Genomic DNA, 111,168 nt, shown 5'->3' with positions numbered 1-111,168 from the left:
GGTGAGCCACAGCTCGGGCAGTTCGTCGGGGGTCACCTGGACGCTGATCCGGGCCACCTGGTCGACGTGCCGGGCGAAGAACTGGAGCACCGACGCGCGGGCGTACGCGTCGTCGACCAGCAGGTCGTCGGCGAACAGCGTGCCGGCGTGGTCGTCGATGCGGTAGGTCACCGCGCCGACCGTCTCGCCGCCGCGCACCACGCTGACCAGCCAGCGGTCGTCGCGGTCGCGCAGCCCGACCGCCCGGAAGTCCGGGAAGACCGCGAAGCCGTGGCGTTCGCGCAGGCACCGCTCGGTGTACGCGCGCCACCGCGGATACCCCGCGCCGATCCGCTCCCAGACCAGCTCGTCGGGCAGCTCGGCGCGCAGCAGCGGCGCCAGGTCCGCCGGGTTGAAGATCGCGGTACGCCGCCGGGGCAGCCCGATGTAGCCGAAGCGCTCGTAGAACGAGGCGCGGAACGGGTGCAGCGCGGTGAGCTGGTGGCCCTCCTCGCGCACGCCGTCGAGGAGCTGCTGCATGAGCGTGCGGACGTGGCCGCGCCGGCGGGCCAGCGGATGAGTGGCCACGCCGGCGACACCGGCCATCGGCAGCACCGCGCCGCGCAGGTTCTGCCGCATCGGTATCGCCGACACGGCCGCCGCGGTGACCCCGTCCTCCTCGGCCACCAGCGTCGTGTTCCCGGCGTTGTACGGCAGGTACGCGCGGAACTGGTCGGTCCGGGTGGCGCCCATCGGCGAGGCCTCGAACGCGTACGCCTGGAGCGGGAAGCTGGTGGTCAGTCGTTCATCGGCGGCCAGCCGGCGAATGTGCATCCGTTCATCCCAACCGCACCCGCCGTGGTCCGCAACCGGAAAGGGCGCCCGCTCACGCCTGGGTGACGTCCGAGATGACCACAGTCACGTTGTCCGGCGCGCCGGCCTGGTGGGCCAGTTTCACCAGTTGCTCGCCGCACTGCTGGCGGTCCCCGTAGGTGGCGAGTGCCGCCGCGATGGCGGCGTCCTCCACGTAGTCGGAGAGGCCGTCGCTGCACAGCAGCAGCCGGTCGCCGGGGAAGACGGTGAGCGCGCCGACGGCGGGCGGCGCGTCGGAGCCCTGCACCGCGCGGGTGACGAGCGAGCGCTGCGGGTGGTGCCGGGCCTGGTCGCGGGAGAGCGCGCCCTGGTCGACGAGCGCCTGCACGAACGTGTCGTCGCGGGTGAGCTGGGTCAGCTCGTGGTCGCGCAGCAGGTAGCAGCGGGAGTCGCCGACCTGGGCCAGGACCAGGGTGTCGCCGGCGAGCAGGGCGGCGGTGAGCGTCGTACCCATGCCGTCGCGGGCCGGGTCCACCGTGATGGCCGCGCGGATGCGCTGGTTCGCGGTGCTGACGACGGCGCGCAGCGCGTCGGCCGCCTCGTCGGCGCCGGTGGGCGGCGTCAGCTCGTCCAGGATCCGGATGACGATCTCGCTGGCCACCTCGCCGGCGGGGAGCCCGCCCATGCCGTCGGCCACCGCCACGAGGCGGTCACCGGCGAGTGCGGAGTCCTCGTTGTTGGTCCGGACGAGGCCGACGTCGTTGAGGATGGCCGAGCGGAGGATGAGCGTCATGACGACAAGCTTGCCAAGAAGAACGGGTCCGCGTCTGCACGCGCTGGCGGGTCTGCTGAAAGAAATGTCATCAGCTTGCATCCTGGGTATGCGTCAACTGTCCGGTGTGGACGGACGAGGATAGCGCAGCAGGAGGCTCGCGTGGACCTCCTCCTCGCCCACCGCCGCGTAGGTGTGCGGCACGTCGGAGGACCACCGCAGGTAGCCCCCGGGACCGGCGGTCAGCGGGGCGTCGGCCGGGCCGGCGCGGAGCACGCCGGAGAAGACCGTCACGTGTTCGGTCACGCCGTCGGAGTGGGCGGGGGAGAGCTGCGCCGGTCCCGGTGCGACCCGCATCCGGTACAGCTCGTATGTCGCCTCCCGGTCGTCGAACACCTCCAGCAGCGTGGCGCCGACCGCGGCCCCGCGTACGGTCGGCGCCTCGCCGGGCGCGGAGAGCACGGCGGTCAGCGGTACGCCGAGCTGCGCGGTGATCGCGTACAGGGTCTCCAGCCGGGGGTTGCGCACGCCGTTCTCCAGGCCGGAGAGCGTGGCCTTGCCGACGCCCGCGAGGCGGGCCAGCTCGGACAGGGAGATCCCCCGCTCGGTACGGAGTGAGCGAATGCGCCGGCCCACCTCCCGGGCACCCTGGTCGTCGGCTGGTGCGGCGGCTGTCATGGGGGCTATCGTGCTACACCGTGCCGTTCCGTAAACGGAACGGCCGGAGGAGGAGAGCATGGGGGGTCGGCTCCAGCCCGTCCTGGCCGGCGTGGTGACCGCCCTGGTCGGCTTCGCCAGCTCGTTCACCGTCGTCCTGGCCGGGCTGCGCGCGGTCGGCGCCAACCCCGACCAGGCCGCCTCCGGCCTGCTCGCGCTCTGCGTCGCCAGCGGCGCCTGCGCGGTCTGGCTCGGCCTGCGGCACCGGCTGCCGCTCGCCATCGCCTGGTCCACACCGGGCGCGGCACTGCTCGTGGCCACCGGGCCGGTCCCCGGCGGCTGGCCCGCCGCGGTCGGTGCCTTCCTGCTCGCCGGGCTGCTGATCATCGCGGCCGGGCTGATCCCCGCGCTCGGCCGCGCGGTCGCCGCGATCCCCGCCCCGATCGCCTCCGCCATGCTCGCCGGGGTGCTGCTGCCGCTGTGCACGGCTCCGGTACGCGCCCTCGTCGAGGTGCCCCGGCTCGCCGGGCCGGTGGTGCTGGTCTGGCTGCTGCTGCACCGGTTCGCCCGCCGCTGGGCGGTACCCGGCGCGCTCGCCGTGGCGGTCGTCGCGATCGCGCTCACCACCACCGGCCCGGCCCGGCTGGACGCCGCACCGGTCGTCGCGCTCACCGCCCCGGCCTGGACGCTGCCCGCCGTCGTCGGGCTCGCGCTGCCGCTGTTCCTGGTCACCATGGCCGCCCAGAACGTGCCCGGCACCGCGGTGCTCGCCGGGTACGGCTACCGCGCTCCGCTGGGCTCGGCGCTGCGGGTGACAGGCATCGCCACCGCGCTCGGCGCCCCGGCCGGCGGGCACGCGGTCAACCTTGCCGCGATCACCGCCGCGCTGGCCGCCGGACCGGACGCCCACCCGGATCCGGAACGGCGCTGGATCGCCTCGGTCACCGCCGGGATCGGCCTGGCCCTGCTCGGCCTGGGCGCCGGCGTGGCCACCGCCCTGGTGCTGCTCTCCCCGCCGGTGCTGGTCGAGGCCGTCGCCGGGCTCGCCCTGCTCGGCGCGCTCGCCGGAGCGGTCACCGCGGCGGTCGCCCAGCCGGACGCGCGGGAGGCGGCGGTGGTGACGTTCGTGGTCACCGCCTCCGGGGTGAGCCTGCTCGGAGTGGGCGGCGCGTTCTGGGGACTGGTCGCGGGCTGGCTCATGCTGCTGCTGTTCCGCCGCCGGGCCGCACCTCCGCCGGTCGAGCCGGCCGAGCCGGAACCCGCCCCGTCGGTTCCCGCCCGCTCAGGGTGACAACTGTTAGCGTGACGTACGCAGGAGGCCCGCGAGGGTTCCCGCAACCGCCTCAGGGCCCGCTCTCACGCGGGCCCTTTGTGCCTCACCCACCCGGTTGCTCAGCCCATCGCTGTCTGCTGAGGCGGAAACCGCAGTTCGAGTTCGACCGTCTGAACATTCTCCTGACTCACTGTTATCGGTGCTGGCCGCCCGATGTGGTAGCCCTGAGCGAAGTCGACCTCGGCCGCGTGCAGAAGGTCCATCGTCTCCTTGTCCTGGACGTACTCGGCGGCGACACGGATGCCGAGCGTGTGACACAGTTCGACAAGCGCCGACACCACAGCCTGGTCTGCCGGGGATCGGCAGAGGTCGACGATGAACGCTCCGTCGATTTTGACGAGGTCCACCGGCAGGTACTTCAGTTGAGCGAGAGCGCCGTAGCCGGTGCCGAAGTCGTCGAGCGCGAGGTGGCACCCGATTTCCCTGATTCCCGTGGCGAAGGTCAGGGCCTCGTTCCGATTCTCGATCAGCGCGGTTTCGGTGATTTCGAATGTCAGGCACTCCGGCTTGACGCTGTGCCGATTGATCGCCTCGGTCACGAAGGTGAGTAGACCCGGGTCGGCGAGCGATTTCCCGGAGACGTTCACTTGATAGTGGGAGGTCTGGGCTCCGCGGCCGATCAGTTCCAGAGCATGATCGATGACCCATTTGTCGACGGACAGGATCTCACCCACACGCTCGGCCATGTCGAGGAAGGCCCACGGCGCGACCGGTTCGCCGGTGTCACTCCGTATCCGCAGCAGAATCTCGTGACGGGCGATCTGGTTGAGTGCGAGATCGGTGATGGGCTGGGCGTACAGGGCGAAACGGTTCGTCGAGACAGCGCCGAGAATCCGCGAACGGCAGCGCTCCGTCCGCTCCCTCTCGGCGGCCGGATGCTCCAGGACCTTGACGTCGGTCGCGCTCCGGCGTGCGTCGCGGGCCGCGTGCTCGCCGTCGATGAGAAGGTCGAAGCCGGTGTCCGGGATGTCGCTGCCGAAATGGACCACACCGGCTGAGATGTTGAGCCGCAGTGGCTTCTGGCGGACGCTGAAGAGATGATTCCGGAACTTGTCGACGATCCGCGCAGCCAGGCTCTCAGCCGCCCCCGCTTGTTCCTGTCGGGCAAGTAGCAAGCCCCACGAGCCGGAGCCCACCAGGCCGCTGGTCACGTCATGCCCGACGACTGTGCGCAGGGTCCGGGCGATGTCAGCCGTCAGTTGGTCCCGGTCCTCGTCGGTGAGCGCGTCAGGCATGCGGGTGGCGGGCTCGGTCGTGACGACGATCAGGGCGCCGCCGGTCGTGCGACGCGCCCTGTCGACCTCGTCGATGACATAGCCCCGGGTCTGTAGTCCGGTGAGCACGTCCCGTACGGCCAGATCGGCGCCGAGCATCTGACGGCGGATGGCGAGCCGACGCTGCTCCTGGCGAGCGAGCTCGAGCGCGGTGACGTCCTCGCCCGTGGCGATGACGCCGACCGGCCGGCCCGCCTCGGTCAGGATCTCGAGGTGGCAGGACACGTGGCGGATGCTGCCTCCGGGTTGGACCACCCGGAAGCCGATCTCGTCGGGACGGCTCTGCTCCCACGCCGTCCTCACCACGTCGAGGACACGCTCGACATCAGCGGGATGGACGAGTTCGAAGAGCGTCCGCGGGGTGAGGCGGAGCGTTCCGGGCGCGTGGCCGACGATCATCGCCATCTCGTCGGACCAGGAGAGCCGCTCGGAATGCTCCGTCTGGCCGGCGCCGAGCAGCCAGGTGACCGTGCCCCGCTTCGCGAGCTGGGCGGCGCGCGCCACCCGGGTGGCCTCGTCGGCGTCCCACGTCAGCGGGTCGACGAGGTCGGCATCCACGATGATCTTGTAGCCCTCTGTCAGGGAGAGGTCGTACTGACTCTGCACCGTCCGTGCGACACGTCGGGCGCGGGCGAGTTCGAGAGGGCTGGGCCTGGTCTCGGCCAAGGTCAGGATGTCATCGAGGTCCACGGCCCGCCCCCTGACGCCGGTCGCGCTCCGAACGGGTGAAGCCTGCTTCCTCGGCCAGTTCGCCCAGCCTCTTCTTGGCGGCGGTCTTGTAGGAGCGGACACTGTTCTCGGTCAGCCCGAGAATGCTTGCGATCTCCTGGTTGGAGAAGCCCTCCCGCGACATCTGGAACACTTCGGCGTGCCGTGCCGGTAGCTGGTGCAGCCAGCCTCGCAGCGTCTCCTGCGCCTCCCACACGTCCGCGATGTCCGAGTGGGACGACGGTGGCAGGTCTTCCGGTGCCACCGCGGCTTCCCGCTGGCGCCGATCGTGGTCCTTCAGCATCTTGAAACGGGCCGTGCTGATGATCCAGCCGGCCGGTTTGACGTGCTCGCGAAGCTTGGGCCACTCGACTCGGCCGTGCAGATACGCTTCCTGAAGGGCGTCGTCCACCGCTTGACGGTCTCGACACGTCGCCCTGAGGATCCGTTCGACCCGGTAGTAGGAGCCCTCGGCGAATTCGGCGAACTCCCGGTCGTGGAGCGCTTTCAGGCGGGCTGCCTCCGCCTCGCGCAGAGCGTCGCTGTCGGCGGGGCCCGGTGTCAGAGCGGCCGTGCCCTTGATGTCGGTCACGCCGCCTCCTCGACGGCCTCGGGCTTCGACGCGCTGCGTCCGCCCAGCTCGACCTCTCGATGCCCGTCGCGGTCGCGTTCCACGATCCGCACGACGTCATGGTCGGCCTCCGCGAGCCGAATCAGCCATGTCACCCGGGCTGTGGTGCGTGTCGTCGCCTCGCGTTCCTCGTTTATCCGGGCCCGGTATGCCACATAGGCTCGCACCAGGCCGGCGACCACTCCGGCGACTGCTGCAGCCACGGCCACCACCTGGTATCCGGTGAGCGGTTCCGCCAGCGCTTCGTTCATCGTTCCCCCTCGACCCCCTTGGTTCGCCAAATAACTATCCGTGGCGGAGGGTCGATGTAGATACGTGAGCGCGCGCAATGTTTTTGAAGATCAATGATCAAGGCATTCATCTGCGATTAGAGCGCAAAGTCACGCCATTGGGACTCTGTGCAAGCGGATTGGTGAGCGCCTTTTCGGGGCAACTTGCATTGATCATTGATTACCGTGGGTGATAAATGCATCACCTCTGCCGGGGCTCACTCCTCGGCGGGCAGCTCCGTGACCGGGACGGTGAGGCGTACCGCGCCGTCGCTCACCGCGGCGATCCGGTCGGCCAGCACGTAGACCGCGCCGGTGCGGACCAGTTCGGTGGAGACCTTGAGGTAGCCGTCGCGCAGCAGCCGGGCGGCCAGGTCGGCCGGTACGTCGGGCTCCTCGACCGCCGCCGACTCGATCAGCTCGTCCAGGCTGCTGCCCGGGTCGACCGGGGCGGGCGCCTGCACTGTCACCGCGGCCGGGTCGCCACGCTGCACGAGATCGACTGTGCCCACCTCGACGCCTGCGGAGTCGACCACCCGCATGCCGGTGGTGACCCGGGAGACGGTGTCCTGCTGCTGGCTCATGCAGAAGCGGTTCCCGGGGCGCGCGGGCGCTAAACGGACGGGGCCCAGCCGCCCGGCGGGCGGGGGGACAGCTCGCGCCAGGTGTCGGTGCCGTCCAGCAGCGCGCGGACCGTCTCCTCGGCCTCCTCGACGCTGGCGTGCTCGTAGAACCGGGAGACCCCCTCGGCGCCGCCGGCCCGCTGCTCCACGTGCCAGCGGTCGCCGTCCACCCGGAGGAAGACGTCACGCCGGGCGAGGCGTCCCCATTTCCCGTTCCACCAGTGCCTACGCTGCTCCATGCCCGGACTCTATCGAACATGTGTTCGATAGACGTCGGCCCCCGCGGGATTCCCGCGAGGGCCGATCGGCTATGGCGTCAGCGCGGCGCGGGCGGCTCCTGCCGGCGGCCGAGCGCGTCGTCCAGGGCGCTGCGCTGGCCGGGGGTGCCGTGGTTGCCGGCGAGCAACGCGTCCCGGATCTCGGTGAGCAGCTTGACCTCCTCGCTCGGGGCCGACGGCGGCGGCTCCTCGCCGCGCTTGCGCCGCTCGGCGAGCCTGTTCATCGGGTAGACGACGAGGAAGTACAGCGCCGCCGCGGTGAGCAGGAACGTGATCGCCGCGTTGACGAAGGCCACCCAGTCGAACGGGATCTCACGGAACGTCGGCGTCGAGCCGGTGAGCCCGTTCTTGCTGCCGGTGATCAGCGCGATGAACACCCGCACCAGCGGTTCCAGGAACGACTTGGTGAGCTGGGTAACCACGCCGGTGAACGCGGCGCCGATGACGACACCGACCGCCAGGTCGACGACGTTGCCGCGCATGATGAAGTCTTTGAAGCCCTTGAGCATCCGTACTCCCGTGCCCTGATGAGTCTGCGTCGAGGACAACCTATTCCCCGGCGGGCCCTTCGAGAAAAGCACCGGCCTCGATCGCCGCCCGCTGCGGGTCGCCGTCCCGGATCGCCTCGACCAGCCGCCCGTGGTCCACGTACCGCTCCGGGGTCAGCGCCTCGCCCATCGCCTGGGCCACCGTGCTGCGCAGCGCGGCGCCGACCGACGCGTACAGCTCGGCGAGCATGGCGTTGTGCGCGGCGGCCACCACGACCGTGTGCAGCGCGGCGTCCGCCTCGACGAACTCGTCCACCCGGCCGCCGCGCCACGCGGCCTCGCGGGCCGCGAGCGCGCCGTCGAGCGCCGCCAGGTCCTCGGGGGTACGCCTCAGCGCGGCGAGCCGGGCGGCCTCCACCTCGAACGCGCGCCGGACCTCGATCACCTCGGTCATCCGGTCGTCGGTGAGCCGGCGGGCCACCACCGGCGCCAGTTCGTCGGTCGACACCACGTAGGTGCCGGAGCCCTGCCGGCACTCCAGCACCCCGGCGTGCACGAGCGCCCGGACCGCCTCACGAACGGTGTTCCGCCCCACACCGAGCGCGGCGACCAGTTGCGGCTCGGTGGGGATGCGCCCGCCGACCGGCCACTCGCCGCCGAGGATCCGTTCCCGGAGCTGCTCGATCGTCTGCCGGACCCGGTGACCGCGCGGAGGCACGGCGACGGAATCCCGGGCGGGTGTCACCGGTTACACCTCGTGCCGAAATTCATCCCATGATTGTAGGTTCGAGGTCATGACTCCGCCACCTGCGCCCGCCGCGACAGTGCCCGCCCCGGGCGTCACCGCCGCGTCGGGCCGATCCCCGGCGGCCGGCCCGGTCCGGGGCGGTCTGCTCGTCCTGGCCGGGATGCTGCTCGTCGCGCTGAACCTGCGGGCCGCGGTGACCAGCCTCGGTGCCCTGCTCGACGAGATCCGGGTCGGGCTGGGGCTGTCCGGCGCGATGGCCGGCCTGGTCACCACACTGCCCACCATCGCGTTCGCCGGACTGGGCGCGCTCACCCCGTGGCTGGTCCGCCGCTGGGCCGCGCCCCGGGTGCTGGTGCTGGCCATGCTGGCGCTCACCGCCGGGCAGGTGCTGCGCGCGGTCACCGGCTCGGCTGCGGTCTTCGTGCTCACCAGCGCGCTCGCGCTCGCCGGCATCGCGGTGGCGAACATCCTGCTGCCGATGCTCGTCAAGCAGCACTTCCCGCACCGCACCGGACTGGTCACCGGGGCGTACACGATGGCCCTGACGGTGGGTACGACGGTGGCCGCTGCGGCAGCCGTGCCGGTGGCCCACGCGTTCGGTTCCTGGCGGGCCGGACTCGGCATCTGGGCCGGGCTGGCCGCGCTGGCCGTAGTCCCGTGGGTGCCGCTCGCGCTGCGGGCCCGCGCCGCGCGACGGAACGCGCCCCCGGCGGTGGCCGTCGCCACCCCGGCCCGGGTGCAGCCCGCCCGGACCCGGCTCGGCTGGGCCATGGCGGTGTACTTCGGGGCGCAGTCGCTCAGCGGGTACGCGATCATGGGCTGGCTGGCCCAGCTCTTCCGGGACGCCGGCTACCGGCCGGAGGCGGCCGGGCTGCTGCTCGCCGGCGTGACCGCGCTGGGCGTGCCGGTGGCGCTGATGATGCCGACGCTCGCCGGCCGGCTGGCCACGCTGCGTCCGCTGGTGCTGTCGCTGACCGTGTTCTCCGCCGCCGCGTACACCGGTCTGGCGCTCGCCCCGCACGGCCTGGCGCCGCTGTGGGTGCTGCTGCTGGCGCTCGGCCAGGGCGCGTTCCCGCTCATCCTGACCACGATCGGGCTGCGCGCCCGGACCGCCGAGGGCACCGTGGCGCTGTCCGCGTTCGCGCAGAGCACCGGGTACGTGATCGCGGCGCTCGGGCCGCTGCTGGTGGGCATCCTCTACGAGGCGACCGGCGGCTGGACCGCCCCGCTCGGTTTCCTGCTGGTGGCGCTGGCCGTGCAGACGGCGGCGGGCATGGTGATCGCTCGTCCCCGCTTCATCGAGGACGAGCGCTGAGCGGGATCGGTCAGGAGGAGGCCGGGGTGGGATCGCCCGCGACGGCCTGCTCGACCGTCGGGTACGTGTGCAGCACCTCGACCAGACCGCTGACCTCGAGGATGCGCAGCACGCCGCGCTGCGGTGCGGCCAGCCGGACCACGCCGCCGACCTCGTCACAGTTGTTCTTCGCCCGGACGAACACCGACAGGCCGGTGGAGTCGCAGAACGACACCTCGGCCAGGTCGAAGACGAGGCGGCTGCGCCCCTTGTCCAGCAGATCCGTGATCTGGTCCTGGAGCTGCGGTGCCGTGGCCATGTCCAGCTCGCCCGCGACCGACACGACGACCACGTCGCCGCGCTGTTCCGTGTGCACCGTCAAGGACATTCGTCGACCTCCTGTGTTCGGGGGAAACGGTATCCCACGATGGGCGCGCCGCGCAGAACGGGAGCGGTCACGGGTGCGGTCGATCATTCTTTGCTCCGCGACAAGTACCGCGTCAGCCTCCGGTGATAGAGTCCGCCCGTCCAAATCAGGGAGGTCAGCATGGCGTTGAGCGCCGAACAGGGTGGTCGGCTCGCCCACCTGCTCAGTCAGCACGCGGACCGGCTGACCAACCGCTGGACGGAGATCGTCGCGAGTTCGCTGCGCGGTCGCCTGAGCCGGGCCGAGCTGGCCCGGCAGGTCCAGGAACTGCACCGCGCGCTGATCGACGCCGGTCGCCAGGGCGTCTCCGACCTGGCCGGCGAGCACGGCGGTGAGCTGCGGGCGGTGCTGTCCGAGCTGTCCACCAACCGGGCCCGGCAGGGATTCTCCGCCACCGAGACCGCGATCAGCGTGTTTGCGTTCAAGGACGCCCTGCTGGAGCTGATGGAGGAGGAGAAGGGCGACGAGACCCTGCGCGACTTCGTCTCCATCTCCGCGCTCGTCGACCAGATGGGCCTGTTCACCTTCGAGACGTTCGTCCGCGCCCGGGAGAGCCTGATCGCCGACCAGGCGGAGCAACTGCTGGAGCTGTCCACCCCGGTGGTCAAGCTCTGGGAGGGCGTCGTCGCCGTCCCGCTGGTCGGGACGCTGGACTCGGCCCGCGCCCAGGTGGTGATGGAGCGGCTGCTGCAGACGCTCGTCGACACCGGCTCGCCGTACGCGATCATCGACATCACCGGCGTGCCGGCGGTCGACACGCAGGTCGCGCAGCACATCCTCAAGACCGTGGTGGCCGCCCGGCTGATGGGTGCCGACTGCATCATCTCCGGCATCCGCCCGCAGATCGCCCAGACGATCGTCGCCCTCGGCATCGAGTTCGGCGACATCGCCACCAAGGCGAGCCTCGCCGACGCGCTGCGCCACGTGCTGCGCCTGACCGGGGTCGAGACCACCGCTCGCCGCCCGCGGCGGGAGTCCTGATGGAACGGGTGCCGATCCTCAAGATCGGCGACATCCTGCTGGTCTCCATCCAGGTCGACATGTCCGACCAGACGGCGATCCAGTTGCAGGAGGACCTCGCCGAGCGGATCGTCGCCACCGGCTGCCACGGCGTGATCATCGACATCACGGCGCTGGACATCGTCGACTCCTTCGTCGGCCGGATGCTGTCCACCATCGCGTCCATCTCGAAGGTGCTGGACGCCGAGACGGTGGTGGTCGGCATGCGCCCGGCCGTCGCCATCACCCTGGTCGAGCTGGGGCTGTCGCTCAACGGCATCCGTACCGCGCTGAACGTCGAACGCGGCATGGAGCTGATCGCGGTCAGCCGCGCCGACGAGTGGGACCAGGCGGCCGACGACGAGGACACCGAGACGACGGCGACGGCATGACCACGGGCGTCGACCTGGGTGTGCCGGCGACCCAGGCGATCCGCAGCGACGAGGACGTGGTGCGGGTCCGGCAGTTGGTGCGTACCACAGCCGTCGCGGCCCGGCTCTCCCTGGTCGACCAGACGAAGCTCGTCACCGCCGCCAGCGAGCTGGCCCGCAACACGCTGATCTACGGCGGTGGGGGCAGCGCCGAGGTGAGCACCGTCTCCGACGGCCGCCGGCGCGGCGTGCGGATCGTCTTCGCCGACGAGGGACCGGGCATCCCCGACCTCGACCTGGCGCTCACCGACGGCTACACCACCGGCGGCGGGCTGGGCCTGGGACTGAGCGGCGCCCGCCGGCTCGTCGACGACTTCGACATCCGCACGGCTGTCGGCGAGGGGACGCGGATCACCGTCACCAAGTGGTCGCGATGATCGCCGACGTGGTACCCGACCACGGCATCTGGTTCCGGGTCGACACCGGCGCGACAGCCGGCAGCGTACGCCGGGCGGCCGAACGTCTCGGCCGGCAGCTCGAACTGAGCGCGCCGCGCGTCGCGGACCTGGCCATCGTCACCGCCGAGCTCACCAGCAACCTGGTCAAGCACGCCCGCGAGGGCACGCTCCTGATGCGCCCCGCGCGCCGGGACGGGCAGGCCGGGGTGGAGCTGGTGGCCATCGACTCCGGTCCCGGCATGGCCGACCTGACGCTCTCCTCCGTCGACGGCCACTCCACCGCCGGCACGCTCGGCATCGGGCTCGGCGCGATCACCCGGCAGTCGAGCCGGTTCGACGGCTACTCGACGCCCGGCCGGGGCACTGTCCTCGTCGTCCAGGTCTGGGACGCCGCACCGCCGGAGCCGGACTGGGCAGCCGGACTGGCCCGGCCGATCACCGGCGAGCAGACCAGCGGCGACGGGTACGCGGTCCGCCAGGTCGACGGCCGGCGGCAGGTGCTGGTCTCCGACGGGCTGGGCCACGGACCGCTCGCCGCCGCCGCCACAGGTGCCGCCGTGTCCGCGTTCCGCTCCGCGCCGGACGGTCCGCCGGACGTCGTGGTACGGCACCTGCACGCCGCCATGTCGCACACCCGGGGCGCGGCGCTCGCGGTGGCCGAGCCGGATCCGGCTGCCGGACTGCTCCGCTACGCCGGGCTCGGCAACATCGCCGCGATGATCGTCGCGCCGGGCGAGCGGCGCCGCGGCCTGGTCTCGCTGCCGGGCATCGCCGGGCACCAGCGTCCGGCGATCCGCGGGTACGACTACCCCTTCTCGCGCGACGCCACCCTGGTCATGCACAGTGACGGGGTGGTGGATCGCTGGGACCTGGACGACTATCCCGGGCTCGCCGGGCGCAACCCGCTGCTGGCCGCCGCGACGCTGCTGCGTGACGCCGGCGTCCGCCGCGACGACGCCTGCGTCCTGGTGGCCCGGGGGGCGGCATGACCGGACCCCTCCTGCACCTCGCGCTCCGGGTGGAGCAGGACATCTTCCTGGTCCGGCAGCGGGGCCGGGAGGTGGCCGCGGCGGTCGGGCTGGAACATCAGGACCAGGTCCGGATCGCCACCGCGCTGAGCGAGGTGGCCCGGGAACTGCTGCACGGGGCAGACGGCGCGGACGTCACGTTCGCCCTCGACCGCGACGCGGTGGGCCGCCCGGTCCTCCAGGTGGACCTGTCGCCGCTGCGTCCGCTCCCCGGTGGACGGTACGAGCCGCAGTCCGGCGCCGTCGCGCGTCTGGTGGACACGTTGCGGGTGGTGGCCGTCGATGGCGATACGGTCGTGAGGATGTCCCGACGAGTGCCCGACCACGCCGAGGAGCTGACGGCTGATCGCGCCGCCGAGCTTCGCGCCGAGCTGGCCGAGCGCGCGCCGGGTTCCGCGCTGGACGAGTTGGCCGCCCAGAACGCGCAGCTCATCGCCGCCCTCGACGAGGTACGCAGCCAGCGCGACGAGCTGGCGGTGCTCAACTCCGAACTCCAGGAGACCAACCGGGGCGTGATGGCGCTCTACAACCAGCTCACCGAGGAGCTGGAGGAGACCAACCGCGGCGTGGTGGCGCTCTACGCCGAGCTGGACGAGAAGTCCGCCCAGCTGCGGGCCGCCAGCGAGTCGAAGAGCCGGTTCCTGGCGAACGTCAGCCACGAACTGCGCGCCCCGGTCACCGCGATCATCGGCCTGGCCCGGCTGCTCGCCGACTCCGCCTCCGATCCGCTCACCGGTGAGCAGGCCCGCCAGGTGGGGCTGATCCGCTCCTCGGCGGGCGACCTGTTGGGGCTGGTCAACGAGCTGCTCGACCTGGCCAAGGCGGAGTCGGGCCGGATCGAGCCGGACTGGTCCGAAGTCGACCTGCGCGCCGTGTTCGGGCAGTTGCGCGGCACGCTGCGGGCGCTCGCCTCCCGCCCCGAGGTGGAGCTGGTGGTCGAGGAACCGCCGGCCCCGGCCACCGTGCGCTCGGACGAGGTGCTGCTCGCCCAGGTGCTGCGCAACCTGCTGCACAACGGGCTGAAGTTCACCGAGCGCGGCGAGGTACGCCTGCGCGCCGAGCGCCGCGGCGACCAGTGGACGCTGTCGGTCACCGACACCGGCGTGGGCATCCCACCGGAGCTGCACGAACGGGTCTTCGAGGAGTTCTACCAGGTGCCCGGCACGACCCGGGTCGGCGGCACCGGGCTCGGTCTGCCGTACGCGCGACGGCTGGTCACGCTGCTCGGCGGGACGCTGGTGCTGACCAGCGAAGCCGGCCGGGGCAGCACGTTCACAGTGGTCCTCCCCGTGGGCGGAGCGTGACGGTGGACGGCGGGCCGGTGACCGTGCTTGTGGTCGACGACAGCGGCCCCAAGCGATATCTGCTGGTCAACTGGCTGACCCGGGCCGGCTTCGTCACCGTCGAGGCGGAGAACGGCACGGCGGCGCTGGACCGGGTGGCCCGGGAACCCATCGACCTCGTGGTGCTCGACGTCCGGCTGCCCGACATGAGCGGCTTCGAGGTGTGCGAGCGGATCAAGGAGGCGTACCCGTCGATCCCGGTCATCCACGTCTCCGCGCACGCCGTCGACGTGGTGGACCGGGCGCAGGGCCTCACCCGCGGCGCGGACGCCTACCTGGCCGAGCCGATCGAGCCGGAGGAACTGGTCGCCACCGCCCACGCGGTGCTGCGCTACTACCAGGCCCGGCGCCGGGCCGAGCAGCTCGCCGAACGGCTCGCCGCGCTCGCCGACGCCACAGTCGAGATGCACGCGACACCGAACTTCGTCCGGCTGCTGGAGGCGGCCGCGAGCGGCGCGGCACGGATCTTCAACGCCCCCGCGGCGGTCGTCGCGGAGACGTTCGACGGGGACTGCCTGGCCGGAGTGGCGGTCGACCCGCACACGCCGGCCACCATCGTGCCGTGGGTGGTGGACGACACCGGAGTGCCGATCGGCACCCGGGTACGCGTCGACGAGCCGGCCAACTGGGCGCTGGCCGGCTGGCCGGACGGCGACACCGTGACGGTTGCCGCGTCCCGGCTGCGCGAGGACCGGGCCCCGCTCTACGTGGTGGTGCCGACCGCCACCCAGACCGTACGCACGCCGGTGCTGGTGCAGCTCGCCCAGGCGGTCGCCTCGGCGGTGGAGGCGCAGCGGTCCTTCGACGAGGAGCACCGGATCGCTGTGACGTTGCAGCGCAGCCTGCTGCCGCAGCGGCTGCCGGACGTGAACGGCCTGGACCTGGCCGTCCGGTACGAGCCGGCGAGCGCCCAGACCGAGGTGGGCGGCGACTTCTACGAGCTGGTGATGCTCGACGGGCACCTGCTGGTGGCGATCGGTGACGTGGCCGGGCACTCGCTGCACGCCGCCACCGTGATGGCCGAGCTGCGGCACGCGGTGCGGGCGTACGCGGTCGAGGGGCACCAGCCGGGCGTGATCCTGGACCGGGTCAACGAGCTGATGCGCACCCTGCTGCCGACCGAGCTGGCCACCATCTGCGTCCTGCTGCTCCACCCGCCGACCGGGCTGGTCCGGCTGGCCAGCGCCGGGCACCTGCCGGCACTGCTGAGCCGGGACGGGCGGGTCGAGTTCGTGACGCAGTCCGCGCCGCTGCTCGGCGTACGCGCGCCGCGCCCGCCCGACCTCGAGTTCGTGCTGCCCGCCGGGGCCACGCTCGTGCTCTACACCGACGGGCTGATCGAACGGCGGGACGCCACGATCGACGACGGCATGGCGGCGCTCGGCGTGGCCGCCACCCGGGTGGACGACGACCTGGACGAGTTCTGCCGGCGGCTGCTCGTCGAGCTGGCACCGCCGGAGATCCACGACGACGTGGCGGTGGTGGCGGTCCGCCGCCGCTGACCCGCATCGGCGCGGCCCGCCCCGCGTCACTGTCGCAGGGCGGCCAGCGAGCGGGCGTACGCCGCGGGTGACACCCCGGCGACGGCGGTGAACTCGCGGACCAGGTGGGCCTGGTCGGCGTACCCCAGATCGGCGGCGACCCGCGACCAGTCGAGCGGCCCGGCGGCGGCCTGTTCGATCGCCTCCTGGAGCCGGTAGCGGCGGATCACCCACTTCGGACCGACGCCGACGTGGTCCAGGAAGAGGCGCTGGAGCCGGCGGACGGAGACGGCCCGCCGCCGGGCGAAGTCGGTCACCCGCAGCACGGTCCGGTCGGCGCGGATCTCCTCGACCAGGGCGGTGGCCTCCGCGTTGAGCGGATCAGCGACCGGCGACCACGAGGTCAGCAGGGCGTCCAGGCTCGCGCAGCGCTCGTCGTCGGTGCCCGGGCAGACCGGCCCGTCCGGGATCGGTACGCGCCGGCCGGTCAGCTCGGCGACCGGGCGCCGCCAGAACGGCCGGAAACCGCCCGGGCGGAACTGGACGCCGGAGACCCGGCCGGCGCCGTGCAGCGTGACGGCGAACAGGCCGGTGTCGACGCCGGCGATCTCGCCCTGTTCGGGCGCGCCCTCCTGCGCCTGGAACACCACGTTCACGGCGGGGTGCGGCACCACCCGTTGCTCGAACGGCTCGTCCAGGTCCCAGTCGATCAGCCAGTAGTGCTCCACCCACTGGCGCAACGCCGGGGCGGCCATCCGGCGCCGGAACCGGACCTGCTGCCGAAGCCGGACGGGATCGAGGATGCCCCGGTTGTCACGCCGCGGTTCGTGTCGCATTTCTTCAAGACCGCCCTCATACGCTGCCACTATGAGCACGAAGACTAGTGAGCTGCTCGCCGTCGCGGCGCCGCGTACGGCGGCGGTGGTACGGGGCATTTCGGACGACCAGCTCGCCCTGCCCACGCCCTGCCCCGACTACACAGTGCGCGACCTGCTCAATCACCTGTTCGACGTGGTGGTCAACTTCCAGGCGCTGGCGCGTCGGGAGGAGGTCGACTGGTCCGGCAAGACCGATCATCTGACCGACGGATGGCGGGACCGGTTCGCGACCGAGACGATCCGGCTCACCGAGGCGTGGTCCGATCCGGCCACGCAGGAGGGCGTCTCGCCCGGCATGGGGTTGCCGCAGGAGACGGTCGGCTCGATGGCGCTGATCGACCTCACCGTTCACGGATGGGATCTGGCGCGGGCCACCGGCCAGGAGTTGACAGTGGACCCCGCGGTGGTTGCGGCGGGGCACGAGTTCATGGACCGGATGGGCGACACGGGCCAGAAGATGGGCGCGTTCGGCCCGCCGGTGCCCACCGACGCGGCACCGGACGGCATGGACGCGCTGCTCGGCCGGGCCGGACGTGATCCGGCCTGGACCCGCTGATCCGAACGGCCCGCGTTGTCCCGCGCGGGCCGTTCTTGACAGCGCTATTCACTCAGCGAATAGTAAGGGAGGTGTCCACTCAGCACGTCCTGCTCGGGCTGCTCGCCGCCGGGCCACGCCACGGCTACGAGCTGAAGCGCGCGCACGACGAGCGCCTGCCCCGGGCCCGGCCGCTCGCCTTCGGGCAGGTCTACGCGACGCTGGCCCGCCTGCACCGGGACGGCCTGGTCGTGCCGGCCGGCCAGGAACGCGACGGCGGTCCGGACCGGACCGCCTACGCGCTCACCGACGACGGGCGGGCGGCGCTCGACCACTGGCTGGGCACCGTCGAACCACCCATGCCGTACGTGGCGAGCACGCTGTTCGCCAAGGTGGTCGTCGCGCTCCTGGTGGCAGACGCCGCCCAGGCCCGCGGCTACCTGATCGCCCAGCGCCGGGCGCACACGCAGCGGCTGCGTGAGCTGACAGCGCTCAAGACCGCCCCCGGTGCCCGCCTCGACGAGGTGGTCGCCGCCGATTTCGCCGTCGCCCACCTCGACGCCGACCTCCGGTGGCTGCACACCACCCTGGACCGGGTCGTCGACTGGCACCGGGAGGTGCACTCGTGACGTTCCTGCAAGCGCGCGGCGTGGTCCGCGCGTACGGCCACACGCCCGCGCTGCGTGGCGTGACGCTCGACGTGGCCGAAGGCGAGATCCTCGCGGTCACCGGGCCGAGCGGATGCGGCAAGTCCACCTTGCTGCACTGCCTGGCCGGCATCCTGCGTCCCGACGCCGGTCAGGTCACCTGGCGCGGTGAACGGATCGACACGTGGCCGGAGGCGGCCCGCTCCCGGCTGCGCCGTACCGAATTCGGGGTGTTGTTCCAGTTCGGCCAGCTCGTCGCCGAGCTGACCGCGGCGGAGAACGTCGCCCTTCCGTTGTTGCTCGCCGGCACGGGGCGGCGAGCGGCACGGACGGCGGCACTCTCCTGGCTGGACCGGCTCGGTGTGGCCGACGTCGCCGACGTCCGGCCTGGCGAGATGTCCGGCGGGCAGCAGCAACGGTGCGCGCTGTCCCGCGCCCTGGTCACCGAACCACGGGTGATCTTCGCCGACGAACCGACCGGCGCGCTCGACACGCTGGCCGGTGAGCAGGTGCTCACCCAGATCGTCCGGCTGGCCCGCGAGCAGCGCACCACAGTCGTGCTGGTGACCCACGAGCCGCGCATCGCCGCGTACGCGGACCGGGAGGTGAGCCTGCGCGACGGCAGGGTCGACCACACCGGCCTCGGGCTCGACCCGGCGCTGCCGGGCGGATCACGGTGAGGCCGGGCACGCTGCTGCGGCTCGCGCTGGCCGGCACCCGCACCGACATCGCCCGGGTGGTGCTGACCGCGGTGAGCGCCGCGCTGGCGACGCTGGCCGGGCTGGCCGCGCTGACAGTGCTGGCGGTGGTGAAGCCGCCCGGCGATGCCTGGACGCAGTCCGACCAGTACACGAACGCCCTGCTGCGGGAACCCGGCCTGCGTCCCGGCGTCGCGTTCGCGGTGCTGCTGCTCTGCGTACCGGTGCTGGGACTGGCCGGGCAGTGCGCCCGCCTCGGTGCGCCCGGCCGGGACCGGCGGCTCGCCGCGTTCCGGCTGGCCGGCGCCACCCCCGGGCAGGTCACCCGGGTCGCGGTTGCCGAGACCGGCGTGGCGAGCCTGCTCGGTACCCTCGTCGGCCTGGCCGTCTTCCTGGCCGGGCGCCGGCTGCTGCACCGGCCCGACGCCGACGGGCGGCTGCCGCTGCCCACCGACGTGCGTCCGGCGCCGGTCGCCGTGGCCGCCGTGGTGCTCGGCCTGCCGCTGGTGGCCGCGCTGGTCAGCGCGCTGCTGCTGCGGCGGGTCACCACCACCCCGTTCGGCGTCGTACGCCGGGTCCGCACCCGGGCGCCTTGGCCGTGGCCGGGCGTGCTCGTCCTCGCCGCGCTGGCGATGTTCGCCGCGATCCGCCCGCTCCTGCTCTGGTACGAACGGCGTGGCGCGGTGGCCCCCGACTGGCTGGTGCCGACACTGCTCGTCGTCGGCGGGCTGACCGCGATGATCGGCGTGGTGTCGGGCACCGGCTGGATCTCGTACCACACCGGCCGGCTGCTGCACCGGCACGGACGCGGCCCGGCCGCACTGCTGGCCGCCCGCCGGCTGGCCGCCGACCCGTGGGCCGGCAGCCGCACGTTCGCCGCGCTGCTGGCCGCGCTGATCTTCGGCGCCGGTGCCGCGGGACTGCGTGCCGACTTCCAGGCCGAGGCCGAGGTGACCCGCCGCACCGGCTCCGGACTTGCCGACCCGGGCTTCTACCTCGGCGCGATGGACCTGGTCGACCTCGCGGTCGTGGTGGCGATCGCGATCGCCGGCGGCGGGCTGCTCGTGGCGGTGGTCGAGGGGATCACCAGCCGGCGGCGGGCGTACGCGGCGCAGGTGGCGACCGGCGTGCCACGGGCCACCATCGGCCGGTCGCTGCTCTGGGCCGCGCTCGCCCCCGCCGTACCCGCGATCGGGCTCGCGCTGACGGTCGGCTACCTGCTGGTCCGGGGCGTCATGCCGGCACCGAGCAACGGCGGCTTCACGCGGACGATCTGCGACGCCGGCACGGAACTGTGCGGCGACCCGGCCACCGCGGCGCGGTACACCCGTACCGAATGGGTGCCGAAGACGACTGTTCCGCCGGACGTACCGTGGGATCAACTGGCCTGGCTCGCGGCGGGCGGGCTGGCGGCGGTGCTGTGCACGGTCGTGGCTGGCCTGCTGTTCCTGCGCACCGCGACCTCGGTGGAGGAACTGCGCGCGGGCTGAGCGGTCAGCGGCCGAGCAGGCCGGCGGAGCCGGCGACGGTCAAGCCGATCACCGTCGAACAGCAGCAGACCACGAGCGCGGCGGCGACCACCACGAGAAGCAGCCAGGCCGGCGCCCGCCGGCCTGGCTGATCCTCGTCGCTCATCCGGTCCGGAACGGGTCAGGCCCGGCCGACGCGGTCGAGGATCCAGGCGTTGACGAACGCCTCCTCACGCCACGAGTCGTATCGGCCGCTCGGACCGCCGTGACCCGCGCCCATCTCGGTCTTGAGCAGGTAGTCGCCGGCCGGCGCGAACGACCGCAGCCGGGCGATCCACTTGGCCGGCTCGTGGTAGAGCACGCGGGTGTCGTTGAGGCTGGTCACCGCCAGGATCGCCGGGTATTCGACGGTGGTCACGTTCTCGTACGGCGTGTACGACTTCATGTACGCGTAGACCTCGGGGTCGTCGAGCGGGTTGCCCCACTCCTCCCACTCGGTCACGGTCAGCGGCAGCGACGGGTCGAGGATCGAGGTGAGCGCGTCCACGAACGGCACCTGCGCGACGATGCCGGTGAACGCGTCCGGGGCGAGGTTCGCCACCGCGCCCATCAGCAGGCCGCCGGCCGAGGCGCCCCGGGCGACCAGCCTGTCGCTCGCCGTCCAGCCCGCCTTGACCAGGTGCCGGGCGCAGGCCACGAAGTCGGTGAACGTGTTCTTCTTGGCCAGCAGCTTGCCCTCGTCGTACCAGCGCCGGCCCAGCTCACCGCCGCCCCGGATGTGCGCCACCGCGAAGATCACGCCGCGGTCGAGCAGGCTCAGCCGGGCGATCGAGAACCACGGGTCCATGCTCGCCTCGTACGAGCCGTAGCCGTAGATGACGGCGGGCGCCGAACCGTCGCGCGGCGTGTCGCGGCGGCAGACGAGCGAGATCGGTACGCGGGTGCCGTCGTCGGCGAGCGCCCAGTCCCGGTGCTGCTCGTAGTCGGCCGGGTCGTACGCCCGCCCGTCCGGCCCGGGAAGGACCGGCTTCTGCCGGCGCAGCGTCAGCTCACGGGTCACCAGGTCGTAGTCGTAGACCGAGTCGGGGGTGACGAGCGAGGTGTAGCGCAGCCGTACCTCGTTCGTGCGGTACTCCGGGTTCGCGTCCAGCCCCACGCTGTAGATCGGCTCGGGGAAGTCGATGTCCCAGCTGTCGTCGCTGCCCACCGGCAGCACCCGCAGGCCGGTCAGCCCGTTGGTGCGCAGCGACACCACGAGGTGGTTCTCGAACGCGTCGACCGCCTCCAGCCGGGTGCCGGGCGTGTGCGGGATCAGCGGCTCCCACTCGCCCGGCGCGTCCGCCGAGGTGTACGCCAGCGCGAAGTCCTCCGCGCCGTCGTTGTGCAGGATCAGGAAGCGGTGGCCGTGGTGCTCCACCGCGTACTCGATGCCCTGACGCCGCGGGGCCACGACGGCGGGCGCACCGGTCGGGTTGGACGCCGGGATCACCCACACCTCGCTGGTGATCTTGCTGTGGATGTCGATGACCACGAAGCGCTCGGAGCGGGTCAGCTCGACGCCGACCCAGAACCGCTCGTCGTCCTCCTGGTGGACCACCGCGTCCTCGGTGGACGACGTGCCGACGGTGTGCCGCCAGACCCGGTTCGGCCGCCACGCCTCGTCCACCGTCACGTAGAACAGCGTGGACGCGTCACTGGACCAGGCCGTGCCGTAGAACGTGTCAGGCACCTCGTCCGGCAGCGACTCACCGGTGGTCAGGTCCTTGATCCGCAGCGTGAAGCGCTCGTCGCCGGAGAAGTCGGTGGAGTAGGCCAGCCAGCGCCCGTCCGGGCTGACGTCGAACGCCCCGAGGGAGAAGAAGTCGTGCCCCTCGGCGAGCTGGTTGCCGTCGAGCAGCACCTCCTCGCCGTCGAGCGGGGCGCCGTCCACGCTGACCGGGGGCGCCGTCTCGCCCGCCCGCACCGCGCGGCGGCAGTGCACGCCGTACTGCTGCCCCTCGACCGTTCGGGTGTAGTACCAGTAGCCGTCCTTGCGCGTCGGCACCGACAGGTCGGTCTCCTGGGTGCGCCGGCGCGTCTCCTCGAACAGCTCCGCGCGCAGCCCGGCCAGGTGGGCGGTGCGCGCCTCGGTGTACGCGTTCTCGGCGTCCAGGTACGCGATCGTGTCCGGGTCGTCCTTGACGGCGAGCCAGGCGTACTCGTCGATCACGGTGTCACCGTGGTGGACGCGCTCGGACGGGACGCGCTTGGCGACGGGCGGTGGGGTTTCGGTCACGGCGCCACGTTACCGGTCGCCGGGCCGCCGCCGGGCTTGCCCGCCGACCGAATCCCACGACTCGCCGCCAGGGTTTTCGAACATGTGTACGATAACCGCCATGGCGGATGCGGCACGTTCCACCCCCCGGCTCGGAGCCCTCGACATCACCCGGAAGCTGGCCGCGATCTGCGGCGACCCGTTCGCCCGCTTCGCCGGCCCGGCCGACGAGGTGGCCGGCCGTACCGCCCGATGGGTGGCAGTGCCGGGCGGCCCGCACGCCGCGGCGGAGGTGTTGCGGCTGGCCGCCGCGTACGACCTGACAGTGGTGCCCCGCGGCGCCGGCACGAAGATCGACTGGGGTGCCGCGCCGGAGCAGGTGGACATCATGCTCGACACCGGCCGCCTCGCCGGGGTCTGGCACGAGCCGCGTGACGCGGCGGTGGCCGAGATCGGCGCCGGTACGCCGCTGCGCGCGGTCCAGGCCACGCTGGCGCGCACCAACCGGCGGCTGCCCGTCGACGCGCCCTCGCCGGGCGCGACGCTCGGCGGGGTGCTCGCCGCCGACGAGTCCGGTCCGCTGCGGCACCGGCACGGCAGCCCGTGCGCCCAGCTCGTCGGGGTGCGCTACCTCGACGCCGACGGCGAGTTGGTCAGCGTCGGCGAGTCCGGCACGGAGGCGCTCGGCCGGGCCGCCCCGGGCAGCGGCGCCGGCCGGCCGGGTGGCGGGGACGCGATCCTCGGCCGGGGCGAGGTGCTCGGGCTCGACGTGGCCCGGCTGCTCTGCGGCTCGCAGGGCGGGCTCGGCGTGCTCGTCTCGGCCACCATGCGGGTGCACGCCGTGCCGGCCGGGCGGCTCTGGGTGTCCCGTCCGGTGTGGACGCCGCTGGAGGTGCACGACCTGGTCCGGGCCGTCCTGGCCGCCGACGTCGACCCGGCCGCCGTCGAACTGGACCTGCCGGTGCCGGTGCCGCTGCCTCGGCGTCGCATCCCGGCCACGCACCCGTCGGTGGTCAACCGCCCCGACCACCCGGCCGTGACCGGGCGACCGGCGGCGGGCAGCCTGGTGGTGCTGCTGGAGGGCGGCCCGGCCGACGTGACCGAGCGGGCCGGGCGGCTCACCGCCGTCCTCGGCTCAGAGGCGATGGTCGGTCACCACCCGCCGGAATGGTGGGGGCGTTACCCGTTCGCGCCCGGCGACACGGCGCTGCGCATCGAGGTGCCGATAGGCGACCTGCACGCCGCCGTCTACGCGTTGCGCGACGCCACCGGCGGCCCGGTGCCGGTACGCGGCTCGGCCGGCTCGGGCACCGTGCACGCCGCACTGTCCGGCGCGCTGCCGCCCGAGCGGGTCGCCTCGATCCTCACCGCCGTCCGCAGCGTGCTGATCGCCCGGCGGGGCCGGTGCGTGGTGGTGGCCGCGCCGGCGGCGGTACGCCGTGCCGTGGACCTCTGGGGCGAGTTGCCCGCGTTGCCGCGCCTGCGCAGCGCCAAGGCCCACCTGGACCCGCACCACCGCCTGGCTCCCGGCCGCCTCCCCGGCGGCCTCTGACCGCCTCGCCCTCCCCGGCACCAGCCGGCCCGCGCGCCGAAGTGGGTTGACCATGAAGTTGACGGGGAGGAAACGGGCGAATCGAGCGGCCAAGTTCATGATCGACGGGGCGCGTGTCCGGACGCGGGCCCGCCCCGCGCGGGGTGGGAGAGCTAGGGGGTGTCGTTTCGGAGGACGAGGATGGCTATGTCGTCGCGTGGGGGCTCGACCGAGAACGCGATGGTGGCGGCGCGCAGCCGGGCGGCCACCACGTCGGCCGAGTACCCGGCCAGCGGCGCCGCCGACTCGCGCAGCCGGTCGGTGCCGAACAGCTCGCGTCCGCGCCGCCGCTCGGTGACCCCGTCGGTGTAGAAGATCAGCGCGTCCCCGGGCTTGAGCGTCAGCTCGGCGGTCGGTGTGGTGATCGCGTCGAGCAGGCCCAGCGCCGTACCGCCGACGCCGACGAACGTCGCCCCTCCACCGCCGTGCAGCAGCACCGGGCGGTCGTGGCCGGCCAGGTGCAGCGAGACGTCGAGCTGGCCGCCGTCGCCGGGTGCGACAGCCGCCAGCGCCAGCGTGCAGTAGCGTCCGCCGCCGCGCTCCACGAGCGTCTCGTTGAGCCGGCCGAGCACCTCGGGCAGCGGTTTGCCGTCACCGACGAGCACCCGGATCACGTCCCGGACCAGGCCGGTCACGGCGGCGGCCTGCACGCCCTTGCCTGATACGTCGCCGACCACCACGAGCCAGCGGCCGTCCGGCAGCGGAAGCACGTCGTAGAAGTCGCCGCCGACCTCCGCGTCGTCGCCGGTCGGGACGTACTCGGCGGCGAAGCCGATGCCCTCGACCACCGGCAGCACCGGCGGCAGCAGCGACTGCTGGAGCGTCTGGGCGACCCGGCGGCGCTCGGCGTGGATGCGGGCGTTCTCGATGGCGAGGGCGGCGCGGCGGGCCACGTCCTCCAGCACCGACACCTCGTCCGGGTCGTGCCGGTGCCGCTGGTGGCGGCCCACGGCGAGGGTGCCGAGCCGCTGGCCGCGGGCGATAAGCGGTACGGCGAAACCCTCCATCGGTCCGCCGAGCGGCACCTGGGCGGCGTTGCGGGACGCCTCGCGCAGCCGGGACTGGATCGAGTCCGGGCCGGTCTCCTGGAGGATCCGGTGCAGCTGCGGCAGCATCGCCTCGTCGGCGTGGCTGGACGCGGCGAGGCGCAGCCGGCCCCACTCGTCGGTGGTGTGCACGGCGCACCACTGGCCGAGCCGGGGCACCACGAGCTGCGGGACGAGTGCCATGGTCAGCTCGACGTCGAGCGACTGGGCGAGCAGTTCGCTGGCCTCGGCCAGGAACGTCAGCCAGGTGGACCGGCGTACGTCGGCGCGGCGCAGCCGGTCGTTCTCCAGGTGCAGCGACAGCCGCTCGGCGGCCAGCACGGCGAGTGGCCGCGCGTACGCCGAGGGCGCCGCGTCCAGCTCCAGCTCACCGGCGTACGGGCGGTGCACGGCCAGCGGTACGCGCAGCAGCTCGCTGCCGTCGCGTGGCGGCCGGCCGTACCTGGCGAAGACCTGGGTGCCGAGTCCGTCGCCCCGGTCCAGCCGTACCGTGCCACCGGCGGCGCCCACCATCTCGCCGACCCGGGTCAGCAGTCCGGTGGCGAACTCGGGCAGCGGCTCGTCGGCGTACGCGTCGGGGGTGAGCTGCATCAACTCGCTCATGGCCGCGGCGCTCGGCGTACCGTCGCCGTTTCGGTCCGGTTCGGCGACGCGCAGTGGGCCGGCCGACGGCCGGGCGGACCCACCCGGGCCGGGCCGGTCGAGGCGGAACCAGACGCCCTTGCCGGTGGGCAGGTACGTGGTGCCCCACCGGCTGGAGAAGTGGTCGACGAGCAGCAGGCCGCGCCCCCGGGCGGCGACCTCGGTGATGTCGGACGTGGTGTTGCGCACGCCCACGATCAGCTCGTCGACCGGGCCGGAGGCGAAGTCGGTGACTGTCACGGTGAGGCCGTTGTGGTCGGTGTCGACCTCGATGTCCAGTTCGGTACGCGCGTGCTCGACGGCGTTCGTGGTCAGCTCGGTGGTGAGCAGCAGCGCCTCGTTCAGCAGTTCGGGCAGCCGCGCTTCGAGCAGCATGGTGCGGACCAGTGCGCGGGCCGCCGCCGGCGTGCGGCGGTCGGCGGGGAGGCGGACCCGGCGGACGCGCTCGTCCGCGCCCCCGCTAGCAGGCCCTGCCTCCGCTGACACCTTCGTATCCTCCACCGCCTCCACCCCGGGTGCCAAGCGTCCCGGTGAACCCACCACCCGGGTCGATACCGCACGTGACGCGCGATCACACGCGGTGACCTCGACGGATCGCGCGGCACAATGATGGGATGGCCCGTGTGACCGCACGAGCCCGAGCGGAGCGAGGAACGATGGCCACGGTGAATCAGTCGGTGACCGCTGACCCGTCCGCGTCCGACCACGAGGCGCTCCTCGGCGAACTGGTCGAGGCGTTGCGTCGGGTGGGGCGCGGCGATCTGCGGGTGCGCCTGCCCCGGCGGGCGGGTCTGCCCGGTGAGGTCGCCGACGCCTTCAACGACGTGGTGTCGTTGCAGGAGCGGCAGCACCTGGACCTGCGGCGGATCAGCCGGATCGTCGGCCGTGACGGCCGGCTCACCGAGCGCCTGGACGACGAGGGCCTGGACGGCTCGTGGGCGGAGGGGCAGCGGGCGGTCAACTCGCTCATCGACGACCTGGGCCGGCCGACCACCGAGATCGCCCGGGTCATCGTGGCGGTGGCCGACGGCGACCTGTCCCAGCACATGGCGCTGGAGATCGACGGTCGCCCGCTCCGCGGTGAGTATCTGCGCATCGGCCGGACCGTGAACACGATGGTGGACCAGCTCTCGTCGTTCGCCGACGAGGTGACGCGTGTGGCCCGCGAGGTGGGCACCGAGGGCAAGCTGGGCGGCCAGGCCGACGTGCGCGGGGTGGCCGGCACCTGGAAGGACCTCACCGACTCGGTGAACACCATGGCGTCGAACCTCACCGGGCAGGTCCGGTCGATCTCCCAGGTGGCGACGGCTGTGGCGAAGGGCGACCTGTCGCAGAAGATCACGGTCGGGGCGCGCGGCGAGGTGGCCGAGCTGGCCGACACGATGAACTCGCTCACCGACACGCTGCGGCTGTTCGCCGAGCAGGTGACCCGGGTGGCCCGCGAGGTGGGCACCGAGGGCAAGCTGGGCGGCCAGGCCGAGGTGCCGGGCGTGGCCGGCACCTGGAAGGACCTGACCGACAACGTCAACTCGATGGCGTCGAACCTGACCGCGCAGGTGCGCAACATCGCCCAGGTGTCGACGGCGGTGGCGAAGGGTGACCTGTCGCAGAAGATCACGGTGGCGGCCCAGGGCGAGATCCTGGAGCTGAAGGACACCGTGAACACGATGGTGGACCAGCTGTCGTCGTTCGCCGACGAGGTCACGCGGGTGGCCCGCGAGGTGGGCATCGAGGGCAAGCTGGGCGGCCAGGCGCAGGTACGAGGCGTCTCCGGCACGTGGCGCGACCTCACCGAGAACGTCAACCAGCTCGCCGGCAACCTGACCAGCCAGGTCCGCAACATCTCCCAGGTCTCCACGGCGGTGGCGAAGGGCGACCTGGGTCAGAAGATCACTGTGGACGCGCAGGGCGAGATCCTGGAGCTGAAGAACACCGTCAACACGATGGTGGACCAGCTCTCCTCGTTCGCCGACGAGGTGACGCGTGTGGCCCGTGAGGTGGGTACCGAGGGCAAGCTGGGTGGTCAGGCCCAGGTCAAGGGCGTCTCGGGTACGTGGCGGGACCTGACCGACAACGTGAACTCGATGGCGTCCAACCTGACCAGCCAGGTGCGGAACATCGCCTCGGTCACCACCGCGGTGGCGAAGGGTGACCTGTCGCAGAAGATCACAGTGGACGCGCGGGGCGAGATCTTGGAGCTGAAGTCCACTGTCAACACGATGGTGGATCAGCTCTCGTCGTTCGCCGACGAGGTGACCCGGGTGGCGCGCGAGGTGGGTACCGAGGGCAAGCTGGGTGGTCAGGCGCAGGTGCGCGGCGTCGCCGGCACCTGGCGCGACCTGACCGACAACGTGAACTCGATGGCGTCGAACCTGACCGCGCAGGTGCGCAACATCGCCCAGGTGTCGACGGCTGTCGCCAAGGGTGACCTGTCGCAGAAGATCACAGTGGACGCGCAGGGCGAGATCCTGGAGCTGAAGTCCACTGTCAACACGATGGTGGACCAGCTCTCGTCGTTCGCCGACGAGGTCACGCGCGTGGCGCGTGAGGTGGGTACCGAGGGCAAGCTGGGTGGTCAGGCCCAGGTCAAGGGCGTCTCCGGTACGTGGCGTGACCTGACCGACAACGTGAACTCGATGGCCTCGAACCTGACCAGCCAGGTGCGGAACATCGCCTCGGTCACCACGGCGGTGGCGAACGGCGACCTGGGTCAGAAGATCACTGTGGACGCGCAGGGCGAGATCCTGGAGCTGAAGAACACCGTCAACACGATGGTGGACCAGCTCTCCTCGTTCGCCGACGAGGTCACGCGCGTGGCGCGTGAGGTGGGTACCGAGGGCAAGCTGGGTGGTCAGGCCCAGGTCAAGGGCGTGTCCGGTACGTGGCGCGACCTCACCGAGAACGTCAACCAGCTCGCCTCCACCCTGACCACGCAGTTGCGCGCCATCGCGCAGGTCTCCACGTCGGTGACCCGCGGCGACCTGACCCAGCGGATCAACGTGAAGGCGCAGGGCGAGGTCGCCGAGCTGAAGGACAACATCAACCAGATGATCGTCACCCTCCGGGAGACGACCAAGAAGAACGCCGAGCAGGGCTGGCTCGACTCGAACCTGGCCCGGATCGGCGGTCTGCTCCAGGGCCAGCGCGACCTGGGCGAGGTCTGCCGCATGATCATGCAGGAGGTGACCCCGCTGGTGGACGCGCAACTCGGCGCGTTCTTCCTGACGGACAGCTCCGAGGGCAGCATGCGGCTGCGGCTCACCGCCTCCTACGGGTACGTGGCACGCGGCCACGACGTCACGTTCGGCCCGGGTGAGGGGCTGGTCGGGCAGGCCGCCCTGTCGCGCCGGACGATCCGGGTCAAGGCGCAGCCGGACGGGCGCCTCGTCGTACGGTCCGGGCTGGCCGACACGCCCCCGGCCGACCTGGTGGTGCTGCCGGTCCAGTTCGAGGGCGAGCTGCTCGGCGTGATCGAGTTCGCCGGCGTGGCCACGTTCTCCGAGCTGCACCTGGCGTTCCTGGAGCGGCTGGTGCTCACCATCGGCGTCGCTGTCAACACCATCCAGGCCAACCGGCGTACGGAGGAGCTGCTGGCGCAGTCGCAGCGGCTGGCGCACGAGATGCAGGACCAGTCGGCCGAGTTGCAGCGCACCAACGCCGAGCTGGAGGACAAGGCGAAGCTGCTGTCCGAGCAGAAGGCCAACATCGAGACGCAGAACCGGGAGATCGAGCTGGCCCGCCTCGGCCTGGAGGAGAAGGCGCAGCAGCTCACCCGCGCGTCGGCGTACAAGTCGGAGTTCCTGGCGAACATGAGCCACGAGCTGCGTACGCCGCTGAACTCGCTGCTCCTGCTGGCCCGGCTGCTGGCCGAGAACCCGGAGCGCAACCTCAGCGCGAAGCAGATCGAGTTCGCCCGGACCATCCACGGAGCCGGGTCGGACCTGCTGTCGCTGATCGACGACATCCTCGACCTGTCCAAGATCGAGGCGGGCCGGATGGACGTGGAGCCCACCGAGATCCAGTTCGCCGAGATCCGCGGCTACGTCGAGCAGGCGTTCGCGCCGCAGGCCGAGGAGAAGGGCCTGGACTTCCAGGTGCGGGTGAGCCGCGACCTGCCGCCCGCGCTGGTCACCGACGCCCAGCGGTTGCAGCAGATCCTGCGCAACCTGCTGTCGAACGCGGTGAAGTTCACCGACAACGGCGCGGTGACGCTGCGGATCGGCCCGGCGGCCGAGAACGCCGTCTTCGACGTGCCGGCGCTGACCAACGCGCAGCGGGTGATCGCGTTCACCGTGATAGACACCGGGATCGGGATCTCCGACGACAAGCTCTCGCTGATCTTCGAGGCGTTCCAGCAGGCGGACGGCACCACCAGCCGCCGCTACGGCGGCACCGGGCTCGGCCTGTCCATCAGCCGTGACCTGGCCCGCCTGCTCGGCGGCACGATCACCGTCTCGTCCGCGCCCGGTCAGGGTTCGACGTTCACCCTCTTCGTACCCGATGTGCTGGCGCCGGACGCGGTGGTGGCGCCGGCGCCGCCGTCGCCGAGCCGCGCGGGCCTGCCGTCGTCGCTGCTCATGCCGATGGAGCTGCCGCAGCCGCAGGAGACGCCCGCCACCCGGCGCCTGGACGGCGTGACCGTGCTGATCATCGACGACGACGTACGGAACGTGTTCGCGCTGACGTCCGCGTTGGAACTGCACGGGATGACCGTGTTGTACTCGGACAACGGGGCGGACGGTGTCCGCCAGCTCGCCGAGCACCCGGAGGTGGACATCGTCCTGATGGACGCCATGATGCCGGACCAGGACGGGTACGAGACGACAGCGCAGATCCGCCGCAACCACCGGTTCGCGGACCTGCCGATCGTCTTCCTGACCGCGAAGGCGATGCCCGGCGACCGGGAGTCGGCGCTCGGCGCCGGCGGCAGCGACTACATCACCAAGCCGGTGGACCTGGACGAGCTGATCGAACTGATGGCGTCCTGGATCGGCCGGAGCCGAGGCGAGGAGAACGCGTGACGCAGACGGCCAAGGCCCTGCTGGTGGACGACCGGCGGGAGAACCTGATGGCGCTGGAGGCGATCCTCCAGGGCCTCCCGGTGCAGTCGGTCGCGGTGGAGAGCGGCGAGGCGGCGCTCAAGCAGCTCCTGGTGGACGACTTCGCGGTGATCCTGCTGGACGCCCAGATGCCGGACATGGACGGGTTCGAGACCGCCACCCACATCAAGCGGCGCGAGCGCACCCGGCACGTACCGATCATCTTCCTGACCGCCGCGGACAAGGACGCGCAGCTCGCGCTGCGCGGCTACGCGGCCGGCGCGGTCGACTACCTGACCAAGCCGTTCGACCCGTGGGTGCTGCGCGCCAAGGTGACGGTCTTCGTCGACCTGTGGGTGAAGACGCGGCAGCTCGCCGCCCAGTCGGATCTGGTGCGGGAACGGGATCTCCAGTGGCGGCACCTGACCGACGCGGTGGACGAGGCGACGGCGCTGCTGCGTGCCGACGACGACCCGTCCACCCGGGAACGCGCGGTGGAGCTGCTGGAGCAGGCGCGCTGGGGCAACACCCGCTGACGGTTCAGCCGCCGGCCGGGCCGCCGTGCCCGGTCGCGGCCCGCCGGGCCCGCCAGCGGTCGCCGAGCGATTCCAGTTCCTCCTGTACGAAGAGGAAGAAGTCGCGCATCTCGGCGACCCGCTCACCGGCCGGTGTGTTTCGCCCGTGCAGCGCGTCGACCCCGCCGGCGGCGATGTCGATGAAGTTCTTGTAGATCGTGGTCTTGGTGATGGTCGCCTCGTACCACGGGTTGTCGGGCATCCGGTAGCGGTCGCTCCGGGAGCCCTTGACCGGCTCGCGGACCAGCATGGCGAACTGGGTCAGGTAGCGCACCGCGCCGCTCACCGCCGCCGCGCTGACGCCGAGCCGGCCGGCGATCTCGCCCGCGGTGAGCGGGTCGTCGGCGCTCATCACTGTGAACAGGACCCGGGCGGCCATCCGGGGGAAGCCCACGTCGGCGAAGGCCATCGCCATCCGCTCGACGAAGAGGTGGACCTCTTCCTCGTCGTGCTGGGGCGGCACGTTCATGGTCGGCTCCTCGACACTCACCCCGCGACCCTACAGTCTTCACAAGTTTGTGAAACAAGCGTAGCTTCTGAAGTATGGAAACGGCAATCGATGTGTCCGGCCTGGTGAAGACCTTCGGCCGCACCCGGGCCCTCGACGGGCTCGACCTGACCGTTCGCGCCGGAGAGGTGCACGGCTTCCTGGGCCCGAACGGCTCCGGCAAGTCGACCACCATCCGGGTGCTGCTCGGCCTGCTGCGGGCGGACGCGGGGGCCGTCCGACTGCTGGGCGGCGACCCGTGGCGGGACGCGGTGGCGCTGCACCGCCGCCTCGCGTACGTGCCCGGCGACGTCACGCTCTGGCCCCACCTCAGCGGCGGCGAGGTGATCGACCTGCTCGGCCGGCTGCGCGGCGGGCTCGACCCGAGACGCCGCGCCGAACTGCTGGAGTCGTTCGAGCTGGACCCGCGCAAGAAGGGCCGCACCTACTCCAAGGGCAACCGGCAGAAGGTCGGCCTGGTCGCCGCGCTCGCCTCCGACGTCGAACTGCTCATCCTCGACGAGCCGACCTCCGGGCTCGACCCGCTGATGGAGGAGGTCTTCCAGCACTGGGTCCGCCGGGCCCGGCAGGACGGGCGCACCGTGCTGCTGTCCAGCCACATCCTCGCCGAGGTGGAGGCGCTCTGCGACCGGGTGACGATCATCCGGGCCGGCCGGACCGTCGAGTCCGGCACGCTCGGCGACCTGCGCCACCTCCACCGCACCGCGATCGACGCCGAGGTCACCGCGCCGCTGGACGGCCTGGCCGACCTGCCGGGTGTGCACGACCTGCGGGTGGACGGGCAGCGGGTCCGCTTCGACGTGGACACCGCGTCGCTCGACGCCGCGCTGCGCCGGCTCACCGAGCTGGGCGTACGCAGCCTGGTCAGCACGCCGCCCACGCTTGAGGAACTGTTCCTGCGGCACTACGAGGCCGCGTCCCCCGCGTCGGCGCCCTCCTCCGGCGTGGCGCGTTCCGAGACGGCGGACCGGTCATGAGCACGCTCACCGGCACCCGTCACCTGGTCCGGCTGATCATGCGCCGGGACCGCCTCCTGCTGCCGCTGTGGGTGCTCGTGCTCGCGGTACTGCCGATCACGTACGCGGCCAGCTTCTTCGAACTGTTCCCGACCGCCGCGGAGCGGGCCGCGTACCTGGAGGGCACCGCCCGCAACCCGTCGATCGTCGCGCTGCTCGGCCCGGCGTACGGCGACAGCGTCGGCGCGCTCACCGCCCAGCGCAGCGGCTTCCTGCTGCTCATCGTCGCGCTGGCGAGCCTGCTCACGGTCATCCGGCACACCCGCACCGAGGAGGAAGCCGGGCGGCGGGAACTGCTCGGCGGCAGCGTGCTCGGACGGCACGCCGGACTGACCGCCGCGCTGCTCGTCACGTACGGCGCCGACCTGGTGCTCGGGCTGCTCACCGCCGCCGGGCTCGTCTCGACCGGGCTGCCGGTCGGCGGCTCGGTCGCGTACGGGCTGGTCACCGTGCTGACCGGCGCTGTCTTCGCGACGCTCGGCGGGCTGGCCGCCCAGCTCACCGAGACCGCGGGCGGGGCGCGGGGCGTCGGCCTCGCCGGTCTCGGCGCCGCGTTCGGGCTGCGCCTGGCCGGGGACACCGCCGGCAACGACTGGCCGAGCTGGCTGTCCCCGCTGGGCTGGGGCGCCCGCGTCCGGCCGTACGAGGGGGAGCGGTGGTGGGTGCTGCTGCTGCCGCTGGCCGCGACGGTGCTGCTCGCCGCGCTCGCGTACCCGATCTCGGTCCGCCGCGACCTGGGCGCGGGCGTGCTGCCGCCCCGGCTCGGCCCGGCCGGCGCGGGCGGCGCGTTGTCCGGGCCGTTCGGGCTGGCCTGGCGGCTGCACCGGGGGCAGATCCTCTGGTGGTCGGTCGGGTTCGGCCTGCTCGGGCTGATCCTCGGTGGCGCCGCGGAGGCGGCCGGCCGGTCCGTCGAGGGGAGTCCGCGGATGGAGGAGATCGTGGCCCGGCTCGGCGGGGCGTCCGGGATGGCCGACGCGTACCTGGGGGTCACGCTGAGCCTGGCCGGGCTCGCCGCCGCCGGGTACGGCATCCAGGCCGCGCTGCGGATGCGCGCCGAGGAGGCCGCCGGGCACGCGGAACCGGTGCTCGCCACCGGGACGAGGCGCTCGACCTGGCTGCTGTCGCACGTGGCGTTCGCGCTGCTCGGCCCGGTGGTGGTGCTCGCGGTGACCGGGCTCGCGACCGGCCTGACGTACGGGCTGAGCACCGGTGACGTGCCCCGCCAGCTGGGCCGGATGCTCGCCGCAGGCCTGGCCCAGGTGCCGGCGGCGTGGGTGCTGGCCGGGCTCGCCGTGCTGCTCTACGGCCTGCTGCCCCGGCTCGCGTCCGCCGCATGGGTGGTGCTGGCGGTCTGCGTGCTGCTCGGGCAGCTCGGCGCGGTGCTGGAGCTGGACCAGTGGCTGCTGGACGTGTCCCCGTTCACGCACACTCCGCAGGTGCTGCGCGCCACGTGGACCGCAACCCCCCTCTACGTGCTGACGGCGTTGGCGATGACCCTGGCCACAGTCGGCCTGCTGACGTTCCGCCGCCGCGACATCCCCGTCCTCTAGCGCCGTTGATCTTGCACTTGTGGCCCCGACAAAAGGTGTGAATCACCCGAGTGAAGGGCCGCAAGTGCAAGATCGCGGGGAGAACCCCGAGGGTCAGGGGGTGGCTTCGTTGCGGATCATCAGGGCGCTGCGGAGGCCGGTGATGTCCAGGACGCGGATCAGGAAGTCGCCGACGTTTGTGAGCATCAGCACGCACTGGGCGTGACTGGCCTTGCGGCTGAGCACCACGAGCGTGCCGAGCCCCTGCGAGTCGCAGAACGTGACCCCGGCCAGGTCGAGCACGATGCGCGGGGGCGGATCCGCCAGCACCTCGTTCACCACTGTCGAGAGCTGGGCGGCCGTGAGCATGTCGATCTCACCGGCCAGGCGAAGCACTGCTTCGTCACCCGTCCGGTGTACGGTGATGGACAGTTCGGCACGATCCACCCGGTCAGCCTATCGCGATCTCGACCGACGGGCCTGTCGAGCGGATCGCCGTCGGCCGTCGCGCCGCTCAGGCGGGTGAGCCTGGTTACGCCCGTCGCGGGGTGCCTGCCAGGCAGCACTCCGGCGCTGACACAATGGCCCCATCGTGACCGAGACCTTTTCCGCCGGATCCGGCCGCTACCCGGCCGACGCTCCGGCCTCCGAGGCCCTGTTCGACCGCGCCAAGGCCGTCGTGCCCGGCGGGGTCAACTCTCCCGTGCGCGCGTTCCGTGCCGTCGGCGGCACCCCGCGCTTCATGGTCCGGGGGGAGGGTCCGTGGCTCTTCGACGCCGACGGTCGTCGCTACGTCGACCTGGTCTGCTCCTGGGGCCCGCTGATCCTCGGCCACGCGCACCCGGCGGTGGTGGAGGCGCTGCGTGAGGCGGCGGCGCTCGGCACCAGCTTCGGCACGCCGACGCCGGGTGAGGTCGACCTGGCCGAGGAGATCATCGCGCGGACGCCGGTGGAGCAGGTCCGCCTGGTCAACTCCGGCACCGAGGCGACCATGTCGGCGATCCGGCTGGCCCGCGGCTTCACCGGCCGCTCCAAGATCATCAAGTTCTCCGGCTGCTACCACGGCCACTCGGACGCGCTGCTCGCCGCTGCCGGCTCCGGCGTGGCCACGTTCGGCCTGCCCGACTCGCCCGGCGTGACCGGCGCGGCGGCCGGCGACACGATCGTGCTGCCGTACAACGACCTGCGCGCGGTCGAGGAGGCGTTCGCCGCCGAGGGGCAGCACATCGCCGCGATCATCACCGAGGCCGCCGCCGGCAACATGGGCGTGATCGCGCCGCGCGACGGCTTCAACTCCGAGCTGGCCCGGATCGCCCACGCGAACGGCGCGCTGCTCATCGTCGACGAGGTGATGACCGGGTTCCGGGTGTCCCGCGCCGGATGGCACGGCCTCGACCCCTCGGACGCGGACCTGTGGACGTACGGGAAGGTCATGGGCGGCGGCCTGCCCGCCGCGGCGTTCGGCGGACGCGCGGAGATCATGGCGAAGCTCGCCCCGGCCGGCCCGGTCTACCAGGCCGGCACGCTCTCCGGTAACCCGCTGGCCTGCGCGGCCGGGCTGGCCACGCTGCGGCTGGCCGACGACGCGCTCTACCGGCGGCTCGACGAGACCGCCGCCGCGCTGGGCAAGCTCACCACCGAGGCGCTGTCCGCGGCCGGCGTGCCGCACCGCCTCTCCACCGCGGGCAACATGTTCTCGGTCTTCTTCACCGACGCGGACGTGCACGACTACGACAGCGCCCGCACCCAGGTGGTGCCGGCGTTCAAGGCGTTCTTCCACGCGATGCTCGCCGCCGGCGTCTACCTGCCGCCGAGCGCGTTCGAGTCGTGGTTCGTCTCGACCGCGATCGACGACACCGCGTGGGAGCAGATCGCCGCCGCCCTTCCGGTCGCGGCGCGGGCGGCGGCAGCGGCAGGACACGGGGGGTAACCAAATGGCGGAGACCGTGGTGCACGTGCTGCGGCACGGCGAGGTGCACAACCCGGACGGCATCCTCTACGGCCGCCTGCCCGGGTTCCGCCTCTCCGAGCTGGGCGTGCAGATGGCCAAGGCGGCGGCGCAGGCGCTCGCCGACCGGACCGTCGTGCACGTGGTGGCCAGCCCGCTGGAGCGCGCCCAGCAGACCGCCGAGCCGATCGCGGCGCAGTTCGGCCTCTCCGTCGGTGTCGACGAGCGCCTGATCGAGAGCGCGAACTGGTTCGAGGGCAAGAAGGTCTCGCCCGGTGACGGTTCGTTCCGCGACCCGCGCAACTGGTGGGTGCTGCGCGACCCGGTGACCCCGTCCTGGGGTGAGGCGTACCGGGCCATCGCCGAGCGCATGTTCGCCGCGCTGCACGCCGCCCGGGTCGCCGCCGAGGGGCGGGAGGCGGTGCTCGTGTCGCACCAGCTCCCGATCTGGACGCTGCGCCGGCACGTCGAGCGCAAGCGCCTCTGGCACGATCCGCGCCGCCGCCAGTGCGGCCTGGCCAGCCTCACCTCGTTCCACTTCGACGGCGCCAAGATCGTCGGCATCGGGTACTCCGAGCCGGCGGCCCACCTCGTGTCGATCTCGCCGACCGCCCGGACGGCCAAGGGGGCCTGATGCTCACCCGGAGGCTCGCCGCCGCCCTGCTCGCCGCCGTGACCGCCGGTACGGCGCTGGTCGGCTGTTCCTCCGGCAGCCAGGAGAGCCGGTGCGCGGCCGACGGCTCCACCGTCACCTGCGCCCCCGACCAGCGGTCCAAGACGCCGAAGGTGAGCGGTGAGCTGCTCACCGGCGGCAGCTACGACATCTCCCGCGACCGCGGGCAGGTCGTCGTGGTCAACTTCTGGGGTTCCTGGTGCGCGCCCTGCCGGGCCGAGGCGGACGACCTGGAGGCCACCTACCAGGCCACCAAGGGCTCCGGCGTGACGTTCCTCGGCATCAACGTGCAGGACAGCAAGGACAAGGCGATCGCCTTCGAGGAGGGCCGGGTCACGTACCCGAGCATCTTCGACCCGGCCAGCCGGCAGGCGCTGAACTTCGACATCCCGCCGAACACCACCCCGGCCACCGTCGTGCTCGACCGTGAGGGCCGGATCGCCGTGGTGATCCGCCGGGCCGTCACCCGTGACGAACTGCGGCCGATCGTCGAGGACATCGCCGCCGAGTCGCCGCCGCCGAACGGCTCCCGCTGATGGGCGAGACGTTCCGCCAGCTCGCCGAGTCCGGCCCGCTGCTGCTCGCAGTCGGCGCGGCCGCCCTGGCCGGACTGGTCAGCTTCCTGTCGCCGTGCGTGCTCCCGCTGATGCCCGGCTACCTGTCGTACGTGACCGGCCTGGCCGGCACCGACCTGGAGGGCCGCCGCCCGGCCCCGCCGCAGTCACCGGACCCACCGCCGACCGGGGGCGGCGTCGCCGTGGCGGAACGGACGCAGGCCCGGACCACCGCCGCCGTCAAGGGCCGGGTACTCGCCGGCACGCTGCTGTTCATCGCGGGCTTCACCGTCGTGTTCGTCGCCACCGCGATCCTCTTCTCCGGCGTCGGCAAGCTCTTCTTCCGGTACGAGCGCACGCTGGAGATCGTCATCGGCGCGCTCGTGGTGGTGCTCGGGCTCGGCTACCTCGGGGTGATCCCCGGCATGCAGCGGGAGTTCCGCATCCGCTGGCTGCCCTCCGCCGGGCTGCTCGGCGCACCGGTGCTCGGCGCGGTCTTCGCGCTGAGCTGGCTGCCCTGCACCGGCCCGACGCTCGGCGCGGTGCTGGGCATGGCGGCCACCGAGGGCGGGACCGACCGGGCCGTGGTGCTCGCCGTGGCGTACTGCCTCGGGTTGGGGATACCGTTCGTCGTCTTCGGGCTGGGCTTCCAGCGCCTGCTCGGGGTGTTCCGCGCCGTCCGGCGCAACAGCCGCTGGGTCACCCGGATCGGCGGCGCGCTGCTGATCGCGATCGGCCTGGCGCTGATCACCGGCGGCTGGGTGAACGTGGTGATCTGGTTGCAGACGAACGTGGGCGTGGGCGAGGTGAGCATCTGATGACGACCGTCGACGACCGGCCGTCGACCCCCGCGCAGGCGCCCCGGCGGCGGGTCAACCCGGTGCTGGCCCTGCTGCGCAACTCGTGGCGGCAGCTCACCAGCATGCGTACCGCGCTGATCCTGCTGTTCCTGCTCGCCATCGCGGCCATCCCCGGCTCGGTGCTGCCCCAGCGCGGCGTCAACCCGGAACGCGTCAACCAGTGGTTCGTCGACCACCCCGACCTCGCGCCCCGGCTGAACCAGATCGGCGCGTTCGAGGTCTTCGGCTCGGTCTGGTTCTCCGCGATCTACCTGCTGCTGTTCACCTCGTTGATCGGCTGCATCCTGCCCCGCGCCCGCGACCACGTCCGCGCGCTGCGGATGAGGCCACCGGCCGCGCCGAAGCGGTTCGACCGGCTGCCGCAGCACGCGGTGCTGGAGGCCCCGGCCGCCGCCGACCCCGAGGCCATCGCGGCGGTGCTGCGCCGCCGCCGGTGGCGGGTCACCGTGCGCGGCAACGAGGTCTCCGCCGAGAAGGGCTACCTCAAGGAGACCGGCAACCTGCTCTTCCACGTGTCGCTGGTCGCCGTCCTGCTCGGGGTGGCGCTCGGTTCCTGGTACGGATGGCACGGCAACCGCATCCTGGTGGCCGGCGAGGACAACGCGTTCTGCAACACCCGCCAGCAGTACGCCGAGGCGTCGCTCGGCCCGCGCGTGGACAGCTCCGACCTGCCGCCGTTCTGCCTGACGCTGGAGAAGTTCGAGGCCGACTACCTGCCGTCCGGGCTGGCCTCCCGCTACTGGGCCACGGTGACAGTGGACGAGCCGGGCGGCGCGGAACGGACCGCCGGGTTCTCGGTCAACTCGCCGCTGCGGCTCGGCTCGGCGAACGTCTACCTGCTCGGCAACGGCTACGCGCCGCTGCTGAAGTACACCGACAAGTACGGCCGCAGCCAGACCAGCGAGGCGCCGTTCCTGCGCACCGGCGACTCCAACGCGACCGAGGAGGGCGTGGCGATCTTCCCGGACGCCAACGTCGACCCGAAGACCGGCGCGCGTGCCCCGGACCAGCAGATCGCCTTCGACGGGCTCTACCTGCCCACCGCGCCGGACGAGGGCCCTCCCGTCCGTTCCGCCTGGCCCGAGGAACGAGATCCGGCGGTGAACCTGACCGCGTACCGGGGCAACCTCGGGCTGGACGCGGGCATCCCCGGCTCGGTGTACGCGCTGGACCGGCGGCAGATCGACGACGGCAAGCTCAAGGAGATCGGCACCAAGCTGCTGCGGCCGGGGGAGAAGTGGACCCTCGACGACGGCAGCACGCTGGAGTTCGTCGGCACCAAGCCGTACATCACGCTCGCGGTCCGGCACGCGCCCGGGCAGACGTTGCTGCTGGTGGCGAGCGGCACGCTGCTGCTCGGCCTGATGGGCTCGCTGTTCGCCCGGCGGCGCCGGGTCTGGTTCCGGGTTTCGCCCCCCGAGGGTGGATCTCCGACGAGCGGTAGTAGCTTGGTGGAGGCCGGTGGGCTGCCGCGCACCGAGCACCCTGGGTTCGCCGACGAGTTCGCGCAGCTCGTCGCCGCGGTGAGCGGTGACGCGCCGGACGCGCGGCGGGCGCGAGAAGGAGACGACTGATGTCCGCACTCTCCGACCAGCTGGTCGCGTTCGCGATCCTGGCGTACCTGATCGCGATGATCAGCCACGCCGTGGAGTTCGCGCTGGGCAACGCGCGGAAGGTGCCCGCGGCCGCACCGGCGCGGGAGCTGGTCGGCGCGGGCGTCGGCGGAGCCGGCGGCACGATCGACGAGCCGGCCGTCGCGGCGACGCCGCCGCGCCCGGACCGCACCGGCGCGCGGGCCGTGCTGGCCGGCCGGATCGCCACCTGGCTCACCGTGCTCGCCGGCGCGCTGCACCTGGGCGCCGTGATCACCCGGGGCCTGGCCGCCGACCGGATGCCCTGGGGCAACATGTACGAGTTCGTGCTGACCGGCACCTGGATCGGTGTGGCGGCCTGGCTCGTGGTGCTCTGGAAGCAGCCGTGGCTGCGCCGGCTCGGGCTGTTCCTGACGCTGGTCATGGTGCTGCTGCTGGCCTTCGCCGAGCTGAAGCTCTACGTGCCGATCGAGCCGCTGATGCCGGCGCTGCAGTCGTGGTGGTTCATCATCCACGTCTCGACGATCATCTTCGCCTCGGGCATCTTCCTGCTGGGCGTGGTGCCCGCCGCCGCCTACCTGATGCGGTCCGGCTGGGAGCAGGGGCGGCGCAGCTTCCCGTACACCCTGGCCCGCCGCCTCCCGGAGGCGGCCGGGCTGGAGCGGCTGACCTTCATGCTGCACGCCTTCTCGTTCCCGATCTTCACCTTCGCGGTGATCGCGGGGGCGATCTGGGCCGAGGCGGCCTGGGGTCGCGCCTGGGGCTGGGACCCGAAGGAGACCTGGGCGTTCATCTCCTGGGTGGTGTACGCGGGCTACCTGCACGCCCGGGCCACGCCGAGCGTGAAGCGCAACGTGGCGACCTGGATCTCCATCGTGGGCTTCCTGACCGTGATGATGAACCTGTTCGGCGTGAACTTCTTCTTCACCGGTCTGCACTCGTACGCCGGGGTGTAGTGACCGGGCGCGCGCTCAGCACCTCGTCCACCCGGCGCGTGATCTGGTAGGCCACCTCGGGCAGGTCGGCCAGTTCGAGGCGGTCCGCCCGCAGCGCGAACTGGGCGTGCAGTTCGCGGGCCACCGCGTCGCGGATCTCGGCCTGGAGCGGGCTGAGGCCGTCGGGGTCACCCACCACGTATGCGTCGTCCATCCGTCGATGATGAACCGCCGCCGGCGACCCTGTCAGTGACGAAGTCATCCGCCGAACCAGCCGGGGACGTCGAGGCGGAACACGTCGGCGGGGACCATCCGGCGCAGGTCGTCCTCGATGGCGGCGACCCGGTCCGCGCCGAGTGTGGCCGCCCAGCGGTCGCGTAACTCGTCGAAGACCACTGCCGAACGGTGCAGCCCGTCGCGGCCCTTCGCGGTCATCCGGACCAGCTTGCGGCGGGCGTCGGCGGGGTCGTCCACGCGTTCCAGGTAGCCGAGCGCGACCAGCCGGTCCACCGTCTTGCCCGCTGCCTGCTTGGAGACGCCGAGGCGTTGCCCGAGGTCGGAGGCGGTGGTGCCGGCCGGGCCGACGGCCTGGAGGACGAAGCCGTGGGCGGGGCGCAGCTCGGGGTGCCCCTGGCGGGCCAGTTCGGCGTGCAGGTCGTCGACGAGCGTACGGAAACCGGCGAGCAGGAGCAGCGGCAGCGCGAACCCGGGGCGGTCAGGCGTTGCCATGTTCGACAACCACGTTTACTATTTCGTCAACCACGTTGACCATCTTACGAGAGGGGTCCTGTCATGTCCCGCTTCACCGCGTACGAGCCGGACACCGCGCCCGCCGCCGCCCGCCCGGTCATGGCCGGGGTCCGCCGTACCCTGGGTCACCTGCCCGCCGCCGTGAGCCTGATGGCCGGCTCGCCCGAACTGCTCACGGGCTTCCTCGCCGCCAACGCCGCGTTCGAGGCCACCGACCTGGACCCGGTCGCCCGGGAGGTGGTCGTGCTGACCGTCGCCACCCGCAACGGCTGCCACCTCTGCGTGGCCATGCACACCGCGACGCTGGTCCGGCACGGCGCCGCGCCCGAGCTGATCGAGGCGCTGCGGACCGGCTCGACGCTGCCCGATTCCCGGCTGGAGGCGCTGCGCCGCTTCACCGTCGCCGTGCTCGACCACCGGGGCGGTGTCCCCGACGCCGACCTGGACGCGCTGCTCGACGCCGGATGGCAGCCCCGGCACGCGCTGGACGTGGTGCTCGGCGTCGGCACGTACACGATCTCCACGTTCGCCAACCGGCTCACCGAGGCGCCGCTCGACGAGCCGCTGGCCGCGTACGCCTGGACGCCCGCCGCCAGTTGACCGGGGGCGCGCCCGGCCCGAGGAAGGGAGTGCGGGAGGATGGGGGCATGGCGGCTCGCTTTCCGTACACCGATCTGAAGGATTTCCTCGCGGCGCTGGAGCGTGCGGGCGAGCTGCGGCGGGTGAGCGCGCCGGTCGACCCCACGCTGGAGATCAGCGAGATCGTCACCCGCACCGTCCGGGCCGGCGGGCCCGCGCTGCTGTTCGAGCGGCCCACCCGGGGTGAGATGCCGGTGGCGATCAACCTGTTCGGCACCGAGAAGCGGATGGCGATGGCGCTCGGGGTGGAACACCTCGACGAGATCGGCGAGCGCATCGGCGACATGCTCAAGCCGGAGCTGCCGCAGGGCTTCTCCGGGATGATGGGCGGCCTGGGCAAGGTCATGCAGCTCAAGTCGATGCCGCCGAAGAAGGTCAAGACCGCGCCCTGCCAGCAGGTGGTCTACCGGGGCGACGACGTCGACCTGAACCGGCTGCCCGGGTTGCAGGTGTGGCCCGGCGACGGCGGAATCTTCCACAACTTCGGGCTGACCCACACCAAGCACCCGGAGACCGGCAAGCGCAACCTCGGGCTCTACCGGCTCCAGCAGCACTCGCACAACACCATCGGCATGCACTGGCAGATCCACAAGAACTCCACCGCGCACCACGCGGTCGCCGAGCGGCTCGGCCAGCGGCTGCCGGTGGCGATCGCGATCGGCGCCGACCCGGTGGTGGCGTACTCGGCCAGCGCGCCGCTGCCCGCCGACATCGACGAGTACCTGTTCGCCGGGTTCCTCGCCGGTGAGCGGGTCGAGATGGTGGACTGCCTGACCGTCCCGTTGCAGGTCCCGGCGCACGCGCAGATCGTGCTGGAGGGCTACATCGAGCCGGGCGAGCGCCTGCCCGAGGGTCCGTTCGGCGACCACACCGGCTTCTACACGCCGGTCGAGCCGTTCCCGGTCATGCACATCGAGTGCATGACCATGCAGCGCGACCCGGTCTACCACTCGATCGTCACGTCCCAGCCGCCGCAGGAGGACCACGGCCTCGGCAAGGCCACCGAGCGGATCTTCGCGCCGCTGCTGCGCTTCCTGATCCCGGACATCGTCGACTACGACCTGCCCGCCGCCGGTGTCTTCCACAACTGCGCGATCGTGTCGATCCGCAAGCGCTACCCGAAGCACGCGCAGAAGGTCATGAACGCGATCTGGGGCGCGCACATGATGTCGCTGACCAAGCTGATCGTGATCGTCGACGAGGACTGCGACGTGCACGACTACAACGAGGTCGCGTTCCGCGCCTTCGGCAACGTCGACTACGCCCGCGACCTGATGGTCACCGAGGGGCCGGTGGACCACCTCGACCACGCCTCGTACCAGCAGTTCTGGGGCGGCAAGGCGGGCATCGACGCGACCCGCAAGCTGCCCGAGGAGGGCTACAGCCGGGGCTGGCCGGAGGAGATGCGCATGTCGCCCGAGGTGGTCTCGCTCGTCGACAAGCGCTGGAAGGAATACGGGATCCGATGACGGCGGCAGTACAGGAACGACCCGGCCGGGTCTCGTCCTTCCTCAAGCTCGTCGCCATCGAGCACTCGGTCTTCGCGCTTCCGTTCGCGTACCTGTCGGCGCTGACCGCCATGCAGCTCAACGGCGGCCGGGTGGATTGGCTCGACCTGCTGCTGATCACCGTGGCGATGGTCGGCGCGCGGACGTTCGCCATGGCCGCGAACCGGATCCTGGACCGGCGGATCGACGCGCGGAACCCGCGTACCGCGAACCGGGAACTGGTCACCGGCGCGGTGAGCGTGCGGACGGCCTGGACCGGCGCGGCGGTCGCGCTCGTGGTGTTCCTGGCCGCCGCCGCCCTGCTCAACCCGCTCTGCCTGGTGCTCGCGCCGCTCGCCGTGGTGCCGCTCGTGGTCTACCCGTACGGCAAGCGGTTCACCAACTGGCCGCACGCCATCCTCGCGGTGGCGCAGGCGGTCGGCCCGGTCGGCGCCTGGCTGGCCGTCACCGGCACGCTCGACGGCTCCGGCCCGGCGTGGCTGCTCGGCGCCGCCGTCGGCCTGTGGATCGGCGGCTTCGACCTGATCTACGCCTGCCAGGACTCGGAGATCGACCGGGAGATCGGCGTGCACAGCGTCCCCGCCCGGTACGGCCGGCGCTTCGCGCTGCACGCCTCCACTGTCGCGCACGTGGTGACGTTCGCGCTGTTCATCTGGTTCGGCGCGTGGGTCGGCTTCGGCTGGCTGTGGTGGATCGGGCTGGCGCTCACCGCTGTGGCCTTCGCCTACCAGCACATGGTGGTCAGTCCCACCGACCTGAGCAAGGTCAACCGGGCGTTCTTCACCGCGAACGGCTTCGTCGGCATCGCGTTGTTCGTCCTCGCGCTGCTCGACCTGGTGATCCGGCTCGGCCTGCGGCCGTAGCGGCGACGCCGGGCACCGGCTCAGGACGCCGCGGCGACCGGGTAGCGGGCGCTCTCCAGCGTCCAGTCGACGGTGCCGCGCACGGCGGCGGCCAGCCCGTCGAGGTGGATCGCGACGGCCTCGTCGAGCGTCGGGCCGAACGACGGCGCCGCCGCCAGGAGTGCCGCGAAGCGGTCCATCTCGGCCCGCCAGTGCCCGGCCACCAGGTCGACCGCCGCCGGCAGCGGCACGCCCCGCTCGGCGGCCGTCGCCAGCACCAGGTTGTGCCCGCCGCCGGTGGCCCGGTCGCGCTCCAGCGAGGCGATGTCGTTGAACCAGGAGAGCAGGTCGTTGGCGAGGCCGGCGAGCCGCCGCAGCGCCGGATGGTGGTAGACCGCGTCGGGCAGCGGACGCCCGGATGCGAACTCGATCAGCGGGTACGACACGTACGCCGCCGACGTGGCCCGGCGCAGCCGCACGTACTCGGCGACGCCCGGTGGGCGGCCGGACGTGGTGGCGGTGGCCTCCCGGTGGACCCCGTCGAGGTGGTCGGCGACCGCGTCGGCGAAGCGCAGCCGCCACCGGGCCGGCATCCGGCGGCGGGGTTCCCGCCACGCCTGCACCAGCAGCCGCCGCAGTGGGCCGGAGAAGCCCGGGTGGCGGGCGCGCGGACCCTCGCGCAGCAGGGCGAGCGCACCGTCGCGCAACGCGCGGATCTGCGGCGGGGTCAGCCCGTCCCGCCCGTCGCAGGCGTCGTCGACGAGGAAGAACCAGGTGAACAGTGCGGTCAGCACCCGCAGGTCGGGCTCGGTGGCGTCCGGGTAGAGGCGGCCCGCGTACCGGGCGAAGCCGGCCCGCGCCAGCCGTCGCCGGGTCACCGGGTCAGCCGGCAGGCCGAGCCGGTCGACCTGCTCCACCAGCCAGCCCTGCACGTCGTCGGCGTACGGGGAGAGGCGGGGCGGGATGGGGCAGCCGGAGCGGAGCGCCCGCAGCACCGCCGCCGTCATCACCGGCCCTTCCGTGGACGTCGATCGCCGATCGAAGAATTTCATGCCGTGGGATGTTCCGTGAACCCACTGGACATCCCGGACGGGCCGACCGAACGGGGGTCGACGCCCGCCGCCCGCGGCGACCAGGCACGCTTGGGGCATGCGCGAACCATGGGTGGTGGGTGTCTCCGGCGCGTCCGGGACGCCGTACGCGGCGGCTGTCGTCCGGGGACTGCTCGACGCCGGTCAGGCGGTGGACCTGATCGTCTCCCGGGCGGCCCGGCTGACAGTGCTGGACGAGACCGGCCGGCCCTTCCGGGACGCGCACTGGACCGAGGACCTGGCCGCCTGGCTCGACCGCGACCTCACCGGCGCGGACCTGCGGCACTGGCCCGCAGGTGACCTGGCCGCCGGCCCGAGCAGCGGCTCCTACCCGGTACGCGGCATGGCGGTGGTGCCGGCCAGCACCGCCGCGTGCGCGGGCATCGCGATCGGGTTGTCGAAGGACCTGCTCCAGCGTGCCGCCGAGGTGAACCTCAAGGAGCGCCGCCCGGTCGTCGTGGTGCCCCGGGAGACGCCGGTGACCCGTAGTCACCTGGAACATCTCATCGCGCTGCACGACGCGGGCGCGGTGGTGCTGCCGGCCAGTCCGGGCTTCTACGGCGCCGGGGCGTCGGCGTCCGCCGGGCAGCTCGTGGACTTCGTGGCCGGGAAGGTGCTCGACGCGCTCGGTGTCGAGCACACACTGTTCCGGCGGTGGTCCGGCGAACTGGCCGCCGGTCGCCGGGAGGCGGACCCGCGCTGACGGACCCGCTGGGCGACGTCCGGGGCGCGGCCCTCGGCCGGACCGCGCCCCGCACGTTCAGTACATGCCGGCGTTCGCCGGTCCGGGGCCGGTGGAAGCGGTCGGGCCCATGTTGCGGGCCTTGCCCATGTCCTCCGCCTCGTCCAGCATGCCCTCCCCCTCGAGCAGGGCCCGCACCTCGGATTCCCGAAACCGGCGGTGCCCTCCTGGAGTCCGGATACTGCCGATCCGGCCGGCCGCTGCCCATCTGGTCACGGTCTTCGGGTCCACCCGAAACAGCGCAGCGACCTCACCCGGTGTCAGCAGGCGATCTCCAGTGTCCACAGCCCCCTCCTCGCGTCGACGAAGCCCCCGGCTGAACACACTGCCCCCGGCCGGTGCGAGCCCAGAGCCGTCATGAGGGACGTATGGCAATTACAGCACCGGCTACCGGACGTGTCCGCCAAACGCGAAAAACGCACACACTGGGAAGGATAGGAAATGGTACCGGCGGAGAACCCCCGTGATCGTACGTTTGTGAAGTGCCGGTGCACCGGTACCGACAGTGTTCGGTGGCCGTCGAGCGGATAGGGTCACTCTCCGTGGACACGATCGACCTGAGCCTCGTGGAGTTGTTGCGGGGTAACGCCCGTCTGTCGTACGCCGAGCTGGCCCGTCAGGTCGGCCTCTCCGCCCCGGCCGTACACGAGCGGGTCGGCAAGCTGGAGTCCAGCGGCGTGATCCGGGCGTACCGGGCCGAGGTCGAGCCGGAGTCGATCGGGCTGGGCGTCACCGCGCTCATCGGCATCATCGAGGACTCCGACGCCGACACCGACGACGTGCTGGAGGCGTTCCGGCGCATCCCCGAGATCGAGTCCTGCTACTTCATGGCCGGCGTCGAGTCCTTCCTGCTCAAGGCGCGCGTCGGCACGATCGCCGAGCTGGAGCAGCTGATCGTCCGGCTGAACCGGACTGCTGGTGTGGCGTCCACCCGTACCAGCATCGCCCTGTCGACCAAGTGGGAGAACCGCCCGCAGCCGCTGGAACCGCCCACCGCCTGACGCCTCTGGCCCCGGGGCGGGGGTTGCGGTTACCGTGCGCCGATGACGAGCTCGGAGCGCGGTGCCGCAGTGGTGACAGGTGCGGCCGGTGGGCTGGGACGGGCGATCGCCGCCGCGCTGCACGCCGACGGGTGGAACGTGCTGCTCACCGACGTCGACGCCGGGGCCGTGTCGGCCGCCGCCGCGCCGCTGGGCGGCTGGTCGCGCGCCCTCGACGTACGCGACGAATCCGCCTGCGCGGACGTCGCCGCCGAGGCGGCGGCCGCGCCCGGCGGCCTCGGGCTCTGGGTGAACAACGCGGGCATCCTGGTCACCGGGCCGTCCTGGGCGCACGACGCCCCGGCCCGGCGCGCGGTGGTCGAGGTCAACGCGCTCGGCGCGATGAACGGCACGCTCGCCGCCGTCGCGGTGATGCGCGAACAGGGCCGCGGCCACGTACTGAACGTCGTCTCGCTGGCCGGGCTGATCGCCGCACCGGGCGAGACGGTGTACGCGGCCAGCAAGCACGCCCTGCTCGCGTTCAGCCTCGGCACCCTGAGCGACCTGCGGATGGCCGGCGTCCGGGGCGTACACGTGTCGTGCCTGTGCCCGGACGGGATCTGGACGCCGATGCTGCACGACAAGCTGGACGACCCGGGAGCGCTGGCGTCCTTCACCGGCTCGCTGCTCACGCCGGAGCGGGTGGCCGCGCGGGCCGCCCGGCTGGCCCGCCGCCCCCGGCCGGTGGTCAGCCTGCCGCGCTGGCGCGGCGCCCAGGTACGGCTCCTGGACGCCTTTCCCCGGCTCGCTCTGGCCCTCACGCCGGTGATCCGGGCCACCGGCCGGGCCGGTCAGCGGCGGCAGGCCCGCCGGGTCCGGGAGAACCCGAGCCCACCTCGCTTGTAACGTTGCCGGCGTGACTCACTTCGACAGGTGCGACGAGGCCAGCCGGCGCTGGGTGACCGAGGCGATCGCCACTGTCGAGGCGGACGCCAACCGCTCCGCCGACACCCACCTGCTGCCGTTCCCGCTGCCCCGGGAGTGGGGGATCGACCTCTACCTCAAGGACGAGTCGGTGCACCCCACCGGCTCGCTGAAGCACCGGCTCGCCCGGTCGCTGTTCCTCTACGGCCTCTGCAACGGCTGGATCGGCCCGGACACCACGATCGTCGAGGCGTCGTCCGGTTCGACGGCGGTCTCCGAGGCGTACTTCGCCCGGATGCTCGGGCTGCCGTTCATCGCCGTCATGCCCGCCTCCACGTCGCCGGAGAAGATCGCCCAGATCGAGTTCCAGGGCGGGCGCTGCCACCTGGTGGACGACCCGTCGAAGGTCGTGGTGGAGGCGCGCTGGCTCGCCGAGGACAGCGGCGGCCGCTTCATGGACCAGTTCACCTACGCCGAGCGGGCCACCGACTGGCGGGGCAACAACAACATCGCCGAGTCGATCTACGCCCAGCTCGCGCTGGAACGGCACCCGGTGCCCGCCTGGATCGTGGTCGGCGCCGGCACCGGCGGCACCAGCGCCACCATCGGCCGCTACGCCCGCTATCGGCGGCTGCCCACCAAGCTCTGCGTGGTGGACCCGGAGAACTCCGCGTTCTACCCCGCCTGGCAGGCCGGCGACTGGTCGGTCCGCACCGACCGCGGCTCCCGGATCGAGGGCATCGGGCGGCCCACCGTCGAGGCGTCCTTCCTGCCCAGCGTGGTGGACCGGATGGTGCAGGTGCCGGATGCCGCGTCGCTCGCCGCCATGCGGGCCGGCTCGGCCGTGCTCGGCCGCCGTGTGGGCGGCTCCACCGGCACCAACCTGTGGGGCGCGTTCGGGCTGATCGCGCAGATGCGCGCGGCCGGGCGTACCGGCTCGGTGGTCACGCTGATCTGCGATCCGGGCGACAGGTACGTCGACACCTACTACTCCGACGAGTGGGTGGCCGCGCAGGGCCTCGACCTCGCCCCGCACCTCGCCACCATCGACCGGTTCCTGACCGACGGCACCTGGCCGACCGCCTGAGCCGGGCCCCGGCCGGTCAGAGCGGGTCGACCCGCTCGGCCAGCCCCGGGTAGCGCACCACGAAGCCCTCCGGGTCGACCTCCAGGTCGGCGGTGAACGTGCCGCTCGCGTACCGGACCCGGCCCGGACCCAGCGAGGTGTAGACCTGCTCGGCGGGCACCACGGCCAGGCCGGGCAGCAGCACCCACGCCACGTTCACGGCCGTGGCCAGGTCGGCGGGCAGCCGCCCCAGCCCGATCCGGCGGATCGGCAACGTGTTCGTCAGCGGGGAACCGCCCAGGTCCACGTCGAGCGCCTCGGCCAGCCGGCCCGGGTCGTCGGTACCCGGCAGGCCCGCCGGTGGGTGGCCCGCCGCGCTCAGCGCCGCGTCCAGGTCACCCTCCTCGCCGGTACGCACGCGCCACCCGTCCCGGCCCCGCTCCAGGCGTACGCTCCGCGACCAGCCGGCGCCCTCGGACTCGACCTCCAGCCGGTTCGTCGACCAGTCCGGGCCGACGGTCAGGCGATACCGGCACGTGTACGGGATCGGATCCACGGCGAGCGCCACACCCTGCGCGGTCAGCCCCTGACCGTCGTCGAGCACGACGTGCTCGGAGCCGGCGGTGTCGGTCCGGGCCCAGAAGAGCGACTTCGGCATGGTCCGGACGTTACGCGACCCGGCCGTCGGCGGCAGCGGATGCGCGAACGCCGCCGCGAGCTGGGGCGTTGCTGACTACCCCTGCTCGTCGCCCTCGGTGGGGCGGGGCGGCCGGTTGTGGCGGGCCCACTCGTCCACCTCGTCCGCGTCCCAGACGTTCATGCCGATCAGTCGGGCGAGCGGCTCGGGGAACCCGGGGCGGCGGGTGATCTGCAGGACCCGCTGACGCGATACGCCGAACAAGGCGGCCAGCTCGCCGGGCCCGTACAGGCGTGGTCGTCTCCCCCGCCGAAGGGAGTCAGGAGACGCACTGGTCATGCCTCTCCGGGCTACTCGTCGTCGTCCGCCGGCCGGGGCGGCCGGTGCTCTCGGATGTACCGCTCGACGTCCCGCTTCAACCAGACCGCGCCGACCGACAGCTCTTGATACGGCGCGGGGAATGCGGGGTGCCGCCGGATCTCGCGGAACCTCGACCTGCCCACGCCGAGCATCTTCAAGATCTCACCGGCCGCGACAAGTTCGCCCGGTCCCGTCTCCTTGGTCACGACTTCGAAGGTAGGAGCGGGCGGACCCGACCATGGTTACGCGAACAAATGACCACACCTATGTGGGCCCGTCAACATTGACAGGGGGGCAAGTGAGCGATCTGATGGATCAGGCCCCCCGCCCGGTGGCGAGTTCGCGGCGGACGGGGGTGCCACCTGGACGCCGAACCTTGCAGGAGGCCCCGAGTGACCCAGCGCCACGCTCCGCTGAAACCCCTCTGGGTCTGTACGGCAGACCTGCTCAACTGGCCGTGCGAGAACGCCAAGGCCGAGTTGGTCGCTGACTACGAGCACGACCGACGCCACCTCGCCGTCGATCTGGCCGCCCTGATGCGGCAGGCAACCGATGACCTGACCCGGCTCTACTCCGAGCCGCCGGACCCCGCCGAGATGCACATCCGGTTCCTGGGCTGGCTGCGGTCGGTGCGCAATGTCTGACCCGATCGGCACTGGGCTGCTGCTGGCCGCCGTCATCGCCCAGGCGTTCGGCTGCTGGGTCGCCTGGTCGTGGGGCCGGTCCGCTCGGCGCAGCCTCCGGCAGACCATCGACAAGACCATCCCGACGCCACCGCCCGACTGGCGGCCTCGCCATCGCCTGTCGCTGTGGAATGAGCCGACCCGGCGGTATCCCGTTCTCACACCGCGCAGCTAGAACCGGGAGCCGACATCACCACAGACGCACCGCCGCCGCCGAGCGGATGCTCGGCGGCGGCGGTGGGTGCGCTCAGATCAGTGGGTACGTGCCGGCGGGCGCCCGCCGAAGCCGCGCCTGTCGTCCCGGCCCCGCCCTTCGGCCCGGAAACCGCCGGCCCGGCGCTCGGCCGGACGCGCGTCGCCCCGGTCACCGAAACGCCGCTCGGCGTGCGGGCGGTCGTCCTGGCGCCGGTCGCCGAAGCCGCGCGAGCCGCCCGGCCGGTCGTCGTACCGCCGCTCGTCGCGGTCGTACCCGCGTCCGGCCGCCGGCTGCTGCCGGTCGCCGTACGGCCGGTCGGCCCGCTCGCCGAAGCGCCGGTCGTCGCCGCGCTGGCCGCCGAAGCGCTGGCCGCGGTCGTCGGACCGCTGCTCGCCGAAGCTCCGGCCGTCGGACCGCCGGTCGCCGAAGCTCCGGTCGTCGCGACGCTCCGGCCGGCCGAAGCGGCGCTCGCCGCCGCCGGACCGCTCGCCCGAGTAGCGCTCACCCGCCGGCCGGTCGCCGAACCGGCGGTCACCGCCACGGTCCGCGAACCGGTCACCGGACCGCTCGCCCGCGGGCCGGTCGCCGAAGCGGCGCTCGCCACGGTCGGAGAAGCCGCCCCGGCCGCCCCGGTCGAAGCCCCGGCCGTCGCGGTCGCCGAAGCGGCGCGAGCCGCCGCCGCGTCGCGGCTCCGGCTCGTCCCGCACCGGTACGCCGCTGGGCTCGCGCGCGCCGGTCAGCTCGGCCAGCGCCTCGTCGCCCGCCCGGACCCGGGTCTCGGCCGGCTCGACGCCCGCCTTCTCCATCATGGCCAGAGTGGTGCGGCGCTGCTTGGGCAGCACCAGCGTCGCCACCGCGCCCGACTCGCCGGCCCGAGCGGTACGGCCGGCCCGGTGCAGGTAGTCCTTGGGGTCCTTCGGCGGGTCCACGTGCAGCACCAGCGAGACGCCGTCGACGTGGATGCCCCGGGCCGCCACGTCGGTCGCGACCAGCACGGGCGTCCGGCCCTCGCGGAACTCGGCGAGCGTCTTGGTGCGCATGCGCTGGGTCTTGCCGCCGTGCAGCCCACCGGCCCGTACGCCGACGGCCGCGAGCTGCTCGACGAGCCGGTCCACGCCGAGCTGCGTACGGGCGAACAGCATGGTGCGGCCCTCGCGGGCGGCGATGGACGCGGCGACCGCGAACTTGTCGTGCGGCGGGATCAGCAGCAGGTGGTGATCCATCGTGGACACGGCGGCGGTGGCCGGCGCGGTCGAGTGGGTGACCGGGTCGGTCATGAACCGCTTGACGAGCGTGTCGACGTCGTTGTCCAGAGTGGCCGAGAACAGCAGCCGCTGCGCGTCCGCTGGAGTCTTCGCCAGCAGCCGGGTGACCTCGGGCAGGAAGCCCATGTCCGCCATCTGGTCGGCCTCGTCCAGCACGGTGATCTCGACGTCGTCGAGCCGGCACACGCCGCGTTCGATCAGGTCGCCGAGCCGTCCCGGGGTGGCCACGACGATCTCCACGCCGCGGCGCAGCGCGTCGATCTGCCTGTCGTACGGCACACCGCCGACGGCGGTCTTCAGGAACACGCCCACCGACTTGCCGAGCGGCACGAGGGCGTCGTTGACCTGCATGGCAAGTTCACGGGTGGGGACCAGGACCAGGGCGCGAGGGTGCAGCGGCCGGGCCCGGTTGCGGTCGGCGACCCGGGCGATCACCGGCAGGCCGAAGGCGAGCGTCTTGCCGGAGCCGGTCTGGCCCCGGCCGAGGACGTCGCGGCCCGCCAGCGAGTCGGGCAGCGTGGCCCGCTGGATCTCGAACGGAGTGGTGATGCCCTGCCGGGCGAGCGTCTCGACGAGCTGCCGGGGCAGGCCGAGCGAGGCGAAGTCGACGGTGTCGGGCGTCGGGTCGACGGACGGGGACGTGCTGGGTTCAGCGAACGTGGTCAAGAAATACCTCTCGAGCGGGGCGCATCTTCGCGATGGCCCGCCGCGGCCTGTCACGCCGCCGAATCGCCCGCAAGATCGCCCATGGGCGCGCGCAGTCGGGCGCGCCAGGTCAGTGATCGCAGTCAAGTGTACGGCGCATCGCCCACTCCGCCACGGCGACGCGAGAACGTAGTGGGCGGGCTCACCCCCGTCACTCGATGAGCATGGTCCCGGTCAGCCCGCTCAACGCGTCGTTGGCCAGGAAGACCACGAGCAGACTGATCGCGATCAACATGGTCAGCGCGACGGCCAGCACGATGAACACCTTCGTGTTGCCGCCCCGGGCCGCCGGGCCCTCCTCGGACCAGCCCTGGGCCAGGATGTGCCCGGTCAGCGACCCGGAGTTCTCCAGCGGGTTGCCCTGCGGGAACGACACGGTGGCGAACCCGGGCCCGTCGGTGCCGCCGTACGCGGTGGTGGCGAGATCCGGCTCGGCGGGCTGTGGGCGTACCGGACGGGTCGTGTCGGCGTCGCGGGCGGGCGTGGCCGGCGGCGGCCAGGTCGGCAGCGCCGGGGCCGGCACCACGGGCGGCGGTGGGTCCGACACGGGCGCGGCGGCCCACGACGGCTGCGCGGCGGCCGGCGGCGCGACGAGCGGCGCCGGCGCCGGCGGCGTCGGGACGGCGGCCCGTGCGGGCGGGAACACCGGGGTGGCAGGAGGCGCGGGGAACAGCGGCGCGGGCAGCGGGTCCGCCGCGCCGGTCATCGCCGGTGGCGGCGGGAACGGCGGCGCGGGCATCGGACCCGGTGGCGGCGGGGGCGGGGGTACGGGCGGACCCGGCGGCGGTACCGGCGGCCCGGGGACCGGCGGCACCGGGCCGGGCGTCGGCGTCGGCGGGGTGGGCGCGGGCGGCGCGGGCAGGGGCGGCGTGGGCCGCAGCGGCGGCTCCGGCTCGGGTACCGGCGGCGCCGGTGACGGCGGCGTCGGACCCGGAACCGGGGTCGGCGCCGGCTCGGGTTCCGGTCCGTTCGGCGCCGGGGGTTGCGCGGGCTCCGGCGGCTGGACCGGCTCCGGCGGTTCCGGGTTCACCGGCCCGGCCCGGTAGACGGTGGCGGCGGCGGGCGGCGCGGCCACCACGGAGGCGGCGACCTCCTCGGCCGAGACGCGGCTCAGGCCGGGCACCGACGCGCTGGCCCGGGCGGGCGCGGATCCGGCCTGCTCGGCGGCCGTGGACGCGCCGGTGAGCGGGGCCGGGCGGTCGACGGCGGAGGCCGGTGCCGCGCTCGGCGGAGAGTCGACCGAACCGGCTGTCGGGGACGGGGAGTCGTCGGTCCCGTCCGCCTGCACGGCCGGTGCGGTGTCGCGCTCCGGTACGGCGTCGGCAGGTGCTGCCGCGTCCGCGGTTGCGACGGGCGGCGTGGGCACGCGTGCGGAACCGGAGACGCGGGGTGCCGGGATGGCGGCCGGAGCACTGCCGGGCGTACCCGGGGAGGCGTCGCCGTCGGCCTCCGCGGCGGCGGGCGTGGGTGCCGTGCCGGCTGCGGGCTGGGACGTCGCCTGGCGTTCGGCCACCGCGAAGGCGGACCAACTGGACGGCGGCACGGTGGCCCCGGGCAGACGCCGGTCCAGCGGTGGTGGGGTCTCCGCCGGGGTGCCCGCCCGGTACGTCGTCGGGCCGGCCTGCGGAAGTGGCTGCTCGTCACCGGCGGGCGGCGGCACGGCCGAACCGGCGACCGACGCCCGCGCCCGCGCGACGGCTACCGGCCCGGGTGAGGCCGAACCGTTGTCGTCGCCGGCCGGGTCGGCGGGGCCGGGCGTCGGTCCCGGGTGGACCTTCTCCGCCGGAACGTCCTGCTCGCCCATCTCGCCCCTCCGCACCCACGCTCGCCTCCGGCCGTGGCGCCGACCGGAAGTGCCTGGATCTCACCGTGCCACATTCCGGCCCGGGAGCACAGCCGGAGTGGCGGTTGGGTCAGTCGGCGCTGCTGCTCGGGCTGGCGGAGCCGCTGCCGGACGTGCTGCTCGACGGGGCGACGCTGCTTCTCGACGGGGCGACGCTGCTGCTGCTCGGCGCGGCGCTGCTGGTGTCCGGCTCGGCGCTCGCGCTCTGGCTCGGCTCCGGCTCGGGCTCCGCGGTCTGGCTGGGCGGCGGTGAGCTGGGCGCCGGGCTGGACGTCGTCGGCTTCGGCGTCGGCGTGGTGGGCTTCGGCGTGGTCGGCGTCGGCTTGGGCGTGGTCGACGGCTTCGGGGTGGCCGACGGCTTCGGCGACGTCGACGGCTTCGGCGTGGCCGGCACCGTGGGCGGCGGGGCGGGCGTGGCCGGGGCGGGGACCGCTCCGATCACCCGGGTCGCGGCGTAGAGCCGGGACCAGCGGACCACCGAGATCTTGACGACGTCGCCGGTCCGCGGCGCCTCCACCATCTTGCCGTTGCCGATGTACATGGCGACGTGGTGGACGCTGGTCCAGCTGCTGCCCGAGGCGAAGAACAGCAGGTCACCGGGGAGCAGGGCGGTCGGCGAGACGGTGCGGGACCGGGTCGCGAAGTACTGGTCCTTCGCGACGCGGGGCAGGCCCCGGTAGCCGGCCGCCTGATAGGAGGCGAGCATCAGGCCGGAGCAGTCGAACCGGTCCGGGCCCTCGGCCGCCCACAGGTAGGGGTCACCGAGCTGGGCGAGGGCGTACCGCACGGCGGCGAGCGCCTTCGGGTCCGCCACCAGGCCGTCGATGCTCTGGTCGACGTACGAGGTGCCGAGCCGCTGCTCGGCGGCGTCCGCCAGGCGCTCGATCTCCAGCAGCTTGGCCGCGTTCTCCTTGCGCAGCGCGACGAGCGCGGTCTCCTGCTTGCGCAGGTCGGTCTCGGCGCGGGTGAACTCGGCGGCCTTCTCACCGGCCCGGCGCTGGGCCGACTCGTGTGCCTTCCGGGCGGCCTCCTCGGCGCTTGTGGCGCGCAGGAGTTCGCCGGTCACCGACGTGGTGGCGCCCTCGGCCTTGTCGCCGCGGGTGATGCGCTGGAGGTTGGCGAAGTCGCGCAGGCTGGCGCCGAACTCGCCGGGCGGCAGCGCCGCGTCGGCCTTCACGGCGTCGGCGGCGGCGCTCTTGGCGTTGTCCTGGGCGCGGCGGAGCGCGTCCTGCGCCTCCTTGAGCAGGGCGGCGGACTGGGTCAGCTCGGTCTGCGCGGCGTCCCGCTCGGTCTTGATCCCGAGCAGCGCCTCGCCGAGCTGGGTCACCCGGGCGTCGAGCTGGTTGATCTGCGCGATCAGCGGGCCGTCGGCCGGGTTGGTGACGCCGGTGGTGCCCGGCAGGCCCGCAGTGCCACCGGGGGTGGTGAGGCCGGGCAGACCCGGGACGGTGCCGGGGAGGCCCGGAACGGTACCCGGCACGCCGGGAACGGTGCCGGGTACGCCGCGGAGGGTGCCGGAGGAGCCGGGCAGTTGCAGCGGGCCGGTGACCTGGGGCCGGGAACCGGTGTCGGGCACGACGTCGGGCAGCGGGTCGGCCCAGGCGGGTGTGGCGAGCGCCGCGGCCGCTACCGCCCCCAGGAGGGCGGACCAGAGCGCCGGTCGCAGGATCGGTGAGATCACCGGCTGCCGTCCTCGTCGCCGTCGGGCCTTGGTGCTGTGAGCCATACCGCTCCCGTCCGGTCTGGGGTCCGTCACGCGTGGTTGGGGCGTGTCGGGACAGGACGGCCCTGGTGTGTGTTCCGCCCCACCCTGTCTTACCTCACGGTTGCGACGATGTCGATGTGCGGAGCGTGACGGCGGGTGAACCGGCACGCCCAGGTCGGCGGCCGGTCGGACCCGCGACGTACGCTCGATCGGGAACCCAGGTGGAAGGACGTGGCTTTCGGATGGACGCCGGACTCAAGCGCGAACTCGAGGCGAAGGTGTACGCGGGGGAGCGGCTGACCCGCGAGGACGGCATTGCCCTCTACGCCAGCGACGACCTGACCTGGCTGGGCCGGCTGGCCCACCACAGGCGTACCGAGCTCAACGGCGACCGGGTGATGTTCAACGTCAACCGGCACCTGAACCTGACGAACGTCTGCTCCGCGTCGTGCGCGTACTGCTCGTTCCAGCGCAAGCCGGGCGAGAAGGACGCCTACACGATGCGCATCGACGAGGCGGTCCGCAAGGCCAAGGAGATGGAGGACGAGCAGCTCACCGAGCTGCACATCGTCAACGGCCTGCACCCGACGCTGCCCTGGCGCTACTACCCGAAGGTGCTGCGCGAGCTGAAGGCCGCGCTGCCGAACGTCAACCTCAAGGCGTTCACCGCGACCGAGGTGCAGTGGTTCGAGAAGATCAGCGGGCTCACCGCCGACGCGATCCTCGACGAGCTGATGGACGCCGGCCTGGAGTCGCTCACCGGCGGCGGCGCGGAGATCTTCGACTGGGAGGTCCGGCAGCACATCGTCGACCACAACTGCCACTGGGAGGACTGGTCGCGCATCCACCGGCTGGCCCACTCGAAGGGCATGAAGACGCCGTCGACGATGCTCTACGGCCACATCGAGGAGCCCCGGCACCGGGTCGACCACGTGCTGCGGCTGCGTGAGCTGCAGGACGAGACCGGCGGTTTCCAGGTCTTCATCCCGCTGCGCTACCAGCACGACTTCGTCGACTCGGCGGACGGCAAGATCCGTAACCGGATCCAGGCCCGGACCACGATGGCCTCGCCGGCCGAGTCGCTCAAGACGTTCGCGGTCTCCCGGCTGCTGTTCGACAACGTGCCGCACGTGAAGTGCTTCTGGGTCATGCACGGGCTGTCGGTCGCGCAGCTCTCGCTGAACTTCGGTGTCGACGACCTGGACGGCTCGGTCGTGGAATACAAGATCACGCACGACGCCGACTCGTACGGCACGCCGAACACCATGCACCGCGACGACCTGCTGCACATGATCTGGGACGCCGGCTTCCGTCCGGTCGAGCGGAACACCCGCTACGAGATCGTCCGCGAGTACGACGGGCCGCCGTCGCTGGCGGAGCGCCGGTCCGAGCCGCAGCAGGTCTGGGCCTGACCTGGCGATGAGCGACGAGGAACAGCAGCGCGGCTTCCCCCGGCGCGACGCCGAGGGCCGCATCCTCACCCTCGGTGACCTGCTCGGGGTGAGCCTGGCCGGCCTGGTCATCGGGGTGCTGGCGCTGCTGGTCTTCGAGTGGGCGTTCGCCACCGTCGGCGACAGCGGCTTCGGGGGTACGAACGGCTGGCTCGCGGTGATCCTGCCGCTCTGGTTGTTCTGGGACGAGTTCCGGGCCTGGGAGTTCGGCGCCGCCCGGGTGGTGGCCGCGCTGGCCGGTCTCGGGCTCGGCGTCGTCGCCGGTCTGCTGGCCGCGGGCCTGGCCTCCGGGCTGCCCGCGCTGTTCACCGGCGCGTTGGCCGCGGCGGTGTTCACCGTGGTCTACGCCGTCATCTGGTTTCATGGCGTGCACTGGCTGGCCCGGCGTACGGGCTGAGGCACGGAGAGAGTGGGAATGCGGGAATGAGCGCGGCGGTCAAGTACACGCTGGGCCGGGTCGGGCTGTTCGTCGCCGTGCTGGCAGCCCTCTGGTTCGTCGAGATGAACATGTTCCTGCGGCTGATGGTGGCGCTGATCTCCTCCGCCGCGCTGTCGTTCTTCCTGCTGCGCAACTGGCGGGACGAGATGGCCGGCGAGATGGCGGAGGCGTCGGAGCGGCGTCGCGCGGAGAAGGACCGGCTGCGCTCGGCGCTCGCCGGTGACGACGAGCCGGGCACCGAGCCGGACGCCGAGCGCCGCGACGGCTGAGCGGACGAACGAGGGGCCCGGCGCCGGACACGGCACCGGGCCCCTCGTCGTTCACCGGCCGGCCGAACCGTTCACCGGCGCGGCCGGGCCGTTCACCAGTTGGTCGAGCCCGGGACGACCGGCCACGGCCGGTCGGCCGGCTTGATCAGGTACGCGATGCCGCCGGAGCCGGAGGCCACCGTGCCGTTGGCCCGGTAGCGCTTGGTGCGCAGCCAGATCTGCTCGAACTGCTCCCGCTTGTAGACGTTGCGGACCGCGTCGTTCGACGAGGACGCCGGGTCGTTGACGATCACGTCACCCTCGGCGGTGAAGCCGACGATCACGAACAGGTGCCCGGAGGTGCCGTAGTTGGCGCCGTCCAGTTCGCTGGCGAGGAACGACTGCGAGGTCACCACCGGGATGCCCGCCTTGATGAACCGTTCCGCCTCGTCCAGCGAGTGCAGCCGGGTGACCCGCGCCTCCAGGCCGGGGAAGCTCGCCGCGTACGCGGTGTTGAACGGCCAGTTGCCGGCGCCCTCGTATTCGTAGTCGTAGGTCATCCGGGCGGCGTGGTCGACAGTCGGGTCGGGGTAGGAGGGGTCGACCCAGGAGGTGTCCTCGGCCGAGGGCTTGCGCCCCCAGTACTCGACCACCATCTCCGTCGAGGTGGGTGAGCACCACGCCTCACCGCCGCCGTCGTACTCGGGGTACTCGCCGATGTGGATGTTCTGCGAGTAGCGCGGCACGGCCAGTTCGGTGCCCCAGGCGATACCGCCCCGGCTCGGCGTGACGGTGAACCGGTCGGGCACGTTCGACGCCATCGCGCCGAGCATCCGGACCTGCGGCGCGGCGGCCTGGCCGGGCGCGCGGTAGAGGGTCAGCCGCAACTGGTACGAGCGCAGCAGCACTCCGGCGTCGGCGTCGTCGACCGAGAACGTGTCGGTCCAGATGCTCGACCACGGGTCGCCCTGGCCGTCCAGCGTGGAGCGCTTGATGTCCTGGTCGCCGGAGGCCCAGCGGCCCATGACGTACCAGGGGGTCTGAGCTCCGGTGTTGTACGTGCCGTGCAGCTCGACCTGGATCCAGGTGCCGGCCGGGGTGGCGGCGTTCCACGACGCGACCATCTCGGTGGCGTCGAAGCCGATCCGCCGCTCCGGCGAGGTCCAGGTGGCGTACTCCCAGGTGCGGGTCGTGCCGGTGTGCTCGTCGGTGAACTCGGTGGTGCCCGCCGGCCGGTCGATGGTCAGCGCCGGGTGGCGCCCCGGTACGGCGCGGGTGCCCTGGTGGGTGCCGGTACGCCAGTCGGGGAAGCGGGAGAACTCCTGGAAGGTGATCTGTTCGTCGTGCGTGACGCCCGGTCGCGGCGCTTGTGCCTGGACCGGTGCGCTGGTGCCGAGGAGGGTGAGCGCGGTGAGGCCGGCGAGGGCGGCCGCGCGCATGGGTCGTCCGAACATGGCAGCTCCACAGGGAGACGGCATCGTTGCCGTTCACTGTCGCGCTTGGCGGGAAGTTTCGCCAGATGTTCAGGCATAGAAAATCATTGCCGAAGTGACGATCAGGTCGGGATGACCCAAGGCAAAGACAGATATTGATCTGACCATGTGTCTCCTGGTGGAGTGTGCGGACAACGGGATCTCCCGTACCCCCAGGAGGTTGTCCATGGCCTTCCGCGCCTCTCCGCTCCGCCGCCGGCTGGCGCTCGCCGCCGCCGTCGGCCTCACCATCGTCGCCGCGGCCGCAGCCCCCGCCGTCGCCCGACCCGCACCGGAAGGCTCCGGCGAGCCGACCACAGTCGCCTACCGGGTCCTCGGGCCGCGTACGGCGGCCGACCGCACCGCGGTCGCCTCCACCGGTGCCGCGATCGACTACTCCGAGCACGGCGTGCTGCACGTCACGGCGACCAAGGCCGAGGCCAACGCGATCACCCGGCTCGGATTCCGGCTCGAGAAGGACGCCGCGCCGGAGCACGACCACGCCGACGGGGGCATGACCGCCAACGCGTTCCCGCCCGCCGACTCGAACTACCACGACTACGCCGAGCTGACAGCGGTGGTGAACAAGGTGGTCGCCGACCACCCGACCATCGCCCGCAAGCTGAGCATCGGCACGTCGTACCAGGGCCGGGACCTGATGGCGGTGAAGATCTCCGACAACGTCGCCACCGACGAGGCCGAGCCGGAGATCCTGTTCAACGCCCAGCAGCACGCCCGTGAGCACCTGACCGTCGAGATGGCGATCTACCTGCTCAACCTCTTCACCGACAACTACGGCAGCGACTCCCGGATCACAAACATCGTCAACTCCCGGGAGATCTGGATCGTCCCCACCGTCAACCCGGACGGCAGCGAGTACGACATCGCCACCGGCTCGTACCGCTCCTGGCGGAAGAACCGGCAGCCCAACAGCGGCTCCACCGCCGTCGGCACCGACCTGAACCGCAACTGGGGCTACCAGTGGGGCTGCTGCGGCGGCTCGTCCGGCACCAAGTCGTCGGACACCTACCGGGGCCCGTCCGCCTTCTCCGCACCGGAGACCGCGGCGCTGCGCAACTTCGTCAACAGCCGGGTCGTCGGCGGGGTGCAGCAGATCAAGGCGAACATCGACTTCCACACCTACTCGCAGCTGGTGCTCTGGCCGTACGGATACACGTACAACAACACCGCCACCGGGATGAACACCGACCAGTACAACACCTTCGCCACCATCGGACGGCAGATGGCGGCGACGAACAACTACACCCCGGAACAGTCGAGCGACCTCTACATCGCCGACGGCACCAGCATCGACTGGATGTGGGGCGCCCACAAGATCTGGGCGTACACCTTCGAGATGTACCCCGGCTCGGCCTCCGGCGGCGGCTTCTACCCGCCGGACGAGGTGATCCCGGCGCAGACCTCACGCAACCGGGAGGCCGTGCTGATCCTGTCCGAGTACGCCGACTGCCCGTACCGGGCGATCGGCAAGCAGAGCCAGTACTGCTGACCTCACCACCGGGTGGGAACCCCGGTTCCACCCCCGCCGGGGTTCCCACCCACCCCCACCGTCCGGACGATCTCCGCTGGTCGTGCGCTACCGTGGCACCGACCGTGCCACAGCGAAGCCGGTGCGAAACCGGCGCTGTCCCGCAACTGTGATGCCCCGTACGCGCGGCGCCGGCCTTCCGCCGGCGCCGACGGACGTGGGACGAGCCAGGTCGCCTGCGGCCCGGTCGCGACACGCGCTCTCGAGGAAGGGCGCCTCGCGGGCGGGCCTTTCCACCTGTCGGCGAAGCACCACACTCCTCGACCGACAGGAGGCCCCATGTCCAGACGTACCCCCCGGCTCTTCGCCACCGCGCTCGCGGCCGGCGTGCTGCTCCTCGGCGGCTGCGCCGAGAAGACCTCGACCGACACCCCCGCCGCCGGCGGCTCCGGCGGCGCGTTCCCGGCCACCGTCGGCAAGCTGACGCTGGAGAAGCGGCCCGAGAAGATCGTCTCGCTCTCGCCGACCTCCACCGAGATGCTCTTCGCCATCGGCGCCGGCAAGCAGGTCACCGCCGTCGACGACCAGTCGAACTACCCGGCCGAGGCGCCCCGCACCGACCTGTCCGGCTACCAGCCGAACGCCGAGGCGGTCGCCTCCCGCAACCCCGACCTCGTGGTGATCTCGGACAACCTCAACAAGATCGCCGACCAGCTCGTCGCGCTGAAGATCCCGGTCCTCCAGATCCCCGCCGCGGCCACGCTCGACGACACGTACCGGCAGCTCACCGACCTGGGCACGCTCACCGGCCACCGGTCCGAGGCGGACGCCGTGGTGCAGAAGATGAAGGACGACATCACCGCGCTGACCAAGGACCTGCCGAAGCGTACGGAGAAGCCGACCTACTTCCACGAGCTGGGCCCGGAGCTGTACAGCGCGACCAGCAAGACCTTCATCGGCACCATCTACGCGCTCGCCGGCCTGGAGAACATCGCCGACGCGTCCGACGCCGACGGGAAGAACGGCGGCTACCCGCAGCTCTCCCAGGAGGTCATCGTCAAGGCGAACCCCGACTTCGTCTTCCTCTCCGACACCAAGTGCTGCAAGCAGAACGCCGACACGGTGAAGGCGCGCAGCGGCTGGTCCGGCATCACCGCCGTGAAGAACAACCAGATCGTGGAGCTGGACGACGACATCGCCTCCCGCTGGGGCCCGCGCGTGGTCGACCTGCTCAAGGTGATCGTCGACGCCACCGCCAAGGTCCCGGCCTGACCGTGGCCCTACGACAGGCGGACTCCGCCCCGAACCCGGCCGGGACGCCTCGGGCGTCCCGGCCGGGCATCCGGCCGCTGTCCCGCCCCGGGCGGCCCGGGGCGCCCGGCGCGGGCGGCGCCCCGATCCGGCCCGCCGGGCTGCGTAAGCGCTGGCTGTTCGCCGGAGTCGTGGCGGTACTCGTCGCGCTGGTGGCGGGCGTCTCCCTCGGCCCGGTCAGCCTGCCGCCCGGCAGCGTCGCGGCCGAACTGCTCAACCTGCTGCCCGGCGTGCACCTGGACAGCGGGCTCACCGAGCGGGAAGTCGCGATCATCACCGAGCTGCGGCTGCCCCGGGTCGTGCTCGGACTGCTCGTCGGCGCGCTCCTGGCCCTGGCCGGCGGCTGCTACCAGGGCGTCTTCCGTAACCCGCTGGCCGACCCGTACCTGCTGGGCGTGGCGGCCGGCGCCGGGTTCGCGGTCACCGCGGCCATCGTCCTCGGCGCCGGTGCGGGTGGCGCGCTGACCGGGCTGCCGATCACCATCCCGCTCGCCGCGTTCGTCGGGTCGCTCGGCGCGGTGGTGCTCACCTACCTGCTCGGCGCGGCCGGCGGGCGGGACCGTTCCCCGGCCACGCTGATCCTGGCCGGCGTGGCCGTCTCCGCGTTCTTCGCCGCCGGGCAGACGTACCTGCTGCAACAGCACTCCGACAACATCCAGCAGGTCTACTCCTGGCTGCTCGGACGGCTCGCCACCGCCGGCTGGCACGACGTGTGGCTGGTCCTGCCGTACTTCGTGCTCACCTCCGTGGTGGTGCTGCTGCACCGGCGCGAGCTGGACGTGCTCTCCGTCGGCGACGACGAGGCCGCCGGTCTTGGCCTGCACCCGCAGCGCTCCCGCTACCTGCTGATCGCCGCCGCGTCGCTCGGCACCGCCGCCGCCGTCTCCGCGTCCGGGCTGATCGGCTTCGTCGGCATCATCGTGCCGCACACCATGCGGCTGCTCGCCGGTTCCAGCCACCGGGTGATCCTGCCGCTGTCGATGCTGTTCGGCGGCGCGTTCCTGGCCCTGACCGACGTGGTCGCCCGTACCGCCGCCGCGCCCGCCGAGATCCCGATCGGCGTGGTCACCGCGCTACTCGGCGGCCCGTTCTTCGTGCTGGTCCTGCGGACCGCCCGCCGGGTGGCGATGTGAACGCCCCCGCGGTGCGCGTCCACGACCTGCGCGTCGCCCTGGGCGGCACCCCGGTCCTGGCCGGCGTCGACCTCACCGTCACGGCGGGCGAGTGGGTCACCGTGATCGGACCCAACGGCGCCGGCAAGTCGACCCTGTTGCGCGCCGTCGGCGGCCTGCTGGCCGCACCGGGCGAGGTGGCCCTCTTCGGTACGCCGATCGGCGCGCTCCGCCGCCGCGACCGCGCCCGGATCGTGGCCACCGTGGCGCAGTCCCCTGTCGTACCGATCGGCATGTCGGTGTTCGACTACGCGCTGCTCGGGCGCACCCCGTACATCCCGCCGCTGGGCCGCGAGTCCGCCGCCGACCTGGCCGCCGTGCACGAGGTGCTGGACCGCCTCGACCTGGGCCCGTTCGCCCACCGCGAGCTGGCCACCCTCTCCGGCGGCGAGCGGCAGCGCGTCTTCCTGGCCCGGGCGCTGGCCCAGGGCGCCACCCTGCTGCTGCTCGACGAGCCGACCAGCGCGCTGGACATCGGGCACCAGCAGGAGGTGCTGGAACTGGTCGACCAGCTCCGCCGCGAGCACGGACTGACAGTGCTCGCCACCATGCACGACCTCTCCATCGCCGGCGAGTACGCCGACCGTCTGGTCCTGCTCGCCGACGCCCGGGTGGCAGCCGCCGGACCACCGGAGGAGGTGCTGACCGAGGAGCTGCTGGCCCGCCACTACCGAGCCCACATCCGGGTGATCCCCGGCGACCACGGCCCCTTGGTGGTCCCCGTCCGCCCCACCTGACCCCCGCCGCCCTTCCCGCCCTCTCCCCGCCCCCTCCCCGCCCCCTTCTCCCCGTCGATCTTGCACTTCCGGCCCGGGCAAAACGTGCGTATGCCACCTCGGAAGGGCCGCAACTGCAAGATCGACGGAGCGCGCATAGATCTTGGTACGAATCGGCCCTCCTGGGGGCCACTCCGCACCAAGATCTCGACCGGCTTCACTTCTCCTCGTCGATCTTGGACTTTTGGCCCCGGCAAAAGGTGTGTATGCCTCGCAGTGGGGGCCGCGAGTGCAAGATCGACGGGGAGGGTGGGGTGGGGAGGGGCGGGGAGGGTGGGGGTGGGGGTGGGGTCAGCGCAGGGTGGAGATGGAGAAGAGGGCGCCGGCCGGGTCTCGTAGGGCGGCGCTGCGGCCGGCGGGGTTGTCGCGCGGCGGGACGAGGATCGTGCCGCCCAGCTCCGCGGCCCGGGCGGCGGTCGCGTCTGCGTCCTCCACCGCGAAGTAGACCGCCCAGTACGCGGGCAGGTCCTCCGGCATCGGCTCGGCCCGGGGCAGCATCCCGGCGACGATCCGGGCGCCGCAGCGCCACCCGGTGTACGCGACCGGTCCGGCCGGGCGCTCCTCCGGATGCCAGCCGAAGACCAGTGCGTAGAACTCCTTCGCGCCCTCCGGGTCGGGGGTGACCAGCTCGTTCCAGCACATCGCGCCGGGCGCGTTGTACAGCTCGGCCCCGCGCATCGCCATCGGCTGCCACACGCTGAACACCGCGCCGGCCGGGTCGGCGAGGACCGCCATCCGGCCCTGCTGGGCGACGTCGAACGGGGAGACGACGACCTGCCCGCCGGCCGCCTCGACCCTTGTGGCGACCAGGTCGGCGTCGTCGGTCGCCACGTACGTGGACCAGACCGGCACCTGGTCCGGCGTGCCGGGTGGGCCGGCCCCGGCGACCGCCTTGCCGTCCTTGCGGAAGACGGTGTAGCCGGCGGCTTCCGGTTCGGGGGAGATCTCTCCGGTCCAGCCGAACAGCTCGGGGTAGAACCGTCGTGCGTCGTCCAGACCGGGCGTGGCCAGGTCGGTCCAGCAGGGCGTGCCGGGCTCGATGCCGTTCACGGTGACCCCTCTCGCCGGGGGCGGCTCCGCGCGCCCGCCCTGTCGGCATCGTGGCACCGCCGGGTCGGCCACCGGGCCGGAACCGGACAAAAGGTCAGCTGAAGCGGCGTCCCTCGTCCCGCCGGTACGCCCACCCGGCGACCGCGGCGAGCGCCACCACCCAGACCACCAGCATCACCAGCGCCCGGGGATCGGGCTGCCAGTCGGTGACGGCCGCCCAGATCAGCTCCACGGCGCCCCGGGTCGGCAGGTAGGGGGCGATCGCCTTGATGAAGCCGGGCGCGTCGTCCGGCCCGGAGAGCAGGCCGCCGCCGAACGCGAGCGGGAAGAAGACCACCTGCGCCACCACGATCGCGGCCTTGCTCGGCAGTGAGTAACCGATCGCCAGGCCGAGCAGCGTGAACGGCACCGAGACCACGGCGACCGCGCCGAGCCCGAGCAGGAACTGCACCGCGCTGACCCGGGCCTCGGTGGCGACCGCCGCGATCACCACCACCGGGATCATCGACACGTAGGTCAGCACCAGCCCGGCCAGGATCCGCCCGGCCAGCCGTGGCGCCGGCCCGGCCGGCAGGGTCCGGGTGTACGGGTTCCAGGGCTGGTCGCGGTCCTCGGCGACACCCACGCCGTACTGAAAGATGTTGGCGGTCATCACCGCGAACGTGACCATGGCGGCGGTGGCGTAGGTGGCTCCGGTGGGGTCGTCGCCGGCGAACGGCACCACGAAGAAGAGCATCGAGGCGGCGGGGAAGAAGGCGCTGCCGAACACCGCGACCGGTACTCGGACGATCTCCATGAGCTGGTAGCGGGCGTGGACCAGGGCGAGCGGCACGGCGGCCTCCTAGGCGGGGGTGGGCGCGGGCCGGTCGTCGGCCGTGATGGCGAGGAACGCCTCCTCCAGCGAGGTGGGCCGGACCTCCAGGTCGCGGAACGGCACCCCGGAGGTGACCAGGTCGCGGACGAGCTGGTCGGCGTCGGTGGTCAGCAGGTGCACCCGCCCGTCGGCGCGTTCGGTGGCGACCACGCCCGGCAGCGCCGGCAGGTCGTCGGCGACCAGGCTGACCCGGCGTACGCCGACGATCCCGCGGATCGCGGCCACCGAGTCGTCGGCCAGCACCCGCCCGTGGCCGATCACCACCACCCGCTGCGCGAGCGCCTCCACCTCCTCCAGGTAGTGGCTGCTCAGCAGCACGGTGCCGCCGTCGGCGTGGAAGCCGCGGATCGCGTCCCAGAGCGCGTGCCGCGCCTCCACGTCGAGGCCGGTGGTCGGCTCGTCGAGCACCACCAGCCGGGGACGGCCGACGAACGCCAGCGCCACGGCGAGCCGGCGACGCTGGCCGCCGGAGAGGCCGCCGGTCTGCCGGCGTACCTGGTCGGCGAGGCCGAAGCGGTCGAGCAGTTCGCCCCGCGGCACCGGGTCGGGGAAGTGCGCGGAGACGAAGTCGACCACCTCGCCGACCCGCAGCGTGCCGGGCAGGCCGGTCTCCTGCGGGGTGACGCCGAGCTGCCGCCGGCTCGCCGGGTCGCGCGGGTCGCCGCCGCACAGCTCGACCCGGCCGGCGGTGGGCCGGCGCAGCCCGACCAGCAGGTTGATCAGCGTGCTCTTGCCGGCGCCGTTCGGGCCGAGCAGGCCGACCAGCTCCCCGGCCCGGACGGTCAGGTCGACCCGGTCCAGCGCCAGCACGTCGCCGTAGCGACGGCTGACCTGTTCGGCGCGGGCCAGGTTCATCGGCGATCTCCTCGCAGGTAAGTGCTGTGCCTCCCCTGTCTACCGTGCGTGCGCCAGCCCCGCTGTCCCCTGACCGGGTGCTCACATCACCTAGTCTGGGGGCGCCGTCGACGACGGTGGAAGTTCCGACCGGACACTGGGGAGGGTCCGTGACCAGTCCGAGCAGGAATCTCGACGTCCAGCCGGAGGCGCTGAGGGCATTCGCCGCCGCCTCCCGGGACCGGGCCGGCCGGTTCCGCGAGTTGGAGCGGGTGTTCCGCGACGGCCACGTGGCCCGGCACTCCTTCGGTGTGATGCCCGCGTCGTTCAGCCTCGCCGCCGCGTACGAGCAGCAGTTCGAGGCGTGCCTGCAGGGGCTGGCGGACGGTGCCGAGACCATGCTGACCGTCGCCACGGGGCTCGCCGAGACCGCCGCCGCCTACGACGACACGGACTCGGCGAACGACACGATGTTCACCGCCGGCGGCTGAGGGGGAGCGAGGATGAGCACCGAGGCGCTCCAGCGCAACAAGACCTACTTCGAGCAGATCGTGTCGGGCACGCCCGACCCGTTCAAGCCGTTGTCGAACGCGGTGCTGTGGCCGTTCGAGCAGCTCCTGGAACTGGTCGCCGGTGAGCCGGACGACCTGATGCGGGCGGCCCAGCTCGCGATGACCACCGGTGAGGCGGTCCGGCAGATCGCCGGTGACCAGATCGCCGACCGGGCGCGGCTGCGCGGCGCCTGGGACGGCGACGCGGCGGAGAAGTTCCACGCCTCGATGCAGTCCATCGAGGAGGCGATGGACGATCTCGCAAAGGGGCTGGACGGCACCAAGGAGGTGCTCGTCGACTCCGCGAACGCGTCGGTGGACGCGTTCAACCTGCTGGTCGAGCTGATCCTGGAGTTCCTGCTCTGGTTCCTGACCGAGATCATCATCGCCGCGGTGGCGGCGGCGCTGAGCGCCGGCGTGAGCCTTGCCGCCACAGTGGTGCGGGTGCTGGCCCGGCTCGCCACCACCGTCGGCCGTATGGTCAAGATCGTGGCGCGGTTCGCGGAGATCCTCACGAAGCTCGCCACCAAGCTCCAGAAGGTCGCCAACCTGCTCGACCACTACGCCAAGGTGGTGATGGAGCTGCGCCGGGCCAAGAAGGCGTACAGCGCGTTCAGCAAGTCCGGCTACACGAAGGCGGCGCTCGCCTTCAAGGTGGAACGCGCCGCCGTGCTCTTCCCGGGCAAGTTCGCCATCAACCAGGCGTCCCCGGTGAACATCCCCGGCATCGGCGGCGCCCTGCTCGACACCGGGATGGGCCTGCACGACGTCTCCGACGGGCGCAAGGACCGCAACTACCTGGTGGACGGCACGTACCGCGATGATCTCGGCCCGTACACAAAGGGCGTGCAGAACGTGTTCGACTCGATCGTGAACTGAGAGGCAGCAATGACGTTCCCGGCCCTGGACCGGATCGAGGCGTTGGCCCGCAACCTGGACGGGTGGCAGCGCGAACTCGGCGCGCGGATGGCCGAGCTGGAGCAGAGCAGTGCCGAGGGGGTCAGCGACTCCGGCCTGGTCACCGTCGTGGCCGCCGCCGACGGCAAGATCCTCTCCACCGACATCAACGCGCGGGCCATGCGCTTCGACTCGTACACGCTCGCCGAGGAGATCACCTCGGCGGCGAACCGGGCGCAGGAGGCCGCCGCCGCCCGGGTACGCGAGATCGTCGGCGAGGTGATGGGCAACGCGCCGGGCGCGGAGCGCCCCGCCGACGACGGCTACGGCCACGACCGATACTGAGCCGATGGACGAGACCAGATACCGCGACCGGATCGGCCTGCTCGTCGAGCCGGGCGAGCGCGTCCTGGCCCACGCCAAGGCCGACGTCGGCCAGGGGCTCGCTCCGGCGCCGCCGCCCGAGCCGGAGTCCACTGGCGAGCCGAGCCGGCGGACCGTCGGTTCGGTGCTGCTCAACATCCTGCTGCCACTGGCCACCTGGGACCGCGGCGACCGCCTGGTCGACGCGATCGGCTGGGGGATCGCCGGGCGCGGCGCCCCCGGCACCGCCGCCTCCCGCCTGCACCGCGCGCTCCGCCCGCCCCGGCCCGACCTTCAGGTCCGGGAGACGCTGCTCGCGGTCACCGACCGGCGGCTGCTGATCTGCCGTACCGGCGGGGTGAAGCTGCTGGCCGGGCGCGAGGCCGAGGAACGCGCGCTGGCCGAGACCGCCGTGGCGTGGTCGGCCGCGCGCGGCGAGATCGCCTCCGCGCGGGTGGGCTGGCACCGGCTCAACCCGAAGCGGCTGCGGATCGACTTCACCGACGGCTCGTGGCTCTCGTTCACCGTGCCGATCGCCGAGTCCGGCCGCCCGCTGCGCGAGGTCGCCACCGCACTGTCCGCCTGACCGGACCCACTCGCCACGACGGCGGCCGGGCCGTCCAGGACCGCAGTCGGCCGGCCGCGTCCGCGCGGCCGGGCCCCCCGTGTCAGCGTGGCCGGCCGTCCACGTCAGCGCGGCCGGCCCGCCCGCGTCAGGCGGCCAGCGGCGCGGGCAGCGGCTCGCGGTGCAGCACGGCCAGGCGGGAGACCGCCCGGGTCAGCACCACGTACAGGCGGTGCAGCCCGCGCGGCTCGGCGGCCACGATCGCGGCCGGCTCGACGACCACCACGTGGTCGTACTCAAGGCCCTTGACCAGCGTCGCCGGGACCACTGTGACGCGCGCCGCGGCCTCGACGTCGTCGGCCGTGGCGGTCTCGACGCCCGCGTCGGCGAGCGCCGCGCGGAGCCGGTCGACCGCGTCGTCGGCCGCGATCACACCGACCGAGCCGTCGTGCGCGAGCGCCGCCCGCACCTCGGCCACCGTCGCGGCCGTCAGGTCCTCGGCGGTACGCACGTCGAGCGCGCCGTCGTTGCGGAGCGACCGGGCCGGGGGTACGTCGACGGCGAGCGCCGGCAGCAGCCGGTTCGCGAACGCCACCACGGCGGCGGGCACCCGGAAGCCCACGCTCAGCGGCACCACAGCGGCGTCCGGCTTGCCCAGGTGGGCCAGGGAGTCCCGCCAGTCGGTCGCCGCCCAGGGCGCGGTGCCCTGGGCCAGGTCGCCGAGCAGCGTGATCGAGCCGTGCTCGCTGCGCCGGGCGATGGCGCGGCACTGCATCGGGGAGAGGTCCTGCGCCTCGTCTACCACCACGTGCCCGAAGCCGGCGGGCCGTTCCAGCAGCCCGGCCACCTCGTCGATGAGCACCGCGTCGGCGGCGGTCCATCGCGTTGCCTTCGCGGTGCGGCCGATCTTGCCGGACCGGAACAGCTCCTGCTCCTCGGGCGTGAGCAGGCCGTCCGCGGCGGCGGTGAGCGCGTCGGCGTCGGTACGCAGCCGGTGCAGCAGCCCGTCCGGGGTGAGCGCCGGCCAGACCGTGTCGAGCAGGTCGGTCACCGGCTTGATCCGGCTCATCCGGCGCAGCCAGGCGTCGCTCGGTGACTCCGCCCGGCGCGCCTCGGCCTGGCGTTGCAGCAGCCCCACCACCCGCGCCCGCACCCGCTCCCGGCCGGTGGCGTAGGGCAGCCCCTCCCGGCGCGTCTCGGTGACCAGCCGGTGCAGCGGGTCCAGCCCGATCCGCCACCGGTACGAGCCGTCCGACACCATGATCGGCTCGGTCGGCGTACCGATGTGGGCCTCGACGGCCCGGCGCAGCACCTCGGCCATCCGGACGTCGTGCTTGAGCGCGGCGGCGGCCGGGTCGTCGACCGCGCGGACCGGCACCCGCGTGACCAGGTCCTCCACTGTGGCCTGCTCGACCTCGACCTCACCGAGCGCGGGCAACACCGCCGCGATGTACGACAGGAACGCCCGGTTCGGCCCGACGATCAGCACGCCCGAGCGGCGCAGCCGTTCCCGGTGCAGGTAGAGCAGGTACGCGGCGCGGTGCAGCCCGACCGCCGTCTTCCCGGTGCCGGGCGCGCCCTGCACGCAGATCGAGTCGGCCAGGTCGGCGCGGACCAGCTCGTCCTGCTCCGGCTGGATGGTGGCCACGATGTCGCGCATCGGGCCGACGCGGGGGCGCTCGATCTCGGCGGTGAGGATGCGGCTGGCGGTGCCGAGTTCCTCGCCCCGGTCCAGGTGCTCGTCCTCGAAGCTGGTCAGCGTCCCGGCGCTGAACCCGAACCGGCGGCGTACGGCGACGCCCTGCGGATCACGCGCGCTGGCCCGGTAGAACGACCGGGAGACCGGGGCCCGCCAGTCCAGCACCAGCGGCTCGCCCAGCTCGTCGGTGACGTGCCGGCGCCCGACGTGGTACTCCCGCCCGGCGTGGTCCGAGTCGTCGCCGCCGAAGTCCAGGCGGCCGAAGAACAGCGGGGTGGTCGGGTCGTCGGCCAGTTCCTTGACCCGCCGGGCCATGTGCCGGCCGAGCTGCTCGGCGGTGTACGAGTCACCGGCCACCTTGTCACCGGTGGCGAAGAGCGCCTCGGCGCGTTCCCGCATCCGTTTCAGCGCGGCGCGGGAGGCGTCGAGGTGGGCACGTTCGGCGGTCAGCTCGGCGTCGAGACCGGGTGTGGCGTCAAGATCGGTTGCGGGCACTGTGAACTCCGATGGCTCAACTGAGGCTCGCTCGCGTGTCCGGGGCGGTTGGCCTGCTCCCGGCGCGGGGACGTCCGCTGCGGTGCATGCTCACCGCGGCCGTCGGGCGGCCATCGACTTTACGGGAGCGCTGGCAGGTCGCGCCAACGAATTTCGTGGTGGCAGGCGATTCGCTCGACCCACCTCCGCCTTAAGAATATTATTAAGTCCGGAGGTGGGGGGATGGAGTGGGAGATCCTGATGACCGGGCAGGTGGAGGAGTTCCTCGACCAGCTCTACGTCCTCGACCGCAACTCCCATCGCCTCGTCAACCAGGCCATCCTGGTGCTGGAGCGCAACGGGCCCGCCGAGGGTCGGCCCCTCGTCGACAGCATCACCGCCTCGCGTCTCAGCAATCTCAAGGAGCTGCGGCCCCGTCAGCGGGGCGCACCGAGATCAGGATTCTGTTCGTCTTCGATCCTTGGCGTTCGGCGGTGCTGCTGGTCGCCGGTGACAAGTCCGGGCAGTGGGCACGCTGGTACCGGGAGGCCATACCGGAGGCGGAGCAGCTGTACGACACGTACCTGAAGGAACGGCAGGAGGAGAACCGATGAGCGGCGTCAAGCGCTGGCGGGACACCACACACCTGGACCGGGCGATCGACACGGCCGGCGGACCGCCCGCGTTCGAGGCCGAGGTCGGGGAGATGCTCGATCATGCTCGCGGGTGGCGGCTCGCCGAGCTGCGCAAGCGGCGGGAGATGACCCAGGAGCAGGTGGCGTCGAGGATGGGGGTCTCGGTGGCTCGGGTCTCGCAGATCGAGGCGGGTAACGTCGCGACCCAGGAGGTGCTCGCGCGCTACATCGGCGCGCTCGGGGGCACCCTCAAACTGATCGCCGATTTCGGTGACGAGCAGCTCAAGGTCGCCTGATCCGATGAGTTCCACCGCTGGATCCCGGCGTCCGCGGACGCGGGATCATTGAGGCATGACCGAGGCGCTTCCCGGCCGGAGCCGGGTGACGATCAGTGATCCGCAGGTGATGCGGGCGCTCGCTCACCCGGCCCGCATGGCGATCATGGAACATCTCGGCACGCTGGAGGGCGGTGCGACGGCCACCGAGTGCGCCGAGATCGCCGGGCTGTCGCCGAGCGCCACCAGCTACCACCTGCGCGAGCTGGCGAAGTTCGGGCTGGTCCGGCAGGCGCCGGGCCGGGGTGACGCCCGGGAGCGGGTGTGGCAGGCGGTGAATCCGTCGTTCCATGTCGAGGTGGGGCCGGACGCCGATCCGGAGGCGCGTGCCGCCGAGGCGGCCCTGGTCGAGGCGCACATGGTCCGTGACGCCCAGCGGGTCCGGGACTGGTTGCGCCGGGCGCCGGACGAGTCGCCGGAGTGGTACGCGGCGACCTGGTTCAGCGACAGCATGCTGCTCATGACCGCCGAGGAGCTGACCGAGCTGAACCAGGCGGTCCAGGCGCTGATGGAGCCGTACCGGCGGCGGACCCGGACCGATCCGCCGGCCGGCGCTCGGCCGGTGGCGACCCAGTACCGGGCGATGCCCGTCGACTGAGGGCTTGCGCGCGTCAGTTGTGAAGGATTACTTTCGAAGTATGTCCTTCACAACTGACGAGTCGCGCTGGCCGGACGTCTGGCTCGCGGCCACCGCGCGCGGCATCTCCAGTTGCGGGGACTTCCTCGCCGCCGCCACGCTCACGCTCGCCCTCCAGTCCGCCGGCGCCGGCGGCCTCGCCGTCTCCGGGCTGCTGCTCGCCGCGACGCTGCCGCTCGTGGTGCTCGCGCCGCTGACCGGCCGGCTCGCCGACCGGGTGGACAGCCGGGTGCTGCTCGTCGCCGCTGGTCTCGCGCAGGCCGCGGTCTGCCTGGCCCTCGCGTACGCGCGGGATCCGGTGCTGGTGATCGCGCTGGTGGCGCTCCTGGCGACCGGGCTCGCGGTCACTCAGCCGGCGATCGCCGCGCTGGTGCCGGTGATGGTCCGGCCAGAGGACCTGCCCCGGGCGGGCGCGCTCAACCAGACCGCCGGGACGCTCGGCGCGCTCGCCGGTCCGGCGCTGGCCGGGCTGCTCGTCGGGCAGTTCGGCACCCGGGTGCCGCTGCTCGTCGACGCGTTCAGCTACCTCGCGCTGGTGGCGGCCGGGCTGCTCATCCGTACCCGCAGGGGAGGGCGCCGGACGCCGGCCGCGGTCGCCGCGGCGGTCGCGCCCGCCTGGCGGCTGCGCCGTGACCCGCTGCTCACCGTGATGGTCGGCAGCGTGGCCGCGGTGATCGGCGCGGTCGGCGCGGTGAACGTGATCGAGGTCTTCTTCATCCGGGAGACGCTCGGCAGCAGCACCACCGTGTACGGCCTGGTCACCGGCTCCTGGACGCTCGGCATCGTGCTCGGCGCGTGGCTGTTCGCCCGGGTCGCCCGCCGGCTCGCCGACGACGGCGCGCTGCTCGGGGCCGGGCTGGTGCTGCTCGGCGGATGCTGCCTGGCGGTGCTCGTCTCGGCAGCGGTGCCCTCGGCGTGGCTGCTCGTGCCGATCTGGCTGCTCGGCGGGGTGGGCAACGGGGGCGACAACGTCTTCAACAACCTGCTGCTGGCCCGGCGGGTGCCGGAGGCGGCGCGGGGCCGCGCGTTCGCCGTCTTCGGGGCGGCGGCGCAGGGCGCGGCGATGGGCGGCTACCTGGTCGGCGGCCTGCTGCTGGAGGTGGCCGGTCCGCGCGCGCTCGTCGCCGCATGCGGCGTGGCCGGTCTGCTGGTGGTGGTGGCGCTGGCCTGGCCGGTCCGCCGCGCGGTACGCGCCGAGCGCGCCGCCAACCGAGCGGCCACGCCTGCCGTCGCCGTGGCGGCGGGGCCCGTGTGACCGCTGGTGTTAAGAAGGGGCCCTTCCTCTACCGGAGGCGTTAACAAGGGGCCCTTCCTTCCCGCCGGGAGCGGAGTTCACCACTCGATCGGATCCCCCGGCGGCGAGGTCGGAGCCACGGCGATACGGTCGGGTCATGGCCGACCGCATCGCCCGCCCCCGCGTGGGGCACATCCAGTTCCTCAACTGCCTGCCCATCTACTGGGGGCTGATGCGGTCCGGCGCGCTGATCGACGTCGACCTGCACAAGGACTCGCCGGACCGGTTGAGCGCCGACCTGGTCGCCGGTGACCTGGACATCGGCCCGATCACGCTGGTGGAGTTCCTCAAGCACGCCGACGACCTGCTGCTCCTGCCGGACCTGGCGGTCGGCAGCGACGGGCCGGTGCTCTCGGTGAACGTGGTGTCCACCCGCCCGCTGGGCGAGCTGGACGGCGCCCGGGTGGCCCTCGGCTCCACGTCGCGTACCGGGGTGCTGCTGGCCCAGCTGCTGCTCGCCGAGCGGCACGGGGTGCGCCCGGAGTACTTCCGCTGCCCGCCGGACCTGACCCAGATGCTGCTGGAGGCCGACGCCGGGGTGCTGATCGGTGACGTGGCGCTGCGCGCCCTCTACGAGGCGCCGGCCAAGGGCCTCGAGGTGACCGACCTGGGGCAGGCGTGGCACGACTGGACCGGCCTGCCGATGGTGTTCGCCGTCTGGGCGGTACGCCGCGAGTTCGCCGCCGCCCACCCGGGCCTGGTCAAGGAGGTGCACGAGGCGTTCCTGCGCTCGCGTGACCTGTGCCTGGCCGAGCTGGACCAGGTGGCGGAGGCGGCGGCGCGCTGGGAGACGTTCGACGCGGCGACGCTCGCCACGTACTTCCGGGCGCTCGACTTCTCGCTCGGTGAGCGGCAGGTGGCCGGGCTGCGCGAGTTCGCCCGCCGGGCGGCCGCGTACGGGGAGGTGCCGGCGCTGCCGGCCGGCGGCCCGGAGTTCTTCCAGGGCTGACCGCGCCGCCGCCCGGGGCTCAGGCCGGCGGGCGGGCGCGTGGGCTCAGGTCGCTGGATTCGCGTGGCTCAGGTCGCGGGGCGCAGCAGCGCCTTGGTGATCCGTTCGCAGGCGTCCATGCCGTACTCCCAGCCGCCCTCGACGCCGAACGGGGTGCGCAGCATCACGCCCATCGTCCAGGTGTCGCCGATGGCCAGGCAGTTGACGTGGTACTCCTCTTCCTTGTCCCGGTCGATCCACCCGTTCTTGATGGCGATCTTCTTCTGCTCGGCCGCCGGGAACGCCTTGCGGATGCCGAAGTCGCCGGGAGCGCGGACCTGGCGCATCTCGTTGAGCAGCCACTTGGTCCACTTCGGCCCGGCCGCGCGGCCGTCGTCGATGCAGAGACCGAGCCGGGCGGTGTCACGAGGGGACAGCTCGGTGCGGCTCCAGCCGCCGTCGGAGGCGACCTCGCTGTCGGTCAGCTTGCAGATCGAGATCAGCCGCTCGATCGAGTCCGAGCCGCCGACGTTCTCGTAGAACTCCTGGGCGCGGGTGTTGTCGCTGTCCCGGATGATCTTCGTGGCGTCGGCGAGCTTCGCATCGCTCGGCGTCTTGCCGTCCTCGGCGCTCAGGCGCAGGTAGTCGGCCACCACCCAGGACTTGATCAGTGACGCGGTCGTGCTGGTCTCGCCCATGTTCGCCGAGCCGATGATCTTCCCGGTGCGCTTGTCCAGCACGGACCAGGCGTACCAGCCCTTGATCTTGAGGCTGTCCAGGTTCTTCGCCTGGAACGGCAGCGGGGCGATCGACGGTGAGGGGGCGACGCGTGGCGCGTTGCGGTCGACGGACTGCTGAGTGGACCGCTCGTTCGTCGGTTCGGGACGCGAGTTCGCGGTCGCCTCCAGCGGCGAGCCGGGGATCACACGCAGGGAGAGGCCGAGCAGGCCGACGAGGACCGCAGCCAGGGCGCTGAAGGCGAGTGGGCGCCGATAGCTGCCGGGCCGACGCCGGGCACCGGCCATCAGAGCTTCCCGACCGGCTGCTGCGGCACCTTGAGCGCGGCGCCGGGCTGCGGCGTCACGAGCTGGGTGGCGACGGCGGCGCACATCTTCGCACCGTACGGCAGGCCGGCGCGGCCCGGGTACCGCATCATCACGGAGAGACTCCACTTGTCGGTGAACGCCAGGCAGCTGACGTGCCAGTTGCCGTCGTAGGCGAGCTGGGTCCAGCCGTTCTTCATGTGCACCGGGCCCTGCGACTTGATCGTCGCCGGCAGGCCGTCGATGATGCCCCACCGGCCGCCGCCGGACCGTGCGCCCTGCTTGTTGACGCTGCCGGCCACCTTGGTCATCTCGGTGAGCAGCCACTTGGTCCACTTGGGCCCGGCGGCGCGGCCGTCGGCGATGCAGTCGCCGAGGCGGACCGCGTCACGCGGGGACATCTCGGTGAAGCTCCACCAGCCCTTGTACTGGGGCACGTCGCCGGGCTTGGTGTCGGTCAGGCCGCAGATCCGGATCGCCCGCGCGATGACCGGGTCCGGCTTGCCGCCCGGCTGGGGCCGGTAGGAGCCGCCGGCCGCCCGGTAGACCCGGTTGGCGCCGTCGTCGTCGCTGTTCCGGATCGCCAGGATCGCCGCCTTCTCAAGGTCGGCGGCCGGCTGCTTGTCGCCGAGCTGACGATGGTAGTCGGCGACGATCCAGGCCTTGAGCATCGACTCGGTGGAGCTGGTCTGGTTCATGTTCTTCGCGCCGGTGACAGTGCCGGTCTCGCGGTCCATCAGGGCCCAGGAGAAGAACTCGCCCTTGAAGTTCACCGACACCGGGGCGTCGGCGAGCGTCGGGGGCGCAGGCGCGGTCGGCGTCGGCGCCGGGACCTGCGCACCGCCGCCGAGGCCGCCCGCGTCGCCGCCGCCGGCGAGCTTCGCGTACGCGGCCGGCACCAGCATGACGCCACCGATGATGATCGCCACGATGGCGACCGCCATGGTCACGCGAGGTCGCATGAGTGGTGAACTCCAGATGTCTGGCCGGGGGGACCGGCACTTCCGCATGGGTCCGGCCCGGTCGCCGACAGGCCGGGGGACGATGGCCTGAACGGTGACGATCATGAAGCCGAACGGTTTGCCGGGGGGAAGTCTACTTCCGGACAGCCCTGACGCCAGGTCTCGACACCCGTGACTTTGCCGGGTGGGCGGGATATTGAGCCACTTTGCCGCCCTTGGGGGATTTCCTCTATTCCGAGTGATCGACATCACAGCTACCAGCGCCGATGGCGGCGCGCGCACGGCCGGTGACGCCAGGTGGCCCGGAAACCTGTTACACCCTCTGGTGTCGTTCGTGCCGAGCTGTAACACTGGCTGCATGTATGGCAATGACTTCGCCCCGCCCGAGGACGCTCCGGGCGGCGGCCTGCTCGGCGAGGTGGAGGCGGCGGAGGCGGCGCTGCGCGAGGCGGCGGCACGCGCCCGGCGCGGTGGCGCGGCCCCGGACGAGGACGTCGAGGCGTACTTCGCCGACGTCATCGGCGCCGACCAGAAGATCGAGCCCCGCGACTGGATGCCCGAGGCGTACCGCCGGACGCTGATCCGGCAGATCGCCCAGCACGCCCACTCCGAGATCATCGGCATGCAGCCGGAGGGCAACTGGATCAGCCGGGCGCCGTCGCTCAAGCGCAAGGCGATCCTGCTCGCGAAGGTGCAGGACGAGGCCGGTCACGGCCTCTACCTCTACGCGGCCGCCGAGACGCTCGGCATCAGCCGCGACGAGCTGGTGGAGCTGCTGCTCGAGGGGCGGCAGAAGTACAGCTCGATCTTCAACTATCCGACGCTGACCTGGGCCGACGTGGGCGCGATCGGCTGGCTCGTGGACGGCGCGGCGATCGTCAACCAGGTGCCGCTGTGCCGCTGCTCCTACGGGCCGTACGCCCGGGCCATGATCCGGGTCTGCAAGGAGGAGTCGTTCCACCAGCGGCAGGGCTACGAGATCCTGCACACGCTGGCGCACGGCACCGAAGCGCAGAAGGCGATGGCCCAGGACGCGGTGGACCGCTGGTGGTACCCGTCACTTGCCATGTTCGGCCCGCCGGACGGTGACTCGACGCACAGCGCCCAGTCCATGGCCTGGAAGATCAAACGCTTCTCCAACGACGAGCTGCGCCAGCGCTTCGTCGACATGTGCGTCGGCCAGGCGGAGGTGCTCGGCCTCACCCTCCCCGACCCGGACCTGCGCTGGAACGACGAGCGGCAGGCGTACGACTACACCCAGCCCGACTACGCCGAGCTGATGCGGGTGATCAAGGGCGACGGGCCGTGCAACAGGGAGCGCATGGCGCACCGGCGCAAGGCGCACGCCGACGGCGCGTGGGTACGGGAGGCCGCCGCGGCGTACGCCGCGAAGCGGGCGAAGCGAAAGGAGCCGGTGGCGGCATGAGCGAACGCACCGAGCGAAGCGAGGGCCGTGAGGGCATGCCCAGCCAGCACGGCATGAACAGCGCGTCCTCTCCCCTGTGGGAGGTCTTCGTGCGGGCCCGCCGTGGCCTGTCGCACACCCACGTCGGCAGCCTGCACGCGCCCGACGCCGAGATGGCCCTGCGCAACGCCCGGGACCTCTACACCCGCCGTCAGGAGGGCGTCTCCATCTGGGTGGTGCCGGCGAGCGCGATCACCGCGTCCAGCCCGGACGAGAAGGACGCGTTCTTCGACCCGGCCGCCGACAAGGTCTACCGGCACCCCACCTTCTACGAGGTCCCCGAAGGGGCTGCGCACCTATGAGCCTGTTCGACTTCACGCTCGCCCTCGGCGACGACGCGCTCATCGCCGCGCAGCGCCTCGGTGAGTGGACCTCCCGCGCGCCCGAGATGGAGGAGGACATCGCGCTCGCCAACATCGCCCTCGACCAGCTCGGCGCGGCGCGGCTGCTGCTCACGTACGCGGGCGAGCTGGAGGGCGCGGGCCGCGACGAGGACGACCTGGCCTACCTGCGCGACGACCGCGAGTTCCGCAACTGCCTGCTGGTCGAGCTGCCCAACGGCGACTTCGGCGTGACCATGGCGAAGCTGTTCTTCCTGGCCGCGTACCAGTCGCCGCTCTACACGGCGCTGGCCGGCTGCGCCGACGAACGGCTGGCGGCGGTCGGGGCGAAGGCGCGCAAGGAGTCGGCGTACCACCTGGACCACGCCGCGCTGTGGGTGAAGCGGCTCGGCGACGGCACCGAGGAGTCGCACCGGCGGATGCAGGACGCGGTCGACCAGGTGTGGCCGTACGTCCATGAGCTGTTCGCCCCGGACCCGGCGGCGCCGGTCGACCCGTCCACCCTTCGGGCCGACTTCGACGCCACCGTGTCCGCGGTGCTGGACGAGGCCACGCTGACCCGGCCGGAGACCGGCTGGGCACCCGGCGGCGGCCGGGACGGCCTGCACACCGAGCACCTGTCCTACCTGCTCGCCGAGATGCAGGTGCTGCACCGCGCCCACCCCGGAGCTCGCTGGTGAGCAGCGCGAGGGCGGCCGCGGCGGCGGTGGTGGACCCGGAGATCCGGGTCATCACCATCGACGAGCTGGGCATCCTGCGCGCTGTCGACGAGGAACCGGGTACCGGCCGGGTCGTCGTCACCATCACCCCCACCTACACCGGCTGCCCGGCGATGGACGTGATCCGGGAGGACATCCGCCGGGCGCTGGCCGCCGCCGGGCATCCGGACGCCGAGGTCCGCACCGTCTACCACCCGGCGTGGAGCACCGACTGGATCTCCGACACCGGCCGGGCCAAGCTCGCCGCCGCCGGCATCGCCCCGCCCGCGCCGCGCGGCGACGACACGGTGGTGCCGCTGACGCTGGCCGTACGCTGTCCGCGCTGCGGGTCGCCGGAGACCACCCAGATCAGCCGCTTCGGCTCCACCGCGTGCAAGGCGCTGTGGCGCTGCCGGTCCTGTTCCGAACCCTTCGACCACCTGAAGGCGCTGTGACTGTCACCATCACCCGGCCGGTCCGCCGCCGGCCGGTCTTCCACCCGCTGCCCGTCGCCGCCGTGGACCGGCTCACCGACGACTCGGTGTCGATCACGTTCGCGGTACCGGAGGCGCTGCGCGAGACGTTCGCGTTCTCCGCCGGGCAGCACCTCACCGTCCGCCGTCCGGCCGACGGCGACGGCGAGGAGGTGCGGCGGTCGTACTCGATCTGCTCCACCCCAGACGATCTGGCCCGGCACGGCCGGTTGCGGGTCGGGGTGCGTGAGGTTCCGGGCGGGGCGTTCTCCGCGTACGCCTGCGGCGCGCTGCGCGGCGGCGACACCGTCGAGGTGCTGCCGCCGCTGGGCCACTTCACCTCCGCGTTCACCCCGGACCGGGCCCGCCGGTACGGCGCGGTGGTCGCCGGTTCCGGCATCACCCCGGTCCTCGGGCTGGCCGCGACCGCGCTGGCCACCGAGCCGCGCAGCACGTTCACGCTCGTGTACGGCAACCGCACGGCGAACTCGGTGATGTTCGCCGAGGAGCTGGCCGACCTGAAGGACCGCTATCCGACCCGGCTGCACCTGGTGCACGTGCTGTCCCGCGAGATGGGCGAGTCGGCGCTGCTGTCCGGGCGGATCGACGCCGACCGGCTGACCCGGCTGCTCGACACCGTCGTACCCGGTGACGAGATCGAGGAGTGGTTCCTCTGCGGCCCGTACGGCATGGTGGTGGACGCCAAGGCGGTGCTGGCGGGTCGTGGCGTGCCGGACGCGGCGGTGCACACCGAGCTGTTCCACGTCGACGCCCCGCCGGAGCCGGTGCGGCGCGAGACCGACCGGCCCGGGGCCGGCACCGAGGTGACGATCCTGCTGGACGGGCGCTCGTCCAGCTTCACGATGGGCCGGGACGAGCGGGTGCTCGACGCGGCGCTGCGGGTGCGCGGCGAGTTGCCGTACGCCTGCAAGGGCGGGGTGTGCTCGACCTGCCGGGCCAAGGTGACGTCCGGTGAGGTGACGATGGCGCGCAACTACGCGCTGGAGCCCGACGAGGTCGCCGCCGGTTACGTGCTGACCTGCCAGTCCAGCCCGGTCACCGACGAACTCACTGTCGACTACGACGCCTAGCGGCGCCGCCGGTCAGAACACCACCGGCGGTGCCGTGGCGGCGCGGCCACGGGCCCGGCTGACGTGGCCGCGCCACCCGCCGACCAGCGCGAACAGGGTCCATCCCGCCGCGCCGAGCACGAGCATGCCCCGCTTCCCGTCCGGGTCCACGTCCCGCGCGTCGGCCAGTTCCACCTCGCCCCGCGGGTCGACGAGCACCGTCAGCCGCTGGCCGACCCGGTAGCCGGGGGAGCTGCCCCGGTAGACCAGCGGCTCGTCGAGCCGGCCGGTGTCGCCCTGGAGGGCGAACTCGTGCCGCTTGCCGGCGGTCTCCACGTCGGTGATGGTCACCTGCTGGGCGACGCCGCGCTCCCGAAGGACCGACTCCGGCGCGAGCTGCACGGTGCCCACCAGCACGAACAGGGCCGGCAGCACCGACAGGAGGGTCAGCCACCAGCCCCGGTGCAGCAGGCGCAGGCCGACCGCGAAGGCGAGGCAGCCGGCCAGGGCGACAGAGATCGGCACCGCGATCGGCAGTCCCACGGTGAGGTGGCCGACCACCGCGCTGACCGCGATCACAGCGAGGCCGAAGCCGACGAGCACGGCGGTCATGATGAGGGACCAGAGGGCGGAGCGGGCGCCGGCCACGCGTACGGGGGTGGGCGGGGGAGATACGACTGACACGCCGAGAGCTTAGGCGGGCGACGCCAGCGCTCCGCTTCCCGCGGTGGCGTTTCGGGTCGACCACCATCCGTGACGCGTAGAACGTTGCGTCCTACACTTGGCTCATGGAGCAGATCGCCGTCCGGGAGTTGAACCAGCACACCAGCCGGGTGCTGGCGCGGGTGCGCGCCGGTGAGACGGTCGAGGTGACCGATCGGGGTGAGCCGATCGCCCGTCTCGTCCCGGTGCTGGCCGGCGACGCGCTCCTCGGCCGGTTGGTGGCCGAGGGCCGGGCCACGGCCCCGACCACGACCGGCCCGGTCCCGATGCCGCCGGTGCTCGGGGATCCCACGGTGGACGCCGCAGCCGCCCTGATCGAGGCGCGCGACGAGGAGCGCTGGTGATCTACCTCGACTCGGCGGCGGTCATCAAGATGCTGCGGCGGGAGGCGGAGACGCCGGATCTGCTCGGCTGGCTGAACGAGCGCGCCGGCACCGCCCTGGTGTCGTCGGCTCTCGTCGAGGTGGAGGTGCCACGGGCCTTGCGTCGTGCCGCACCACAGGCGCTGGTCGGCGTCCCCTCGGTGCTGGGACGTCTCTACCGGGTCGAGATCGACGCCACGGTCCGGGCGACCGCGGGCGCGTACCCGGAGGCGATGCTGCGCAGCCTCGACGCCGTCCACCTCGCCACCGCCGAGGTCCTGGCCCGGCAGGCGGCGGCCGAGTTCGTCGCGTTCGTCACGTACGACAAGCGGCTGCTGGAGGCGGCCAAGGCGATCGGGCTGCCGGTGGCCAGTCCGGGCATGCCCTGACCGGGTGGGTCTCTCGTCACCGGGTGAGGAGTGGCGTTTCCCGCCGTCGGGCCCGCGACGTACGCTCGGGGATGTGACGGCGAACCGGGAGATCGACGACATCCTGCAACGCGGCGCGGACGGCGGGCGGATCACGCCCGAGGAGGCGCTGCTGCTCTACACCGACGCGCCCTTCCACGCGCTGGGCGAGGCGGCCGACGCGGTACGGCGGCGCCGCTACCCGGACAACATCGTCACGTACCTCATCGACCGCAACATCAACTACACGAACGTCTGCGTGACGGCGTGCAAGTTCTGCGCGTTCTACCGGGCCCCCAAGCACAAGGAGGGCTGGACCCACCCGACCGAGGAGATCCTGCGCCGTTGCGGCGAGGCGGTCGAGCTGGGCGCCACCCAGGTCATGCTTCAGGGCGGGCACCACCCGGACTACGGCGTCGAGTACTACGAGGAGCTGTTCTCCTCGGTCAAGAAGGCGTACCCGCAGCTCGCGATCCACTCGATCGGCCCGAGCGAGATCCTGCACATGGCGAAGGTCTCCGGCGTGAGCCTGGACGAGGCCATCGCCCGGATCAAGGCCGCCGGGCTGGACTCGATCGCCGGTGCCGGCGCCGAGATGCTGCCGGACCGGCCGCGTAAGGCGATCGCGCCGCTGAAGGAGTCCGGCGCGCGCTGGCTGGAGGTCATGGAGCTGGCGCACCGGCAGGGCCTGGAGTCGACGGCCACCATGATGATGGGCACCGGCGAGACCAACGCCGAGCGCATCGAGCACCTGCGGATGATCCGCGACGTGCAGGACCGCACCGGCGGTTTCCGGGCCTTCATCCCGTGGACGTACCAGCCGGAGAACAACCACCTGAAGGGCCGCACCCAGGCGACCACGATGGAATACCTGCGCCTGGTCGCGGTGGCCCGCCTGTTCTTCGAGACGGTCCCGCACCTGCAGGCGTCCTGGCTGACCACCGGCAAGGACGTCGGGCAGCTCGCGTTGCACATGGGCGTGGACGACCTCGGCTCGATCATGCTGGAGGAGAACGTCATCTCCTCGGCCGGTGCCCGGCACCGGTCGAACCTGCACGAGCTGATCGGCATGATCCGGTCGGCCGACCGGATCCCGGCCCAGCGGGACACGCTCTACAACCGGCTCGCGGTGCACCACACGCCGGCCGACGACCCGAGCGACGACCGCGTCGTCTCGCACTTCTCGTCGATCGCCCTGCCCGGCGGCGGCGCCGGGAAGTCGCTGCCGCTGGTCGAGGTCAACTGACCGGGTTCCGCCGTTCGGCCGGTCGGTGTCCGTCGTGCGGCCGGAGCTCCGCCCGTTTCCGGTGAAGCTTGCGCCAGAGGTCTTCACCTGCGTGATCACCGGCGGCTAGCCTGCCCGCGCGACACCACCGATCCGGGCCGCTAGCAGGCAGGTAACAGGTCGGCGGCGACCCGGTCGAGCACGGCCCGGTGAGCCGACGACGCCATTACGCTTGCGGCGTCCGTCGGACCGTCGTCCTCCATCGGCCCATGAGGGCCGTTCATATAACGCACCGCGGCAGGGGCGGGATGGGTGACCATCCCGCCCCTGCCGTCTGCCGGGATCGATGAAGGAGCGCACCGGCGACTGACCCGGGGGGAGGCGGGGGCGGCGCGGCTGGCAGAGTGGAGGGGTGAGCCGTACCCCGCAGGGCCAGCGCGCCAGCCTGGACAAGCAGCCGCACGAGGTCGCCGCGATGTTCGACGGCGTCGCCGCCCGCTACGACCTGACGAACACCGTGCTCTCGTTCGGTCAGGACCGGTCGTGGCGGCGGGCCACCCGGGCGGCGCTCGGGCTGCGCCCGGGTGAGCGGGTGCTGGACGTGGGCGCCGGCACCGGTGTGTCGACCGAGGAACTGGCCCACTCCGGGGCGTACGCGGTCGGCGCGGACCTGTCGCTGGGCATGCTGTACGCCGGCAAGCGCACCCGCCCGTCGGTGCCGCTGCTGGCCGGGGACGCGCTGCGGTTGCCGTTCGCCGACGCCAGCTTCGACGCGGTGACCATCTCCTTCGCGCTGCGCAACGTCAACGACACCGACGCGGCGCTGGCCGAGCTGGCCCGGGTGACGCGGCCGGGCGGGCGGCTGGTGGTCTGCGAGTTCAGCACTCCGGTGAACCCGGCGTTCCGCACGGTCTACCTGTCGTACCTGATGCGGTCGTTGCCGGCGGTGGCCCGCGCGGTGTCGAGCAACCCGGACGCCTACGTCTATCTCGCGGAGTCGATCCGGGCCTGGCCGGACCAGGCGGCGCTGGCCGCGCGGATCGGCGCGGCCGGCTGGGGCCGGGTGGCGTGGCGCAACCTGACCGGCGGCGTCGTGGCGCTGCACCGGGCCGTCCGAAACTGACCGTCCGACCAGCCGACGCTGGTCATTTCGTGAATATCCGATTTTGGTCTACTTTGTCCCGTAGGCTCGCCCCCATGACGGGACCAGACCAGGCCGCCACCGGCGACGACGCCGCCGAGCTGATCGCGCAGCTCCGCGAGCTGGCCGGCGCGGATCCCGCAGATGTCCGGCAGGTCGTCGCCGAGGTGCTCGCCGCGCTGGACCGGGCCGCCGGTGGCGCGTTGCGCGACCATCTGCCCGAGGCCATCCGCCTCGACGCCGGGCTCGGACCGGCCGCGCAGGCGCGCCCCTGACCGGTCTCGACGCTCTTACCGGCGCGTTTCCGCGAAGTTAGGCCCCCCTCAGCGCGTACTGGTGTAACGCCGGTCATAGACTCCAACCGGATCGGCTTGTGAAGCATTTCACGAGCATGCGGGAGGAGGCGCGGATGACCGCGGTGGAGAACGACGCCGACGTCATCGTCGTGGGCGCCGGTCCCGGAGGATCGGCCACGGCGTACCACCTGGCGCGGCACGGCGTACGCGTGCTGCTGCTGGAGAAGACGGAGTTTCCCCGGGAGAAGGTCTGCGGCGACGGGCTCACGCCCCGCGCCGTGCGGCAGCTGATCCGGATGGGCGTGGACACCTCGCCCGAGGCGGGCTGGCTGCACAACAAGGGCCTCCGGGTGATCGGCGGCGGCATACGCCTGGAACTGGACTGGCCCGACCTGGCCAGCTTCCCCAACTACGGCCTGGTGCGCACCCGGCTCGACTTCGACGACCTGCTCGCCCAGCGTGCGGTCGCCGCCGGGGCGAAGCTGCAGACCAGCGTCAACGTCCTCGGGCCGGTGCTCGGCGCCGACGACCGGGTGATCGGCGTGCAGGCCGAGGTCGGCCCGGACAAGGAACCCGCCACGTTCCACGCGCCGCTCGTGGTCGCCGCCGACGGCGTCTCCGGCCGCTTCCCGCTCGCGCTCGGGCTCGCCAAGCGGGAGGACCGCCCGATCGGCGTGGCCGTCCGCCGCTACTACCGCTCGCCCGCCAAGCACGACGACGACTACCTGGAGTCCTGGCTGGAGCTGCGGGCCAAGGGCAGCGACGCGCTGCTGCCCGGCTACGGCTGGATCTTCGGCCTCGGTGACGGCCGGGTGAACGTCGGCCTGGGCGTGCTGAACTCCTCCTCGGCGTTCGGCAAGACGAACTACCGCAAGCTGCTCACCGACTGGCTCGCGAACACCCCCGAGGACTGGGGGATGACCGACGAGTCCAACGCGGAGGGTCCGATCCTCGGCGCCGCGCTGCCGATGGGCTTCAACCGCGTCCCGCACTACACCCGCGGTGTGCTGCTGGTCGGTGACTCCGGCGGCATGGTCAACCCGTTCAACGGCGAGGGCATCGCGTACGCGATGGAGTCGGGCGAGATGGCTGCGGAGGTCGTGGTGCAGGCGCTGGCCCGCCCGGCCGGCGCGGAGCGGGAGCGGGCGCTGATGGCGTACCCGCAGGAGCTGAAGGCCCGCTTCGGCGGCTACTACCGGCTCGGCGGCGTCTTCGTGAAGCTCATCGGCCGCCCCGAGATCATGCGGATGGCGACCAAGCACGGCATGCCGCACCCGATGCTCATGCGCTTCGTGCTCAAGCTGCTGGCCAACCTGACCGACCCGCGCGGCGGGGACGCGATGGACCGGGTCATCAACGCGATGACGAAGGTGGCCCCGGCCGTGTAGGAGACGACCGGCCCGAGGCGGAACGCCCACGGGCCGGACAGAGATCGACCCCGCCGACCGAGGTCGTGAGGGACGTGAATAGTGTGATTTTGGCCAACCACCGAGGTCAGGGAAGGACGAGCAGGGGACAACGATGACGCTCTCTCCTTACGCACCCATCATCGGGCTGTTCGCCCTCGCTGCGGCGTTCGCGCTGTTCTCCGTGGCCGCTGCCCGACTCGCCGGCCCGCGGCGTCTGAACAAGGCCAAGCTCGAGGCGTACGAGTGTGGCATCGAGCCGAGCCCGCAGCCGGTCGGCGGCGGCCGGTTCCCGATCAAGTTCTACCTGACGGCGATGCTCTTCATCGTCTTCGACATCGAGATCATCTTCCTCTACCCCTGGGCGGTCTCCTTCGACGCCCTGCCGATCTTCGGCTTCGTGGAGATGGTCCTGTTCATCGTCGCGGTCTTCGTCGCGTACGCCTATGTCTGGCGTCGCGGCGGCCTGGACTGGGACTGAGGAGGTAGCAGATGGGCATCGAGGAGAAGCTCCCCTCCGGCGTCCTGCTCACCAGCGTCGAGAAGCTGGTCAACTGGACGCGGAAGACCTCGGTCTGGGGCGCCACGTTCGGTCTGGCCTGCTGTGCCATCGAGATGATGGCGGCGGGCGGCCCGCACTACGACATGGGCCGCTGGGGCATGGAGGTCTTCCGCGCCTCGCCCCGCCAGGCGGACCTGATGATCGTGGCCGGCCGGGTGAGCCAGAAGATGGCCCCGGTCCTGCGCCAGATCTACGACCAGATGGCCGAGCCCCGCTGGGTCATCTCGATGGGCGTCTGCGCCAGCAGCGGCGGCATGTTCAACAACTACGCCATCGTGCAGGGCGTCGACCACGTCGTACCGGTCGACATGTACCTCCCCGGCTGCCCGCCCCGGCCGGAGATGCTCATCGACGCGGTGCTCAAGCTGCGCGAGAAGATCATGCACGAGCCGCTGGGCCCGAACGGCCGCAAGATGCTGGAGGCCCGCCAGGCGCGCGGCGACGTGCCGGTGGTGCCGTACGGCTCGATGCCCTCGTCGTACCGCAGCGACAAGGCCCGGCGTGCCGAGTGGACGAAGGCGGTCCGCGAGGGGCGTGAGGAGCAGCTGCGGATCGAGAACTGGATGAAGGCGCAGAACCACCTTCAGGCGTCGCATAGGGGCCCGAAATGAGCAACGACAAGAACAACGACGGCGGGGTGCCGGTACCCACCACCCCGGCCGGTGCCAGCTCCACCGCCCCGGCGGAGTACCCGCCGGCCGCCCCGGCCGGCCGGGGCATGTTCGGCAACCAGGGCACCGGTGACGTCTCCGGCTACGGCGGCCTGGTCCGCCCGCGCAAGCCCATCGAGGAGGCGGCCCGGCCGTACGGGAGCTACTTCGACGAGGTGCGGGACGCGCTGGAGGAGGCGTACCCGGACTTCGGCGACGCGATCGAGAAGGTCGTGGTCGACCGGGGCGAGCTGACCCTGCACGTCCGCCCGGAGCGGATCGCCGAGGTCTGCCAGGTGATGCGCGACGACCTCGCGCTGCGCTTCGAGCTGTGCTCCTCGGTGTCCGGTGTGGACTACCTGGGCGCGCAGGAGCGCCGCCTGCACGTGGTCTACCACCTGACCTCGATGACCTACCGCCGTATCGTCCGGCTGGAGGTGGCGGTCTCCGTCGAGGACCCGCACGTCCCGAGCGTCACCGCCGTCTACCCGACCGCCGACTGGCAGGAGCGGGAGACGTACGACATGTTCGGCGTCGTCTTCGACGGCCACCCCGCCCTGACCCGGATCCTCATGCCGGACGACTGGGAGGGGCACCCGCAGCGCAAGGACTACCCGCTGGGCGGCGTCCCCGTCGAGTACAAGGGTGCGGAGATCCCCCCGCCGGACCGTAGGAGGTCGTACCAATGACCACGTCGAACTACGCGACCGAGCGCGAGACGACCGAGGGCAAGGTCTTCACCGTCACCGGCGGGGACTGGGACGAGGTCGTCTCCGGCACGGACCCGATCAACGACGAGCGGATCGTCGTCAACATGGGTCCGCAGCACCCGTCCACCCACGGCGTGCTGCGGCTGGTCCTGGAGCTGGAGGGTGAGACGGTCCGCGAGGCCCGCTCGGTCGTCGGCTACCTGCACACCGGCATCGAGAAGAACCTGGAGTACCGCAACTGGGTCCAGGGTTCGACGTTCGTGACCCGGATGGACTACCTCTCGCCGCTGTTCAACGAGACGGCGTACGCGCTCGCGGTGGAGAAGCTGCTCGGCATCACCGACGACATCACCGAGCGGGCCACCACCATCCGCGTGCTGATGATGGAGCTCAACCGGGTCTCGTCGCACCTGGTCTGGCTGGCGACCACCGCCATGGAGCTGGGCGCGATCAACATGATGCTGTACGGCTTCCGCGAGCGGGAGTACGTCCTCGACATCTTCGAGACCATCACCGGCCTGCGGATGAACCACGCGTACGTGCGGCCGGGCGGTGTGGCGCAGGACGTGCCGGACGACGCGATCCGCAAGATCCGTGACTTCCTCCAGCTGATGCCGAAGCGGCTCAAGGAGTACGAGAACCTGCTGTCCGGCCAGCCGATCTGGCTGGAGCGTACGCAGCACGTCGCGGTGCTCGACGTGACCGCCTGCATGGCGCTCGGCGTCACCGGCCCGGTGCTGCGGTCCGCGGGTCTCGCCTGGGACCTGCGCAAGACGATGCCGTACTGCGGTTACGAGACGTACGAGTTCGACGTGCCGACGCACACCGACGGTGACGTGTGGGGCCGCTACCTGGTCCGGGTGGCGGAGATCCGCGAGTCGCTGAAGCTGATCGAGCAGGCGCTGGACCGCCTGAAGCCCGGCCCGGTGATGGTGTCCGACAAGAAGATCGCCTGGCCGGCGCAGCTGGCCATCGGCGTGGACGGCATGGGCAACTCGCTGGAGCACGTCGCCAAGATCATGGGTCAGTCGATGGAGTCGCTGATCCACCACTTCAAGCTCGTCACCGAGGGCTTCCGGGTTCCGCCGGGCCAGGTGTACGTCGGCATCGAGTCGCCCCGCGGCGAGCTGGGCGTGCACGCGGTGTCCGACGGCGGCACCCGGCCCTACCGGGTGCACTACCGGGAGCCGAGCTTCGTCAACCTCCAGGCCCTCCCGGCGATGGCCGAGGGCGGCCTGATCGCCGACGTGATCGCCGGCGGCGCCTCGCTGGACCCCGTGATGGGTGGTTGTGACCGATGAGCTTTACCGAAACGACTCGCGCCCGGGCCCGGGAGATCATCGCCCGGTACCCGGCGGACCGGTCCCGCTCGGCGCTGCTGCCGCTGCTGCACCTGGTCCAGTCCGAGGAGGGCTACGTCTCCCCGGCCGGTGTCGAGTTCTGCGCCGAGGTGCTCGGGCTCAACAAGGCCCAGGTCGGCGCCGTCGCCACCTTCTACACCATGTACAAGCGCAAGCCGACCGGTGACTACCTGGTGAGCGTCTGCACAAACACCATGTGCGACGTGCTCGGCGGGCAGAAGGTCTACGACACCCTGGCCGAGCACCTCGGCGTCGGGCACGAGGAGACCACCGCCGACGGGAAGATCACCCTGGAGCACGCCGAGTGCCTGGCGGCGTGCGACTACGGCCCGGTGATGACAGTCAACTACGACTTCTTCGACAACGTGGAGCCGCAGGCCGCTGTCGACGTGGTCGAGGAACTGCGTGCCGGCGGCCGGCCGATGCCGACCCGCGGGGCGCGGCTGTGCACGCTCAAGGAGATGGCGGTCCAGCTCGCCGGTTTCGCCGACGAGCGTGACGGCGCGGTGGCCGACGGCGGGCCGGGCGAGCCGAGCCTGCGCGGTCTGCGCCTGGCCGAGCAGCACGGCGTCTCGGTGCCGGGCTTCGACCCGAAGACCCCGATCCGCAGCAAGGCCGAGGCCGACCGGGCCGCCGCCGAGGCGAAGGCGAAGGCCGAGGCCGCGAAGCCGGCCCCCGCGCCCGAGCCGGCCAAGCCGGAGGCGGCGACCGGCAGCACCGCGCCGGACGTGAAGGCGCCGGACGCCAAGTCGCCGCAGGTGCGTACCGCCGAGACCCGGCAGCCGGACGCGAGCACCCCGGCGCCGGACGCCCCGGGCACCAAGGTCCCGGTGGACGGACCGGCACCGGCGCCGCGCGACGCGCGGGCGGCGGAGGCGGCCGGCGTGGCGTCGAACCCGCCGGCCGGTGACGGCAAGCCCGCCGGCGACGCGGCCGGCGCGCAGGAACGCAACCTCAAGGAAGCGGAGTCCGGTACGGGCGCGGACGGCGCCGACCCGGCGGACGCGAGCGGAACGGGGGTCCGGAAGTGACCACTCCTCGGCCGGAGACGCTGGCCAAGCTCACGCCGGTGCTCACCAAGCGCTGGCTCTCGCCGGACGCGTGGCGGCTCGGCACCTACGAGAAGCTGGACGGCTACGCCGCCCTGCGCAAGGCGCTCAACGCGCACCCGGACGACCTGATCCAGCTGGTCAAGGACTCCGGACTGCGTGGCCGGGGCGGCGCGGGCTTCCCGACCGGTCTCAAGTGGGGCTTCATCCCGCAGGGCGACGGGAAGCCGCACTACCTGGTGGTGAACGCCGACGAGGGCGAGCCGGGCACCTGCAAGGACCTGCCGCTGATGACCCACGACCCGCACTCGCTGGTCGAGGGCGTCATCATCGCCTCGTACGCGATCCGGGCCAACCGGGCGTACATCTACATCCGCGGTGAGGCCGTGCACGCCGCCCGGCGGCTGCGCAGCGCCGTCGACGAGGCGTACGCCAAGGGTTACCTCGGCCGGAACATCCTCGGCTCGGGCTTCGACCTGGACCTGGTGGTGCACTCGGGCGCCGGGGCGTACATCTGCGGTGAGGAGACCGCGCTGCTGGACTCGCTGGAGGGCTTCCGCGGCCAGCCCCGGCTGCGTCCGCCGTTCCCGGCGACCCACGGCCTGTACGCCAGCCCGACCGTCGTCAACAACGTCGGCACCATCGCCAGCGTGCCGTACATCGTGCTCGGTGGCGCGGACTGGTGGAAGACGATGGGCACGGAGAAGTCGTCCGGCCCGATGATCTACTCGCTGTCCGGCCGGATCGACAACCCCGGCCAGTACGAGTGCTCGATGGGCATCACCCTGCGCGAGCTGATCGAGCTGGCCGGCGGCATGAAGCCCGGGCACAACCTGAAGTTCTGGACCCCGGGTGGCTCGTCGACGCCGCTGCTGACCGCCGAGCACCTGGACGTGCCGCTGGACTTCGAGGGGGTGGCGGCGGCCGGCTCGATCCTGGGCACCACCGCCACGCAGATCTTCTCCGACCAGGACTGCCCGGTGTACGCGACCTACCGGTGGCTGGAGTTCTACCACCACGAGTCGTGCGGCAAGTGCACCCCGTGCCGGGAGGGCAACTACTGGATGGTCCGGGTCTACCGGCGCATCCTGGCCGGCCAGGGCACCCACGAGGACCTGGACACCCTGCTCGACACCTGCGACAACATCCTCGGCCGTTCGTTCTGCGGTCTGGGTGACGGCGCGACCAGCTCGGTGACCTCGTCGCTGAAGTACTTCAAGCAGGACTACCTCGACTACATCGAGGGACGTACCGCGCCGAAGCTCTCCGACAAGTCTCTGGTTGGAGCTCACTGATGAGCGCGAGGAACGAGCTTGCGAGTCCCGCAGTCGCGATTGGAAGGCGACGCTGATGACCGACGTAGCCAAGCAGACCGAGACCGTCACGCTGACCATCGACGGCGTCGAGGTCACCGCGCCCAAGGGCGCGCTGCTGATCCGCGTCGCCGAGCAGCTCGGCACCGAGATCCCGCGCTTCTGCGACCACCCGCTGCTGGCCCCGGCCGGCGCCTGCCGGCAGTGCCTGGTGGAGGTGGAGGGCCAGCGCAAGCCGGTCGCCTCCTGCACCCAGACCGTCGCCGACGGCATGGTGGTGCGGACGCAGCTCACCTCCCCGGTCGCCAAGAAGGCCCAGGAGGGGGTGATGGAGCTGCTGCTCCTCAACCACCCCCTGGACTGCCCGATGTGCGACAAGGGCGGCGAGTGCCCGCTGCAGAACCAGGCGATGTCCACCGGCCGGACGGACTCGCGGTTCCACGAGCACAAGCGGGAGTACCCGAAGCCGCTGCCGATCAGCACCCAGGTGCTGCTCGACCGCGAGCGCTGCGTGCTCTGCCAGCGGTGCACCCGGTTCTCCGAGGAGATCGCCGGCGACAAGTTCATCGACCTGATGGGACGCTCCTCGCACGAGGAGATCAACATCTACCGGGACGAGGAGTACGGCGAGGACGGCGACGCCGGTGACGTCCCGTTCAACTCCTACTTCTCCGGCAACACCGTGCAGATCTGCCCGGTGGGCGCGCTGACCGGCGCGCAGTACCGGTTCCGGGCCCGCCCGTTCGACCTGGTCTCCACGCCCAGCGTCTGCGAGCACTGCTCGGCCGGCTGCGCCCAGCGCACCGACTGGCGGCGCGGCAAGGTGCTGCGCCGGCTGGCCGGCGACGACCCGGCGGTGAACGAGGAGTGGAACTGCGACAAGGGTCGCTGGGGCTTCCAGTACACCCGCGCGTTCGACCGGATCAGCACCCCGATGGTGCGCGACGAGAAGACCGGTGAGCTGCGCGAGGCGTCCTGGAGCGAGGCGCTGACCCGGGCCGCCGAAGGACTGCGCGCGGCCCGCGACGGCGCGACCGGCACGGCGGTGCTGACCGGCGGCCGGCTGACAGTCGAGGACGCCTACGCGTACGCGAAGTTCGCCCGCATCGCGCTGCACACGAACGACATCGACTTCCGGGCCCGCCCGGTCTCCCGCGAGGAGGCCGACTTCCTGGCCAGCAGCGTCGCCGGGGTCACCGACGTGACCTACACGGACGTGGAGAACGCGCCCGCCGTGGTGCTCGTCGGCCTGGAGCCGGAGGAGGAGTGCCCGATCCTCTTCCTGCGGCTGCGCAAGGCGTACCTGAAGAAGAAGCTCACCGTGTACGCGCTCGCGCCGTTCGCCACGCGCGGCCTGGAGAAGCTCGGGGCCAAGCTGGCCCGGGTGGTGCCCGGCGAGGAGGCCGGCGTGCTGGCCGAGCACGCCACGGTGGCCGAGGCGCTGGGTCAGCCCGGCGCGATCCTCATCGTCGGCGAGCGCCTGGCCGAGGTGCCGGGCGGCCTGTCGGCGGCGGCGGACGTCGCCCGGCGTACCGGTGCCCGGCTGGTCTGGGTGCCGCGGCGCGCGGGTGACCGCGGCGCTGTCGACGCGGGCTGCCTGCCCAACCTGCTCCCCGGCGGCCGGGTCGTCACCGAGCCGGCCGCGCGCGCGGAGCTGGGCGAGGCGTGGGACATCCCGGCCGGGGTGATCCCCAGCCAGGCCGGCCGCGACACCGACGGCATCCTCACCGCCGCCGCGAACGGCCAGATCGGCGCCCTGGTGGTGGCCGGCGTCGACCCGGCCGACCTGGCCGACCCGCGCCTGGCCGAGTCCGCACTGGACGCGGTGCCGTTCCTGGTCAGCCTGGAACTGCGGATGAGCGCGGTGTCCCGCCGCGCCGACGTGGTCCTGCCGGTCGCGCCGGTGGTCGAGAAGGCCGGCAGCTTCCTGGACTGGGAGGGCCGGCTGCGCACGTTCGAGAAGGTGCTGGACACCGGCGCGATGACCGACGCCCGCATCCTCGACGCGCTCGCCGCGCAGCTCGACGTGCGGCTGGGCACCGGTGACGTGCCGAGCATCCGGCGCGAGCTGGGCGCGCTGCCGCGCACCCGGGTCGAGCGTCCGTCGGCGCCCTCGGTCGAGCCGGCCGCCGTTCGGCAGCCCGGACCGGGCGAGGCGGTGCTCGCCACCTGGCACCAGCTGATCGACCTGGGCAGCCTCACCGACGGCGACGAGCACCTCGCCGGCACCGCCCGCCCGCCGGTGGTCCGGCTCGGCAAGGGCACCGCCGAGGCGCTCGGTGTCGCCGACGGTGACCCGGTCACGGTGGGCACCGACCGCGGCGCGATCACGCTGCCGGCGGCGATCACCGAGATGCCCGACGGCGTCGTCTGGCTGCCGACCAACTCACCCGGCTCCACCGTGCGGCGCGGCCTCGGCGCGACGTCCGGCGACGTGGTGAGCGTCTCCGCAGTCGGGAACGAAAGGTGGGTGCAGTGAACCCCGTCATCCTCGCGGCGCAGGACCCGACGCTTGCCGACTTCGGCAAGGACCCGTGGTGGCTGGTCCTCGGCAAGATCCTGTTCGCGTTCGTCGTCGCCGTGGCGGCCACGCTGCTCGGCGTCTGGTTCGAGCGCCGGGTCGTCGGCCGCATGGCGGTGCGGCCCGGCCCCAACCAGGCCGGCCCGTTCGGTCTGCTCCAGACGCTCGCCGACGGCGTGAAGCTGGCCTTCAAGGAGGACATCCTCCCGCGCAAGGCCGACAAGGTCGTCTACTTCTTCGCCCCGGTGATCTCCGTGGTCTGCGCGGTCACCGCGCTGTCGGTGATCCCGTTCGGGCCGATGGTGAGCATCTTCGGGCACCGGACGCCGCTGCAGGTCACCGACGTGTCGGTGGCGGTGCTGGTGGTGCTGGCCTTCTCCTCGCTCGCCGTGTACGGCATCGTGCTCGGCGGCTGGGCCAGCGGCTCCACCTACCCGCTGCTCGGCGGTCTGCGCTCGGCGGCCCAGCTGGTCTCGTACGAGGTCACCATGGGCCTGAGCGTGGTCGCGGTGTTCATGACCGCGGGCACCATGTCGACGAGCGGGATCGTCGCCGCGCAGGGCGACGGCACCCGGCTGAGCATCGGCGGCTTCGACCTCGCCGCGCCCGGCTGGTACGCGATCCTGCTGCTGCCCAGCTTCATCATGTTCTTCATCGCCATCGTCGGTGAGACCAACCGGGCGCCGTTCGACCTGCCCGAGGCGGAGTCGGAGCTGGTGGCCGGCTTCCAGACCGAGTACAGCTCGCTGAAGTTCGCGCTGTTCATGCTCAGCGAGTACGTCGCGATGGTGACCATGTCGGCGTTCACCGTGACGCTGTTCCTCGGCGGCTGGCACGCGCCGTGGCCGATCACCATCTGGTCGGGCGCCAACGACGGCTGGTGGCCGATGCTGTGGTTCTTCGGCAAGGTCATCATGCTGGTGTTCGTCTTCGTCTGGCTCCGCGGCACGCTGCCCCGGCTCCGGTACGACCAGTTCATGCGGTTCGGCTGGAAGGTGCTGCTGCCGCTGAACCTGGTCTGGATCATGGTGCTCGCCGGGCTGCGCTCGATCGAGGACTGGCAGACCCGGGACCGGCTGCTCGTCACCGCCGTCGGCGCGGGCGTGCTGCTGCTGGCCACGCTCTTCTGGCCGTCGCGGAAGAAGGAGCCGAAGCCGTCGCTGCAGGAGCAGGCGGACACCCGGCCGTACGGCAGCTTCCCGTTGCCGCCGATGGATCTTCAGGTTCCGCCGAGCCCGCGTACCAAGCGCGTGCTCGCCGAGCGGGAGCCGGCCAACGTGGTCGCCGGCCCGGACTCCAGGGAGGTGTGACGTGGGCGCGATCACCGGAACGTTCAAGGGCTTCGGTGTCACCTTCTCGCACATGTTCAAGAAGGTCGTCACCACCGACTACCCGTTCAAGCCGCCGGTCTCGGCGCCGCGCTACCACGGGCGGCACATCCTCAACCGGCACCCGGACGGGCTGGAGAAGTGCATCGGCTGCGAGCTGTGCGCCTGGGCCTGCCCGGCCGACGCGATCTATGTGGAGGGTGGCGACAACACCGAGGAGCAGCGCTTCTCCCCGGGTGAGCGGTACGCCAGCACCTACCAGATCAACTACGCCCGGTGCATCTTCTGCGGGCTCTGCATCGAGGCCTGCCCGACCCGTTCGCTCACCATGAGCAACGAGTACGAGCTGGCCCGCGACAACCGGCAGGACCTGATCTTCACCAAGGAGCAGCTGCTCGCTCCGCTGCTCGAAGGCATGGAGCAGCCGCCGCACCCGATGCGGCTGGGCGACAGCGAGAAGGACTACTACGTCGGCGCGCTCACCAACCCGGGCACCTCGGCCGGCGCCGAGCGCTCGCCGATGGGCCCCGGCCGGTACCAGGTGGAGGAGCACCCGGGCGTGACCTTCCCCGGCGCCGAGCAGGCCGAGCAGCGGTCCGCCGCCGCGGCGGGCAAGGGAGGCAAGGCATGACCTCGGCAACGGTGCTCGCCGCCGCCGGCCAGGTGTCCGGGGGTGAGGAGGTCACCTTCTGGATCCTCGCCCCGCTGGCCCTGCTCGGCGCGGTCGGCATGGTGTGGGCCCGCAACGCGGTCCACTCCGCGCTCTGGCTGGTGCTGACCATGCTCTGCCTGGGCGTGTTCTACGTGCTCCAGGCCGGGCCGTTCATCGGCATGGTGCAGATCATCGTCTACACCGGCGCGATCATGATGCTGTTCCTGTTCGTGCTGATGCTCGTCGGCCGGGACGCGTCCGACTCGCTCATCGAGACGCTGCGCGGCCAGCGGGTCGCCGCCGTGGTCCTCGGGCTCGGCTTCGCCGGCCTGGTGGGCACCGGCCTCTACCGCGCGCTCGACGGCGTCCAGCCGGTCGGGCTCGACGAGGCCAACGGCGAGGGCAACGTCCAGGGCATCGCCCGGCTGCTGTTCACCAAGTACGTCTTCGCCTTCGAGCTGACCTCGGCGCTGCTGATCACCGCCGCCGTCGGCGCGATGGTGCTGGCGCACGTGGAGCGGCGCAAGGCGGACCGGATGGACCAGATCGCCACCATGAAGGCGCGGTTCCGCCCCGGCAACTACCCCGGACCGAAGCCCGGCCCGGGCGTCTACGCCACGTCCTCCTCGGTGGCCACCCCGGCCCGTCTGCCCGACGGCCGGCTGACCGACCGCAGCATCCCGGAGATCATGCCGGTGCGTGAGCTGACGGCTGAGGAGACCGCACCGAAGGGGACCGAAAAATGACCCCGGACTACTACCTCATCCTCGCGGCGGTGCTGTTCACCATCGGCGCCGTGGGCGTGCTGGTCCGGCGCAACGCGATCGTGCTGTTCATGTGCATCGAGCTGATGCTCAACGCGGCCAACCTGACCCTGGTCACGTTCAGCCGGATCAACGGCGACCTGAACGGCCAGATCATGGCGTTCTTCGTGATGGTGGTCGCGGCGGCCGAGGTCGTGGTCGGGCTCGCGATCATCATGGCGATCTTCCGGACCCGGCGCTCGGCCAGCGTCGACGACGCCAACCTGCTGAAGTACTGAGGGGCTCGTGGTGGAACAGATTCTGACGATCGCCCAGTCTGAGCCAGCCGAAGCCGTCACCTTCGCCACGGCGGACGGGATGCTGGGCAGTGTCTGGCTGCTGGTGGCGATCCCGCTGGTCAGCGCGGCGATCCTGCTGCTGCTCGGCAAGCGGGCCGACCGCTGGGGCCACTGGCTGGGCGTGGGCGCCATCGGCGCCGCGTTCGTGCTCGGGCTCACCTACTTCCTCCAGCTGCGCGGGCTGGAGAACAAGCAGGTCGAGCTGAGCCTCTGGGACTTCATGGCGGTCGGCAACCTGAAGGTCGACTTCGGTCTGCTCTTCGACCCGCTGGCCGCGGTCTTCGTCCTGCTGATCACCGGGGTGGGCTTCCTGATCCACCTCTACGCCGTGGAGTACATGGCGCACGACGCGGGCCGGCGGCTGTTCTTCGCGTACTTCAACCTGTTCGTCGCCGCCATGCTCCTGCTGGTGCTCGGCAACAACTACGTGATGCTCTACTTCGGCTGGGAGGGCGTCGGCCTGGCGTCGTACCTGCTGATCTCCTTCTGGTACGGCCGGCCCAGCGCGGCCACCGCCGGCAAGAAGGCGTTCCTGATGAACCGGGTCGGCGACGCCGGCCTGGCCATCGGCATCTTCATCATGTTCGCCGTGCTCGGCACCACCCAGTACGACGAGGTGTTCAACGGGGTCGGCTCGATGACCTCGACCACCGTGCTGGTGCTCGGCCTGCTGCTCCTGCTCGGCGCGGCCGGCAAGTCCGGTCAGTTCCCGCTCCAGGCGTGGTTGCCGGACGCGATGGAGGGCCCGACCCCGGTGTCCGCGCTCATCCACGCGGCCACCATGGTCACCGCCGGCGTCTACCTGATCGCCCGCTCCAACGCGATCTTCTCGGCCAACGAGACGCTCCAGCTCGTGGTGGTCAGCGTCGGTGCGCTCACGCTGCTGATGGGCTGCATCATCGGCGCGGCCAAGGACGACATCAAGCGCGTGCTGGCCTGGTCGACGGTGAGCCAGATCGGCTACATGTTCCTCGGCGTCGGTCTCGGCGGTGGCGCGTACGCGCTGGCCATCGTGCACCTGCTGGCGCACGGCTTCTTCAAGGCCAACATGTTCCTCGGCGCCGGCTCCGTCATGCACGGCATGAACGACCAGGTGGACATCCGCCGCTTCGGCGGGCTGTCCAAGTACATGAAGGTCACCTGGCTGACGTTCATGATGGGCTGGCTCGCCATCATCGGCATGTTCCCGTTCTCCGGCTACTTCTCCAAGGAGCCGATCATCGTGGCCGCGTTCGAGCGGGAGGGCTGGACGGCCTGGCTGTTCGGCATGGCCGCGCTGCTCGGCGCCGGGCTCACCGCGTTCTACATGACGCGGCTGTTCGTGCTCACCTTCCACGGGCCGAAGCGCTGGACCGAGGACATCGAGCACCCGCACGAGTCGCCGAAGCTGATGACCATCCCGCTGATCCTGCTGGCGATCGGCTCGGTCGGCGCGGGCTTCCTGCTCGCCACCTCCGTGCCGGACTGGCTCACCGCCACCAACGGACTCGCCGCCGAGAGCGGGGAGCACGCGCCGGTGCTGGCGCACTGGCTGCTCACCGCGCTGTCGCTGCTGGTCACCGTGCTGGGCGCCGGGCTGGCCTGGTTCCTGTTCCGCTCCGGTACGGCCACCGAGCCGCAGCCGGCCGGCGTGGTGGTCACCGCCGCCCGCCGGAACCTCTACACGGACGCCTTCAACGAGGCGGTCTTCGAGAAGCCGGGCATCTTCCTCACCCGGGCGCTGGTGTTCCTCGACAACCGGGGCGTGGACGGGCTGGTCAACGGCCTGGCCGCCGCCGTGGGCGGGGGCTCGGGCCGGCTCCGGCGGCTCCAGACCGGCTTCGTGCGGTCGTACGCGACCTCGATCCTGACCGGCGCGCTGCTCGTGGTGGCGGCGTTCCTGGCGGTGCAGGCGGGGTGGTTGGCGTGATCGACCTCAACGCGGCCGCCCCCGCCGGCGGGCCACGCAGTCACGACGGAGGTAAGGCCGAATAATGTCCAACTTCCCGTTCCTCTCGGTGCTGACCGTGGCGCCGCTGGTCGGCGCCCTGGTGGTGGCACTGCTGCCCCGCAGCCGCCCGGACCTGGCCAAGCTGGTGGCGTTCGGCTGGTCGCTGCTGGTGCTGGTGCTCTCGGTGGTGATGTGGTTCGCCTTCTCCGCCGGTGGTGACCGGTTCCAGTTCCGCGAGTCGTACCCGTGGATCCCGAACTGGGGCGTGAGCTTCACCTTCGAGGTGGACGGCATCGCGCTGGTCATGCTGATGCTGATCGCGATCCTGGTGCCGCTGGTGATCCTGGCGTCCTGGCACGACGCCGAGGCGTCGAAGCGCTCGGTGCCCGCGTACTTCGCGCTGCTGCTCGTCCTCGAGTGCACGATGATCGGCGTCTTCGCCGCCGCCGACGTCTTCCTGTTCTACGTGTTCTTCGAGGTCATGCTGGTGCCGATGTACTTTTTGATCGGCAGCTACGGCGGCCACCAGCGGCAGTACGCGGCGGTGAAGTTCTTCCTCTACTCGCTGGTCGGCGGTCTGTTCATGCTGGCCGCGGTGATCGGCCTCTGGGTGGTCGGCGGGAAGACCTTCGACTGGCAGGCGCTGAGCCAGGCGGAGTTCGCCACCGACACGGCCCGCTGGCTGTTCCTCGGCTTCTTCGTGGCCTTCGCGATCAAGGCGCCGTTCTTCCCGTTCCACACCTGGCTGCCGGACGCCGGTGGCGCGGCCCCGGCCGGCGCCGCCGCGCTGCTGGTCGGCGTGCTGGACAAGGTCGGCACGTTCGGCATCCTGCGCTACTGCCTCCCGCTGTTCCCGGAGGCGTCGCGCTGGTTCGCGCCGTGGGCGCTGGCGCTCGGCGTCATCGGCATCATCTACGCCGCGCTGCTGGCGGTCGGCCAGAACGACCTGAAGCGGCTGGTGTCGTACACCTCGATCGCGCATTTCGGGTTCATCGGCGTCGGCATCTTCGCGTTCACCACCCAGGCCGGCACCGGTGCGGTGCTCTACATGCTCAACCACGGCCTGGCCACCGGCCTGCTGTTCCTCGTGGTCGGCATGCTGATCGCCCGGCGCGGCTCGGCGCTGATCAGCGACTTCGGTGGCGCGGGCAAGCTGGTCCCGGTGCTCGCCGGCGTGCTGTTCTTCGCCGGTCTGGCCTCGCTGGCGCTACCCGGCACCGCACCGTTCGTCTCCGAGTTCCTGGTGCTGATCGGCACGTTCACCGTCAACAAGCCGGTCGCGGTGATCGCCACGCTCGGCATCATCCTGGCGGCGGCGTACGTGCTGTGGATGGTGCAGCGCACCACGCAGGGCACGCTGAACCCGGCGCTGACCGAGGTCGAGGGCATGCGACGCGACCTCACGCTGCGCGAGAAGGTGGTCGTCGCGCCGCTGATCGCGCTGATCGTGCTGCTCGGCTTCTACCCGAAGCCGGTCACCGATGTCATCAATCCCGCCGTCCAGGCGACCATGCAGGACGTCGGCAAGTCCGACCCCGCCCCTGAGGTCGGCAGCGTCCAGGAGGCCGCAAAATGACCGAGCTCAAGCTGCCGTCGATCGACTACGCGGCGCTCGCTCCGATCCTGATCATGCTGGGCGCGGCGCTGCTCGGGGTCCTGGTCGAGGCGTTCGTGCCGCGCCGCCTGCGCAACGCGGTGCAACTCGGGCTCGCCCTGGTGGCGATGCTCGCCGCGATCGTCATGGTGATTCTGAACTCCGACGACCGGCTGATCACCATCGGCGGCGCCATCGCGATCGACGGCCCGACGCTGTTCCTGCAGGGCGCCATCCTGGTGCTCGCGGTGATGGCGCTGCTGCTCGTCGGCGAGCGCACGGTGGAGCGGGGCGGCGCGTTCGTAGCGCACGCCGCGGTCACCGCCGAGTCGGCCGAGGACCGGCGACAGGCCGAGGGCGTCGGCGGTGCCACCGAGGTCTACCCGCTGATGTCGTTCGCGATCGGCGGGATGCTGATCTTCGTGGCGGCGAACGACCTGCTGACCATGTTCGTCGCGCTGGAGGTCTTCTCGCTTCCGCTCTACCTGCTCTGCGCGCTGGCCCGCCGCCGGCGTCTGCTGAGCCAGGAGGCGGCGCTGAAGTACTTCATGCTCGGTGCGTACGCCTCGGCGTTCTTCCTGTTCGGTGTCGCCCTGATCTACGGCTTCACCTCCGGGATCCCGGGCCGTACGGCCGGCGTCGACTTCGCCACCGTGCACGCCGCGGTCACCGACTCCCCGTCCAGCCCGGTGCTGTTGTTCGCCGGCATGGCGCTGCTCGCCATCGGCCTGCTGTTCAAGGCCGCCGCCGCGCCGTTCCACGTCTGGACGCCGGACGTCTACCAGGGCGCGCCGACCCCGGTCACCGGCTTCATGGCGGCCTGCACCAAGGTCGCCGCGTTCGGTGCGCTGCTGCGCGTCTTCCACGTGGCGTTCGCCGGGGCCTCCTGGGACTTCACCCCGGTGCTCGGCGCGATCGCGGTGCTGACCATGCTGGTCGGCGCGGTGCTGGCGGTCACCCAGACCGACATCAAGCGCCTGCTGGCGTACTCGTCGATCGCGAACGCCGGTTACCTGCTCGTCGGTGTGCTGGCGCCCAGCCGTGAGGGGCTCTCCGGCACCATGTTCTACCTGGCCGCGTACGGCTTCTCGGTGCTCGCCGCGTTCGCGGTGGTGACGCTTGTGCGTGACGCCGACGGGGAGGCCACCCACCTGTCCCGCTGGGCCGGGCTGGGCCGCCGGTCACCGTTCTTCGCGGCGATCTTCACGTTCATCCTGCTGGCCTTCGCCGGTATCCCGCTGACCAGCGGCTTCACCAGCAAGTTCGCGGTCTTCGGCCCGGCCCTGGAGGCGAACCAGGCGTGGCTGGTGATCGCCGGCGTGCTGACCAGCATGGTGCTGGCCTTCCCGTACCTGCGGGTCGTGGTGATGATGTGGCTGTCCGAGCCGGGCGAGTCCACGCCGACGGTGACCGTGCCCGGCGCGCTCACCTCGGCCGCCCTGGTCATCGGCGTGCTCGCCACGCTGGTCCTCGGCGTGGTGCCCGGCCCGCTGCTCGACCTGACCACCGGCGCCGCCGAATTCGTCAGATGACAGAGGTGTTCCCACCGGGGGCCGGTACGCCGTGGCGTACCGGCCCCCGGCCCGTATCCCCGTCGACGAGCAGGTCGAACGGGTGTGGCATGGTTGAGGACGTGGCGAACCCGGCTGGCGAGCGTTCAGGTCAGTTCGGCGCGCTCGGCCTGCACCTCGCCGACCCGCGCGTCGAAGCCTCCGTGCTGGGCGTGCTCGACCGGGTCGAGACGAGCCTGCGGGCGAGCGTGGCGAGCGCCGATCCGCTGGTGACCGAGGCGTCCCGGCACCTGGTCGAGGCCGGCGGCAAGCGGTTCCGTCCGCTGCTGGTGGCGCTGGGCGCCCAGTTCGGCGACCCGGAGGCCGACCAGGTCGTCCCCGCCGCCGTGGTGATGGAGCTCACCCACCTGGCGACGCTCTACCACGACGACGTGATGGACGAGGCCGCCGTGCGGCGTGGCGCCCCGAGCGCCAACTCCCGCTGGACCAACTCGGTCGCCATCCTGGTCGGCGACTACCTCTTCGCCCGGGCCGCGGACATCGCCGCCGACCTGGGCCCCGAGGCGGTACGCCTGCAGGCGCGCACGTTCGCCCGGCTGGTGCACGGCCAGATCGCCGAGACGGTCGGCCCGCGCGACACCGACCCGGTCGCGCACTACCTGCACGTGATCGCCGAGAAGACCGGCTCGCTGATCGCCACCTCGGCCCGCTTCGGCGGCATGTTCGGCGGTGCGGCGCCCGAGCACGTCGAGGCCCTGGCCGAGTACGGCGAGATCATCGGTGTCGCGTTCCAGCTCTCCGACGACCTGCTGGACATCGCCAGCGAGTCGGTCCAGTCCGGCAAGACACCCGGCACCGACCTGCGCGAGGGCGTACCCACCCTGCCGGTGCTCTACGCGATGGCCTCCGACGACGCGGACGCGGCGAGCGTACGGCTGCGCGAGATCCTGGCCACCGGCCCGCTGGTGGACGACGCGCTGCACGCCGAGGCGCTGGGCCTGCTGCGGGAGTCGCCGGCGCTCAAGCGTGCCCGGGAGACGGTGCGCAGCTACGCCGAGGACGCACGCGCCCGGCTGGCTCCGCTGCCCGAGGGTCCGGCGCGTCGCGCGCTGGAGTCCCTCTGCGACTACATCGCCGACCGCACCAGCTGACCCCCGCGCTGATCCCCGCGCGCCCACCCTCACCCGCTCGGGCTCCCGTCGATCATGAGGTTGACGGTCGCCCGCCCCGGCGTGTCGCACCGCCAACCTCATGATCGTCGCGATGGGGGCGGGGCCGGTGCGGACAGTCAGGGGAGAGCGCGAGTGGGGGTGGGGCGTAGGAGGCGGGCGCCCAGCAGCATCAGGAAGGCGGCCAGGAGCATCGCTGTGGCGGCAGTCAGCCACATCGCCGGGTAGCCCGCCGCTCCGGCGAGCGCGCCCAGGCCGAGCGGACCGAGGCAGCCGCCCGCGTACACCCCGGTCTGGGTGATCGAGGTGGCGGCGGCCGGGGCCTGCGGGTGGAGCCGGACCACGGCGAAGTTCATCAGCCCCGGCCAGGCCCAGCCGAGACCGAAGCCGAGCACCACGCCCGCTACCAGCGGCGCCGAGCCGGCCACCGCGAGCAGGATCAGGCCGACCGATCCGGTCAGCAGCATCCCGGCGATCAGCCCGACGTGCCCGCTGGTGCGCCGGTCGGCCAGCCAGCCGACGCCGACCCGGGCGAGCACGCACACCACACTGCCCAGCGTCAGTGTCAGGCCGGCCAGGCCGGGGGAGAGGCCCCGCGCCGCCGCCGAGTCGACCAGGAACGTGCCGAGGGCGTTCGCCGCGGCGGCCGCCAGCGTCGCGGCCAGCCCGATCACCACGAGCGGGCCGGTGCCGCCCGGACGGCGACCGGAGGCGGTGCGGGCCCGCCCGTCCCGTCCGGCCCGGGGTACGGCCGGCAGCACGGCGAGCGCGGCCACCGCGGCGGCCACGAAGGCCCAGCGCCAGCCGGCGGTGAGCGCGACAGTGGGGACCGCCAGACCGGCCAGCAGCGTGGCGGCCGGTACGGCGGCCTGCTTCACGCCGAACGAGAGGCCCTGCCGGTGGGCGGGTACGTGCTCGGCCAGCGCGGCGTTGCTGGCGAGCTGCCCGAGGGCGTTTGCGGCGGCGCTGAGGGCCAGCAGGGCCACCAGGACCGGGTACGACCGGGCCAGCCCGGCCACCGCCAGCAGTGAGGCGGCGGAGAGCAGGATGGCGGCCCGGGCGACCGGGGCCGAGCCGAAGCGCTCGACCAGGGCGCCGGAGGGCACCGAGGCGAGCGCGCTCACGCCGAAGTAGATCGAGACGGCCAGGCCCAGCCCGGCCGGGCTGAAGCGGAGTTCGTCAGCGAGCTGGACGGCGAGACCGCCGACCAGGAAGACGGGCAGGACGCACACGATCGTGGTGAGGGTGGCGCCGGCGCCGACCGTGACGGCGTGCCGGGACGCCGGAGGGGCGGCTCGCGAAACTGTTTCAGTCATCGCGAGCACACCTTACGCCGGACGTTTTGGCTGCTCATCGTGTCCGTCGACACACTGTCTGTGTCTGGTCTTCTGGCATCCTCCATCCGAACAGGCATTTCGCACTCGGCCGGTTTTTCATATGGTGTAAGTCCCCGGCGGCGGAGGTGGTTGTGCGCGACCCCTTGGCGGAACCTTCGGACCTGATCCGTAGCGTGTCTCGCGCGCTTCGAGTGCTCGAGTCGGTCGGCCGTGCGCCGAGAGGGCTCACCGTGAAGCAGATCGCCCGGCGCTGCGAGCTGACCGTCGCCACCACGTACCACCTGGTGCGCACGCTCGCGTACGAGGGCTACGTGATCCGGCGCGAGGACGGGACGTACATCGTGGGGTTGGAGGTGGCCGACCGCTACCGCGAGCTGGTCACCGCGTTCCGGGGGCCGCCGGCGGTCGGTGAGGCGCTGCGCCGCGCGGCGTCGGACACCGGCTGGAGCCACTACCTCGGCCGTTTCGTCGGCGGGCAGGTGGCGGTGACCGCGTCCGCCGAGGGGCCGCGCTCGCCCTACATGGAAGACCTGGTGCCGGGCTTCGACGAGGGCGCGCACGCCACCGCGCTGGGCAAGAGCCTCCTTGCCACGCTCACCACCGAACAGCGCTTCCGCTACCTGCGCGAGTACGGCATGCGCCCGTTCACCACGGCCACCCTCACCACCGTCGAGGCGTTCGAGGCGGACCTGGCCGCCGGTGACCGGCGCGGCATGCAGCTGGAGCTGGGGCAGTTCCGGCAGGGCGTGGCGTGCGCCGCGGTGCTGGTCAGCCCGGACAAGGACATCGAGCGCCGGGTGGTGCTGGCGTGCGCGCTGCCGGCCGGCGAGATGATGACCTCGGCCCGGGTGGTCCGCGCCAAACTGCTCACCGCCGCGCGCGCCATCGCCGACGGGATCGCCTCCGAGAACTGACTCGCCGCGCGGGCCGATCGCCTGCGGATCGTCTCCCACAACCGACGAGGGGCCGCCGACCTGGTGGGTCGGCGGCCCCTCGCGGGGCGGTCCAGCGCCGGACCGCCCAGGGGGTGGGTCAGCTACCGACCGGGCCGCCGTCGAGGCGCCAGGTGACCACCACGCCGGGCTTGGCGAAGTCGCCGTCCGGCCAGGTGGAGGCCGGGTTCTCCACCGACGCGCCGGACACCTCGCCGGGGTGCTGCACGGCCACGAAGACCGAGCGGTTGTCGCCGGTGATGAACGGGCCGCAGGTCTCCGCGCCGAGCGGCACGGTGAGGAACTGCTTCAGGTGACCCCGCTCCGGCCCCTCGACGGCGGTGGCGAACAGGCCGTCGTTGCTGCCCAGCGCGTTGCCGTCGGTCGAGATCCACAGGTTGCCGGTGGCGTCGAAGGCGACGTTGTCCGGGCAGGAGATCGGCGAGACCTTCGTCTTGTCGTACCCGGCGAAGTAGGTCGAGGCGTCCGCCGGGTCGCCGCAGACGATCGGCAGCGACCAGGCGAAGGTCTCGGCGGTGTTGTCGCCGCGGTCCTCGACCAGCTCCAGGATCTGCCCGTGCCTGTTGCTGTTGCGCGGGTTCGCCTCGTCGGCGGGCGCCTTGCCGGCCTTGCCGCGGTCGCTGTTGTTTGTCAGTGCCACGTAGACCTTGCCGGTGAGCAGGCTCGGCTCGACGTCCTCGGGGCGGTCCATCTTGGTGGCGCCGACCTTGTCCCCGGCCAGCCGGGTGAAGGTGAGCACGTCGGCGGCGGTCATGCCGTCGACGTACGAGCGGTTGCCGCTGACCAGCTTGATCCAGCGGCCCCGGCCGCCGAACCCGCCGTCGGCCGGGAGCGTGCCGGAACCGTCGATCTCGGCGGCCGGGCTGTCGCCCTCGATCTTCGCCACGTAGAGCGTGCCCGACTCCAGCAGCGTCAGGTTGTGCCGCCGCGCCACCAAGGACTGCCCCGGCATGAACTTCTTGTCCGAGACGAACTTGTAGAGGTAGTCGAAGCGCTCGTCGTCGCCCATGTACGCGACCACCCGGCCGTTGCGCGCCACGATGACGTTCGCGCCCTCGTGCTTGAACCGGCCCAGCGCGGTGTGCTTGCGCGGCTTGGCCTGCGGGTCGAACGGGTCGATCTCGACGACCCAGCCGAACCGGTTCGCCTCGTTGGGGTGCTTGGCCAGGTCGAAGCGCTCGTCCGCCCGCTCCCACTTGCGGCTGCCGCTCGGGTGGCGCACGTCGGTCGGGATGCCGTACCGGGCCAGCTTCGGCTTCTGCTCCTCGGGCGCGCCGTCGCCGCCGACGAAGTACTGGTTGAAGTTCTCCTCGCCGGAGAGCACGGTGCCCCACGGGGTGACGCCACCGGCGCAGTTGTTGAGCGTGCCGATCACCGTCCGGCCCTTCGGGTCGGCGGCGGTACGCAGCCACGCCGAGCCGGCGGCCGGGCCGGTCAGCTCGAACTTGGTGGCGAGCGCGGTGACCCGCCGGTTGTACTCGCGCCGGCCACGCCGTACCGGCCGCCACTGCCCGGTGTTCTCCACCCGCTCCAGCTCGACCACGGACATGCCGTGCGCGGCCATCGCCACCCGCACCTGCTCCACCGTGAGCGCGTCCTGGCCGGTGAAGCCGGGGAACATCAGGTCCTCGTTCGTGTACTCGTGGTTGACCACGAGCAGCGCGCGCCGCCTGTCGATCGGCAGCACGCCGACGAAGTCGTTGTTGTAGCCGAACTGCTTGGACTGGGCGGCGGCGGTCTGCCGGCCCAGGCTGAACGCGGGCGCGCCGGGCACGACCTCGTCACCCCAGCGGATCACGACGGAGTGGTCGTACCCGTTGGGGACCACGAGGGTGTCGAGCTTGTTCGGCGGGATCGGCTTGAAGGTCAGCGCGCCGCTGCCAGGGCGGCCCGCGCCGGCGGGCGGCACCTCGCCGCCGCCGGGAACCGGCGGTGCGGCGGGTGCGGCGGCGGCCGGCGCGGCGCCGGCCAGCGCGCCCGCGGCGGCGCCGCCGAAGCCGAGCACCAGTGCGCCGACCGCGCCGGCCCGGACCACGCCGCGCCGGGAGATCTCGGTGCCGACCACGTCGCCGAAGTACGGGTTGTCGGTCGGGTTCGGCACCGGGTGGTCGCACGCGTTGCCGCACCGGTACAGACAGGTCATCGCGTCGCGGCTGCCGTGGCGGGTGCCACCCAGCAGCGGAAGCAGGCGAGGCCGGTCGCTCATGAGGTGGAGCCTCCTGATCTCAACGTCGGAAGGCGCGCGGGCGAGACGGCCCGGGCGCTCACCCGCCGGACGCTGCCAGGGCACGGTGAGCGGGGATCGGCCCGGACCTGAACCGGACGTGAACAGCTCCGCGTTGACCTGCGGATGAACCGTTCGGCGTCACGGCACGTATGGAAGGGCGAACGCATCGCCGGTTTCCCCGCCGCCGGAAGCGAGGTACCGCCATCAGCGACCACGACGCCCAACTGCTGCGCGCGCTGCACGACGAGCACGCCGACGCGCTGTACGCGCACGCCCTGCGGCTCGTCAACGGCGATCGGCCCCGCGCGGAGGACCTGGTGCAGGAGACGCTGCTGCGCGCCTGGCGGCACCCCGAGTCGCTGGACCCGCGGCGCGGCTCGGTACGCGCCTGGCTGTTCACCACCGCGCGGAACCTCGCCATCGACGCCTGGCGGCGGCGTTCTGCCCGGGTCGGCGAGGTCTACACGGACGAACTGCCCGAGACGGCGGAGACGGTCGACGAGACGGAGCGTGCGGTGGAGGCGTGGATCGTCGCCGAGGCGCTCAACCGGCTCAGCCCGACCCATCGGGAAGTGCTTGTCGAGTGCTTCTACCAGGGGCGTTCGGTGGCGGAGGCGGCGGCGCGGCTGGGCGTTCCACCGGGGACGGTGAAGTCGCGTACCCACTACGCGCTGCGCTCACTACGGTTGGCGCTGGCCGAGATGGGGGGTGACCGGGTGACAGGCTGCGAGTTCGCGCACGACGACGGGGCGTACGTGCTCGGTGCCCTCGCCCCGGCGGACCGGGTCGCCTACGAGCGGCACCTGGCCGGGTGCGCGCAGTGCCGGGAGGCGGTGGCCGAGATCGCCGTGCTGCCCGGCCTCCTGGGCCGGCTCGACCCGGCCGGGCTGGAGCAGTTCCTGGAGGTCGGGCCGGAGACGTCACGGGTACCAGCGCTGCTCGACGCCGCGCGCGAGCGCAAGCGCCGCGAGCGGTCCCGCTCCCGCCGACGGTACGCGCTGACGACGCTGGCCGCCGCCGCGCTCGCGGTGCTGGCGGGCGTCGGCGTGGGGCTCGTGCAGTCGCCGGCCGAACCGTCCAAGCCGCCGGTGGCGCTGGCCTCGATGCGGCCGGTGGCCGGGACGGTGCCGGTGCACGCCGAGGTGGGGCTGACCGAGACGCCGTGGGGCACCGAGGTCACCATGCACTGCGGGT

General features: G+C 72.3%; 111 protein-coding genes, 3 pseudogenes and 1 riboswitch (2 of these 115 only partly in view). Of the genes and pseudogenes, 77 read left to right on the top strand and 37 right to left on the bottom strand.

Annotated elements, in window-relative coordinates; genetic code table 11:
• The 3 genes from SM452_RS14715 to SM452_RS14705 all read right to left on the bottom strand — a co-directional run.
• Positions 1-813: the 5' portion of a GNAT family N-acetyltransferase gene (locus tag SM452_RS14715; RefSeq protein WP_262015635.1), read on the bottom strand. 387 nt of this gene lie to the left of the window's left edge; 813 of the gene's 1,200 nt are visible here — the first part of the coding sequence; it begins with the start codon at positions 811-813; the stop codon falls past the left edge of the window.
• 52 nt (positions 814-865) lie between these two features.
• A complete protein-coding gene (locus tag SM452_RS14710; RefSeq protein WP_262015634.1) occupies positions 866-1,585 on the bottom strand; it encodes a PP2C family protein-serine/threonine phosphatase in 720 nt (239 codons plus the stop codon).
• A gap of 93 nt (positions 1,586-1,678) precedes the next feature.
• On the bottom strand, positions 1,679-2,242 hold the full coding sequence (locus SM452_RS14705; protein ID WP_463840093.1) for a helix-turn-helix domain-containing protein: 564 nt from the start codon (positions 2,240-2,242) through the stop codon (positions 1,679-1,681).
• A gap of 58 nt (positions 2,243-2,300) precedes the next feature.
• Here SM452_RS14705 and SM452_RS14700 point away from each other — a divergent pair, with 58 nt between their 5' ends.
• Positions 2,301-3,512 carry a benzoate/H(+) symporter BenE family transporter gene (locus tag SM452_RS14700; RefSeq protein ID WP_463840092.1) on the top strand — a complete coding sequence of 404 codons (1,212 nt, stop codon included), beginning with the start codon at positions 2,301-2,303 and terminating at the stop codon, positions 3,510-3,512.
• A gap of 101 nt (positions 3,513-3,613) precedes the next feature.
• Here the strand turns inward: SM452_RS14700 and SM452_RS14695 are convergent, their stop codons facing one another.
• From SM452_RS14695 to SM452_RS14665, 7 genes are all read right to left on the bottom strand, one after another.
• Entirely contained in the window at positions 3,614-5,518 is a 1,905-nt protein-coding gene (locus SM452_RS14695) for an EAL domain-containing protein (RefSeq protein ID WP_262015631.1), read from the bottom strand.
• Positions 5,505-6,128 (bottom strand): RNA polymerase sigma factor, encoded by a 624-nt coding sequence (locus SM452_RS14690; RefSeq protein ID WP_262015630.1) that lies wholly within the window; start codon positions 6,126-6,128, stop codon positions 5,505-5,507. Before SM452_RS14690 ends, SM452_RS14695 begins: the two co-directional genes overlap by 14 nt.
• Positions 6,125-6,418 (bottom strand): hypothetical protein, encoded by a 294-nt coding sequence (locus SM452_RS14685; RefSeq protein ID WP_262015629.1) that lies wholly within the window; start codon positions 6,416-6,418, stop codon positions 6,125-6,127. The genes SM452_RS14690 and SM452_RS14685 overlap by 4 nt, the downstream gene beginning before the upstream one ends.
• Before the next feature lie 236 nt (positions 6,419-6,654).
• Positions 6,655-7,020, bottom strand: coding sequence for a hypothetical protein (locus SM452_RS14680; RefSeq protein WP_262015628.1), 366 nt, complete (start codon positions 7,018-7,020; stop codon positions 6,655-6,657).
• A gap of 29 nt (positions 7,021-7,049) precedes the next feature.
• Positions 7,050-7,298: a hypothetical protein gene (locus SM452_RS14675; protein WP_026268772.1), complete on the bottom strand. Its 249-nt coding sequence runs from the start codon at positions 7,296-7,298 to the stop codon at positions 7,050-7,052.
• Between the two features lie 77 nt (positions 7,299-7,375).
• Positions 7,376-7,846, bottom strand: coding sequence for a large conductance mechanosensitive channel protein MscL (gene mscL, locus SM452_RS14670; protein ID WP_262015627.1), 471 nt, complete (start codon positions 7,844-7,846; stop codon positions 7,376-7,378).
• A gap of 40 nt (positions 7,847-7,886) precedes the next feature.
• The gene (locus tag SM452_RS14665) at positions 7,887-8,570 is read right to left on the bottom strand and encodes a FadR/GntR family transcriptional regulator (protein WP_463840091.1); all 684 of its coding nucleotides are present in this window, start codon (positions 8,568-8,570) and stop codon (positions 7,887-7,889) included.
• Between the two features lie 49 nt (positions 8,571-8,619).
• Between SM452_RS14665 and SM452_RS14660 the strand changes: the two genes are divergently transcribed.
• Positions 8,620-9,888, top strand: a complete 1,269-nt coding sequence (locus SM452_RS14660; RefSeq protein WP_262015625.1) for an MFS transporter — start codon at positions 8,620-8,622, stop codon at positions 9,886-9,888.
• A 10-nt stretch (positions 9,889-9,898) separates the two neighbouring features.
• Here the strand turns inward: SM452_RS14660 and SM452_RS14655 are convergent, their stop codons facing one another.
• Positions 9,899-10,255: an STAS domain-containing protein gene (locus SM452_RS14655; protein WP_135242831.1), complete on the bottom strand. Its 357-nt coding sequence runs from the start codon at positions 10,253-10,255 to the stop codon at positions 9,899-9,901.
• A 159-nt stretch (positions 10,256-10,414) separates the two neighbouring features.
• Between SM452_RS14655 and SM452_RS14650 the strand changes: the two genes are divergently transcribed.
• The 6 genes from SM452_RS14650 to SM452_RS14625 are packed head-to-tail and all read left to right on the top strand — an operon-like array spanning position 10,415 to position 15,995.
• Complete coding sequence (locus SM452_RS14650; RefSeq protein ID WP_262015624.1) at positions 10,415-11,275, top strand: STAS domain-containing protein; 861 nt, start codon at positions 10,415-10,417, stop codon at positions 11,273-11,275.
• On the top strand, positions 11,275-11,685 hold the full coding sequence (locus tag SM452_RS14645; protein WP_262015623.1) for an STAS domain-containing protein: 411 nt from the start codon (positions 11,275-11,277) through the stop codon (positions 11,683-11,685). The genes SM452_RS14650 and SM452_RS14645 overlap by 1 nt, the downstream gene beginning before the upstream one ends.
• Positions 11,682-12,101 carry an ATP-binding protein gene (locus SM452_RS14640; RefSeq protein WP_252451931.1) on the top strand — a complete coding sequence of 140 codons (420 nt, stop codon included), beginning with the start codon at positions 11,682-11,684 and terminating at the stop codon, positions 12,099-12,101. Before SM452_RS14645 ends, SM452_RS14640 begins: the two co-directional genes overlap by 4 nt.
• Positions 12,098-13,111: a SpoIIE family protein phosphatase gene (locus SM452_RS14635; protein ID WP_463840150.1), complete on the top strand. Its 1,014-nt coding sequence runs from the start codon at positions 12,098-12,100 to the stop codon at positions 13,109-13,111. The genes SM452_RS14640 and SM452_RS14635 overlap by 4 nt, the downstream gene beginning before the upstream one ends.
• Positions 13,108-14,454: a sensor histidine kinase gene (locus tag SM452_RS14630; protein ID WP_463840090.1), complete on the top strand. Its 1,347-nt coding sequence runs from the start codon at positions 13,108-13,110 to the stop codon at positions 14,452-14,454. The genes SM452_RS14635 and SM452_RS14630 overlap by 4 nt, the downstream gene beginning before the upstream one ends.
• 2 nt (positions 14,455-14,456) lie before the next feature.
• Positions 14,457-15,995, top strand: coding sequence for a SpoIIE family protein phosphatase (locus tag SM452_RS14625; protein ID WP_355511382.1), 1,539 nt, complete (start codon positions 14,457-14,459; stop codon positions 15,993-15,995).
• Positions 15,996-16,021: 26 nt separating this feature from the next.
• On the opposite strand, the gene SM452_RS14620 is transcribed toward SM452_RS14625, so the two are convergent.
• The gene (locus SM452_RS14620; protein ID WP_262015620.1) at positions 16,022-16,810 is read right to left on the bottom strand and encodes a helix-turn-helix domain-containing protein; all 789 of its coding nucleotides are present in this window, start codon (positions 16,808-16,810) and stop codon (positions 16,022-16,024) included.
• 31 nt (positions 16,811-16,841) lie between these two features.
• Here SM452_RS14620 and SM452_RS14615 point away from each other — a divergent pair, with 31 nt between their 5' ends.
• The 4 genes from SM452_RS14615 (at position 16,842) to SM452_RS14600 (ending at position 20,222) form a co-directional block, all read left to right on the top strand.
• Positions 16,842-17,408 carry a TIGR03086 family metal-binding protein gene (locus SM452_RS14615; protein WP_262015619.1) on the top strand — a complete coding sequence of 189 codons (567 nt, stop codon included), beginning with the start codon at positions 16,842-16,844 and terminating at the stop codon, positions 17,406-17,408.
• A gap of 71 nt (positions 17,409-17,479) precedes the next feature.
• On the top strand, positions 17,480-18,016 hold the full coding sequence (locus tag SM452_RS14610; RefSeq protein ID WP_262015618.1) for a PadR family transcriptional regulator: 537 nt from the start codon (positions 17,480-17,482) through the stop codon (positions 18,014-18,016).
• Positions 18,013-18,714: an ABC transporter ATP-binding protein gene (locus SM452_RS14605; protein ID WP_262015617.1), complete on the top strand. Its 702-nt coding sequence runs from the start codon at positions 18,013-18,015 to the stop codon at positions 18,712-18,714. Before SM452_RS14610 ends, SM452_RS14605 begins: the two co-directional genes overlap by 4 nt.
• Positions 18,711-20,222 (top strand): FtsX-like permease family protein, encoded by a 1,512-nt coding sequence (locus tag SM452_RS14600; protein ID WP_262015616.1) that lies wholly within the window; start codon positions 18,711-18,713, stop codon positions 20,220-20,222. The genes SM452_RS14605 and SM452_RS14600 overlap by 4 nt, the downstream gene beginning before the upstream one ends.
• Positions 20,223-20,226: 4 nt before the next feature.
• Here SM452_RS14600 and SM452_RS14595 read toward each other — a convergent pair whose 3' ends face one another.
• A complete protein-coding gene (locus SM452_RS14595; protein WP_355511352.1) occupies positions 20,227-20,367 on the bottom strand; it encodes a hypothetical protein in 141 nt (46 codons plus the stop codon).
• 15 nt (positions 20,368-20,382) lie between these two features.
• The gene (locus SM452_RS14590; protein ID WP_463840089.1) at positions 20,383-22,476 is read right to left on the bottom strand and encodes a S9 family peptidase; all 2,094 of its coding nucleotides are present in this window, start codon (positions 22,474-22,476) and stop codon (positions 20,383-20,385) included.
• A 100-nt stretch (positions 22,477-22,576) separates the two neighbouring features.
• On the opposite strand from SM452_RS14590, the gene SM452_RS14585 reads away from it, so the two are divergent.
• Positions 22,577-24,007, top strand: a complete 1,431-nt coding sequence (locus SM452_RS14585; RefSeq protein ID WP_463840088.1) for an FAD-binding oxidoreductase — start codon at positions 22,577-22,579, stop codon at positions 24,005-24,007.
• A 152-nt stretch (positions 24,008-24,159) separates the two neighbouring features.
• On the opposite strand, the gene SM452_RS14580 is transcribed toward SM452_RS14585, so the two are convergent.
• Complete coding sequence (locus SM452_RS14580) at positions 24,160-26,220, bottom strand: SpoIIE family protein phosphatase (RefSeq protein ID WP_262015611.1); 2,061 nt, start codon at positions 26,218-26,220, stop codon at positions 24,160-24,162.
• Positions 26,221-26,390: 170 nt separating this feature from the next.
• On the opposite strand from SM452_RS14580, the gene SM452_RS14575 reads away from it, so the two are divergent.
• Positions 26,391-30,755 carry a HAMP domain-containing protein gene (locus tag SM452_RS14575; RefSeq protein ID WP_463840087.1) on the top strand — a complete coding sequence of 1,455 codons (4,365 nt, stop codon included), beginning with the start codon at positions 26,391-26,393 and terminating at the stop codon, positions 30,753-30,755.
• Positions 30,752-31,309, top strand: coding sequence for a response regulator (locus SM452_RS14570; protein ID WP_013283536.1), 558 nt, complete (start codon positions 30,752-30,754; stop codon positions 31,307-31,309). Before SM452_RS14575 ends, SM452_RS14570 begins: the two co-directional genes overlap by 4 nt.
• 4 nt (positions 31,310-31,313) lie before the next feature.
• On the opposite strand, the gene SM452_RS14565 is transcribed toward SM452_RS14570, so the two are convergent.
• Complete coding sequence (locus tag SM452_RS14565; RefSeq protein ID WP_262015609.1) at positions 31,314-31,838, bottom strand: GbsR/MarR family transcriptional regulator; 525 nt, start codon at positions 31,836-31,838, stop codon at positions 31,314-31,316.
• Between the two features lie 53 nt (positions 31,839-31,891).
• Between SM452_RS14565 and SM452_RS14560 the strand changes: the two genes are divergently transcribed.
• Together SM452_RS14560 and SM452_RS14555 are read left to right on the top strand one after the other, a co-directional pair.
• Positions 31,892-32,833, top strand: a complete 942-nt coding sequence (locus SM452_RS14560) for an ABC transporter ATP-binding protein (protein ID WP_354867702.1) — start codon at positions 31,892-31,894, stop codon at positions 32,831-32,833.
• A complete protein-coding gene (locus tag SM452_RS14555; RefSeq protein ID WP_463840086.1) occupies positions 32,830-34,422 on the top strand; it encodes an ABC transporter permease in 1,593 nt (530 codons plus the stop codon). The genes SM452_RS14560 and SM452_RS14555 overlap by 4 nt, the downstream gene beginning before the upstream one ends.
• 93 nt (positions 34,423-34,515) lie before the next feature.
• Here the strand turns inward: SM452_RS14555 and SM452_RS14550 are convergent, their stop codons facing one another.
• Positions 34,516-34,848, bottom strand: coding sequence for an STAS domain-containing protein (locus SM452_RS14550; protein WP_262015606.1), 333 nt, complete (start codon positions 34,846-34,848; stop codon positions 34,516-34,518).
• Positions 34,849-34,993: 145 nt separating this feature from the next.
• Here SM452_RS14550 and hemL point away from each other — a divergent pair, with 145 nt between their 5' ends.
• From hemL to ccsB, 6 genes are read left to right on the top strand one after another with little or no spacing between them, the layout of a single operon-like run.
• Complete coding sequence (gene hemL / locus SM452_RS14545) at positions 34,994-36,331, top strand: glutamate-1-semialdehyde 2,1-aminomutase (RefSeq protein ID WP_450066098.1); 1,338 nt, start codon at positions 34,994-34,996, stop codon at positions 36,329-36,331.
• Positions 36,332-36,335: 4 nt separating this feature from the next.
• Positions 36,336-36,983, top strand: coding sequence for a histidine phosphatase family protein (locus SM452_RS14540; protein WP_013283542.1), 648 nt, complete (start codon positions 36,336-36,338; stop codon positions 36,981-36,983).
• Positions 36,983-37,558, top strand: a complete 576-nt coding sequence (locus SM452_RS14535; RefSeq protein WP_128137297.1) for a TlpA family protein disulfide reductase — start codon at positions 36,983-36,985, stop codon at positions 37,556-37,558. The genes SM452_RS14540 and SM452_RS14535 overlap by 1 nt, the downstream gene beginning before the upstream one ends.
• Positions 37,558-38,394, top strand: coding sequence for a cytochrome c biogenesis CcdA family protein (locus SM452_RS14530; protein ID WP_121686526.1), 837 nt, complete (start codon positions 37,558-37,560; stop codon positions 38,392-38,394). The genes SM452_RS14535 and SM452_RS14530 overlap by 1 nt, the downstream gene beginning before the upstream one ends.
• On the top strand, positions 38,394-40,010 hold the full coding sequence (resB, locus tag SM452_RS14525) for a cytochrome c biogenesis protein ResB (RefSeq protein WP_463840085.1): 1,617 nt from the start codon (positions 38,394-38,396) through the stop codon (positions 40,008-40,010). The genes SM452_RS14530 and resB overlap by 1 nt, the downstream gene beginning before the upstream one ends.
• A complete protein-coding gene (ccsB, locus tag SM452_RS14520; RefSeq protein ID WP_463840084.1) occupies positions 40,010-40,984 on the top strand; it encodes a c-type cytochrome biogenesis protein CcsB in 975 nt (324 codons plus the stop codon). The genes resB and ccsB overlap by 1 nt, the downstream gene beginning before the upstream one ends.
• On the opposite strand, the gene SM452_RS14515 is transcribed toward ccsB, so the two are convergent.
• On the bottom strand, positions 40,953-41,177 hold the full coding sequence (locus SM452_RS14515) for a hypothetical protein (protein WP_262015601.1): 225 nt from the start codon (positions 41,175-41,177) through the stop codon (positions 40,953-40,955). The two genes, ccsB and SM452_RS14515, sit on opposite strands and share 32 nt — an antisense overlap.
• Positions 41,178-41,221: 44 nt before the next feature.
• Positions 41,222-41,692 carry a MarR family winged helix-turn-helix transcriptional regulator gene (locus tag SM452_RS14510; RefSeq protein WP_073826478.1) on the bottom strand — a complete coding sequence of 157 codons (471 nt, stop codon included), beginning with the start codon at positions 41,690-41,692 and terminating at the stop codon, positions 41,222-41,224.
• 63 nt (positions 41,693-41,755) lie between these two features.
• Here SM452_RS14510 and SM452_RS14505 point away from each other — a divergent pair, with 63 nt between their 5' ends.
• From SM452_RS14505 to mqnP, 3 genes are read left to right on the top strand one after another with little or no spacing between them, the layout of a single operon-like run.
• Entirely contained in the window at positions 41,756-42,313 is a 558-nt protein-coding gene (locus tag SM452_RS14505; protein ID WP_463840083.1) for a carboxymuconolactone decarboxylase family protein, read from the top strand.
• 47 nt (positions 42,314-42,360) lie between these two features.
• Positions 42,361-43,821, top strand: a complete 1,461-nt coding sequence (locus SM452_RS14500) for a menaquinone biosynthesis decarboxylase (protein WP_194802076.1) — start codon at positions 42,361-42,363, stop codon at positions 43,819-43,821.
• A complete protein-coding gene (gene mqnP / locus SM452_RS14495; RefSeq protein ID WP_463840149.1) occupies positions 43,797-44,723 on the top strand; it encodes a menaquinone biosynthesis prenyltransferase MqnP in 927 nt (308 codons plus the stop codon). Before SM452_RS14500 ends, mqnP begins: the two co-directional genes overlap by 25 nt.
• A gap of 20 nt (positions 44,724-44,743) precedes the next feature.
• Here mqnP and SM452_RS14490 read toward each other — a convergent pair whose 3' ends face one another.
• Positions 44,744-45,754, bottom strand: a complete 1,011-nt coding sequence (locus SM452_RS14490) for a terpene synthase family protein (protein ID WP_410054957.1) — start codon at positions 45,752-45,754, stop codon at positions 44,744-44,746.
• 97 nt (positions 45,755-45,851) lie between these two features.
• Between SM452_RS14490 and SM452_RS14485 the strand changes: the two genes are divergently transcribed.
• Positions 45,852-46,496 (top strand): UbiX family flavin prenyltransferase, encoded by a 645-nt coding sequence (locus SM452_RS14485; RefSeq protein WP_355511329.1) that lies wholly within the window; start codon positions 45,852-45,854, stop codon positions 46,494-46,496.
• A gap of 57 nt (positions 46,497-46,553) precedes the next feature.
• Here the strand turns inward: SM452_RS14485 and SM452_RS14480 are convergent, their stop codons facing one another.
• Positions 46,554-46,820, bottom strand: a complete 267-nt coding sequence (locus SM452_RS14480) for a BldC family transcriptional regulator (protein ID WP_013473529.1) — start codon at positions 46,818-46,820, stop codon at positions 46,554-46,556.
• 257 nt (positions 46,821-47,077) lie between these two features.
• Between SM452_RS14480 and SM452_RS14475 the strand changes: the two genes are divergently transcribed.
• The 3 genes from SM452_RS14475 to cds1 are packed head-to-tail and all read left to right on the top strand — an operon-like array spanning position 47,078 to position 49,526.
• Entirely contained in the window at positions 47,078-47,536 is a 459-nt protein-coding gene (locus SM452_RS14475) for an Lrp/AsnC family transcriptional regulator (protein WP_030500728.1), read from the top strand.
• A 42-nt stretch (positions 47,537-47,578) separates the two neighbouring features.
• Positions 47,579-48,421: an SDR family NAD(P)-dependent oxidoreductase gene (locus tag SM452_RS14470; RefSeq protein ID WP_463840082.1), complete on the top strand. Its 843-nt coding sequence runs from the start codon at positions 47,579-47,581 to the stop codon at positions 48,419-48,421.
• Positions 48,422-48,431: 10 nt separating this feature from the next.
• A complete protein-coding gene (cds1, locus tag SM452_RS14465; RefSeq protein ID WP_262015595.1) occupies positions 48,432-49,526 on the top strand; it encodes an L-cysteine desulfhydrase Cds1 in 1,095 nt (364 codons plus the stop codon).
• A 16-nt stretch (positions 49,527-49,542) separates the two neighbouring features.
• Here the strand turns inward: cds1 and SM452_RS14460 are convergent, their stop codons facing one another.
• The 3 genes from SM452_RS14460 to SM452_RS14450 all read right to left on the bottom strand — a co-directional run bounded on the left by SM452_RS14460 (position 49,543) and on the right by SM452_RS14450 (position 50,708).
• Positions 49,543-50,163 carry a putative glycolipid-binding domain-containing protein gene (locus SM452_RS14460; protein ID WP_463840081.1) on the bottom strand — a complete coding sequence of 207 codons (621 nt, stop codon included), beginning with the start codon at positions 50,161-50,163 and terminating at the stop codon, positions 49,543-49,545.
• A 75-nt stretch (positions 50,164-50,238) separates the two neighbouring features.
• Positions 50,239-50,406: a DNA-binding protein gene (locus tag SM452_RS14455; protein ID WP_355511324.1), complete on the bottom strand. Its 168-nt coding sequence runs from the start codon at positions 50,404-50,406 to the stop codon at positions 50,239-50,241.
• An 86-nt stretch (positions 50,407-50,492) separates the two neighbouring features.
• Positions 50,493-50,708 carry a helix-turn-helix transcriptional regulator gene (locus SM452_RS14450; RefSeq protein ID WP_036311366.1) on the bottom strand — a complete coding sequence of 72 codons (216 nt, stop codon included), beginning with the start codon at positions 50,706-50,708 and terminating at the stop codon, positions 50,493-50,495.
• A gap of 186 nt (positions 50,709-50,894) precedes the next feature.
• Here SM452_RS14450 and SM452_RS14445 point away from each other — a divergent pair, with 186 nt between their 5' ends.
• Positions 50,895-51,146, top strand: a complete 252-nt coding sequence (locus SM452_RS14445; protein ID WP_091414371.1) for a flavin reductase — start codon at positions 50,895-50,897, stop codon at positions 51,144-51,146.
• Positions 51,139-51,360, top strand: a complete 222-nt coding sequence (locus SM452_RS14440) for a hypothetical protein (protein ID WP_355511321.1) — start codon at positions 51,139-51,141, stop codon at positions 51,358-51,360. Before SM452_RS14445 ends, SM452_RS14440 begins: the two co-directional genes overlap by 8 nt.
• A 77-nt stretch (positions 51,361-51,437) precedes the next feature.
• Here the strand turns inward: SM452_RS14440 and SM452_RS14435 are convergent, their stop codons facing one another.
• The 3 genes from SM452_RS14435 to SM452_RS14425 form a co-directional block, all read right to left on the bottom strand.
• Entirely contained in the window at positions 51,438-53,312 is a 1,875-nt protein-coding gene (locus SM452_RS14435; protein WP_355511319.1) for a DEAD/DEAH box helicase, read from the bottom strand.
• A 190-nt stretch (positions 53,313-53,502) separates the two neighbouring features.
• A complete protein-coding gene (locus SM452_RS14430) occupies positions 53,503-55,155 on the bottom strand; it encodes a hypothetical protein (RefSeq protein WP_463840080.1) in 1,653 nt (550 codons plus the stop codon).
• A gap of 109 nt (positions 55,156-55,264) precedes the next feature.
• Positions 55,265-56,920, bottom strand: a complete 1,656-nt coding sequence (locus SM452_RS14425) for a C40 family peptidase (RefSeq protein ID WP_357207289.1) — start codon at positions 56,918-56,920, stop codon at positions 55,265-55,267.
• 221 nt (positions 56,921-57,141) lie between these two features.
• Here SM452_RS14425 and mqnE point away from each other — a divergent pair, with 221 nt between their 5' ends.
• The 3 genes from mqnE to SM452_RS14410 are packed head-to-tail and all read left to right on the top strand — an operon-like array spanning position 57,142 to position 59,058.
• Positions 57,142-58,311, top strand: a complete 1,170-nt coding sequence (gene mqnE, locus SM452_RS14420; protein WP_018787841.1) for an aminofutalosine synthase MqnE — start codon at positions 57,142-57,144, stop codon at positions 58,309-58,311.
• A 7-nt stretch (positions 58,312-58,318) separates the two neighbouring features.
• Entirely contained in the window at positions 58,319-58,747 is a 429-nt protein-coding gene (locus tag SM452_RS14415) for a hypothetical protein (RefSeq protein ID WP_357207292.1), read from the top strand.
• 26 nt (positions 58,748-58,773) lie between these two features.
• Positions 58,774-59,058 carry a DUF4229 domain-containing protein gene (locus SM452_RS14410; protein ID WP_355511313.1) on the top strand — a complete coding sequence of 95 codons (285 nt, stop codon included), beginning with the start codon at positions 58,774-58,776 and terminating at the stop codon, positions 59,056-59,058.
• Positions 59,059-59,150: 92 nt separating this feature from the next.
• On the opposite strand, the gene SM452_RS14405 is transcribed toward SM452_RS14410, so the two are convergent.
• Positions 59,151-60,491, bottom strand: a complete 1,341-nt coding sequence (locus tag SM452_RS14405) for a C39 family peptidase (RefSeq protein WP_463840079.1) — start codon at positions 60,489-60,491, stop codon at positions 59,151-59,153.
• A 205-nt stretch (positions 60,492-60,696) separates the two neighbouring features.
• On the opposite strand from SM452_RS14405, the pseudogene SM452_RS14400 reads away from it, so the two are divergent.
• The 4 genes and pseudogenes from SM452_RS14400 to SM452_RS14385 form a co-directional block, all read left to right on the top strand.
• Positions 60,697-62,016 (top strand): annotated as a pseudogene (locus SM452_RS14400) (M14 family metallopeptidase); the annotation flags it as partial.
• 120 nt (positions 62,017-62,136) lie between these two features.
• Positions 62,137-62,230, top strand: a riboswitch (cobalamin riboswitch).
• A 107-nt stretch (positions 62,231-62,337) separates the two neighbouring features.
• Entirely contained in the window at positions 62,338-63,270 is a 933-nt protein-coding gene (locus SM452_RS14395) for an ABC transporter substrate-binding protein (protein WP_262016156.1), read from the top strand.
• 77 nt (positions 63,271-63,347) lie between these two features.
• Positions 63,348-64,442: a FecCD family ABC transporter permease gene (locus SM452_RS14390; protein ID WP_463840148.1), complete on the top strand. Its 1,095-nt coding sequence runs from the start codon at positions 63,348-63,350 to the stop codon at positions 64,440-64,442.
• Positions 64,439-65,218 carry an ABC transporter ATP-binding protein gene (locus SM452_RS14385; protein WP_355511309.1) on the top strand — a complete coding sequence of 260 codons (780 nt, stop codon included), beginning with the start codon at positions 64,439-64,441 and terminating at the stop codon, positions 65,216-65,218. Before SM452_RS14390 ends, SM452_RS14385 begins: the two co-directional genes overlap by 4 nt.
• A 330-nt stretch (positions 65,219-65,548) precedes the next feature.
• Here SM452_RS14385 and SM452_RS14380 read toward each other — a convergent pair whose 3' ends face one another.
• From SM452_RS14380 to SM452_RS14370, 3 genes are all read right to left on the bottom strand, one after another.
• Positions 65,549-66,307 carry a VOC family protein gene (locus SM452_RS14380; RefSeq protein WP_463840078.1) on the bottom strand — a complete coding sequence of 253 codons (759 nt, stop codon included), beginning with the start codon at positions 66,305-66,307 and terminating at the stop codon, positions 65,549-65,551.
• 94 nt (positions 66,308-66,401) lie between these two features.
• A complete protein-coding gene (locus tag SM452_RS14375; protein ID WP_262016153.1) occupies positions 66,402-67,139 on the bottom strand; it encodes an ABC transporter permease in 738 nt (245 codons plus the stop codon).
• Between the two features lie 9 nt (positions 67,140-67,148).
• Positions 67,149-68,036, bottom strand: coding sequence for an ABC transporter ATP-binding protein (locus tag SM452_RS14370; protein ID WP_355512839.1), 888 nt, complete (start codon positions 68,034-68,036; stop codon positions 67,149-67,151).
• 149 nt (positions 68,037-68,185) lie between these two features.
• Here SM452_RS14370 and SM452_RS14365 point away from each other — a divergent pair, with 149 nt between their 5' ends.
• The 4 genes from SM452_RS14365 to SM452_RS14350 are packed head-to-tail and all read left to right on the top strand — an operon-like array spanning position 68,186 to position 70,412.
• A complete protein-coding gene (locus SM452_RS14365; RefSeq protein ID WP_194802055.1) occupies positions 68,186-68,506 on the top strand; it encodes a type VII secretion target in 321 nt (106 codons plus the stop codon).
• A 12-nt stretch (positions 68,507-68,518) separates the two neighbouring features.
• The gene (locus SM452_RS14360) at positions 68,519-69,445 is read left to right on the top strand and encodes a WXG100 family type VII secretion target (protein ID WP_135242872.1); all 927 of its coding nucleotides are present in this window, start codon (positions 68,519-68,521) and stop codon (positions 69,443-69,445) included.
• 9 nt (positions 69,446-69,454) lie between these two features.
• The gene (locus SM452_RS14355; RefSeq protein WP_013283579.1) at positions 69,455-69,808 is read left to right on the top strand and encodes a YbaB/EbfC family nucleoid-associated protein; all 354 of its coding nucleotides are present in this window, start codon (positions 69,455-69,457) and stop codon (positions 69,806-69,808) included.
• Positions 69,809-69,812: 4 nt separating this feature from the next.
• Entirely contained in the window at positions 69,813-70,412 is a 600-nt protein-coding gene (locus SM452_RS14350) for a hypothetical protein (protein WP_355512843.1), read from the top strand.
• Positions 70,413-70,539: 127 nt separating this feature from the next.
• Here the strand turns inward: SM452_RS14350 and SM452_RS14345 are convergent, their stop codons facing one another.
• Positions 70,540-72,585 (bottom strand): HelD family protein, encoded by a 2,046-nt coding sequence (locus SM452_RS14345; RefSeq protein WP_463840077.1) that lies wholly within the window; start codon positions 72,583-72,585, stop codon positions 70,540-70,542.
• Between the two features lie 222 nt (positions 72,586-72,807).
• Here SM452_RS14345 and SM452_RS14340 point away from each other — a divergent pair.
• From SM452_RS14340 to SM452_RS14320, 5 genes and pseudogenes are all read left to right on the top strand, one after another.
• Positions 72,808-73,178: pseudogene (locus SM452_RS14340) on the top strand (type II toxin-antitoxin system RelE/ParE family toxin).
• Entirely contained in the window at positions 73,175-73,495 is a 321-nt protein-coding gene (locus SM452_RS14335; RefSeq protein ID WP_355512847.1) for a helix-turn-helix domain-containing protein, read from the top strand. Before SM452_RS14340 ends, SM452_RS14335 begins: the two are co-directional and overlap by 4 nt.
• A 55-nt stretch (positions 73,496-73,550) precedes the next feature.
• Positions 73,551-74,132, top strand: a complete 582-nt coding sequence (locus tag SM452_RS14330; protein WP_194802051.1) for an ArsR/SmtB family transcription factor — start codon at positions 73,551-73,553, stop codon at positions 74,130-74,132.
• 40 nt (positions 74,133-74,172) lie between these two features.
• Positions 74,173-75,426 (top strand): MFS transporter, encoded by a 1,254-nt coding sequence (locus SM452_RS14325; protein ID WP_366618473.1) that lies wholly within the window; start codon positions 74,173-74,175, stop codon positions 75,424-75,426.
• 136 nt (positions 75,427-75,562) lie between these two features.
• On the top strand, positions 75,563-76,414 hold the full coding sequence (locus SM452_RS14320) for a menaquinone biosynthetic enzyme MqnA/MqnD family protein (protein ID WP_194802049.1): 852 nt from the start codon (positions 75,563-75,565) through the stop codon (positions 76,412-76,414).
• Between the two features lie 68 nt (positions 76,415-76,482).
• Here SM452_RS14320 and SM452_RS14315 read toward each other — a convergent pair whose 3' ends face one another.
• Both SM452_RS14315 and SM452_RS14310 read right to left on the bottom strand, forming a co-directional pair.
• The gene (locus SM452_RS14315) at positions 76,483-77,418 is read right to left on the bottom strand and encodes a hypothetical protein (RefSeq protein WP_262016147.1); all 936 of its coding nucleotides are present in this window, start codon (positions 77,416-77,418) and stop codon (positions 76,483-76,485) included.
• The gene (locus SM452_RS14310; RefSeq protein ID WP_463840076.1) at positions 77,418-78,398 is read right to left on the bottom strand and encodes a hypothetical protein; all 981 of its coding nucleotides are present in this window, start codon (positions 78,396-78,398) and stop codon (positions 77,418-77,420) included. Before SM452_RS14310 ends, SM452_RS14315 begins: the two co-directional genes overlap by 1 nt.
• A gap of 358 nt (positions 78,399-78,756) precedes the next feature.
• Here SM452_RS14310 and paaA point away from each other — a divergent pair, with 358 nt between their 5' ends.
• The 5 genes from paaA to paaE are packed head-to-tail and all read left to right on the top strand — an operon-like array spanning position 78,757 to position 82,466.
• The gene (paaA, locus tag SM452_RS14305; RefSeq protein ID WP_355512854.1) at positions 78,757-79,824 is read left to right on the top strand and encodes a 1,2-phenylacetyl-CoA epoxidase subunit PaaA; all 1,068 of its coding nucleotides are present in this window, start codon (positions 78,757-78,759) and stop codon (positions 79,822-79,824) included.
• Positions 79,821-80,165, top strand: a complete 345-nt coding sequence (paaB, locus tag SM452_RS14300; RefSeq protein ID WP_410054968.1) for a 1,2-phenylacetyl-CoA epoxidase subunit PaaB — start codon at positions 79,821-79,823, stop codon at positions 80,163-80,165. Before paaA ends, paaB begins: the two co-directional genes overlap by 4 nt.
• Positions 80,162-80,884: a 1,2-phenylacetyl-CoA epoxidase subunit PaaC gene (gene paaC, locus SM452_RS14295; protein ID WP_463840075.1), complete on the top strand. Its 723-nt coding sequence runs from the start codon at positions 80,162-80,164 to the stop codon at positions 80,882-80,884. Before paaB ends, paaC begins: the two co-directional genes overlap by 4 nt.
• Positions 80,881-81,357 carry a 1,2-phenylacetyl-CoA epoxidase subunit PaaD gene (gene paaD / locus SM452_RS14290; RefSeq protein WP_194802044.1) on the top strand — a complete coding sequence of 159 codons (477 nt, stop codon included), beginning with the start codon at positions 80,881-80,883 and terminating at the stop codon, positions 81,355-81,357. Before paaC ends, paaD begins: the two co-directional genes overlap by 4 nt.
• The gene (gene paaE, locus SM452_RS14285; RefSeq protein ID WP_463840074.1) at positions 81,354-82,466 is read left to right on the top strand and encodes a 1,2-phenylacetyl-CoA epoxidase subunit PaaE; all 1,113 of its coding nucleotides are present in this window, start codon (positions 81,354-81,356) and stop codon (positions 82,464-82,466) included. The genes paaD and paaE overlap by 4 nt, the downstream gene beginning before the upstream one ends.
• Before the next feature lie 12 nt (positions 82,467-82,478).
• Here the strand turns inward: paaE and SM452_RS14280 are convergent, their stop codons facing one another.
• Positions 82,479-83,129, bottom strand: coding sequence for a DUF3592 domain-containing protein (locus tag SM452_RS14280; protein WP_262016142.1), 651 nt, complete (start codon positions 83,127-83,129; stop codon positions 82,479-82,481).
• 104 nt (positions 83,130-83,233) lie between these two features.
• On the opposite strand from SM452_RS14280, the gene SM452_RS14275 reads away from it, so the two are divergent.
• The 21 genes from SM452_RS14275 to SM452_RS14175 all read left to right on the top strand — a co-directional run bounded on the left by SM452_RS14275 (position 83,234) and on the right by SM452_RS14175 (position 105,439).
• Positions 83,234-83,512, top strand: coding sequence for a type II toxin-antitoxin system Phd/YefM family antitoxin (locus SM452_RS14275; protein WP_030500764.1), 279 nt, complete (start codon positions 83,234-83,236; stop codon positions 83,510-83,512).
• Entirely contained in the window at positions 83,509-83,919 is a 411-nt protein-coding gene (locus SM452_RS14270; RefSeq protein ID WP_262016140.1) for a type II toxin-antitoxin system VapC family toxin, read from the top strand. Before SM452_RS14275 ends, SM452_RS14270 begins: the two co-directional genes overlap by 4 nt.
• 73 nt (positions 83,920-83,992) lie before the next feature.
• Positions 83,993-85,183: a cyclic dehypoxanthinyl futalosine synthase gene (mqnC, locus tag SM452_RS14265; RefSeq protein WP_262016139.1), complete on the top strand. Its 1,191-nt coding sequence runs from the start codon at positions 83,993-83,995 to the stop codon at positions 85,181-85,183.
• 391 nt (positions 85,184-85,574) lie between these two features.
• A complete protein-coding gene (locus tag SM452_RS14260; RefSeq protein WP_091414513.1) occupies positions 85,575-86,285 on the top strand; it encodes a demethylmenaquinone methyltransferase in 711 nt (236 codons plus the stop codon).
• Positions 86,286-86,359: 74 nt separating this feature from the next.
• A complete protein-coding gene (locus SM452_RS14255; RefSeq protein WP_262016138.1) occupies positions 86,360-86,578 on the top strand; it encodes a hypothetical protein in 219 nt (72 codons plus the stop codon).
• A 134-nt stretch (positions 86,579-86,712) separates the two neighbouring features.
• Positions 86,713-87,987: a geranylgeranyl reductase family protein gene (locus tag SM452_RS14250; RefSeq protein ID WP_030273587.1), complete on the top strand. Its 1,275-nt coding sequence runs from the start codon at positions 86,713-86,715 to the stop codon at positions 87,985-87,987.
• A gap of 133 nt (positions 87,988-88,120) precedes the next feature.
• Positions 88,121-88,486 carry an NADH-quinone oxidoreductase subunit A gene (locus SM452_RS14245; protein ID WP_013283601.1) on the top strand — a complete coding sequence of 122 codons (366 nt, stop codon included), beginning with the start codon at positions 88,121-88,123 and terminating at the stop codon, positions 88,484-88,486.
• A gap of 11 nt (positions 88,487-88,497) precedes the next feature.
• Positions 88,498-89,178 (top strand): NuoB/complex I 20 kDa subunit family protein, encoded by a 681-nt coding sequence (locus SM452_RS14240; protein ID WP_013283602.1) that lies wholly within the window; start codon positions 88,498-88,500, stop codon positions 89,176-89,178.
• Positions 89,175-89,906: an NADH-quinone oxidoreductase subunit C gene (locus SM452_RS14235; protein ID WP_402810385.1), complete on the top strand. Its 732-nt coding sequence runs from the start codon at positions 89,175-89,177 to the stop codon at positions 89,904-89,906. The genes SM452_RS14240 and SM452_RS14235 overlap by 4 nt, the downstream gene beginning before the upstream one ends.
• Positions 89,903-91,228 carry an NADH-quinone oxidoreductase subunit D gene (locus tag SM452_RS14230; protein ID WP_120572080.1) on the top strand — a complete coding sequence of 442 codons (1,326 nt, stop codon included), beginning with the start codon at positions 89,903-89,905 and terminating at the stop codon, positions 91,226-91,228. Before SM452_RS14235 ends, SM452_RS14230 begins: the two co-directional genes overlap by 4 nt.
• Positions 91,225-92,319, top strand: a complete 1,095-nt coding sequence (gene nuoE / locus SM452_RS14225) for an NADH-quinone oxidoreductase subunit NuoE (protein ID WP_355512866.1) — start codon at positions 91,225-91,227, stop codon at positions 92,317-92,319. Before SM452_RS14230 ends, nuoE begins: the two co-directional genes overlap by 4 nt.
• Entirely contained in the window at positions 92,316-93,632 is a 1,317-nt protein-coding gene (gene nuoF / locus SM452_RS14220) for an NADH-quinone oxidoreductase subunit NuoF (RefSeq protein ID WP_463840073.1), read from the top strand. The genes nuoE and nuoF overlap by 4 nt, the downstream gene beginning before the upstream one ends.
• Before the next feature lie 55 nt (positions 93,633-93,687).
• The gene (locus SM452_RS14215) at positions 93,688-96,129 is read left to right on the top strand and encodes an NADH-quinone oxidoreductase subunit G (protein WP_262016134.1); all 2,442 of its coding nucleotides are present in this window, start codon (positions 93,688-93,690) and stop codon (positions 96,127-96,129) included.
• A complete protein-coding gene (gene nuoH / locus SM452_RS14210; RefSeq protein ID WP_262016133.1) occupies positions 96,126-97,481 on the top strand; it encodes an NADH-quinone oxidoreductase subunit NuoH in 1,356 nt (451 codons plus the stop codon). The genes SM452_RS14215 and nuoH overlap by 4 nt, the downstream gene beginning before the upstream one ends.
• Position 97,482: 1 nt before the next feature.
• Positions 97,483-98,130 (top strand): NADH-quinone oxidoreductase subunit NuoI, encoded by a 648-nt coding sequence (nuoI, locus tag SM452_RS14205; RefSeq protein ID WP_013283609.1) that lies wholly within the window; start codon positions 97,483-97,485, stop codon positions 98,128-98,130.
• A complete protein-coding gene (locus tag SM452_RS14200; RefSeq protein ID WP_262016132.1) occupies positions 98,127-98,897 on the top strand; it encodes an NADH-quinone oxidoreductase subunit J in 771 nt (256 codons plus the stop codon). The genes nuoI and SM452_RS14200 overlap by 4 nt, the downstream gene beginning before the upstream one ends.
• On the top strand, positions 98,894-99,193 hold the full coding sequence (gene nuoK, locus SM452_RS14195) for an NADH-quinone oxidoreductase subunit NuoK (protein WP_013283611.1): 300 nt from the start codon (positions 98,894-98,896) through the stop codon (positions 99,191-99,193). The genes SM452_RS14200 and nuoK overlap by 4 nt, the downstream gene beginning before the upstream one ends.
• Before the next feature lie 7 nt (positions 99,194-99,200).
• Positions 99,201-101,162, top strand: a complete 1,962-nt coding sequence (gene nuoL, locus SM452_RS14190) for an NADH-quinone oxidoreductase subunit L (RefSeq protein WP_463840072.1) — start codon at positions 99,201-99,203, stop codon at positions 101,160-101,162.
• 64 nt (positions 101,163-101,226) lie between these two features.
• Entirely contained in the window at positions 101,227-102,759 is a 1,533-nt protein-coding gene (locus SM452_RS14185) for an NADH-quinone oxidoreductase subunit M (RefSeq protein ID WP_120572072.1), read from the top strand.
• On the top strand, positions 102,756-104,309 hold the full coding sequence (gene nuoN, locus SM452_RS14180; protein ID WP_262016131.1) for an NADH-quinone oxidoreductase subunit NuoN: 1,554 nt from the start codon (positions 102,756-102,758) through the stop codon (positions 104,307-104,309). The genes SM452_RS14185 and nuoN overlap by 4 nt, the downstream gene beginning before the upstream one ends.
• Positions 104,310-104,398: 89 nt before the next feature.
• Complete coding sequence (locus SM452_RS14175; RefSeq protein WP_262016130.1) at positions 104,399-105,439, top strand: polyprenyl synthetase family protein; 1,041 nt, start codon at positions 104,399-104,401, stop codon at positions 105,437-105,439.
• Between the two features lie 137 nt (positions 105,440-105,576).
• Here SM452_RS14175 and SM452_RS14170 read toward each other — a convergent pair whose 3' ends face one another.
• The gene (locus SM452_RS14170; RefSeq protein WP_463840071.1) at positions 105,577-106,773 is read right to left on the bottom strand and encodes an MFS transporter; all 1,197 of its coding nucleotides are present in this window, start codon (positions 106,771-106,773) and stop codon (positions 105,577-105,579) included.
• Positions 106,774-106,925: 152 nt separating this feature from the next.
• Between SM452_RS14170 and SM452_RS14165 the strand changes: the two genes are divergently transcribed.
• Positions 106,926-107,708, top strand: a complete 783-nt coding sequence (locus tag SM452_RS14165; RefSeq protein ID WP_013283617.1) for an IclR family transcriptional regulator — start codon at positions 106,926-106,928, stop codon at positions 107,706-107,708.
• 118 nt (positions 107,709-107,826) lie between these two features.
• On the opposite strand, the gene SM452_RS14160 is transcribed toward SM452_RS14165, so the two are convergent.
• On the bottom strand, positions 107,827-109,953 hold the full coding sequence (locus SM452_RS14160; protein ID WP_355512879.1) for a PhoX family protein: 2,127 nt from the start codon (positions 109,951-109,953) through the stop codon (positions 107,827-107,829).
• A 170-nt stretch (positions 109,954-110,123) separates the two neighbouring features.
• On the opposite strand from SM452_RS14160, the pseudogene SM452_RS14155 reads away from it, so the two are divergent.
• Together SM452_RS14155 and SM452_RS14150 are read left to right on the top strand one after the other, a co-directional pair.
• A pseudogene (locus SM452_RS14155) lies at positions 110,124-110,681 on the top strand (sigma-70 family RNA polymerase sigma factor); the annotation flags it as partial.
• 9 nt (positions 110,682-110,690) lie between these two features.
• On the top strand, positions 110,691-111,168 hold the 5' portion of the coding sequence (locus SM452_RS14150; protein ID WP_463840147.1) for an anti-sigma factor family protein. The gene runs 212 nt beyond the window's last position; 478 of the gene's 690 nt are visible here — the first part of the coding sequence; the start codon lies at positions 110,691-110,693; its stop codon lies beyond the right edge, outside the window.

This window comes from Micromonospora sp. SYSU B005 (genome assembly GCF_055362685.1).
Note: the sequence above shows the minus strand (reverse complement) of the source record. Positions and strands in the feature narration are given on the sequence as shown.

Excerpts from the sequence above, each read along its gene's own strand:
- SM452_RS14710 (WP_262015634.1), bottom strand. The coding sequence starts at position 1,585 with ATGACGCTCATCCTCCGCTCGGCCATCCTCAACGACGTCGGCCTCGTC.
- SM452_RS14705 (WP_463840093.1), bottom strand. The coding sequence starts at position 2,242 with ATGACAGCCGCCGCACCAGCCGACGACCAGGGTGCCCGGGAGGTGGGC.
- SM452_RS14700 (WP_463840092.1), top strand. The coding sequence starts at position 2,301 with ATGGGGGGTCGGCTCCAGCCCGTCCTGGCCGGCGTGGTGACCGCCCTG.
- SM452_RS14685 (WP_262015629.1), bottom strand. The coding sequence starts at position 6,418 with ATGAACGAAGCGCTGGCGGAACCGCTCACCGGATACCAGGTGGTGGCC.
- SM452_RS14680 (WP_262015628.1), bottom strand. The coding sequence starts at position 7,020 with ATGAGCCAGCAGCAGGACACCGTCTCCCGGGTCACCACCGGCATGCGG.
- SM452_RS14675 (WP_026268772.1), bottom strand. The coding sequence starts at position 7,298 with ATGGAGCAGCGTAGGCACTGGTGGAACGGGAAATGGGGACGCCTCGCC.
- mscL (WP_262015627.1), bottom strand. The coding sequence starts at position 7,846 with ATGCTCAAGGGCTTCAAAGACTTCATCATGCGCGGCAACGTCGTCGAC.
- SM452_RS14660 (WP_262015625.1), top strand. The coding sequence starts at position 8,620 with ATGACTCCGCCACCTGCGCCCGCCGCGACAGTGCCCGCCCCGGGCGTC.
- SM452_RS14655 (WP_135242831.1), bottom strand. The coding sequence starts at position 10,255 with ATGTCCTTGACGGTGCACACGGAACAGCGCGGCGACGTGGTCGTCGTG.
- SM452_RS14650 (WP_262015624.1), top strand. The coding sequence starts at position 10,415 with ATGGCGTTGAGCGCCGAACAGGGTGGTCGGCTCGCCCACCTGCTCAGT.
- SM452_RS14645 (WP_262015623.1), top strand. The coding sequence starts at position 11,275 with ATGGAACGGGTGCCGATCCTCAAGATCGGCGACATCCTGCTGGTCTCC.
- SM452_RS14640 (WP_252451931.1), top strand. The coding sequence starts at position 11,682 with ATGACCACGGGCGTCGACCTGGGTGTGCCGGCGACCCAGGCGATCCGC.
- SM452_RS14635 (WP_463840150.1), top strand. The coding sequence starts at position 12,098 with ATGATCGCCGACGTGGTACCCGACCACGGCATCTGGTTCCGGGTCGAC.
- SM452_RS14630 (WP_463840090.1), top strand. The coding sequence starts at position 13,108 with ATGACCGGACCCCTCCTGCACCTCGCGCTCCGGGTGGAGCAGGACATC.
- SM452_RS14620 (WP_262015620.1), bottom strand. The coding sequence starts at position 16,810 with ATGCGACACGAACCGCGGCGTGACAACCGGGGCATCCTCGATCCCGTC.
- SM452_RS14615 (WP_262015619.1), top strand. The coding sequence starts at position 16,842 with ATGAGCACGAAGACTAGTGAGCTGCTCGCCGTCGCGGCGCCGCGTACG.
- SM452_RS14595 (WP_355511352.1), bottom strand. The coding sequence starts at position 20,367 with ATGAGCGACGAGGATCAGCCAGGCCGGCGGGCGCCGGCCTGGCTGCTT.
- SM452_RS14585 (WP_463840088.1), top strand. The coding sequence starts at position 22,577 with ATGGCGGATGCGGCACGTTCCACCCCCCGGCTCGGAGCCCTCGACATC.
- SM452_RS14575 (WP_463840087.1), top strand. The coding sequence starts at position 26,391 with ATGGCCACGGTGAATCAGTCGGTGACCGCTGACCCGTCCGCGTCCGAC.
- SM452_RS14560 (WP_354867702.1), top strand. The coding sequence starts at position 31,892 with ATGGAAACGGCAATCGATGTGTCCGGCCTGGTGAAGACCTTCGGCCGC.
- SM452_RS14555 (WP_463840086.1), top strand. The coding sequence starts at position 32,830 with ATGAGCACGCTCACCGGCACCCGTCACCTGGTCCGGCTGATCATGCGC.
- SM452_RS14540 (WP_013283542.1), top strand. The coding sequence starts at position 36,336 with ATGGCGGAGACCGTGGTGCACGTGCTGCGGCACGGCGAGGTGCACAAC.
- SM452_RS14535 (WP_128137297.1), top strand. The coding sequence starts at position 36,983 with ATGCTCACCCGGAGGCTCGCCGCCGCCCTGCTCGCCGCCGTGACCGCC.
- SM452_RS14530 (WP_121686526.1), top strand. The coding sequence starts at position 37,558 with ATGGGCGAGACGTTCCGCCAGCTCGCCGAGTCCGGCCCGCTGCTGCTC.
- resB (WP_463840085.1), top strand. The coding sequence starts at position 38,394 with ATGACGACCGTCGACGACCGGCCGTCGACCCCCGCGCAGGCGCCCCGG.
- ccsB (WP_463840084.1), top strand. The coding sequence starts at position 40,010 with ATGTCCGCACTCTCCGACCAGCTGGTCGCGTTCGCGATCCTGGCGTAC.
- SM452_RS14515 (WP_262015601.1), bottom strand. The coding sequence starts at position 41,177 with ATGGACGACGCATACGTGGTGGGTGACCCCGACGGCCTCAGCCCGCTC.
- SM452_RS14510 (WP_073826478.1), bottom strand. The coding sequence starts at position 41,692 with ATGGCAACGCCTGACCGCCCCGGGTTCGCGCTGCCGCTGCTCCTGCTC.
- SM452_RS14505 (WP_463840083.1), top strand. The coding sequence starts at position 41,756 with ATGTCCCGCTTCACCGCGTACGAGCCGGACACCGCGCCCGCCGCCGCC.
- SM452_RS14500 (WP_194802076.1), top strand. The coding sequence starts at position 42,361 with ATGGCGGCTCGCTTTCCGTACACCGATCTGAAGGATTTCCTCGCGGCG.
- SM452_RS14490 (WP_410054957.1), bottom strand. The coding sequence starts at position 45,754 with ATGAAATTCTTCGATCGGCGATCGACGTCCACGGAAGGGCCGGTGATG.
- SM452_RS14485 (WP_355511329.1), top strand. The coding sequence starts at position 45,852 with ATGCGCGAACCATGGGTGGTGGGTGTCTCCGGCGCGTCCGGGACGCCG.
- SM452_RS14470 (WP_463840082.1), top strand. The coding sequence starts at position 47,579 with ATGACGAGCTCGGAGCGCGGTGCCGCAGTGGTGACAGGTGCGGCCGGT.
- SM452_RS14460 (WP_463840081.1), bottom strand. The coding sequence starts at position 50,163 with ATGCCGAAGTCGCTCTTCTGGGCCCGGACCGACACCGCCGGCTCCGAG.
- SM452_RS14440 (WP_355511321.1), top strand. The coding sequence starts at position 51,139 with ATGTCTGACCCGATCGGCACTGGGCTGCTGCTGGCCGCCGTCATCGCC.
- SM452_RS14430 (WP_463840080.1), bottom strand. The coding sequence starts at position 55,155 with ATGGGCGAGCAGGACGTTCCGGCGGAGAAGGTCCACCCGGGACCGACG.
- SM452_RS14425 (WP_357207289.1), bottom strand. The coding sequence starts at position 56,920 with ATGGCTCACAGCACCAAGGCCCGACGGCGACGAGGACGGCAGCCGGTG.
- mqnE (WP_018787841.1), top strand. The coding sequence starts at position 57,142 with ATGGACGCCGGACTCAAGCGCGAACTCGAGGCGAAGGTGTACGCGGGG.
- SM452_RS14415 (WP_357207292.1), top strand. The coding sequence starts at position 58,319 with ATGAGCGACGAGGAACAGCAGCGCGGCTTCCCCCGGCGCGACGCCGAG.
- SM452_RS14410 (WP_355511313.1), top strand. The coding sequence starts at position 58,774 with ATGAGCGCGGCGGTCAAGTACACGCTGGGCCGGGTCGGGCTGTTCGTC.
- SM452_RS14405 (WP_463840079.1), bottom strand. The coding sequence starts at position 60,491 with ATGTTCGGACGACCCATGCGCGCGGCCGCCCTCGCCGGCCTCACCGCG.
- SM452_RS14395 (WP_262016156.1), top strand. The coding sequence starts at position 62,338 with ATGTCCAGACGTACCCCCCGGCTCTTCGCCACCGCGCTCGCGGCCGGC.
- SM452_RS14370 (WP_355512839.1), bottom strand. The coding sequence starts at position 68,036 with ATGAACCTGGCCCGCGCCGAACAGGTCAGCCGTCGCTACGGCGACGTG.
- SM452_RS14360 (WP_135242872.1), top strand. The coding sequence starts at position 68,519 with ATGAGCACCGAGGCGCTCCAGCGCAACAAGACCTACTTCGAGCAGATC.
- SM452_RS14355 (WP_013283579.1), top strand. The coding sequence starts at position 69,455 with ATGACGTTCCCGGCCCTGGACCGGATCGAGGCGTTGGCCCGCAACCTG.
- SM452_RS14350 (WP_355512843.1), top strand. The coding sequence starts at position 69,813 with ATGGACGAGACCAGATACCGCGACCGGATCGGCCTGCTCGTCGAGCCG.
- SM452_RS14335 (WP_355512847.1), top strand. The coding sequence starts at position 73,175 with ATGAGCGGCGTCAAGCGCTGGCGGGACACCACACACCTGGACCGGGCG.
- SM452_RS14330 (WP_194802051.1), top strand. The coding sequence starts at position 73,551 with ATGACCGAGGCGCTTCCCGGCCGGAGCCGGGTGACGATCAGTGATCCG.
- SM452_RS14325 (WP_366618473.1), top strand. The coding sequence starts at position 74,173 with ATGTCCTTCACAACTGACGAGTCGCGCTGGCCGGACGTCTGGCTCGCG.
- SM452_RS14320 (WP_194802049.1), top strand. The coding sequence starts at position 75,563 with ATGGCCGACCGCATCGCCCGCCCCCGCGTGGGGCACATCCAGTTCCTC.
- SM452_RS14315 (WP_262016147.1), bottom strand. The coding sequence starts at position 77,418 with ATGGCCGGTGCCCGGCGTCGGCCCGGCAGCTATCGGCGCCCACTCGCC.
- SM452_RS14310 (WP_463840076.1), bottom strand. The coding sequence starts at position 78,398 with ATGCGACCTCGCGTGACCATGGCGGTCGCCATCGTGGCGATCATCATC.
- paaA (WP_355512854.1), top strand. The coding sequence starts at position 78,757 with ATGTATGGCAATGACTTCGCCCCGCCCGAGGACGCTCCGGGCGGCGGC.
- paaB (WP_410054968.1), top strand. The coding sequence starts at position 79,821 with ATGAGCGAACGCACCGAGCGAAGCGAGGGCCGTGAGGGCATGCCCAGC.
- paaC (WP_463840075.1), top strand. The coding sequence starts at position 80,162 with ATGAGCCTGTTCGACTTCACGCTCGCCCTCGGCGACGACGCGCTCATC.
- SM452_RS14275 (WP_030500764.1), top strand. The coding sequence starts at position 83,234 with ATGGAGCAGATCGCCGTCCGGGAGTTGAACCAGCACACCAGCCGGGTG.
- SM452_RS14255 (WP_262016138.1), top strand. The coding sequence starts at position 86,360 with ATGACGGGACCAGACCAGGCCGCCACCGGCGACGACGCCGCCGAGCTG.
- SM452_RS14250 (WP_030273587.1), top strand. The coding sequence starts at position 86,713 with ATGACCGCGGTGGAGAACGACGCCGACGTCATCGTCGTGGGCGCCGGT.
- SM452_RS14245 (WP_013283601.1), top strand. The coding sequence starts at position 88,121 with ATGACGCTCTCTCCTTACGCACCCATCATCGGGCTGTTCGCCCTCGCT.
- SM452_RS14240 (WP_013283602.1), top strand. The coding sequence starts at position 88,498 with ATGGGCATCGAGGAGAAGCTCCCCTCCGGCGTCCTGCTCACCAGCGTC.
- SM452_RS14235 (WP_402810385.1), top strand. The coding sequence starts at position 89,175 with ATGAGCAACGACAAGAACAACGACGGCGGGGTGCCGGTACCCACCACC.
- SM452_RS14230 (WP_120572080.1), top strand. The coding sequence starts at position 89,903 with ATGACCACGTCGAACTACGCGACCGAGCGCGAGACGACCGAGGGCAAG.
- nuoE (WP_355512866.1), top strand. The coding sequence starts at position 91,225 with ATGAGCTTTACCGAAACGACTCGCGCCCGGGCCCGGGAGATCATCGCC.
- SM452_RS14215 (WP_262016134.1), top strand. The coding sequence starts at position 93,688 with ATGACCGACGTAGCCAAGCAGACCGAGACCGTCACGCTGACCATCGAC.
- SM452_RS14200 (WP_262016132.1), top strand. The coding sequence starts at position 98,127 with ATGACCTCGGCAACGGTGCTCGCCGCCGCCGGCCAGGTGTCCGGGGGT.
- nuoK (WP_013283611.1), top strand. The coding sequence starts at position 98,894 with ATGACCCCGGACTACTACCTCATCCTCGCGGCGGTGCTGTTCACCATC.
- SM452_RS14185 (WP_120572072.1), top strand. The coding sequence starts at position 101,227 with ATGTCCAACTTCCCGTTCCTCTCGGTGCTGACCGTGGCGCCGCTGGTC.
- nuoN (WP_262016131.1), top strand. The coding sequence starts at position 102,756 with ATGACCGAGCTCAAGCTGCCGTCGATCGACTACGCGGCGCTCGCTCCG.
- SM452_RS14175 (WP_262016130.1), top strand. The coding sequence starts at position 104,399 with ATGGTTGAGGACGTGGCGAACCCGGCTGGCGAGCGTTCAGGTCAGTTC.
- SM452_RS14170 (WP_463840071.1), bottom strand. The coding sequence starts at position 106,773 with ATGACTGAAACAGTTTCGCGAGCCGCCCCTCCGGCGTCCCGGCACGCC.
- SM452_RS14160 (WP_355512879.1), bottom strand. The coding sequence starts at position 109,953 with ATGAGCGACCGGCCTCGCCTGCTTCCGCTGCTGGGTGGCACCCGCCAC.